The 101,333-nt window shown below is 64.0% G+C and carries 99 protein-coding genes and 4 tRNA genes (1 of these 103 only partly in view); 26 read left to right on the top strand and 77 right to left on the bottom strand.

All coding sequences use genetic code 11. The features are described from left to right. Positions 1-519: 519 nt before the first annotated feature. Positions 520-2,313, bottom strand: a complete 1,794-nt coding sequence (locus HBF25_RS19040) for a M4 family metallopeptidase (RefSeq protein ID WP_166951392.1) — start codon at positions 2,311-2,313, stop codon at positions 520-522. A gap of 363 nt (positions 2,314-2,676) precedes the next feature. On the opposite strand from HBF25_RS19040, the gene HBF25_RS19035 reads away from it, so the two are divergent. Continuing rightward, positions 2,677-3,183 carry a DUF4279 domain-containing protein gene (locus HBF25_RS19035; RefSeq protein WP_166951389.1) on the top strand — a complete coding sequence of 169 codons (507 nt, stop codon included), beginning with the start codon at positions 2,677-2,679 and terminating at the stop codon, positions 3,181-3,183. On the opposite strand, the gene sufT is transcribed toward HBF25_RS19035, so the two are convergent. Next, entirely contained in the window at positions 3,135-3,692 is a 558-nt protein-coding gene (gene sufT, locus HBF25_RS19030) for a putative Fe-S cluster assembly protein SufT (RefSeq protein WP_166951386.1), read from the bottom strand. The genes HBF25_RS19035 and sufT overlap by 49 nt on opposite strands. 190 nt (positions 3,693-3,882) lie before the next feature. Between sufT and HBF25_RS19025 the strand changes: the two genes are divergently transcribed. The 8 genes from HBF25_RS19025 to dnaE all read left to right on the top strand — a co-directional run bounded on the left by HBF25_RS19025 (position 3,883) and on the right by dnaE (position 12,090). Beyond that, positions 3,883-4,323, top strand: coding sequence for a hypothetical protein (locus tag HBF25_RS19025; protein WP_166951383.1), 441 nt, complete (start codon positions 3,883-3,885; stop codon positions 4,321-4,323). Between the two features lie 100 nt (positions 4,324-4,423). After that, positions 4,424-5,047 (top strand): RNA polymerase sigma factor, encoded by a 624-nt coding sequence (locus HBF25_RS19020; RefSeq protein WP_208392676.1) that lies wholly within the window; start codon positions 4,424-4,426, stop codon positions 5,045-5,047. Next, the gene (locus HBF25_RS19015) at positions 5,044-5,424 is read left to right on the top strand and encodes a hypothetical protein (protein WP_166951380.1); all 381 of its coding nucleotides are present in this window, start codon (positions 5,044-5,046) and stop codon (positions 5,422-5,424) included. The genes HBF25_RS19020 and HBF25_RS19015 overlap by 4 nt, the downstream gene beginning before the upstream one ends. Positions 5,425-5,429: 5 nt before the next feature. Next, positions 5,430-6,017: a DUF3106 domain-containing protein gene (locus HBF25_RS19010; RefSeq protein ID WP_166951377.1), complete on the top strand. Its 588-nt coding sequence runs from the start codon at positions 5,430-5,432 to the stop codon at positions 6,015-6,017. A gap of 18 nt (positions 6,018-6,035) precedes the next feature. Then, complete coding sequence (locus HBF25_RS19005) at positions 6,036-6,608, top strand: nitroreductase family protein (RefSeq protein ID WP_166951374.1); 573 nt, start codon at positions 6,036-6,038, stop codon at positions 6,606-6,608. Positions 6,609-6,670: 62 nt separating this feature from the next. Then, positions 6,671-7,495: a 5'-3' exonuclease gene (locus HBF25_RS19000; RefSeq protein WP_425483510.1), complete on the top strand. Its 825-nt coding sequence runs from the start codon at positions 6,671-6,673 to the stop codon at positions 7,493-7,495. A gap of 350 nt (positions 7,496-7,845) precedes the next feature. Continuing rightward, positions 7,846-8,430 carry an NUDIX hydrolase gene (locus tag HBF25_RS18995; RefSeq protein WP_166951368.1) on the top strand — a complete coding sequence of 195 codons (585 nt, stop codon included), beginning with the start codon at positions 7,846-7,848 and terminating at the stop codon, positions 8,428-8,430. A 114-nt stretch (positions 8,431-8,544) separates the two neighbouring features. Next, positions 8,545-12,090, top strand: a complete 3,546-nt coding sequence (gene dnaE, locus HBF25_RS18990; RefSeq protein WP_166951365.1) for a DNA polymerase III subunit alpha — start codon at positions 8,545-8,547, stop codon at positions 12,088-12,090. Here the strand turns inward: dnaE and HBF25_RS18985 are convergent, their stop codons facing one another. The 5 genes from HBF25_RS18985 to HBF25_RS18965 all read right to left on the bottom strand — a co-directional run bounded on the left by HBF25_RS18985 (position 12,091) and on the right by HBF25_RS18965 (position 15,608). After that, positions 12,091-12,759, bottom strand: a complete 669-nt coding sequence (locus HBF25_RS18985; RefSeq protein WP_166951362.1) for a hypothetical protein — start codon at positions 12,757-12,759, stop codon at positions 12,091-12,093. It abuts the gene before it with no gap. 26 nt (positions 12,760-12,785) lie between these two features. After that, complete coding sequence (locus tag HBF25_RS18980; protein WP_166951359.1) at positions 12,786-13,424, bottom strand: hypothetical protein; 639 nt, start codon at positions 13,422-13,424, stop codon at positions 12,786-12,788. A 1-nt stretch (position 13,425) separates the two neighbouring features. Further along, complete coding sequence (locus tag HBF25_RS18975) at positions 13,426-14,130, bottom strand: hypothetical protein (RefSeq protein ID WP_166951356.1); 705 nt, start codon at positions 14,128-14,130, stop codon at positions 13,426-13,428. Positions 14,131-14,148: 18 nt separating this feature from the next. Continuing rightward, the gene (locus HBF25_RS18970) at positions 14,149-14,838 is read right to left on the bottom strand and encodes a hypothetical protein (protein ID WP_166951353.1); all 690 of its coding nucleotides are present in this window, start codon (positions 14,836-14,838) and stop codon (positions 14,149-14,151) included. A gap of 62 nt (positions 14,839-14,900) precedes the next feature. After that, positions 14,901-15,608: a hypothetical protein gene (locus HBF25_RS18965; protein ID WP_166951350.1), complete on the bottom strand. Its 708-nt coding sequence runs from the start codon at positions 15,606-15,608 to the stop codon at positions 14,901-14,903. A 305-nt stretch (positions 15,609-15,913) separates the two neighbouring features. Between HBF25_RS18965 and HBF25_RS18960 the strand changes: the two genes are divergently transcribed. The 3 genes from HBF25_RS18960 to tilS all read left to right on the top strand — a co-directional run bounded on the left by HBF25_RS18960 (position 15,914) and on the right by tilS (position 19,017). Then, positions 15,914-16,870 carry an acetyl-CoA carboxylase carboxyltransferase subunit alpha gene (locus HBF25_RS18960; protein ID WP_166951348.1) on the top strand — a complete coding sequence of 319 codons (957 nt, stop codon included), beginning with the start codon at positions 15,914-15,916 and terminating at the stop codon, positions 16,868-16,870. Positions 16,871-16,978: 108 nt separating this feature from the next. Further along, on the top strand, positions 16,979-17,722 hold the full coding sequence (locus HBF25_RS18955; protein WP_166951345.1) for an NYN domain-containing protein: 744 nt from the start codon (positions 16,979-16,981) through the stop codon (positions 17,720-17,722). Continuing rightward, positions 17,719-19,017, top strand: a complete 1,299-nt coding sequence (tilS, locus tag HBF25_RS18950) for a tRNA lysidine(34) synthetase TilS (protein ID WP_166951343.1) — start codon at positions 17,719-17,721, stop codon at positions 19,015-19,017. The genes HBF25_RS18955 and tilS overlap by 4 nt, the downstream gene beginning before the upstream one ends. Positions 19,018-19,021: 4 nt before the next feature. Here tilS and HBF25_RS18945 read toward each other — a convergent pair whose 3' ends face one another. Beyond that, the gene (locus tag HBF25_RS18945) at positions 19,022-19,456 is read right to left on the bottom strand and encodes a cupin domain-containing protein (RefSeq protein ID WP_243853314.1); all 435 of its coding nucleotides are present in this window, start codon (positions 19,454-19,456) and stop codon (positions 19,022-19,024) included. A 112-nt stretch (positions 19,457-19,568) separates the two neighbouring features. Beyond that, positions 19,569-20,207: a hypothetical protein gene (locus HBF25_RS18940; RefSeq protein ID WP_166951337.1), complete on the bottom strand. Its 639-nt coding sequence runs from the start codon at positions 20,205-20,207 to the stop codon at positions 19,569-19,571. A 203-nt stretch (positions 20,208-20,410) separates the two neighbouring features. Between HBF25_RS18940 and HBF25_RS18935 the strand changes: the two genes are divergently transcribed. Together HBF25_RS18935 and HBF25_RS18930 are read left to right on the top strand one after the other, a co-directional pair. Next, a complete protein-coding gene (locus HBF25_RS18935) occupies positions 20,411-20,671 on the top strand; it encodes an exodeoxyribonuclease VII small subunit (protein ID WP_166951335.1) in 261 nt (86 codons plus the stop codon). Then, positions 20,652-21,554 carry a polyprenyl synthetase family protein gene (locus HBF25_RS18930; protein ID WP_166951332.1) on the top strand — a complete coding sequence of 301 codons (903 nt, stop codon included), beginning with the start codon at positions 20,652-20,654 and terminating at the stop codon, positions 21,552-21,554. Before HBF25_RS18935 ends, HBF25_RS18930 begins: the two co-directional genes overlap by 20 nt. Before the next feature lie 18 nt (positions 21,555-21,572). Here HBF25_RS18930 and HBF25_RS18925 read toward each other — a convergent pair whose 3' ends face one another. Continuing rightward, positions 21,573-21,968 (bottom strand): DUF4870 domain-containing protein, encoded by a 396-nt coding sequence (locus tag HBF25_RS18925; RefSeq protein ID WP_166951329.1) that lies wholly within the window; start codon positions 21,966-21,968, stop codon positions 21,573-21,575. 87 nt (positions 21,969-22,055) lie between these two features. Then, positions 22,056-23,405: a metalloprotease PmbA gene (pmbA, locus tag HBF25_RS18920; protein ID WP_166951326.1), complete on the bottom strand. Its 1,350-nt coding sequence runs from the start codon at positions 23,403-23,405 to the stop codon at positions 22,056-22,058. Between the two features lie 117 nt (positions 23,406-23,522). On the opposite strand from pmbA, the gene HBF25_RS18915 reads away from it, so the two are divergent. Together HBF25_RS18915 and yjgA are read left to right on the top strand one after the other, a co-directional pair. After that, complete coding sequence (locus HBF25_RS18915; protein WP_166951323.1) at positions 23,523-23,768, top strand: DUF1653 domain-containing protein; 246 nt, start codon at positions 23,523-23,525, stop codon at positions 23,766-23,768. Then, the gene (gene yjgA, locus HBF25_RS18910) at positions 23,765-24,298 is read left to right on the top strand and encodes a ribosome biogenesis factor YjgA (protein WP_166951320.1); all 534 of its coding nucleotides are present in this window, start codon (positions 23,765-23,767) and stop codon (positions 24,296-24,298) included. The genes HBF25_RS18915 and yjgA overlap by 4 nt, the downstream gene beginning before the upstream one ends. A 531-nt stretch (positions 24,299-24,829) precedes the next feature. On the opposite strand, the gene HBF25_RS18905 is transcribed toward yjgA, so the two are convergent. The 12 genes from HBF25_RS18905 to HBF25_RS18850 form a co-directional block, all read right to left on the bottom strand. Then, positions 24,830-25,123, bottom strand: coding sequence for a hypothetical protein (locus tag HBF25_RS18905; protein WP_166951317.1), 294 nt, complete (start codon positions 25,121-25,123; stop codon positions 24,830-24,832). Then, positions 25,120-25,293, bottom strand: coding sequence for a hypothetical protein (locus HBF25_RS18900; protein WP_166951314.1), 174 nt, complete (start codon positions 25,291-25,293; stop codon positions 25,120-25,122). The genes HBF25_RS18905 and HBF25_RS18900 overlap by 4 nt, the downstream gene beginning before the upstream one ends. Positions 25,294-25,933: 640 nt before the next feature. Then, positions 25,934-33,118, bottom strand: a complete 7,185-nt coding sequence (locus HBF25_RS18895; protein WP_166951311.1) for a beta-1,3-glucanase family protein — start codon at positions 33,116-33,118, stop codon at positions 25,934-25,936. Between the two features lie 317 nt (positions 33,119-33,435). Beyond that, a complete protein-coding gene (tldD, locus tag HBF25_RS18890; protein ID WP_166951308.1) occupies positions 33,436-34,875 on the bottom strand; it encodes a metalloprotease TldD in 1,440 nt (479 codons plus the stop codon). A 182-nt stretch (positions 34,876-35,057) separates the two neighbouring features. Further along, positions 35,058-38,948 carry a YhdP family protein gene (locus HBF25_RS18885; protein ID WP_166951305.1) on the bottom strand — a complete coding sequence of 1,297 codons (3,891 nt, stop codon included), beginning with the start codon at positions 38,946-38,948 and terminating at the stop codon, positions 35,058-35,060. A 30-nt stretch (positions 38,949-38,978) separates the two neighbouring features. Next, positions 38,979-40,463, bottom strand: coding sequence for a ribonuclease G (gene rng, locus HBF25_RS18880; RefSeq protein WP_166951303.1), 1,485 nt, complete (start codon positions 40,461-40,463; stop codon positions 38,979-38,981). A 55-nt stretch (positions 40,464-40,518) separates the two neighbouring features. Next, a complete protein-coding gene (locus tag HBF25_RS18875; protein WP_166951300.1) occupies positions 40,519-41,076 on the bottom strand; it encodes a Maf family nucleotide pyrophosphatase in 558 nt (185 codons plus the stop codon). Positions 41,077-41,086: 10 nt separating this feature from the next. Continuing rightward, complete coding sequence (gene rlmH / locus HBF25_RS18870; RefSeq protein ID WP_166951297.1) at positions 41,087-41,557, bottom strand: 23S rRNA (pseudouridine(1915)-N(3))-methyltransferase RlmH; 471 nt, start codon at positions 41,555-41,557, stop codon at positions 41,087-41,089. Positions 41,558-41,565: 8 nt separating this feature from the next. After that, positions 41,566-41,955 carry a ribosome silencing factor gene (gene rsfS / locus HBF25_RS18865; RefSeq protein ID WP_166951294.1) on the bottom strand — a complete coding sequence of 130 codons (390 nt, stop codon included), beginning with the start codon at positions 41,953-41,955 and terminating at the stop codon, positions 41,566-41,568. Positions 41,956-42,049: 94 nt separating this feature from the next. Further along, the gene (locus HBF25_RS18860; RefSeq protein WP_166951291.1) at positions 42,050-43,672 is read right to left on the bottom strand and encodes an N-acetylmuramoyl-L-alanine amidase; all 1,623 of its coding nucleotides are present in this window, start codon (positions 43,670-43,672) and stop codon (positions 42,050-42,052) included. A 193-nt stretch (positions 43,673-43,865) separates the two neighbouring features. Continuing rightward, positions 43,866-44,318 carry a tRNA (adenosine(37)-N6)-threonylcarbamoyltransferase complex ATPase subunit type 1 TsaE gene (gene tsaE, locus HBF25_RS18855; protein WP_243853313.1) on the bottom strand — a complete coding sequence of 151 codons (453 nt, stop codon included), beginning with the start codon at positions 44,316-44,318 and terminating at the stop codon, positions 43,866-43,868. A gap of 2 nt (positions 44,319-44,320) precedes the next feature. Continuing rightward, entirely contained in the window at positions 44,321-45,790 is a 1,470-nt protein-coding gene (locus HBF25_RS18850) for an NAD(P)H-hydrate dehydratase (protein ID WP_166951272.1), read from the bottom strand. Between the two features lie 35 nt (positions 45,791-45,825). Between HBF25_RS18850 and queG the strand changes: the two genes are divergently transcribed. Then, positions 45,826-46,893, top strand: coding sequence for a tRNA epoxyqueuosine(34) reductase QueG (gene queG, locus HBF25_RS18845; RefSeq protein ID WP_166951269.1), 1,068 nt, complete (start codon positions 45,826-45,828; stop codon positions 46,891-46,893). A gap of 19 nt (positions 46,894-46,912) precedes the next feature. Here the strand turns inward: queG and HBF25_RS18840 are convergent, their stop codons facing one another. Further along, on the bottom strand, positions 46,913-47,692 hold the full coding sequence (locus tag HBF25_RS18840) for an AraC family transcriptional regulator (RefSeq protein ID WP_166951266.1): 780 nt from the start codon (positions 47,690-47,692) through the stop codon (positions 46,913-46,915). Positions 47,693-47,775: 83 nt separating this feature from the next. Here HBF25_RS18840 and HBF25_RS18835 point away from each other — a divergent pair, with 83 nt between their 5' ends. Next, complete coding sequence (locus HBF25_RS18835) at positions 47,776-48,462, top strand: O-methyltransferase (protein ID WP_166951264.1); 687 nt, start codon at positions 47,776-47,778, stop codon at positions 48,460-48,462. 27 nt (positions 48,463-48,489) lie between these two features. On the opposite strand, the gene scpC is transcribed toward HBF25_RS18835, so the two are convergent. The 48 genes from scpC to HBF25_RS18595 form a co-directional block, all read right to left on the bottom strand. Then, positions 48,490-50,010 carry a succinyl-CoA:acetate CoA-transferase ScpC gene (gene scpC, locus HBF25_RS18830; protein ID WP_166951261.1) on the bottom strand — a complete coding sequence of 507 codons (1,521 nt, stop codon included), beginning with the start codon at positions 50,008-50,010 and terminating at the stop codon, positions 48,490-48,492. Between the two features lie 170 nt (positions 50,011-50,180). After that, positions 50,181-51,551, bottom strand: a complete 1,371-nt coding sequence (locus tag HBF25_RS18825; protein WP_166951258.1) for a class II 3-deoxy-7-phosphoheptulonate synthase — start codon at positions 51,549-51,551, stop codon at positions 50,181-50,183. A 43-nt stretch (positions 51,552-51,594) separates the two neighbouring features. Further along, on the bottom strand, positions 51,595-52,095 hold the full coding sequence (locus HBF25_RS18820; protein ID WP_166951255.1) for a disulfide bond formation protein B: 501 nt from the start codon (positions 52,093-52,095) through the stop codon (positions 51,595-51,597). A 781-nt stretch (positions 52,096-52,876) separates the two neighbouring features. After that, positions 52,877-53,263: a 50S ribosomal protein L17 gene (rplQ, locus tag HBF25_RS18815; protein WP_166951252.1), complete on the bottom strand. Its 387-nt coding sequence runs from the start codon at positions 53,261-53,263 to the stop codon at positions 52,877-52,879. 209 nt (positions 53,264-53,472) lie between these two features. Next, positions 53,473-54,471: a DNA-directed RNA polymerase subunit alpha gene (locus HBF25_RS18810; RefSeq protein WP_166951249.1), complete on the bottom strand. Its 999-nt coding sequence runs from the start codon at positions 54,469-54,471 to the stop codon at positions 53,473-53,475. Between the two features lie 16 nt (positions 54,472-54,487). Then, complete coding sequence (gene rpsD, locus HBF25_RS18805) at positions 54,488-55,114, bottom strand: 30S ribosomal protein S4 (protein WP_166951247.1); 627 nt, start codon at positions 55,112-55,114, stop codon at positions 54,488-54,490. A gap of 11 nt (positions 55,115-55,125) precedes the next feature. Next, positions 55,126-55,512 (bottom strand): 30S ribosomal protein S11, encoded by a 387-nt coding sequence (gene rpsK, locus HBF25_RS18800; RefSeq protein WP_007513384.1) that lies wholly within the window; start codon positions 55,510-55,512, stop codon positions 55,126-55,128. A 12-nt stretch (positions 55,513-55,524) separates the two neighbouring features. Next, positions 55,525-55,881, bottom strand: a complete 357-nt coding sequence (gene rpsM / locus HBF25_RS18795; protein WP_144916975.1) for a 30S ribosomal protein S13 — start codon at positions 55,879-55,881, stop codon at positions 55,525-55,527. A 125-nt stretch (positions 55,882-56,006) separates the two neighbouring features. After that, the gene (gene secY / locus HBF25_RS18790) at positions 56,007-57,335 is read right to left on the bottom strand and encodes a preprotein translocase subunit SecY (RefSeq protein ID WP_166951234.1); all 1,329 of its coding nucleotides are present in this window, start codon (positions 57,333-57,335) and stop codon (positions 56,007-56,009) included. A gap of 4 nt (positions 57,336-57,339) precedes the next feature. After that, positions 57,340-57,771 carry a 50S ribosomal protein L15 gene (gene rplO / locus HBF25_RS18785; RefSeq protein ID WP_166951232.1) on the bottom strand — a complete coding sequence of 144 codons (432 nt, stop codon included), beginning with the start codon at positions 57,769-57,771 and terminating at the stop codon, positions 57,340-57,342. A 6-nt stretch (positions 57,772-57,777) separates the two neighbouring features. After that, complete coding sequence (gene rpmD / locus HBF25_RS18780; RefSeq protein ID WP_166951230.1) at positions 57,778-57,975, bottom strand: 50S ribosomal protein L30; 198 nt, start codon at positions 57,973-57,975, stop codon at positions 57,778-57,780. Next, positions 57,968-58,477, bottom strand: coding sequence for a 30S ribosomal protein S5 (rpsE, locus tag HBF25_RS18775; protein ID WP_166951228.1), 510 nt, complete (start codon positions 58,475-58,477; stop codon positions 57,968-57,970). Before rpsE ends, rpmD begins: the two co-directional genes overlap by 8 nt. Before the next feature lie 121 nt (positions 58,478-58,598). After that, positions 58,599-58,949 carry a 50S ribosomal protein L18 gene (gene rplR, locus HBF25_RS18770; RefSeq protein ID WP_029213880.1) on the bottom strand — a complete coding sequence of 117 codons (351 nt, stop codon included), beginning with the start codon at positions 58,947-58,949 and terminating at the stop codon, positions 58,599-58,601. A 30-nt stretch (positions 58,950-58,979) separates the two neighbouring features. After that, positions 58,980-59,507 (bottom strand): 50S ribosomal protein L6, encoded by a 528-nt coding sequence (rplF, locus tag HBF25_RS18765; RefSeq protein ID WP_166951225.1) that lies wholly within the window; start codon positions 59,505-59,507, stop codon positions 58,980-58,982. Between the two features lie 11 nt (positions 59,508-59,518). Beyond that, positions 59,519-59,914: a 30S ribosomal protein S8 gene (gene rpsH, locus HBF25_RS18760; protein ID WP_166951223.1), complete on the bottom strand. Its 396-nt coding sequence runs from the start codon at positions 59,912-59,914 to the stop codon at positions 59,519-59,521. 176 nt (positions 59,915-60,090) lie between these two features. After that, positions 60,091-60,396 (bottom strand): 30S ribosomal protein S14, encoded by a 306-nt coding sequence (gene rpsN, locus HBF25_RS18755; protein ID WP_166951221.1) that lies wholly within the window; start codon positions 60,394-60,396, stop codon positions 60,091-60,093. A gap of 16 nt (positions 60,397-60,412) precedes the next feature. Next, a complete protein-coding gene (gene rplE / locus HBF25_RS18750) occupies positions 60,413-60,952 on the bottom strand; it encodes a 50S ribosomal protein L5 (protein WP_166951219.1) in 540 nt (179 codons plus the stop codon). A 12-nt stretch (positions 60,953-60,964) separates the two neighbouring features. Beyond that, complete coding sequence (gene rplX / locus HBF25_RS18745) at positions 60,965-61,276, bottom strand: 50S ribosomal protein L24 (RefSeq protein ID WP_166951217.1); 312 nt, start codon at positions 61,274-61,276, stop codon at positions 60,965-60,967. Between the two features lie 14 nt (positions 61,277-61,290). Further along, the gene (gene rplN, locus HBF25_RS18740; protein WP_166951215.1) at positions 61,291-61,659 is read right to left on the bottom strand and encodes a 50S ribosomal protein L14; all 369 of its coding nucleotides are present in this window, start codon (positions 61,657-61,659) and stop codon (positions 61,291-61,293) included. Between the two features lie 12 nt (positions 61,660-61,671). Further along, positions 61,672-61,932 carry a 30S ribosomal protein S17 gene (rpsQ, locus tag HBF25_RS18735; protein WP_166951212.1) on the bottom strand — a complete coding sequence of 87 codons (261 nt, stop codon included), beginning with the start codon at positions 61,930-61,932 and terminating at the stop codon, positions 61,672-61,674. A 12-nt stretch (positions 61,933-61,944) separates the two neighbouring features. Next, positions 61,945-62,130, bottom strand: a complete 186-nt coding sequence (rpmC, locus tag HBF25_RS18730; protein WP_166951211.1) for a 50S ribosomal protein L29 — start codon at positions 62,128-62,130, stop codon at positions 61,945-61,947. After that, the gene (gene rplP, locus HBF25_RS18725) at positions 62,130-62,543 is read right to left on the bottom strand and encodes a 50S ribosomal protein L16 (RefSeq protein ID WP_166951209.1); all 414 of its coding nucleotides are present in this window, start codon (positions 62,541-62,543) and stop codon (positions 62,130-62,132) included. Before rplP ends, rpmC begins: the two co-directional genes overlap by 1 nt. An 11-nt stretch (positions 62,544-62,554) precedes the next feature. Continuing rightward, positions 62,555-63,292 (bottom strand): 30S ribosomal protein S3, encoded by a 738-nt coding sequence (gene rpsC, locus HBF25_RS18720; protein WP_166951206.1) that lies wholly within the window; start codon positions 63,290-63,292, stop codon positions 62,555-62,557. A gap of 15 nt (positions 63,293-63,307) precedes the next feature. Then, the gene (gene rplV, locus HBF25_RS18715; RefSeq protein WP_166951203.1) at positions 63,308-63,643 is read right to left on the bottom strand and encodes a 50S ribosomal protein L22; all 336 of its coding nucleotides are present in this window, start codon (positions 63,641-63,643) and stop codon (positions 63,308-63,310) included. Further along, complete coding sequence (gene rpsS / locus HBF25_RS18710) at positions 63,643-63,915, bottom strand: 30S ribosomal protein S19 (protein ID WP_029213892.1); 273 nt, start codon at positions 63,913-63,915, stop codon at positions 63,643-63,645. The genes rplV and rpsS overlap by 1 nt, the downstream gene beginning before the upstream one ends. A gap of 12 nt (positions 63,916-63,927) precedes the next feature. Next, complete coding sequence (gene rplB / locus HBF25_RS18705; RefSeq protein ID WP_166951201.1) at positions 63,928-64,749, bottom strand: 50S ribosomal protein L2; 822 nt, start codon at positions 64,747-64,749, stop codon at positions 63,928-63,930. Positions 64,750-64,767: 18 nt separating this feature from the next. Further along, the gene (rplW, locus tag HBF25_RS18700; protein WP_166951198.1) at positions 64,768-65,061 is read right to left on the bottom strand and encodes a 50S ribosomal protein L23; all 294 of its coding nucleotides are present in this window, start codon (positions 65,059-65,061) and stop codon (positions 64,768-64,770) included. Then, positions 65,058-65,660 carry a 50S ribosomal protein L4 gene (rplD, locus tag HBF25_RS18695; RefSeq protein WP_166951196.1) on the bottom strand — a complete coding sequence of 201 codons (603 nt, stop codon included), beginning with the start codon at positions 65,658-65,660 and terminating at the stop codon, positions 65,058-65,060. The genes rplW and rplD overlap by 4 nt, the downstream gene beginning before the upstream one ends. 11 nt (positions 65,661-65,671) lie before the next feature. Further along, the gene (rplC, locus tag HBF25_RS18690; RefSeq protein ID WP_166951193.1) at positions 65,672-66,313 is read right to left on the bottom strand and encodes a 50S ribosomal protein L3; all 642 of its coding nucleotides are present in this window, start codon (positions 66,311-66,313) and stop codon (positions 65,672-65,674) included. Positions 66,314-66,333: 20 nt separating this feature from the next. Further along, positions 66,334-66,645, bottom strand: coding sequence for a 30S ribosomal protein S10 (gene rpsJ, locus HBF25_RS18685; protein ID WP_014402136.1), 312 nt, complete (start codon positions 66,643-66,645; stop codon positions 66,334-66,336). Between the two features lie 611 nt (positions 66,646-67,256). Beyond that, on the bottom strand, positions 67,257-68,447 hold the full coding sequence (tuf, locus tag HBF25_RS18680; RefSeq protein ID WP_166951192.1) for an elongation factor Tu: 1,191 nt from the start codon (positions 68,445-68,447) through the stop codon (positions 67,257-67,259). Positions 68,448-68,497: 50 nt separating this feature from the next. Beyond that, positions 68,498-70,621, bottom strand: coding sequence for an elongation factor G (gene fusA, locus HBF25_RS18675; protein ID WP_166951190.1), 2,124 nt, complete (start codon positions 70,619-70,621; stop codon positions 68,498-68,500). A 32-nt stretch (positions 70,622-70,653) separates the two neighbouring features. After that, complete coding sequence (gene rpsG, locus HBF25_RS18670; RefSeq protein ID WP_166951188.1) at positions 70,654-71,121, bottom strand: 30S ribosomal protein S7; 468 nt, start codon at positions 71,119-71,121, stop codon at positions 70,654-70,656. 18 nt (positions 71,122-71,139) lie between these two features. Beyond that, positions 71,140-71,514 carry a 30S ribosomal protein S12 gene (gene rpsL / locus HBF25_RS18665; RefSeq protein WP_045829438.1) on the bottom strand — a complete coding sequence of 125 codons (375 nt, stop codon included), beginning with the start codon at positions 71,512-71,514 and terminating at the stop codon, positions 71,140-71,142. 172 nt (positions 71,515-71,686) lie between these two features. Then, positions 71,687-75,901 carry a DNA-directed RNA polymerase subunit beta' gene (rpoC, locus tag HBF25_RS18660; protein WP_166951186.1) on the bottom strand — a complete coding sequence of 1,405 codons (4,215 nt, stop codon included), beginning with the start codon at positions 75,899-75,901 and terminating at the stop codon, positions 71,687-71,689. Between the two features lie 25 nt (positions 75,902-75,926). Continuing rightward, on the bottom strand, positions 75,927-80,099 hold the full coding sequence (rpoB, locus tag HBF25_RS18655; RefSeq protein ID WP_166951184.1) for a DNA-directed RNA polymerase subunit beta: 4,173 nt from the start codon (positions 80,097-80,099) through the stop codon (positions 75,927-75,929). A gap of 239 nt (positions 80,100-80,338) precedes the next feature. Next, complete coding sequence (gene rplL / locus HBF25_RS18650; RefSeq protein ID WP_144917075.1) at positions 80,339-80,710, bottom strand: 50S ribosomal protein L7/L12; 372 nt, start codon at positions 80,708-80,710, stop codon at positions 80,339-80,341. A 47-nt stretch (positions 80,711-80,757) separates the two neighbouring features. Beyond that, positions 80,758-81,282, bottom strand: coding sequence for a 50S ribosomal protein L10 (rplJ, locus tag HBF25_RS18645; protein ID WP_166951183.1), 525 nt, complete (start codon positions 81,280-81,282; stop codon positions 80,758-80,760). 343 nt (positions 81,283-81,625) lie between these two features. Continuing rightward, complete coding sequence (rplA, locus tag HBF25_RS18640; protein WP_166951181.1) at positions 81,626-82,333, bottom strand: 50S ribosomal protein L1; 708 nt, start codon at positions 82,331-82,333, stop codon at positions 81,626-81,628. A gap of 3 nt (positions 82,334-82,336) precedes the next feature. Continuing rightward, entirely contained in the window at positions 82,337-82,765 is a 429-nt protein-coding gene (gene rplK, locus HBF25_RS18635) for a 50S ribosomal protein L11 (protein ID WP_045829444.1), read from the bottom strand. Positions 82,766-82,948: 183 nt separating this feature from the next. Beyond that, entirely contained in the window at positions 82,949-83,509 is a 561-nt protein-coding gene (gene nusG, locus HBF25_RS18630; RefSeq protein WP_166951179.1) for a transcription termination/antitermination protein NusG, read from the bottom strand. Positions 83,510-83,517: 8 nt separating this feature from the next. Beyond that, positions 83,518-83,916, bottom strand: a complete 399-nt coding sequence (gene secE / locus HBF25_RS18625) for a preprotein translocase subunit SecE (protein ID WP_166951176.1) — start codon at positions 83,914-83,916, stop codon at positions 83,518-83,520. A gap of 13 nt (positions 83,917-83,929) precedes the next feature. Beyond that, positions 83,930-84,005 (bottom strand) — tRNA-Trp (locus HBF25_RS18620). A gap of 93 nt (positions 84,006-84,098) precedes the next feature. Continuing rightward, complete coding sequence (tuf, locus tag HBF25_RS18615) at positions 84,099-85,289, bottom strand: elongation factor Tu (protein WP_166951174.1); 1,191 nt, start codon at positions 85,287-85,289, stop codon at positions 84,099-84,101. A 63-nt stretch (positions 85,290-85,352) separates the two neighbouring features. Then, a tRNA-Thr gene (locus HBF25_RS18610) sits at positions 85,353-85,428 on the bottom strand. 26 nt (positions 85,429-85,454) lie between these two features. Beyond that, a tRNA-Gly gene (locus tag HBF25_RS18605) sits at positions 85,455-85,528 on the bottom strand. Positions 85,529-85,546: 18 nt separating this feature from the next. Further along, positions 85,547-85,632, bottom strand: a tRNA-Tyr gene (locus HBF25_RS18600). 362 nt (positions 85,633-85,994) lie between these two features. Continuing rightward, entirely contained in the window at positions 85,995-86,480 is a 486-nt protein-coding gene (locus HBF25_RS18595; protein ID WP_166951172.1) for an acyl-CoA thioesterase, read from the bottom strand. Between the two features lie 99 nt (positions 86,481-86,579). Here HBF25_RS18595 and HBF25_RS18590 point away from each other — a divergent pair, with 99 nt between their 5' ends. Genes HBF25_RS18590 through HBF25_RS18580 form a run of 3 tightly spaced genes read left to right on the top strand, consistent with a single transcriptional unit; the run spans position 86,580 to position 89,279 of the window. Then, the gene (locus tag HBF25_RS18590) at positions 86,580-88,493 is read left to right on the top strand and encodes a SpoIIE family protein phosphatase (protein WP_166951170.1); all 1,914 of its coding nucleotides are present in this window, start codon (positions 86,580-86,582) and stop codon (positions 88,491-88,493) included. Further along, positions 88,474-88,899 carry an ATP-binding protein gene (locus HBF25_RS18585; RefSeq protein WP_166951168.1) on the top strand — a complete coding sequence of 142 codons (426 nt, stop codon included), beginning with the start codon at positions 88,474-88,476 and terminating at the stop codon, positions 88,897-88,899. The genes HBF25_RS18590 and HBF25_RS18585 overlap by 20 nt, the downstream gene beginning before the upstream one ends. After that, on the top strand, positions 88,896-89,279 hold the full coding sequence (locus HBF25_RS18580) for an STAS domain-containing protein (RefSeq protein ID WP_166951166.1): 384 nt from the start codon (positions 88,896-88,898) through the stop codon (positions 89,277-89,279). The genes HBF25_RS18585 and HBF25_RS18580 overlap by 4 nt, the downstream gene beginning before the upstream one ends. 5 nt (positions 89,280-89,284) lie before the next feature. Here the strand turns inward: HBF25_RS18580 and HBF25_RS18575 are convergent, their stop codons facing one another. Together HBF25_RS18575 and HBF25_RS18570 are read right to left on the bottom strand one after the other, a co-directional pair. Beyond that, on the bottom strand, positions 89,285-89,752 hold the full coding sequence (locus HBF25_RS18575; protein ID WP_166951164.1) for a MarR family winged helix-turn-helix transcriptional regulator: 468 nt from the start codon (positions 89,750-89,752) through the stop codon (positions 89,285-89,287). Between the two features lie 192 nt (positions 89,753-89,944). Then, a complete protein-coding gene (locus HBF25_RS18570) occupies positions 89,945-95,758 on the bottom strand; it encodes a putative Ig domain-containing protein (protein ID WP_166951162.1) in 5,814 nt (1,937 codons plus the stop codon). Positions 95,759-96,054: 296 nt separating this feature from the next. Here HBF25_RS18570 and HBF25_RS18565 point away from each other — a divergent pair, with 296 nt between their 5' ends. The 4 genes from HBF25_RS18565 to HBF25_RS18550 are packed head-to-tail and all read left to right on the top strand — an operon-like array spanning position 96,055 to position 98,279. Continuing rightward, positions 96,055-96,600, top strand: coding sequence for a phage tail protein (locus HBF25_RS18565; RefSeq protein ID WP_166951160.1), 546 nt, complete (start codon positions 96,055-96,057; stop codon positions 96,598-96,600). 18 nt (positions 96,601-96,618) lie between these two features. Next, on the top strand, positions 96,619-97,152 hold the full coding sequence (locus tag HBF25_RS18560; protein WP_166951157.1) for a phage tail protein: 534 nt from the start codon (positions 96,619-96,621) through the stop codon (positions 97,150-97,152). A gap of 33 nt (positions 97,153-97,185) precedes the next feature. Beyond that, positions 97,186-97,737, top strand: a complete 552-nt coding sequence (locus HBF25_RS18555) for a phage tail protein (protein WP_166951155.1) — start codon at positions 97,186-97,188, stop codon at positions 97,735-97,737. Continuing rightward, positions 97,734-98,279 (top strand): GNAT family N-acetyltransferase, encoded by a 546-nt coding sequence (locus HBF25_RS18550; RefSeq protein WP_250877957.1) that lies wholly within the window; start codon positions 97,734-97,736, stop codon positions 98,277-98,279. Before HBF25_RS18555 ends, HBF25_RS18550 begins: the two co-directional genes overlap by 4 nt. On the opposite strand, the gene HBF25_RS18545 is transcribed toward HBF25_RS18550, so the two are convergent. Further along, positions 98,272-98,565 carry a DUF6916 family protein gene (locus HBF25_RS18545; protein WP_166951407.1) on the bottom strand — a complete coding sequence of 98 codons (294 nt, stop codon included), beginning with the start codon at positions 98,563-98,565 and terminating at the stop codon, positions 98,272-98,274. The genes HBF25_RS18550 and HBF25_RS18545 overlap by 8 nt on opposite strands. Before the next feature lie 74 nt (positions 98,566-98,639). Beyond that, positions 98,640-99,506: a LysR family transcriptional regulator gene (locus HBF25_RS18540; protein WP_166951153.1), complete on the bottom strand. Its 867-nt coding sequence runs from the start codon at positions 99,504-99,506 to the stop codon at positions 98,640-98,642. 73 nt (positions 99,507-99,579) lie between these two features. On the opposite strand from HBF25_RS18540, the gene HBF25_RS18535 reads away from it, so the two are divergent. Further along, positions 99,580-100,080 carry a GNAT family N-acetyltransferase gene (locus HBF25_RS18535; RefSeq protein WP_208392673.1) on the top strand — a complete coding sequence of 167 codons (501 nt, stop codon included), beginning with the start codon at positions 99,580-99,582 and terminating at the stop codon, positions 100,078-100,080. Positions 100,081-100,735: 655 nt separating this feature from the next. On the opposite strand, the gene ychF is transcribed toward HBF25_RS18535, so the two are convergent. Then, positions 100,736-101,333: the 3' portion of a redox-regulated ATPase YchF gene (gene ychF / locus HBF25_RS18530; protein WP_166951151.1), read on the bottom strand. It continues 494 nt past the right edge of the window; only the last 598 of its 1,092 coding nucleotides appear in the window; the start codon falls outside the window, past its right edge; its stop codon occupies positions 100,736-100,738.

The following is a 101,333-nucleotide window of genomic DNA, read 5'->3' as shown; positions in this document are numbered from 1 at the left end:
CAGGCCCAGCTCAATGCCGTGGCCAAAGAACTAAACCAGCGACCTCGGCAGACACTGGGCTTCCAGTGTCCGGCTGAAGTACTTCATCAAACTGTTGCACCGACCGGTTGAGATCGCCGGAGGCCGAGTCAGGAAACCCCGCCCGCTCCCCGGGCCCGAAGGGGCGCAAGCCATAAGACACTGAGCCGCGTAAGCGGCTCCTCCTTTCCCAAGGGACACCGCAGGCCGGAGCGCCAAGGGCCGCCCCCGTCGCCTCTGCAACGCCACGTTCCAGCGCCGAGCGCGAGGCCGACAGGCGAGCCCTTCCTACGGAGCGGAACACCACACGGGCTGCGTTTCTACGGAGCGCAACATCGCCGATGCGATCAGCTCCCACACCTTCGGTAGGGAGGCTCTCTTGTTCGGAGACGTCACGTATCAAAGGGTCGCGCGCGAGGCGCGCTCCTACGCACGGGGGTGTAAAAAAGCCCGGGCATCCCTGCCCGGGCTTTGTCGCACTGGAGAGATGACGCTTGTGACTTACTGGACTGCCTTCAGCGTCACGCCGGTGAAGGCCGAGTAGCCGCGCACCTTGATGTAGTACGTGCCGGCGGTGGCCACGTTCAGGGTGCAGGTCTCGTTGTTGCCGGCAACGTACGGACGGCAATCGTACGTCGTGGTGGTCGGGGCAGCGCCGCGACGCACGTACAGGTCGGCGTCACCGGTGCCACCGTTGATCGTGACGACGAGGGTACCCGCCGCTGCGTTCACCGAGTAGCTCAGCTCCTGGTTGGCCGAACCGGCGAGGCCGGTCTGGTTCAGCAGCACGGTACCGCCGGTGCCACCCGAGCAACTCACGCCCACGGCAGCGAAGGCAGCCGTAACGTCGGCCTTGGTGAAGCCAAGGTCATTGGCCGCCGTTTCCACGCCGCATGCACCGCTGTTGAAGGTGCTGTTGGCCTGCCAGTAGAGCTTGTTCGCGCGGGCCATCGCCTGGAACGCGGTCTTCGTGTTCCAGCCGCTGGTCTTGGCGAGCAGGCAGAACGCCTTGTTGTACACACCCGAGGAGTAGTGCACGTCGAGGCTGCTGGTGTAGTTGGCGGCGTTGTCGATCGAGCGACCGTCCTGGGTCGGGTTGCACATGTAACGCAGCGCACCGTTGCCCTTGAAGATCTCGGCACCCACCAGCCAGTCGTTCTGGCCGTTGCGGTCGAAGTACTCCACCGTTTCACCGGCCATGTCCGAGAAAGCCTCGTTCATGCCACCGGACTGACCGCTGTAGGTCAGGTTGGAGTTCTGTTCCGTGTAGCCATGGCTGATTTCATGACCGGTCACATCGAGCGCCACCAGCGGGTAGAACGTGCTGGCGCCGTCGCCGAAGGTCATCGAGCTGCCGTCCCAGAAGGCATTCTCATAGTTGGTGCCGTAATGCACCTTCATCACCAGCACCATGTTCAGCGGCGGCGCACCGTTGTAGGCCTGGTACATGTCATGCACCACGCCACCGAAGTGGTGGGCGTCGTTGATGGGACCATAGGCGCCGTTGATGGCATCGCCGCTGGAGTTCGGGCAGGTGAAGGTCCACAGCGTGCCGGTGCCGGACGTCGCCTTGTTCATGTTGTACGTGCGCACGTTCGCGTTCTGCGCCGTACAGCTCGTGCCCGACTGGGTCACGTCCAGATAGGCCAGGCCGTTGGCACCCCAGGTGTACTGGCCGGTCTTCTGGTTGCCGCCGGGACCGGTGGCATTGGCGTAGGTCAGGCCGTCCCACTGCGAGATGATCTCGCCGGTGTTGGCATCGACGAAAGCGGTCGGGCGCGACGGATGGTCACCGCCGATCACGAACGAGGTGAGATAGACCAGACGGGCCGGAGCGCCGTCCTGCGGATAGACGTAGAGGTCAGCCTTGGCGTTTTCCGGCTTTGCCGAGGTAAGTGCAATGGAGTTGCGGACCAGCGCAGCCACGGCGCGGGACTGATCGAGCTTCGGCGACACCGAAGCGATATCGACCTGCAGGTCGGACGAGACCACGCCGCTGGCGACGAGGGCATTGCCCTGGGCATCCTGTTCCACGGCGACGGTGTGACCGAAGACCGGTACACCCTTGAAGGTCTGCTGCATGCGGACGGTCTGCGTACCGCGGACGGTGGGCGCCGAGGCCTTGGCGACGAAGCCGTTGTCCGAGGACAGGCCCAGCTTCGCAGCAAGCTGCGAGACCGGTGCGGCGCCCAGGTTCTGCGCCTGCAGTGCCTGCTCCGATGCCGCCGAGGCGATCGACGTTCCTGCGATCGCCAGCGAGGCGACAAGGAGTTTCAAGCGAACATGACGTGCCATTACGTTCCTCCTCCTGGAAAGGGCCGCACGAAACCATTGCGGTCGACGGACCACATTCCGAAACGATATGAAAGTCGCGCCGGATGGCGCGAAGCCCGTACAGAATCAGCAAACCCCGCGCTGATCGGAATGCGCCGCCTTCTTCCCTGAGTCCTCGCTACAGCGGTGCGGACCGGAACAAGGGATCGGCGATACGTTGCGTCGATGCCCCACGGAGCCAACCGTCAGCCTCCCCGCCGACGGTCCTTGCCAACCTAGCGCAAGTTATCGCGAACGACTACCTAGGGATTTCCCTAGTAGCCTGAAAAAAGCGATGCTAGACACATCGCCGGCGCATGAACTTGCCGGTTAAGGGGAATGGTCATGACCGATGCATCACTACCTGACGCCGACCTGCGCCAGCGCGCGCCGCGTGTACGCGCGTCCTTCCGGCTTACTTCCGACCGCCATCTCGTCGACCACCTGAAGGACCAGCTCGGCCTGGAGGCCGCGCATACCTGGCAGAAAGGCGACCTGGACGACACGGCAATCAACCAGCGCCGCGCCCATGGCTGGTGCCTGCGTATGCCCGAGCAGCGCACGTACACCACCGACACGGCACTGCGCGAGCTGCTCGACGCACTGCGCCCGCGCCAGGATGAGATCGTGACCGCCATCAAGGCGCTGGAGCTGGACGCTCACTTCCACCTGGATGTCGAGGTCCATGCAGGCCACCTGCCCGCCTGCTTCTGGTCGGATGCGAACATCCGCGCCGTCGCCATCTACGGCGCATCCCTGCATGCGCAGCTCATCGACGCACCGGCCGAGGGCCAGCCGGCGGATCAGAGCATGCCGGTCTCGAGCTTGGCGGCGTCCGACATCATGGAGTGATTCCAGGGCGGATCGAACACGAGGTCGACGTCGGCCTCGATCACCGTGGGGATCATTTCCAGCTTGGTGCGCACGTCGTCCACGAGGATGTCGCCCATGCCGCAACCGGGCGCGGTCAGGGTCATCTTCACGTAGGCCTTGCGTCCGCCCTCTTCGCTGGTTTCCAGGCTGACGTCGTAGACCAGGCCCAGCTCGACCACGTTGATGGGAATCTCAGGATCGAAGCAGGTGCGCAGCTGCTGCCACACCAGCTTTTCCACGTCGTCATCCGAGGCGTCGTCCGGCAGTTCGATGGGCCGCGGCGGTTCCTTGCCCAGGGCATCGGCGTCGTTGCCGGCGATGCGGAACAGGTTGCCCTCGACATACACGGTGAAACTGCCGCCCAGGGCCTGGGTGATGTAGCCGATCTGCCCGGCCGGGAGCGTCACCGTCTCGCCCTGGGGCACCATGACTGCGGGGCAGTCGCGCTCCAGGGTGAAGGGTTCGCTGCTGAGGCTGAAACCACTCATGAGAATCCTGTAGAGGGCCGCACTGCGGCCGCAAAGTCGGTAATTATGCGCCCGCACGGAGCCTGCCGTAAGCGCTTACCGCCAAGGTCGGGGCTGCGCCTGCCCTGCTCAAGGGCATGACGGGCTGGCAGCGGCTATGATGCCCGCTTTGCCCGGACCTCCCCCTCCATGCCCCACCCGAGCCCGACCCATGGCGGCTGACAGCCTCCGCCGCCTCGCCAGCCTGCTGTTCGGCGCCGTGTGCGCCATCATGTTCGGGTTCGCTGCCGGTGCCCTGTGGATGGTGCCCGCCATGATGTTCGGCCGTGCGCTGCCCGCGCTGGCCCTTCCTGCGGGCTGGCTGCTGGGCCTGGTGGTGCGTCGCTGGCTGAGCATGGAAGGCGCCGTGGGAGCCAGCCTGGCCGCCCTGGCCACCCTGGTGGCCGCTACCTACACCTCCTGCCTGGTCGCCGCGGCGACCATTTCCGGCATGATGAACGTCAGCTTCGCCCAGGCCATCTCCGACGCCGGCCCCGGTATGCTGCTGGCCCTGGCACGACTGGCCCTGGATCCGTCCGATCTGGGGCTTTTCATCGCCGGCGCATTGCTTGCCGCCATCACCGCCCTGCCCATCAAACGGCCTCGCAGCTGACTTTCATGGCAGGTAAATGGCGACACCCGCACCATAAACCGCAAGAAATCCCGTCAACCGGCGCTCGCCGATCGCGTTTAGCGGAGTGAACCAAGGCGTTATGGAGCACGAGGATGGCAAGACTGACGAAACGGACGACGCCGTGAACGGCTCGTTGGCGCTCGACACCACCTCCCTCGAGGATATCCGCGACGTCCCCGCGAACATGAACGCCTTCCTGGCGGGCATCGAGCGCCGGGCCTGGCGCATGGCGGAAATCCACCTGGGCAACCGTGACGACGCGATGGACGCCGTGCAGGACGCCATGCTCCGCCTCGTGAGGCATTACGGCGAGAAGCCGGCCGGCGAGTGGACCCCGCTGTTCTGGGGCATCCTGCGCCGCCGCATCGTCGACCTGCAGCGCCGCCGCAAGGTCCGTTCGATCATCGTCGGCTGGATCGGTGGCGGTCGCGACGACGAAGGCGATGAGCTTCCCAGCTGGGACCCGGCTGACGACGCGCCCGACCCTTCCGCTCGCCTGCAGGATTCACAAGCTTATGGCGACATCGTCGAAGCCCTGCGCCGGCTGCCCAGGCGCCAGCGCGAGGCTTTCACCCTCCGCGTGATGGAAGGCCTCGACGTCGCTGAAACCGCCGCCGCGATGGGTTGCTCCGACGGCAGCGTCAAGACACACCTTTCGCGCGCGATGCATGCGCTGCGCGACCAACTGGAGGCATGGCGATGAGCCAGAACGATCGGAACCTCGAACGTCGCGCCCGGGATCTCTACCTGCGCGCCAGCCGTGATGTCGACCCGGCGATGGCTGGACGCCTCCGGGCGGCCCGCCGCACGGCGCTGGCCGGCCCGCGCGAGTCCATCGCCCGACGCCTGCTGATTCCCGCGAGTGCCTTCGCGATGGTCGCCCTGGCGTCGCTCATCGTCTGGCAGCCCGGCGGTGGTGGCACGGCCGGCGAGCCCACGGCAATCAGCCAGGCCATGGACAACGAGCCGAACGACCTGCCACCGGACGCCGACAGCGCCGATCCGACGCTGTACCAGAACCTGCAGTTCTACAGCTGGCTGGCCTACGCCGACGCCCCTTCGGCGGCGCAGCGCAAGTGATCGTCATGCGTCGTCTCACCGCCAGCGCCGTACTCCTGCTTGCCCTTGCCGCACCTGTGGCGGCGGGCGCCCAGGATCACCCGCCGCCCCACCAGGGCATGCAGATACCGCAGGGCCCCCTGCCGCCGCCGCGCGCCTGGAAAGACCTGACCGCTCGCGACCAGGATGTCCTGAAGCCGCTCCAGCAGGACTGGGACGGTTTTCCGCCCGACAAGAAGTCGCGGTTCCTCGGCAAGGCCCTGCAGTGGCGCGACCTGCCGGACGACAAGCGGGCCGAGATCCGCGACCGGATCGACCACTGGCAGAAGATGACGCCGGAAGAACGTGCCCAGGCACGCGCCAACCGCGAGAAGTTCAAGGACCTCACGCCGGAGCAGCGCCAGAAGCTGCACGACGCTTTCGAGCGCTTCAATAACCTGTCGCCCGACCAGCGCCAGGCGATCATCCAGAAGTGGCACAGCCAGACGCCGGAACAGCGCCGCCAGTGGGTCGACAACATCGGCCCCAACGACGCCCTGCCCCCGCCGCCTCCGCCGCCGGGCATGGGGCCGCCGCCTCCGGGTTCGCATCCACCGCCGCCCTCGGCGCGCTGAGCGGGTTAAGATGGGGGGATGAGCACATCCCCCCTCGACTTCCTCCTCGAGCGCCGCTCGGTCCCGTCACGCCAGCTCACCGAGCCTGCGCCGGACGACGCGACGCTTCGCCGCCTCATCGACGCTGCGATCCGCGTACCGGACCACGGCAAGCTCGATCCCTTTCGCATCCGCATCCTTCGTGGCGACGCCAAGCGCGAGTTCGGCCTTCGCCTGGCAAAGCGTGCTGTCGAGGCCAACCCGGACATCTCCGACGCCAAGCGCGAGAAGGAACGCAATCGCTACGAACACGCGCCCCTGGTACTTATCGTCACGGCGAAGATCGACGGTGACAGCAAGGTGCCCGAGCTGGAGCAGCAGATCACCGCAGGCTGCGTGGCCTATAACCTGATGCTCGGTGTGCAGGCACTCGGCTTTGCCGGGCAGTGGCTCACGGGCTGGGCGGCTTACGATCGCGAAGTCGCGAAGCTGCTGGGCCTGAAGAAGAGCGAACAGGTCGTGGGCTTCCTTCACATCGGCACACCGGCCATGCAGGCGCCCGAGCGCGAGCGCCCCGCGTTCGACGACATCGTGAGCGAATGGGCGCCGTGAGCGGTGATTCCCTCGTCCACCTGGTGGACGGCAGCCTCTACATCTTCCGCGCCTGGCACTCCATGCCGGACGAGTTCCACGACCACGATGGCCATCCGGTCAATGCCGTGCATGGTTTCACGCGTTTTCTCTGTGAGCTGCTCGAACGCAGCCGCGCGGAGCACATCGCCGTGGCATTCGATGCGTCGCTCACGACGTCGTTCCGCAATGCGATCTATCCGCTTTACAAGGCCAATCGCGAACTGCCGCCGCCCGATCTTGAGCGGCAGTTCGTGCTGTGCCGGGAGATCACGGCGGCGCTCGGCCTTACGGTGCTCAACGATCACCAGTACGAAGCCGATGACCTGATCGGTAGCGCGCTGTGGGGCCTGCGCTCGCATGGGTTCCGTGGCGTGATCGTGTCGGCGGACAAGGATTTCGGCCAGTTGCTCGGTGAATACGACGAGCAATGGGATTTCGCGAAGAACGTGCGCTGGGGACCTGCTGGCGTGTTCGAGCGCATGGGCGTTCATCCGCATCAGGTTGCCGATTACCTTGCGCTCTGCGGCGATGCCGTGGACAACATTCCCGGCGTACCGGGCATCGGCGCGAAGACGGCAGCGGCGTTGCTCGCTCATTTCGGCAGCCTCGATGCCGTGCTCGAACGCATCGACGAGGTGCCCTACCTGCGCATCCGCGGTGCTGCCGCCTGCGCCGCGCGATTGCGTGAGCATGCCGAACAGGCCTTGCTGTGCCGCCGTCTGACACGCATCGCACTGGACATCGCGGTAGCGGAAACAGCCGATGCACTGAGCCGCCGCCAGTGCGATGCCGTGGCGATCGACGAACTATGTGAACGCATCCGCTTCGGCCCCCTGACCCGCACCCGCCTGCGCGCCCTCCTGTAGGAGCGCGCCTGCGCGCGACCGGAATGACGGCGGCGCACGAGGTCGCGCGCAAGGCGCGCTCCTACAAAGAGCCTGCCCCTGCCACAGGCCTTGCGCGCCCTCCTGTAGGAGCGCGCCTGCGCGCGACCGGAATGACGGCGGCACACGAGGTCGCGCGCAAGGCGCGCTCCTACAAAGAGCCTGCCCCTGCCACAGGCCTTGCGCGCCCTCCTGTAGGAGCGCGCCTGCGCGCGACCAGAATGACGGCGGCGCACGAGGTCGCGCGCAAGGCGCGCTCCTACAAAGGGCGATAGGCGAACGTCACATGCTCGCGCTACCCTTCCGGGGATTGCCCCCATCCGGAGCCGCCCATGCAGCACAGCCCCCTTCCCCATGCCTCGCCGATCCCCGACGACGCCAGCCTGCCGGAAGAAACCCTGCACAAGGCCAAGTGGCTCACGCTGAAGAAGCGCGGCCGGTGGGAGTACGTGGAACGCAACAACCCCGGGGGCGCCGTGATCATCCTGGCCGTCACACCCGAGGACAAGGTCATCTTCGTGGAGCAATACCGCGTGTCGATCCTGAAGAACACGATCGAGATGCCGGCCGGCCTCGTCGGTGACCTGGCCGGCGCGGAAGATGAAGACGTGCTGGTGGCCGCCAAGCGCGAACTGGAAGAAGAAACCGGCTACGCCTGCGGCCGCATCGAGTTCGTTCACGAAGGCCCGTCGTCATCGGGCATGAGCACCGAGATGATCGCCTTCGCCCGCGCCTGGGACCTGGTGAAGGTCGGCCAGGGCGGTGGCGACGAGACCGAAAACATCATCGTCCACGAAGTGCCGCGCGCCGAAGCAGGCAAATGGCTGTTCGACCGCGCCGCCGAAGGCTTTTCCATCGACGCCAAGCTGTTCGCCGGCCTCTGGTTCATCGACCATCCCGAGGCGCACATGCGCTGAGATTCGGGAAACCACACCCGAATCACCCGGCAGGGCCGTTTTTCGGTCCTGTCAATTCTTGCCCCGCCCCCCTCGCCCGGTTAGCCTCTCCAATGGCCTACACCGGCGCCGTTCATGTCAGTCCGCTTCGCCCATCTCCACCTGCACAGCGAATACTCGCTGGTCGATTCGACGATCCGCATCAAACAGCTGATCGCTGCCTGCGCGCGCGCGGGCATGCCGGCTGTCGCCCTTACGGACGACAGCAATATGTTTGGCCTGGTGAAGTTCTACAAGCAGTGCACGGCGGCCGGCATCAAACCCATCGGCGGCTGCGACCTCTGGGTGTCCAGCCCGGACGATCCGCGCCCCTGGCGGCTCACCCTGATATGCCAGAACCGCGACGGTTACCTCAACCTGTCGCGCCTGGTCTCGCGGGCATGGCGTGAAGGCCAGGGCAGCGGACGCGCCCTGGTCGATGCCAGCTGGCTCACCCCGGACGCTGTCCATGGACTGATCGCCATCGTCGGCCGCGAAAGCGAACTGGCGCGCGTGGCCCTCGGTGCCGGCCTCTCTGCCGCCTCGGGTCGCCTGGGTTTCCTGCGCCGCCTTTTCCCCGAAAGGCTCTACCTCGAACTCACCCGCACCGGACGCGAGAACGAGGAAAACTGGGTGCGCGCCGCCATGGCACTGGCCGGCGAGCACGAACTGCCGGTGATCGCCAGCAACGACGTGCGCTTCCTGGAACGCTCGGGCTTCGAATCGCACGAGGCCCGCACCTGTATCAACCAGGGCCGCGTGCTGGCCGATCCCAAGCGCCCGCGCGACTTCAGTGAAGAACAGTATTTCAAGTCGCCTGAAGACATGGCGGAGCTGTTCGCCGACATTCCCGAGGCGCTCGAAAATACCATCGAGCTGGCCAAGCGCTGCAACCTCGAACTGGAATTCGGCACCTATTATCTGCCGAACTTCCCGGTGCCCGAGGGCCACACTCTCGACACCTTCATTCGCGAACAGGCCCAGATGGGCCTGGAAGAGCGCCTGGCGGCGAACCCCATCGCTCCGGGCAAGACACGCGAGGACTACCAGGCCCGCCTTGACCGCGAAGTGGACGTCATCATCCGGATGGGCTTTCCCGGCTACTTCCTGATCGTGGCGGACTTCATCAACTGGGGTAAGCAGAACGGCATCCCCGTGGGTCCGGGCCGTGGTTCGGGTGCCGGTTCGCTGGTGGCCTGGGTGCTGAAGATCACCGACCTCGATCCGCTCCAGTTCGAGCTGCTGTTTGAGCGATTCCTGAACCCTGAACGCGTGTCGATGCCCGACTTCGACATCGACTTCTGCATGGATCGCCGCGACGAGGTGATCGACTACGTGTCGCGCAAATACGGCCGCGACCATGTCAGCCAGATCATCACCTATGGTTCCATGGCGGCCAAGGCCGTGCTGCGCGACTCCGGTCGCGTGCTCGGCATGGGCTATGGCCAGGTCGATCGTATCGCCAAGCTGATTCCGCCGCGTCCACTCGATCTGACGCTTTCATGCGCGCTCGGCCGCTCTGAAAAGGCAAAGAAAGAGCCGGACCGCATCGTCAAGGAATTCTGCGACCTCTACGAGAACGAAGAAGAATCGCGCACGCTGATCGATCTTGCGCTCAGCCTGGAAGGCCTCACCCGCAATGCCGGCAAGCATGCCGGTGGCGTGGTGATCGCGCCCACCCCGCTCACCGATTTCGCCCCACTGTACTGCGAACCCAGCGGCGAAGGCGTCGTCACGCAGTACGACAAGGACGACGTGGAAGCCGTAGGCCTGGTGAAGTTCGACTTCCTCGGCCTGCGCACGCTCACGATCATCGACTGGGCGGTCAAGGCCATCAACCGCCGCCGTGCGACCAGTAGTGAGGAACCACTGGTCATCGAGAGCCTGCCGCTCGACGATCCCAAGGTCTACGACCTGCTGAAGAAGGCGCAGACCGTCGCCGTCTTCCAGCTCGAATCGCGCGGCATGCAGGGCATGCTGAAAGACGCCCAGGCCGACCGTTTCGAGGACATCATCGCGCTGGTGGCGTTGTACCGCCCCGGTCCCATGGACCTCATCCCCAGCTTCTGCGCCCGTAAACACGGCAAGGAAGCGGTGGAATACCCCGATCCGCGCGTCGAGCCCATCCTGAAAGAGACCTACGGCATCATGGTCTACCAGGAGCAGGTGATGCAGATGGCGCAGATCGTGGGCGGTTACACGCTCGGCGGCGCCGACCTGCTTCGCCGCGCCATGGGCAAGAAGAAGCCCGAGGAAATGATCAAGCATCGCGCCACCTTCCGCGAAGGTGCCGCGAAGGACGGCATCGACGGCGAGAAAGCCGATGCGATCTTCGACCTCATGGAGAAGTTCGCCGGCTACGGCTTCAACAAGTCGCACGCGGCCGCCTATGCGCTGGTCTCTTACCAGACCGCCTGGCTGAAGGCGCACTACCCCGCCGAATTCATGGCAGCCACCATTTCGTCGGATATGGACAACACCGACAAGGTGGTGACCTTCCTCGACGAAACCCGCGCCATCGGCATCAAGGTGCTGCCGCCGGATGTGAACGCGTCGGAGTGGATGTTCGAAGCCGTCGAACCGCGCGTGGTGCGCTACGGCCTGGGCGCCATCAAGGGCGTAGGCCAGGGCATCTGCGAAGAGATTGCCGCCGAACGCAAGGCACGCGGCCCCTACAAGGGCCTCGTGGACTTCTGCCAGCGCATCGGTTCGAACAAGCTCAACAAGCGCGTGATGGAAGCGCTGGTGCAGTCCGGCGCGCTCGATGCGCTCGGCGAAAACCGCGCCACGCTGGTGATGCATATTCCCGAAGCAATGCGCGCGGCCGACCAGGAAGCCAAGAACCGCGTTTCGGGCCAGGTCGATATCTTCGGTGCGGCCTTCGGCGACGCCGGGGCGCCCAGCATCATCGAGCTGTCGGGCTCCGTGCCCGAATGGCCGCTGGAGCAACTGCTCCAGGGCGAGCACACCACGCTGGGCCATTACCTGTCCGGTCATCCCACCGACCCGTGGAAGGCCGAACTGGCGCAGTTGTCCAGTTGCCCCATCGGCGAGATTCCCCAGCGCTACCAGCCGCCACGCCCCCGTCGCAACGACGATGATGAAGGCGGCAACCGCTTCCGTCGCGGTCCTGAAACACCGTGGACCGTGGCAGGCATGGTGGTCGGCATGCGCAAGCGCGGCGACAGCGATGCCTTCGTGCAGATCGAGGATGCCACGGGCCTGCTGGAAACCAGTTTCTTCCGTGAAGTGTTCACCGATGCCGCACCTCTGCTCACGCGCGGCAACATGATCGTGATCGAAGGCGGCCTGCGCATCGATGATTTCGCCGGTGGCTACCAGCTGCGCGCACGCAAGGCCTATTCCCTCTCCGATGCGATGGAGCATTTCGGTCGTCTGCTGACGCTGAAACTCAACGGCGTGGGGCCTGATTTCCCGAAGCACCTGAAGCAGGCACTGATGGGCTATCGCGGTGGCCGCACGCCACTGATGCTGGCCGGCTATCGCAACGACATCGGGCAGGCGAGCATGGAACTGGGCGAGGCATGGCGCGTGCGGGCCCTGCCCGACCTCGTGCGCACGCTGCGCACGCTGCCGGGCGTACTTGGCACGGAACTGCGCCTCGTACGCCCGGCGGATTGATCAGTCGCCGAAGTCCAGGTCGATGATCGGATGCGTCGTGACCGTGCGCTGCACGGTTACCTCGCCCAGCTCGACCTCCGAGCCAGACACATTCTTGATGCCGAGGGACATATGCCGGGCGGATGGAAACCGGCTCGCATCCACTTCCAGATGCATGGCGCCGGAAAGTGGCCAACCCGGAGTCGCCATGGCCGACGACTCCTGTTGCTCCAGCAGCACCTTGTTATCGTCATCGCGCAATTGAACGCGAAGCTTGATGGCCGATTCGACATGTCGCGCGCCGAAAGGCACGCGGATCGCGTAACGCACGCCCTGGGCAGGCTTTCGGTCAACGTATTCAGGCTGTCCCAGTTCAAACGTCTGCATGACGTAATCGCCTGCGCTGGCCAGGGAGAATGCCTGGACCAGATGCCGCTTCACACGTCCCGACTCGGTCTTCTCCCGATAGACCCATGGGTGGATGTGTTCCTCGATGCTGTGGGTAGCAACAAGGTTGTATCGCATGAGCGCACCATCATGACGATATTCATCGCCCGTGCCGCCGCCGAAGTCCGCATTGGGCACCGGCACATCGTAGGTCGCGTGATACGGAAGGCCACCCATGGCCCGGGCATCGGGAGCCAGTGCCATGGCGGCGACAAGCATGGCCATCGCATGCATGGTTTTCATCTCGTTCAATCCTTTGTCGAGTGGAATCATTCGTGTGTCTTGCCTTGCGCGATACTTACCGCCGAGACCACCAGTCGCTTGCCGCCATCATTGCCCTGGCGGCGGAAGGCCAGCTTGACCTGCGCCCCTTCCGGAACCGACGGCACCTCCCAGCGAAGCACATGATGGCCCCAGGTTCGCGATGCGGGCACGACGACTTCATCGCGGGCCTGAATCACCTTGCCCGTCGCATCGAGCAACATCACGATGACCTGCAACCGGCTGCCATCCGTATCGAACGCACCTGCGGAATAACGGACGATGAAGTGGCTCCGGCTATCCAGCGATGGAATGGCGGCCACGGCCTGCCACAGGGCATGCCCATCGGCGTGCAATTCAGCGCCCCAGCGGCCTGCGTATTCCCCGGCATAATTGTGCCGCCGATGCGTTCCTTCCCAGTGCACCAGATGCGTCCAGCGAATCGCACGCGAACTGCCGATACGACCGGTCATCGTAAAGTCGCCGTTCTTGAGTTCCAGATCGCATGCGGTGCTGAAATCTGGAAGCAATTCGTTCGCACAGACCGAAGATCCGGCCATCGCAGGGCAGGTCCAGGCCGACATGATGCAGAGTGCCGTCGCAGCTCGCCAGGCGAGTGTTCGTGACTGATTCTTATGCATCGTCATGTCACCAATCCTGCCTGGCCCACTGCGCCGCTACTGCCTCGTCCATGCGCACCACCGATACTTCGGTGACGGTAACCGGCGCGCTCGCCGTGGTCACCGCAAGCTTCACATTAAGCGCATCTACATCGTCGCCGGCAGGTACGACAATCCAGCCGATCAGGCCCGCGCCCGCTCCACCCCGGGCCGGACGGGACAGGACCACGGACGACTGTGTAGAGCCGGCAGCCCCTCCGCGTTTCAGCAAGGAGAGATCCAGACTGACAGAAGCCTCTCCTTTCGTAGCGTCGATCCGGGCACGAACCGCATACACCACGTCGTGCATGGCGGGTGTTTCCTGCGTGGGCAAGCGGATCGTCTGGCTGATGCCGTCGCGCTGACGTGCGAGCGTGAAGACTTCGTCGGCTGCCGTCTGCTGGTGGCGGCCCCGGCTGCCATCGATATATATCCAGGGAGCGATGTGCTGCGCCACGCTATGCCTCGGGCTCTCCGGCTCCCAGGCCCCGCCCCATGACGGCTCGTGCCAGCGCTCATCGCCGGGAAATCTACCCAGGGTTTCGTTGGGCACGGAAATCCGACAGGTATCGCTCCACGAAGCGCCCTCGCAGGAGGGCAGGCGATCGATTACTGAAGCGGCATTTGCAACGCCGCTGCATGTCACGGCCAGGGCAACGATGCCCAGGCTGCGGAGAAACATGTCCTTGTTCATTTGCATTCCTTTGGTATGTCAACTGTCCCACGGATGACGTGCGTCACCGGGGCGAAACTGTAGTTCGGGGACAAATGTGTCCGGTGGTGCCCGGAGGATGAAGACGTCATCGATCGTGGTTGCTCCCCACCCACTTTGCGTGGCAATGGATACGCGCAACGCGGTCGGATGGTTTGTCCCGGAAGAACCGATCCATGCCGTCAGCTCACGTGACGCGCTGTAGCTGGGCGTTCGCATCTGCAAGGTCCGGTTTGCCGTGGCAATCACCTTGTCTCCTTCCAGCAGGGTCAGTTCCATTCTTACGTCGACGTGGCCGCTCCACGAGCCGACGTGGGCATGCACGGTGTAACCCGTAGCCCCGCCACGGCCCTGCACGGGAAGCGATACGGTCTGCATGACGACGTCACCGACGCTTTTCAGGTGAAAGGCATCTTCTGCATCCTGCTGCGGATACCCTGTGCCCGCGTAATCGATGTATGTCCAGGGCGCGATATGGTCCGCCACGCTGTGCGGCCACTGCCAGAACAGGTAGGGCTGGTAACCATGCGAGTAGCGGTAGTCATCGGGCGGCCCATCGAACCGGCCATTGGGTACCGTGACATGACATGGTTGCTCGACGCCGGCACGCTCGCACGCCGGCAGGCGATGCAGGCCGGGATGTCCTGGAATAACGACCTGCGCATTAGCGTCACCAGCCACCAGCAGCATGAAGAACCATGCCCCGGCAGCGATGCATGCGCATCTATTCTTTCCACTATCCAGCGCGCGCATCACCGTACGGGCACCAGTTCCTCCCACGCCACATCGGCAGGAGCCCGTACCAGCATCACGTCATCCACGATCACGGGGCCGACACCCCGGGCGGCCGCACCCAAGGCGATGACAAGCGTGTGGGCATCCGCACCTGCGGGTACCAGGAGGTGGGTTACGAAAGCCTGTACGGGCGCGCCACGACCCGGTGCAGCTTGCGTGTACCCGATGGATTGAAGGGTTACGGCCTCATTCTTGAGCATCACCAGACCCGCGGCCGCATCGGATGGCCCTGTCGTTCCTCTGACGTACGCAACAAGCGTGTAACGCATGTCCATGGGGGCCGCTGTCAGTGCACCCATTTTCTGCACGATCCGGTCTCCCGGGCTGTACAGGGTCACGTAGGTGGTGGCAGTGAGCCCTTTGTGGAACTCACTGCCCGCCCCAGCGGTGTAAGTCCATGGAGCGATATGCTCGGCGACACCATGCCTCCTGCCTGTACTGGGCGCCCAGGTAAATTCGTCATGGTAGTGATTGTCCCCCGAGGGCCCAGAGAATTCCGCATTGGGCACATGGATGCGACAGGCATCCAGCCACGTGGCGGATTGGCATGATGGAAGGTGCTGCAGCACGTCATGCAGCGGCCCACTTGCATGACTGCTGCCATGCCATGCCAGCCCCATGCAGCTCACACCTACGAACGCCCGGCGGCGCCATTGCATTGGCATCGTCATCACTCCTTTGACTTGTCGATTCTTTCGGTCCCCGGACACGGGAACGAGGGCGGAATCCCTCCGCGCCACCATTGAAGCAATCCCTGGAAAGGTTTTGGGCGCGGACTACAGGAGACGGTATCGAGGACTACGGATTGACGGGTGAGATGACCGCAATCTTCCGCCAGTCTCACATGAGCCCAGAAGATTCTCACCCAATTCAGCCACTTGCAGGCCGAAGCCACTCCATACTGCCGCGCACACCACCCCGGCCACGGCCCGGCTATAATGACCGGTCTTGCCCGGATGCTCCGTATTCCATGAATCCCAACTTCCTCGATTTCGAACAACCCATTGCCGAGCTGGAAGCGAAGATCGAAGAACTCCGCCATGCCAGCAGCGGACAGGCGTTCAACATCGATGAGGAAGTGGCCCGCCTGCGCGAAAAGCTCAAGCTGAAAACGGCCGAAATCTTCCGAAATCTCACGCCATGGCAGGTCAGCCAGCTGTCGCGTCATCCGGGGCGCCCGTACACGCTGGATTACATCCAGGGCATGTGCGAGGAATTCCACGAGCTCAAGGGCGACCGCATGTTCGCGGACGACCAGGCCATCGTGGGTGGCCTGGCGCGCATCAACGGCCGCTCGATCATGATCGTGGGCCACCAGAAGGGCCGCGACACCAAGTCCAAGGTCAAGCGCAACTTCGGCATGCCGCGCCCCGAGGGCTATCGCAAGGCGCTGCGCCTGTTCAAGATGGCCGAGCGGTTCGGCATTCCCGTCTTCACCTTCATCGACACCGCAGGCGCATGGCCCGGCATCAATGCCGAGGAACGTGGCCAGTCCGAGGCCATCGCGCGCAACCTGCTCGAAATGGCCGAACTGCGCGTACCCATCCTGTGCACGGTGACGGGCGAAGGCGGTTCCGGCGGCGCACTCGCCATCGGCGTGGGCGACCGCACGCTGATGCTGCAGTACTCCACGTACTCGGTCATCACCCCGGAAGGCTGCGCATCCATCCTGTGGAAGAGCGCCGACAAGGCCAAGGATGCCGCCGAGGTCATGGGCCTCACGGCGCCGCGCCTGCTGGAAAACGGCCTCATCGACAAGATCGTCCGCGAACCGCTGGGCGGCGCCCATCGCAGCCCGCAGTCCATGGCCGTGCGCCTGAAGGCCGTGCTGCTCAACCAGCTCGACGCGCTGGAAGCCCTGCCGATCGATACCCTGCTCGAACAGCGCTACCACCGCCTGCGCGGCTACGGCGCCTTCACCGAATGAGCATCCGGGGCCTGGCGCACGTTTGAACCCTGCGCCAGGCCCCTAAACCCACGCGGGCGTGACGTAGCTGCCTGTACCATCGGTGCATCCCTGAATGTGGAGCGCCCCATGGCCAACGACATCACCGACAAGCTGGCCGTCCTCATCGACGCCGACAATGCACGCCCGGCGATCGTCGATGGCCTGCTCTCGGAGGTCGCCAAGTACGGCACGGCGCACGTCAAGCGCATCTACGGCGACTGGACCGGGCCCAACCTAAACGGCTGGAAAAGCAGCCTGCTGGATCACTCCATCCAGCCGATCCAGCAGTTCGCCTACACCTCCGGCAAGAACGCGACAGACTCGGCCATGATCATCGATGCCATGGACCTGCTGTATTCCGAGCGGTTCGACGGCTTCTGCATCGTCTCCAGCGACAGCGACTTCACCCGCCTGGCGTCGCGTATCCGCGAGGCGGGGCTCATGGTCTACGGCTTTGGCGAGACCAAGACACCCAAGCCCTTCGTTTCGGCATGCGACAAATTCGTCTACACCGAAGTGCTGGTCGGCACCGAGCAGGACGAAGGCGAGGCCATGCCGCCGCCGCGTTCGGCCAATGAATTGCGCGGCGACTCCCGCCTGATGAACCTGCTGCGCAACGCCATCGCCGCGGCGTCTGACGAGCACGGCTGGGCCGCACTGGGCGGAGTGGGCAGCATCCTCAGCAAGCGCACCCCCGACTTCGATTCGCGCAACTATGGCTATGCCAAGCTGAGCGGCCTGATCAACGGCATCGGCGTCTTCGACGTGGAAGAACGCCAGTTCGGCAACGCCAAGCATCTCTACGTACGACTTCGCAGCAAGGGCAAATGAGCGACACGCTTTCCTCGCATCTCATCGCCGCAATCGACGGTCATCCCGACGCAAGCCTGGTCGTCGGCTACAGCGGTGGCCCCGATTCCACCGCCCTGCTCCACGCGCTGGTAACGCTGCCCTCGCGACCACGGTTGAGGGCGGTGCACATCGATCACGGACTGCACGCCGACAGCGGCCTGTGGGCCGCGCACTGCCGACGGTTCTGTGAATCGCTGGATGTGCCGCTCGCCGTGGTACGGGTGGCCGTGGACCTGACGACCGGACACGGCATGGAAGCGGCCGCACGACATGCGCGCAGGGCCGCCTTCATCGCGGAGATGAGGCCTGGCGAACGCCTGGTGCTCGCCCATCACCGCGACGACCAGGTGGAAACCGTCCTGCTCAAACTGCTGCGCGGCGCGGGCCCGGAAGGCCTCGGTGGCATGCGCGAGCTGCGCACCCTTGGCGCCGGCGAACAGTGGCGCCCCCTGCTGGACCTGCCGAGGGAAGCGCTGCTGGCCCATGTCGCCACGCACGGGCTGGACGCCGTGCATGACCCCTCCAACGACAACCCGCGCGTGGCGCGCGCCTACCTGCGCTCTACCGTGATGCCGGCCCTGGCGCCGCTGTGGCCGCAGGCGGCGCGGAGCATCGTGCACAGTGCCCGTCTCTGCCGCGAAGCCGCCGACTCGCTACAGGAAACCTGGGCGACGGCTCTCGCCTCGCTGAAAGCCAGCGACGGCAGCCTGGACGCCGCCGGCTGGCTGGCGCTGCACCCTGCCCACCGGGCGCCTGCACTGGACAGCTGGCTGCACGACTCAGGCCTGGAGGCGCCCACCAGTGCGCAACGCGAGGCGCTTGAACGGCAGGTCGGGCAGGCCTCAGCCGAGCGCCTGCCCGTTGTGGGCTGGCAGGACACCGAGGTACGCATGTGGCGGGGCCGTTTGTGGGCCATGCGCCGCCCCCGCCCCTTCGATGCCACCTGGAAAGCCCACTGGCGGGGTGAACCGCTGGATCTGCCCGGCGGGGGCACGTTGACCCTTGCAGGCCGTCTGCCCCGGCCGCTCACGGTCCGCTACCGGGAAGGCGGGGAAACCCTGCGTCCGGCGGGCGATCCACACACCCGCGAATTGCGTGATCTGTTCCAGCGCGGCAACGTACCGCCATGGGACCGTCCGCGCATGCCGATCATCGTCGACGATGACGGCCGCATCGTCGCGATTGCCGACCGATGGATCACCGCCGAAGGGGCCATGTTGTTCGACGGCATCGGCAGCCGCCCCGTCTGGTACCGGGGCGGCACGCTGCCCTGAGTGCTCAATACTCGGGCTTCTGGCCTTTCTCGGCGACGAACGTTGGCGTGCCCGCCGTTCCTGAATAAGTGACGATCAGCTCCACCGGCTGGTCGCCGGTGACACCGCGATGCACCGCGCCCACGGACTCGGTAAACGCCTGCCCCGACGTGTAGGTCTGTTTCTTGCCGCTGTCCCGGTCCTCGATCGTGATCTGGCCGGAAAGCACGTAGCCGGCGTTGGGAATGGGATGGGTGTGCCACGGCAACGCCGTGTGCGCGGGGATGTGAAATTTAAGCACCGTCAGCTCGGGGCGACCGGACGGATATGCCGTATAGGGAATACCGTTCCAGGACTGGTCGCTCTTCACCAGCACATCGACCTTCGCGGAACTGGTCGTCTCGGCATGCGCCATAAAGGCAAGCGGCAACACCGACAACATCAGCAGGATCTTCTTCATTCGCATACGTCCACCAGGGTCGGAAAGCCTCGATTCGAGGATAGGACTGCCCCATCGGAGCTGCTAGGACATTTGTGTCACGGCACGGGCAAGCCCGTGCCGTGACAACGGTTCAGAAACGCTCGCGAAGGACCAGCGACACATCGTCGATAAAGGCCGCCGAGGAAGAAGCATCGTCATCTTCCCGTTCGAACTCGATCACGATGTAGGCATCTTCTGGCAAATCACGGCGGGGGACGATCGACTCCATGTCCTCCCATACCTGACCCGCAGACACGGAGCCTTCAACGACCCGCCCCAGGCGCTTGCCGGTTTCATCCACCAGCAGGATCCGGTAGCCGACATGGACGGGCGCCGCTTCGCTTGACCTCAGGCGAAACCGCATGGCGTAGGTAGCCTCCTTGCCAGCCACGTATGCCTGATTCAAAGGCAGTCGCGTGGTCTGGGAAAGCCGCGAGCCCGCTTCCTCCAGGACGGCGACGAACGATCCGCCGTCGTATGAGCGCGGAAACGGCAGTGACGAACCATCCTTCGACCAGCCGTGGTCTGCATGCAGCTCGAAACCCGGATTGACCAGGGACACGACGCACGCATCGGGATTCGAAGCCACAGACCACGCGACCGGGCAGGCGGGAAGGCCAGCCGGATCGGAGCGGCGGCCGGCCACCGCATCGGCGGGTGACAGGCTGGCAAGGGCGATGGCCACACCGGCCATCGCGCAACAGAACGGGGGACGTTTTCCTGATGTCATGATGATTCCTTTCATCGTTGGAGGGGACGGGTCCAGGCAAGGATCCCGCCATCGGCATTCCAGCACGCCACAACGCATCATGGGCACGCCCGTGACACGAAGGGGCATAGTCCTACGTTATCAACCACCTATACCTACAAAATCGCGCCTCATACAACGACGCCTCATTGATTGGAAAGGCCATGTGAGCTAGTTTTAGCGGCATGCCGAAGTCCTCTGCCCCGCCTGCGCCCGTGTCGTCCATTGCCGAGTTCGAGCATTCGCTCGACGAGCTCGAGCAACTGGTCACGCGCATGGAAGGCGGCGAACTCAGCCTCGACGAGTCGCTGAAGTCGTTCGAGCGCGGTATCGGCCTCTACCGGCAATGCCAGACGGCGCTGGAACAGGCCGAACTGCGCGTGCGCCTGCTGCTCGACCCCGAATCCCCCGACAGCGCCACGCCCTTTGAATCCCGTCCCGAATGAGCTGCCGGCGTCCTTGAAGGCGCTGGTCGGCCGGGCTGACGACGCGCTTGCGCGCGCCCTCCCCGGCGAAGACCTTCCCCCCGTCGAACTGCACCGCGCGATGCGCTATGCCGGCCTTGGCCCGGGCAAACGCCTGCGTCCGCTGCTGGTCTATGCCGCCGGCCATGCGCTGGGCTGCGACGGCCCCATCCTCGATGCACCGGCCTGTGCCGTCGAAATCATCCACGCCTACTCGCTCGTCCACGACGACCTGCCGGCGATGGACGACGATGACCTGCGCCGTGGCCGCCCCACCTGCCACATCGTGTACGGCGAAGCCATGGCGATCCTGGCCGGTGATGCACTGCAGGCGCTCGCGTTCGAGATTCTCGCCGTATCGCCCGAGGGCGACGACATCCCGGCCCGGCTGGCCATGATGCGCGCGCTGGGCACCGCCTGCGGTGCGGAAGGCATGGCCGGCGGCCAGGCCTTCGACCTGGCCGGCGTGGGCCGCAGGCTGGAGCTGGCCGAACTGGAACGGATGCACGCCTACAAGACCGGCGCGCTGATCCGGGCCTCGGTGAGGCTCGGCGCACTGGCGGCAGGCTGCAAGGACAACGAGATACTGGAACGGCTGGAACGCTACGGCCACGCCGTCGGCCTGGCCTTCCAGGTGCGCGACGACATCCTCGATATCGAGGGTGAATCCGAAGTCATCGGCAAGACGGCCGGCAAGGATGCGGCGGCCGACAAACCCACCTTCCCGTCCATCATCGGCATGGACGCATCACGCGCCCGGCTTACCGAACTGACCGAAACGGCACTGGATGCCATCGCCCCGCTGGGCGAGCGCGGCGAATGGCTCGCCGCACTGGCACGTTATACGGCAAGCCGGGGCCACTGAGCCCCGGCCAGCCCGGCCTCAGCTGACGAGGCGCAGTGCGAACGGGTAGCGATAGCTGCCGTTGGAACTGACCTTCACCGCGGCGATGATGCAGAAGATCAGGTTCGCCAGCCACAGCAGTGGCGACAGGATGGCGCCGATCAGCAGGAAGGTAAGCACCCAGCAGATCATGAAGCCGATGAGCACCGTGATCTGGAAATTCAGCGCTTCCTTGGCCTCGGCCACGAGATAGGTCTTGTCGCTGCGATCCTTGTGGATCAACCACACGATGAGCGGCACGATGATGCTGAAGATGATGCCCGACAGGTGCGTCAGCATGGCGAGGTTCTTGTCGTCATTGCTGGTGACCGGCGGCGGAGGGGCCGGATCGTACGGAGGCGGCGACGGCGGGTACTGATCGGACGGCGTACTCATGATCGTAAGCTCCCTGGGCGATGTCGCAAGTACTGTCGATCCCGCCCACGGGAGCTGTCAAGCCGACTTCCGGCACCCGGCCGAAGGTCACTCCCCGGCAATGGTCATCTTTTCGACGAGCCAGGAACCGGTAAGCACATGGGATCGATGATCCACGTCGGCGCCGATGGCCACCAGGTTGGCGAACATGTCGCGCAGGTTGGCCGCGATGGTGATTTCTTCCACCGGGTAGGCGATCTGGCCGTTTTCCACCCAGAAACCCGACGCACCACGGGAGTAGTCGCCCGTGATGATGGACACGCCCTGCCCCATCACCTCGGTCACCAGCAGGCCCGTGCCCAGGCGGCGCAGCATGCCGGTGAAGTCGTCGTCGCCGGTTTTCACGAAGAGATTGTGGATGCCACCTGCATTGCCGGTGCTGGTGAGGCCCAGCTTGCGTGCCGAATAGCTGCCGAGCACGTAGCGTTCGAGTACGCCATCGACCACCAGCGGGGATTCTGCCGTGGCAACGCCTTCACCGTCGAACACCGAGGAACCCAGGCCACGCGGAATGAGCGGCTTTTCGTCGATGCGGAACCACGACGGCAGGATCTGCTTGCCTACATGATCGAGCAGGAAACTGGAACGGCGGTACAGCGAACCACCGCTGACAGCACCGAGCAGGTGCCCGATCAGGGAACGGGATACTTCCGGCGCGAACAGCACCGGCGACTGCCGCGTGCTGAGGCGACGTGCACCCAGGCGCGACAGCGTGCGTTCCGCAGCTTTGCGGCCCAGTGAGGCCGGGTCCATGAAGCTACGGGCATCACGGACCGTGTCGTACCAGTAGTCGCGCTGCATGGTGTCGTCGTCGCCCGCGATCAGGGCCACCGACAGCGAATGCCGAGTGCCACGCTCACGGCCGAGGAAGCCATGGGAGTTGGCGTAGACCGACACGCTCTGCCCGGCGTTGACGCTGGAACCGTCGGAATTGGTGATGCCGTCGACCGCCCGGCCACCATCCTCGATCTCACGCCCCAGCGCGATGGCACCATCGACGTCGATGTCCCAGGGATGCCAGAGTTCGAGATCCGGGAACACCGTGGCCATGCGGTCGGCGTCGGCGAGACCCGCGGCCGGGTCTTCCTCCGTGAACCGGGCAATGGCGCAGGCCTGGTCGATGGTGGCCTGGATGGAGTCCGGATTGAGGTCGGCCGTGCTGGCCGAGCCCTTGCGCTGGCCGAAATACACGGTAAGCGAGAAGCCGCGATCCCGCGTGTGCTCCACGGTCTCGACCTCGCCCAGGCGGACGTTCACGTTCAGGCCCACGTCGATGCTGGCCGACACCTCGGCCTGGCTGGCGCCTGCGGCACGGGCCCGGCGGATGGTGTCCTCGGCCAGGCTGGCGAGGCGGTCGAGGTCGTGATGGCTGCTATCGAGGGTGGAAACGTGGCTCACGTGGGCTTCCCGGGGGCTCATGGTTACAATATCGGGTCATGCGGACCCGCCCCGTCGAAATGGGGGCGCGCCGCCCGATCAAAAGCAATGCACCGCCCATGGTGCCATGGAAACCGTATGAGCATCCGTGTCGGCTACTACCGTCACTTCAAGGGCATGCCTTATCGCGTGCTTGGCGTAGCCCGCCACAGCGAGACGATGGAAGAACACGTCGTCTACCAGGCGCTGTACGGCGATCACGGCCTGTGGGTGCGGCCTGCCGCGATGTTCGCCGAAACGGTGGAACATGAGGGCCGCGTGCAACCCCGTTTCGCCTTCGAGCGCGACGCCGACAACGTGATTCCGCAGGAGACCCAGGCATGAAGCCTTTCGACGAACGCCCCTCTCAGGACGACGAGGAAGACTACGGCCCGAGCCGCAGCGAACGCCGCCGCAATGCGCTGGACATCCTGAAGCTCGCGCAGCAGCTGGTCGAGCTGCCGCCGAGCCGCATTCCGAAGCTCAACCTTCCGGAAGACATCATCGACGAGATCGGCCGCACGCGTAAGGTCACCTCGCACATCGCCCGCAAGCGACAGATGGCCTTCCTCGCCAAGCAGATGCGCCGTCATGGCGACGAAGCCTTCGTGGACGCCCGCGCCGCCCTCGGCGAGGACCGCGACCGCCAGCGCCAGGAAGCCGCGCACATGCACCGCCTCGAAGCGGCGCGCGAGCGCATCATGGAAGGCGGCGATACCGCGCTGGGCGAACTGTTCGACCGCCATCCGGAACTGGATCGCCAGCACCTGCGCTCGCTCGTACGCCAGGCGCGCGCAGAACGCGAGGCCAACAAGCCCCTGCACGCCTTCCGCGAGATCTACCGCATCCTGAAAGACCTGGAAGCCACCGAGTAACCCCCCGTCACCGTTGTAGGAGCGCGCCTCGCGCGCGACCGGCTGGAATGGTGCCGCTCCGTAGTCAAAGCGGCCCATGTGGGTTTCCGCTCCGTAGGGTGGGCTCGCCTGTCGGCCTTGCATCGGCGCTGGCACGTGGCGTTGCAGAGGCGACGGGGGCGGCCCTTGTCGCTCCGGCCTGCGGTGTCCCTCGGGAAAGGAGGAGCCGCTGCGCGGCTCAGTGTCTTATGGCTTACGCCCCTTCGGGCACGGGGAGCGTGCGGGGTTTCCTGACTCGGCCTCCGTGCCTCGGCAGGAAAGGCCGGCCTTCCTGGCCGGCCCCGCTACGCGGCCTTTTCCGCCCGCTCCCCTCACCTCCATCAAGTCGCGCCAAGGGCCGCCCCCGCCGCCTCTGCCGATCTCACGGTGATCGTGTGGGAAAACCTTTGGGGTTACCGCACCCCTGTAGGAGCGCGCCTGCGCGCGACCGATTGTGCGAAAACCATCATCGTTTCGATGCATCCGGTCGCGCGCGAGGCGCGCTCGGTGTCGTCAGGCGCATCGCTTCCTACCGCGACAGACCGCCCCTAGCGACGCGCCCACCAATCCCGCACTGGCCGCGTCAAATACCATGCCCGGCCACACCTCCCACGGCAGCAGACACCCATGCGCCGCCATACCACCCACGGCGAACGACCCGGCGATAAACGCCACAAACGCCAACACCGAAAATATCCGCACCCCCGTCGCCAGCGAACACGGCCGGCCATAACTGCTCATGTAGACAAGCAGGTTCACCACCAGCAACACCAGCGCGACACCCACTTCCCACAGCCCCACGATCATTTCGCCCCTCCCAGCGCACGCACCTCGTCCCACATGCGCCGCACGTTCGCCTGCTTCGTACATTGCAGGCCCATGCGATAGAGCACGTTGACACCCGACATCGCCCGGGCCACGCACCGTTGATTCGGCAATTCGGTTTCCGCCATGTATTCGGTCAGCACCGACTGCATCGCCTCGGCATACACCTACCACGCGGTCACATCGGCTTTGACGCCGATCGATTCGATATCCATCGTGCGACACGCCCCTCCTGTAGGAGCGCGCCTTGCGCGCGACCGGTCGAACGGCAACGATGATGTTCTGCGCGATGAATGGTCGCGCGCAAGCGCGCTCCTACAACAGCCTGCGATCACGATGGGGAGAGGCGGCGGGGGCGGCCCTTGGCCGCGACTTGACGGAGGTGAGGATGCCCGGGCGAAAAGACCCGTATGGGGCCAGCCATGGATGGCTGGCCCTTCCCGCCAAGGCAGGATGCCGAGTCGGGAAGTCCGTCCGGGCATCCGGGCCCGAAGGGGCGCAAGCCATAAGACACTGAGCCGCGCAGCGGCTCCTCCTTTCCCGAGGGACACCGCAGGCCGGAGCGACAAGGGCCGCCCCCGTCGCCTCTGCCCATCTCACGGTGGCTATGTGGGAAAACCTTTGGGCTATCGCCCCCCCTGTAGGAGCGCGCCTGCGCGCGACCGGTTGTCGCGAAAACCATCATCGTTTCGATCCAACCGGTCGCGCGCAAGCACGCTCCTACAGGAGTGGGCATGAAAAAGGGGCGGTGGATTGCTCCACCGCCCCTCTGGTTCTTACCGTGTTACCGGCTTACCAGCCGATTCCGAACTCCAGGTGTTCCGGCTTGCCGTCGATGAGCGACGAGCTGTGGTCGGAGACATCGTCGTACGAGAAGCCGTAGGCCTTGCCGTCGATGCTGTGCGCGTGCCAGAAGCGCGAGTAGTAGTTCGACGGAGCCTGCAGGTAATACTGGCTGTCGTCCTTCCACGTCGTCACATCCTGCACCACGTGGCGGTTGAACGCGCCACACAGCTGTGCTTCGAGCTGGCCTTCCACGCCCCACGGATCGTGGGAGTTGGCGAGGTTGCCCTTGCCTTCGAGCACATCCTGCGTGGTCGGCTTGCTGACATTGAACAGCATGCCTTCCGGTTCGTCCTGCTCGTGGAACGTGGCCCAGTTGGTGTGCTGGAACGTCAGCACGCCATCCACCACGACACCTTCGAACTCCTTCTGGCCGATGGTCATCTTCAGCGTGTGGTTTTCGTAGTACTGCCACATCGCATCGACATATGCATCGTAGTAATGGGCCTGCGGCTTGTTGTAGTCGAACGCATCCTTGCCCGGGGCGAGGATACGAACGGTGTCCGGACCGAGGTTGGCGATCTGGAACTCCGCAGGCACTTCCTTGTTGTACTCGGTGAAGATCTGGTCACGGGTTTCCGTGATGCCGGCCTTCTGGTGGTTCGTCTTGCCATCGCCATACAGGTCGAGGGTAAGCGGGATCGAGAACTGGTCGACCTGGGTCGTGTTGATCCAGATGCCGTTGTCGCCCCACGTGAACTCGTACCAGTCGTAGCGGATGTCGAGGTTCGGGTCCGTGGCGTTGAGCGGATTGGGACCCGCGAAGCCCAGGACGCCGTCGGCACCCAGCACGTTCTTCATGTACAGCGGTTCGCCCAGCGAGATGAAGATGCGGCCCGAGAACAGCGGCGGCAGCTTCAGCAGCTTGGCCTGCTTCAGCGTGAACGCGTAGTTCGGGAACGTATCGCCATTCTTGGTGAGGTGGCCCGGGCCGGTGTTGTCCGCGATGTTCATCGGAACAATCGTGCCGTCCGGCTTCACCCACGAGAACACACCGTTGTTGGCCGGATCTTTCGCGATCACTTCCACGAAGATCTGGTCATCCGTCCACTTGCCGTTGGTTTTGTTCAGCAGCGAAGCGCCGATGAAGCCCGGATACACGTCGTAGTTGAAGCCCTGCGACGGATCGTTGTTGCCACCCTGCGGCGGCGGGGGCGGCGGCGTGGTGCTGCCGTCGTCCGGACCATAGACTTCCATTTCCCACAGCGAGTAGCCGTACTGGGTGCTACGGGTGATGCCGCGCATGCGAACGTAGCGTGCGGACACCGCAGCGAAGGTACGCGTTTCCACGCCACCGGTGCTGGTCGGGTTCTCGTCCACCTTGTTCCATGCCTGACCATCGATCGACACTTCGATCACGTAGTCGTTGGCATGTGCGTTTTCCCAGCTCAGCACGACCTTGTTGACGTTCTTGACCGCGCCGAGGTCGACGCTGATCCACTGGTCGTTCGTGAAGCCCGACGACCAGCGCGTGCCGGTATCACCATCGTTGACGTTGGCTGCCTTGAAGGCCACCGGGTTCTCGACGTCCGAAGCCGTCACCGGCTGGTGGAGGGCGAGGTTGACGTTGCCCTGCGGCGGCGTCGGGGCCTGCGGCGGGATGGCCGCATTCACCGTCAGCGTGGCGGGGTTGCTGTTCACGGAACGACCGGCGTTGTCGGTGACCACGACATCGTAGTTACCGGCATCGGCGGTGGCCGGGGTGAAGCTGAGCGTGGCCTGCGTGGCACCCTGGACCGGGGCACCGTTGTGACGCCACTGGTAGGACACCGTGCCGTTGGCCTGGACGCCGACCGTGAAGGTCACCGGCTGGCCCGCCGTCACCACGGCCGACTGCGGCTGGCCGACGATCTTCGGCAGCGGTGCGGCATACACCTCGAACTCCCACAGCGAGACACCGTACTGGCTGCTCTTCGCGGTGCTGTGCATGCGGACGTAACGTGCCGTCTGCGCGGCGAAGTCACGACGCTCCACGCCCCCCAGACCGGCGTACGGCTGGCTGCTGACCGACTGCCATGCATTGCCGTCGTTGGACACTTCGATCGTGTACTGGGTCGAGTAGGCATTCTCCCAACGCAGGATCACGTGGTCGAAGATCTGCTGCGAGCCCAGGTCGAGGGCAATCCATGCTTCCGGCTGGAACTTGGAACTCCAGCGGGTGGTGAAGTCACCATCGACCGCACCAGCCGGCGCGAGATAACCATCGTTCTCGTTGCCGTTGGACGTGGCCGTCGCATGCAGGGCGATGTTGGTGCCACCCTGCCCGTCACCCGGCGTACCGGTGCCCGGCTGGTTCGGGTTGCCCGGCTGGTTCGGCTGGTTCGGCGTGGTGCCGAAGACCGGGTCCACACCGTTGGTCGAGTTGTCGACCGTGAGCACGGCATCGCTGCTGACCGAGGTCAGGCCCTGCGCGCTCGTCACCTTGACGCGGAAACGTGCACCGTTGTCGGCTGCTGCAAGCGCCGTCGTCGTATACGTGCCGTCCGAGGTGCTGGACAGGAACGTTTCGACGTCATGGCCGTCGGCACCCTGGGTCACGCGGTACCAGTCGTAGGCAAACGGAGCCACGCCCGTCGCCACGGCCACGAACTTCGCCGCACGCGTCGCACCCACCGTCTGGCTGGCCGGCTGCGTTGCGATGCCCGGGGCGATGGCCTTGTTACCCAGCACGCAGAGCACGTGGCCCGGGTTGTTCTCGGCGACCACGCGATTGACCACGCCCTGCGACGTCACCTGGTAGGCGAACGTGGCATCGGTCGGGTCCTGGCCGTCCGTCCAGGTCGTCCATGCCCCCGGGAACGCCGCAGTCGAGGCATTCTGGCCACTGATGGCCAGCGCTTCGTCACGGGTCGGCAGACGCATGTTGTCCTTGGCGCACTTACCGGCGGCGACCGACTGGGTGAACTGCGCGCCCTGGTCGGTGAAGCCACGCTGGATGCGATCCCAGGTCAGGCCGCTGAGCGTATCGGTCACGTCGGTGGTCGGCTGACCATCGAGCTTGCCCGGCACGAGCTGGTAACGATCACCGGTGTTGCAGCAACCGGCCGAGTTGTAGACCTCGAACTCGTAGATCGAATAGCCGTAGTCGGTGGCACGCGTAACGCCCTGCATGCGGACGTAGCGACCCTTGACCGGCTGCGGGAAGGTCATGTCTTCCACGCCGCCCAGGCTGTTCGTGATTTCAGGCAATGCATCCTGGAAACCCGAGTCCGGGGAGTCGGAGTACTGCACCTTGTAGTCGGACGCGTGGGCGTTTTCCCACTTGATCACGACACGGTTGAACACGCGGGACGAACCCAGGTCCACCGTCAGCGACGCACCGTTGTCGCCGATCTTGGAGCCCCAGCGGGTGGTGCCGTCGCCGTCCACGGCCTGCCAGGAAGCGGTGCCGTTCGGGTTTTCGACTTCCGTGGAGGTCGTCGGCTTCTGGCGGGCCAGGTTCGCACCCGGCGGAGCCAGCGTGAGCTTGGCCGAGATGGTGGCCGCGGCGGCATCGCCCAGCACGTTGGTGACGGTTACCGAGTAGGTGCCGACGTCGTTCTGGGTGACACCGTTGACGGTCAGCGTGGGCTGGTCGTCGCCGATGGCCTGGCCGTTGTGCGACCACTTGTAGTGGAACGGCGAAGTGCCGGTCACCAACGACGTGACGTCGAAGGTGGCAGGCTGACCCGGATTGGCGCGAACGTCGGGCAGCGTACCGGTGAAGGCCGGCGGACGTGCCGGATTGACGGTGAGCTGCGCTTCCTTCGAACCCATCTGGCTGCCGAAGTTGCTGACCACGACGGAGTACGTGCTGCCGCTGTCGGAGACATTCAGCACGGGCGTGTCGTAGGTCAGGCCATTGGCATCCGGAATCACCTGGTCGTTCTTCATCCACTGGTACTTCAGCGTGGGCGAACCCGACGCACGCACCGTGAAATGAGCCGTCTGACCCTGGTCGACGTTAGCCGGCGCCGGGTCTTGCGAGATGGTCACCTGCTGGAAGGCCGAGACCGACAGCGTGGCCTGCGTCGATTCCTGGTCCGGACCCTGTCCATGCACCACGACGGTGTACTTCGCGTTGTTGTCGCCAAGCACCGTGGCAGGCGTGGTGTAGCTCTCCTGGTTCGCACCCTGGATTTCAACGCCGTTCTTCTTCCAGGTGAAGGTCAGCGGCGGAGCGCCGGAGGCCGTCACGGAGAAGTGGCCGACATCGCCCACGGTGACGCTGTCGTCGTTCGGCTGCGCGATGATCGACGGCGGACCGGAGACCGACGGGGCCTGCGGCACGGGTGCGATGTTGAACGACACCGAACCCGGCTTGAGGCCGGCTGCGGTGGCCGTTACCTGCACGGTACCGGTGGTGAACTTCGAACGCAGTGCGATCTTCTGCAAGCCACCTTCGAACTGCAGCTCGTGCGAGCCCGGCGCATGGTAGTAATGCATCGGTTCGGCGATGCCACCATTCGGATCGGGCACTTCACCCGCGCTGTAGTCGACGTAGGCCTGCGTACCGCCCTGGTAGGTCACCAGCGAGTCACCACTGGTGACGTCGAAGTTCACCTTCTGCGTAGCATCAGGCACCAGGTGGTTCTGCGCATCGAGCACACGGGCCACGATGAACGCCGCGTCGGAGCCGTTGGCAGTGACCTGGAACACGGTGCCGTCCGGCTTGCGGATGGGGTCCGTGGTGTTGACCACCTGCAGATCGATGTGATCGGCGGTGCCGGCGGTGTACAGGATGTCCTGAACCGGGTTGCCATTGCTGTCGGTGCGGACCACGCCACCGTCGATGCACTGGGCCACGGCCTTGCCAGACTGCCAGGTCACATTCCAGTGAACCTGACCCGGGAGCTTCGTGGTCTGCTCAGCCGTGCTGACGCCCACGATCTTGCCGGTGTTTTCGTCCACGGCACCGTTTTCGGCGTCGTACGAAGCGGTGTCGATGGAATCCCAGCGGTTCGGCACCTGGTCGGTGCCCTGCGGCACATCGTTGATCAACAGGCGCACGGCCGGGCAGTTGCTGAACGCATCCACCTTGATATCGCCACTGCGATTCCAGGTGTTGGCCAGCTTCACCATCGGCTTGACGCTGTACGGCATCCACACGGATTCGTAGATGTAATACAGCATGCGCGGGAAGCGGTTCGCGTCGGTCATCGACGCGTTGTTGCCGCGCGAGTTGTGACGGAAGGCCTTCACCGGCGTGCCGTCCGGATGCTTCACGATGTTGCCGTTCGCATCCAGCTGGTAGACCCAGTGCGTGGCATCTTCCAGGCCATCGACCTGTTCGATCACTTCACCCGGTGTATCGGCGTAGTACCACTGCGCCATGCCAAAGGTATTCACCGCACGCGCCTGCGAGAACGGCACGAGGTAGTTCAGGGCAAAGGCCAGCTCGGTGTCGTATGCACTGCGTGAACCACCCGGGCCCCAGTACTCGGCACCCCAGGCGGGCTTGTTCGGGAAGTCGACCTGGTGCAGGTGGGTTTCGCAACCGGCCTTCGAGCAGCTGAGGATGTCGCCGTTCTGGTCGTTCGGTGTACGGTCGGCGGCAGCGCGGGGGCTGACGTTGTCCCACTTGCGGGCAAGGGCGCGCAGTTCCTGTGCGAACGGCGTATCCATCTGGCCGTTGTCGTGTTCCCACGCAACGATCGACGGGTGGCTGCGATCGCGGATCACGATGTCACGATGGACCTCGCGCTTGATTGTCCACATGTCCTTGCACTGCTGGTAATCCTTGTCCGACGGATTGCACACGTTCGCAAAACCGTTCTCGCCGTCGCCGCTGGGCTGGACGATGAACACGCCCAGGGCATCGGCCGCATCGACGAATTCAGGACTGGACGGCGAATGGCCCGGACGCCAAAGGTTGCCGCCCATCGCAGCCATGTCCTTGAGGTCGCGCCACTGCTGTTCCTCGGGCACCGACGAACCCAGGGCCGGGTAGTCGTAACGGCCGGAACCGCCCACGAGATACTGCTTCTTGCCGTTGACGTAGGGAAAATCCTTGTCCCAGGTGATCATGCGGATACCCAGCGTGCTCTGCTTGGCATCCACCACCTGGCCGTCGATGCTGACGGTATGGATCACGTGGTAGAGATACGGCTTGCCGTCGGGGCTGCCGTTCGGGAACCACAGCGTGGGATTGGACACCGTCAGCGTCTGGTCGAAGATCGGCGTGGCGTTGTCGTTCTGCGGCTGGGTGGGTGCCAGCGTCTTGTCCTGCTGGTCGCGTGCCACTTCCACGCCGTTGGCGTCGACGATCTGGGTGATCAGCGTCACCGTCTTCGCTACGCCCGACTCATTGGCGACGTTGGTCTGTACGCGAATGGTTGCCGAGGAATGGTCGGCGCTCAGCGCCTGCGTGGCGACGTAGGTACCCCAGGTGTTCTGGCCGGCGTAGACGTTCTCGGGAATGTGCACGAGGTTCGTCACGTGCAGCTTTACCGGACGGAAGATGCCCGCCTCGGACTGGCCGAAGCGGAACGCACCGGAGAAGCCCGGATCCTCGAAGAATCCGCCACCCGAACGACCCACCTTGACGGCGAGCACGTCGGTGCCATCGAACTTCATGTACTGGATGACCGAAGGCGAGGTCAGGTCGACGATGTGCGGCAGGAAGCCGATCACATGGGTCGCCTGCGCGTCCGGCTGGCCCGGCTGGTTGAGCACGCCGGTACCCGGGATGAAGTGTCCATTGATGTACACACGGTCGCCCGTATGCGCACCTTCGAATTCCACCATGACCTTCTTGCCGCGCCACTGGGCGGAATTCGACAGCGTCGTGCGATACCAGCTGGTCTCGCCGTCCAGGCTACCCTGGCCGCCGCCGGACTCCTGGTTGATGAAGGTGGTGAAATCGTTGGCCGCGTGGGGCAGGCCCACGGTGAGCCACTTGCTGTCGTCGTAGTTGACGGCCGCACCATCATCCCCGTTGGGGAGCGGTGCGTAGACGTTGGGATCGTTCGGATTGACGATCGACTGCTTGGTGTACTTCCAAGGCTGGGCGCCGAGGTTGATGTCCTGGCGATCCGATGGCGCCACGGTCACGGCCTGCGCCGTGACCGTTACACCAAGGAGCGCAGTGGCGATGAAGGCCGCAAGCCTCCTGCGCCCCATGCTTCCTGGTGGTGCTACGGGATGACTCTTCATTGGGTGGTTCCCCTGGTTGAAGTCGCTGTCGGACAGCGCTTCCCCATCGCGCACGACGTGAAAAGCCGGCGATCCTTCCGCCGGCTTCCTTCGTCTTGCTCGTGGGTGGATCAACCAAGCCCTGGCTAACGGGCTGTACGAGCCCCGGCGTCGCTACCGGTTTGGACGTCCATACGCTGTCTTCACGCAGGATCATCCACGCAAGAAATGATCGTCACAATACAAATTGCCAGAAAATACGACAATTCCTGCGACCGGCATCGCAATTCGTGACGCGCTTCAGGGTTGACGCGTCACCGATAGATTTGAACAAGACGTCAGGCGGCTGTTCCACCGACTGTCATGCCATCGACGCGCAACGTCGGTTGACCGACGCCCACGGGCACACTCTGACCATCCTTGCCACACACGCCCACGCCTTCGTCGAGGGCGAGGTCGTTGCCGATCATCGAAACGCGCGTGAGCACGTCAGGCCCCGAACCTACCAGCGTGGCACCCTTTACCGGACGCGTGACCTTGCCGTCTTCGATGAGATAGGCCTCGCTGGCAGAGAACACGAACTTGCCATTGGTGATGTCGACCTGCCCACCGCCGAAGTTCACGGCATACAGGCCACGCTTCACCGAGCGGATGATTTCTTCCGGCTCACGGTTGCCGGCCAGCATGTAGGTGTTGGTCATGCGCGGCATCGGCAGCTGCGCGAACGATTCGCGGCGACCGTTGCCCGTGGACTTCACGCCCATGAGGCGGGCGTTGAGCTTGTCCTGCATGTAGCCCTTGAGGATGCCGTTCTCGATCAGCGTGGTGCACTCGGTGGGCGTGCCTTCGTCGTCGATGCTGAGCGAGCCGCGACGCCCCGGCAACGTGCCATCGTCGACCACGGTGACACCTTCGGCAGCCACGCGCTGGCCGATGCGGCCGGCAAAGGCCGAGCTGCCCTTGCGATTGAAATCGCCTTCAAGACCATGACCGATGGCCTCGTGAAGCAGCACCCCGGGCCAGCCCGGGCCGAGCACGACCGTCATGCTGCCGGCGGGCGCATCGACGGCTTCGAGGTTGACCAGTGCCTGGCGCACGGCTTCCTCGGCGAACGCGTGCGCACGACCGTTTTCGAGAAGCTCGCGATAGCCGTAGCGACCGCCACCGCCCGAATGTCCCTGCTCGCGGCGACCGCCCTGCTCGGCGATGACCTGCACGTTGAGCCGCACCAGCGGGCGCACGTCGGCCGCCAGCGTGCCATCGGAAGCGGCCACGAGGATGGTATCGAGCGTGGCCGACAGGCTGACCACCACCTGCTTCACGCGTGGATCGCGCGAGCGGGCATAGGCGTCGACCTCACGTAGCAGCGCGATCTTCTCTTCGTTGGGCAGGCTCTCTACCGGATCGATGGCGGGATACAACCCACGCCCCGTGGCAAGCGCCAGCGGCTTGCCTGCCCCTGCGCCACCCTGCGCAATGGCACGGGCGGCCTTCGAGGCTTCAAGCAGCTGGGGCAGCACGATTTCATCGGAGTAGGAGAAGCCGGTTTTCTCTCCCGAGATGGCGCGCACGCCCACGCCCTGTTCGATGGAATGGCTGCCATCCTTCACGATGCCCTCCTCCAGCACCCAGGATTCGCTGCGCGAATGCTGGAAGTAGAGGTCCGCCGCGTCGATCGAGGGCCCCATCAGCTGGGAGAACACGCGATCGAGATCGGTGGCGGCAAGGCCACCCGGGGTGAGCAGACGACGTTCGGCGAGGGTGATCAGGGAATCCATCAGGAATGGCCGGCAGTAGAACGGTAGAGCCCCGAGATGGGGCCGGAAACAACGAGATTAAACCTTCGGACGCCGTTTGGCAGCGCCAGCCGCCGCAGGCGCCTTCCGAGCGGGCAGCGTGCGGGACAGTTCGGACCACGGAATGATGGCGGCCAGTTCGTCTGCCAGCCAGCCGTGCGACGTCAGCGTGCCGGCTTGGCTGTCGAGGGTTCGCCCTTGTCGATGGGCGTCATCACGGGTTTTTCCCAGGTGCCGGTGACGTGGTAGCGCTTGCGCGCGGCCTGGTTGAGGCCGTGACCCAGAATGCCCTGCACGGCCAGGCCTGCCGCCGCGCCCACCGGGCCACCGGCCAGCGCGCCCACCACAGGCAGGCTGTTGCCGACATGGGGTACCACCAGCACTTCCTGGTCGTAATCGCGTGTGCGCAGGCCCGTGCGGCCCGTAATGGAAATCTCGGCCGCAGGGCCGCGGATCTTCAGGTTCTGTGTCGTGGCGTTGCCATCGGCGAAGCGGAAGTCGCCGTTGATCGAGTCGAATCCGAAACCCTTGCCGAGCACATCGCCGAAATCGAGCGCCAGGCGACGAGGCAGTTCCGTCACGGAAACCAGGCCAAACAGGCGGCCCACGCCGGGCTGCACTTCGAGGATGCGGCCATTGGCGATGTCGATCTTCAGCGTACCGTCCATGTTCGCCAGCGCCAGTGCAGAGGGGCCACCGGGCCAGACGGCGTCGAGGCGGGCCTCGGTGCGTCCGCCCTGGAAAATGCCGACAAAGCCCAGCGCATCGAGCATGCGTGCAACATCTTCGGACGCAAAATCCATGGCCAGGTGCGTGCGGCTGTTGTGCTCGTCGCCGTTCCAGTCGCCCGTGGCCGTGATTTGCACGTTCTTCGACTGCGCACGTATCTGATCGATATGCATGCCCTCGTCCGTGGGCCAGGTTTCCAGACGCGCCTCACCCAGCTTTGCCTTGCCCAGGCGAAGATCACTGACATGCAGGTGCAACGGCGGCAGGCTGGACGGCGTGACGCCCGTATCGGCGGCATCGGCCGGTTTCTTCGCCGCAGCCGAGGCGGCCGTGGCCGGTGCGGTGACATGGTCTTCGGCCTTGGCCACGGTCGCGGCCGCCGTGGTTGCAGCGCCAGCGGCGGCGCGCCCCTTCCTGGCCGCGTCTGCGGCGTCATCAGCCGCCGGCCACCACAGCTTGTCCATGCGCGCGGTAATGCCGCGACGACGAAGATCGTCATTGGGCACGGTCATCTCACCCACCATGCCATCGCTGTCGACACGCAACGAGAGCTCCTGCGGGCCGGGCTTCGCTACCAGGTGCATGTTGGTGAAATGCTGGCCGAAGACCTCGCCATCATCTGTCTGCAGATCGAGGTTATTGAGGCCGGGGCCGTCGCTTCCCGTGGCCGATCCCACGACGTATTGCACCCAGCCCGACACATCCAGGTGTGCCGACTTGCCGCCGATCAGGTATCCCGACGGCGGCAGGCTGGCCGGTGGCGTGGCACCGAGATTGAATGCCGCGGCCAGCGGCAGCTTGTTCTTTTCATCCGGCAGGCGCAGGCGCCCACGCACGACGTCACCCAGTGCAAGATCCAGCCGCGCACCGTCCACGGGCAACCCGATACGCACGGACAGCGGCTGCGGAGCGGCCGCAGGCTTCTTCACCGGCGTGGGCATCAGCAGTTCGACGCCACGCAGATCGGAATTGACGGTCAGCCACTGCGGGTCCGTTCCCTGATCGGCGCGATCCAGCTCGAAACCGACGCGGAAATTGCCGCGTCCCTTCGCGATATCGCCGAGCCATTTGAGGTTGTCGTAACCGGAGACCATCTCGTCGACGGTGAACGCCCCCGTGACCGAGGCCGTCACGATCTTGCCGGGATCGTCCGTGCCTCCGGCGATGGCGAGATCGAGATTGGCGGGTTGTCCGTGAAACGACGTTTTAAGGCCAGACGCCTTGAAGCCCTTGCCATCGAAACTCATCGGCCCCGTGATCTTGTCGAGCTTCAGCTTCCACTCGTTTGCAACGAGATCGGCATCCTTGATGGTGGCCTTGCCGTCGAGCGTGAAGTCTTTCGCGTCTTTCAGCGGCATGAGCAGGTTGAAACCGAACTCACCGGTGCCACCGAGTTTCATCTTGTCCAGCGCATCGCGGCTGTTGCCAGCAACCGGGCTGTTCTTCACGAAGTCGAGAAAACTGGTGCCTGTACCTGCGCCACTCACGCGCAGGTCGAGCATGCTTTCGCCGAAATCGGCAATGGTTGCCGTGGCAGCACTCACCGCATTGCCAAGGGAGTGCCCCTCGCTCGCGTCGATATACATGCCGTTGTCGATGAAGCTGGCAACGGCCGTGATGCCTTCGGCCTTTGGCCAGCCATTGCCGTAGTCGAGCACGGTATCGTCGATGAGCGCACGCGCTTCGAAGCGCCCCTGGTGCTCATGGAACGGGAAATCGCGAAGGTTGCCACGAATCACTGCGGAGCCACCGACGATGTGTCCGGAGACGAGGCCGCGATTGAGCCAGTTCTGCGCGCCTTCGGACATCGAGTGGATCGGCCAGAACAGCTTGGCAGCCGGCACATCGCCCTCGCCCAGCGCGACGTACATGTCCATGAAGGGACCGGTGTCTTCATGGGGCACCACGAATTCACCGCGCGCCTGCCCGCTGAATCCCTCGCCATGGAAATCGAGGGGGTCCACGCCGATGTGCCAGTCGTCGTCTTCACGATAAACCGTCACGTCACCTTCGATCGCTGACATCGCGAACGGTTTGCGGAACACACCGGTGGCGTCGATCGTGGTGGCCTGCCGTGGCAGGCTGAGGGTGAGCGCCTCGGCATCGCCGAATACTTCGCCCTTGAGCGAAGACAACCCGGGCAGCTTGCCGCTCGCATCGATGCCAAGGCCGGAGAACGTGGCATGCGCGAAGCTCAGGCCGTCATCGGAATTCCAGTCGGCGCGGACACTGTCGAACTGCCCGCGCGGATGACCTTCGCCCAGCCAGCGGGCGATGGATGGTGACAGGTCGGGAAGTACGCCCGCCCACGGCGCCAGCGGCGCAAGATCGAGCTTGCGGGCCACGATGGTGCCCTCGCTGCGCGTGCCTGCGCTCTTCAGCAACAGGGCCAGATCGCTGCCGTCGCGCCCCGCCCAGTCGATACGCTGGCCATCGGCGTTGCGATGCAGGTCGATGATGCCGTGCAGCCCGGACGTCGCCACGGTGCGCTCGGGGCCACGCACCTTCAGATCGTCGAGATCGATGCGCGATGTGGCCCTGACCACGTGAGCGTTGCGCCAGTCGAGCCAGGCCTCGAAGCTGCCTCGCCCCGTGGCGAGCGAATAACCCGCCATGTCGAAATCGGACGTGAGCGCGGCGAAGTCCACCTCGCTGCCCTTCACATACACCTTGCCATCGGAACCGTCGACAGCGAAGCGGCCGGCAGCGGTGAGCAGGCCACCACCCTTGTCGCGGCGCAACGTGCCACCGACGCGAACGGCTTGCCCTTGCAGGCTGATGCGCAGCTGATCGGCAATGAGTGCGTAATCGCGCCCCGTCGTTTCATCCGCAATATCCAGGCGCAGGTTGCCCAGCCACAGATCGGCGGAGAGATTGCCGAAGGATACCTTCTGCGTATTACCGCCGGCACCGAAGCCATCGATGCTCCAGCGTCCGTCCGGCGCGCGTCGCAGGCCAAGACGCAGATCGCGCAGGCGCAGGTTGAGCAGATGACGCGACGGCAGCACGAAGGCACCGAAGTCGAGCTTCACCGCGGCCTGCGGCAGATGCAGCGTATCGCCGCCCTCCGTGCTCTCCACGGTGACATCGCGCATCACGAACAACGGACCCGACGGACGCCAGAAGCCTTGCAGCGAGGCGAAGTGAACGGGCTTGTGCAGTTTTTCGCTGAGCAGTGCCGCCACGCGCTCCGGGTAGCGCGCCGCGAGGGGCAGCAGCAACTGCCCCATGGCCATCACGATGGCGAGCGCAACCAGCACGCTCGCGACCAGCCCCAGAAGGAAGAACCGCAGGCGTCTTGCGCGATGGCGCCAGGCCGGACTCACCGGCCCGGAATCCGGCGGTGACCGCCGGGCTTAGAGGAGTACGACATCGAACTGTTCCTGCGAATAATGCTCTTCGGCCTGGAAGCGTATGCTCTTGGCGATGAACTCTTCCAGTTCGGCCACGGCGGCCGATTCCTCTTCGAGGATGCGTCCCACCACTTTCGGGCTGGCCATCACCAGGAGCTTCTGTGCGTTGAACTGGCGCACTGCACGGGTGATCTCCCGGAAAATTTCATAGATGACGGTTTCGGCCGTCTTCAGCGTGCCGCGACCGCTGCACGCCGGGCACGGCTCGCAGAGCTGGCGTTCGAGGCTTTCCGTGGTGCGCTTGCGCGTCATCTCCACGAGGCCCAGGGCCGACATCGGATAGACGGTGGTTTTCGCGTGGTCGCGCTGGAGGCCTTTTTCCAGCATGCGCAGCACCTGGCGCTTGTGTTCGTCTTCCACCATGTCGATGAAGTCGATGATGATGATGCCGCCCAGGTTGCGCAGCCGGAGCTGGCGCGCGGCAGCCTGCGCCGCCTCCAGGTTGGTGCGGTACACGGTTTCCTCGAGGTTGCGGCTGCCGAGGTAGCCGCCCGTGTTCACGTCGATCGTGGTCATCGCTTCGGTCTGGTCGACGATGAGATAGCCGCCCGACTTCAGCGGCACCTCCTTGCGCAGGGCGCGCTGGATTTCATCCTCCACGCCATACAGGTCGAAGATGGGCCGCTCGCCGGAATAATGCTCTACCCGGCCCGACAGCACCGGCATGAACTTCTGCACGAATTTGACGGTTTTCTCGTAGGTTTCGCGTGAATCCACGCGCACCTTCTCGATGCCCTCGTTGAGCGAATCGCGCAGCGAACGCAACGGCAGCGAAAGTTCTTCGTAGACGCGCTCGCCGAGTTTCGCCTTCGCGATGTTTTCCTGCACCACGCGCCATACCTTGCCCAGGTAGGTCACGTCGAAGGCCAGGGATTCCTCCGACTGGCCTTCGGCATTGGTGCGCACGATGTAACCCAGCGGGTTTTCACCAATGAGCGGGGTGATGACATCCTTCAGGCGCTGGCGCTCGGCTTCGTCCTCGATGCGTACGGAAACGCCAAGCGTGCGCGAATGCGGAAGCAGCACGAGGTAGCGCGAGGGAATCGACAAATGCGTGGAGAGTCGCGCTCCCTTGCTGCCGATGGGGTCCTTCACCACCTGCACCACGATTTCCTGGCCTTCGTGCACCAGTTCGCTGATGGGAGGGACGGGGCCATGGCCGTTGCTCTTGCCTTCGGCAGCATCCGTGGCCTGCACGGGCGCACGCACGATATCCGAGGCATGCAGGAACGCGGCGCGCTCAAGCCCGATCTCCACGAAGACCGCCTGCATGCCGGGCATCACCCGCTGCACACGGCCCTTGTACACGTTGCCCACGTAGCCGCGCTTCTGCGCGCGCTCGACGTGGACTTCCTGCAACATGCCGTTTTCAACGATCGCGACGCGTGTCTCACGCGGCGTGACATTAATCAGGATCTCCTCGCTCACCGCCGCCCCTTTTCCTTTGTTCACCGCACTTTATAGCCCGCGTGCGGACGATATGTCACTGACCCCGGAGAAGTCGTGAAGTTTCGTACAGCGGAAGGCCCATCACGCCGGAATACGTGCCCGACAGATGGGAGATGAAAGCGGCCGCGCCGCCCTGGATGGCATAGGCTCCCGCCTTGCCGAAACATTCGCCGCCGGCCACGTAGGCGGCGATCTGCGCGTCGTCGAGCGCTGCGAAGCGCACCGTGGATATGGCCACCTCGCCACGCTCTCCAGCGGCGTCCTTCAGCCATACGGCCGATACCACGCGGTGTTCGCGGCCGGAAAGGCGCTGCAACATCGCGGTGGCATCACTGGCATCGCGGGGCTTGCCGAAGACTTCGTCGCCAAGAATCACTTCGGTGTCGGCAGACAGCACGCGTGCCACCGGGTCGGCGGCCACCAGCGCATAGCCAGCGCGCGCCTTGTCCAGCGCCACCCGCGAGACATACGCATCGGGCGACTCCCCGGACTGGCGGATTTCCTCAACATCGACGTCGAGCGTCTGGAACGCCACGCCCATCTGGCCAAGGAGTTCGCGGCGACGCGGGGACTGAGAAGCCAGGTAGAGCACGGCGTTTCCTTCAGGCGCGGTGATAGGGATGCCCTGCCACGAGCGTCGTGGCGCGATAAAGCTGCTCGGCAAGCACGAGGCGGACAAGCATGTGCGGCAGCGTCAGCGGCCCTAGCGACCAGCTCTGGTCCGCGCGCGCCAGCACCTCGGGCGCATGCCCGTCGGGGCCACCGATCAGGAAGGCCAGGTCGCGCCCACCCATGCGCCACTGTTCAAGCTGGCGGCCCAGGTCTTCGCTGGACCAGGTCTTGCCACGCCCATCAAGCGCGACGACATGGATATCGCGAGGAAGCGCGGCGAGGATGGCCGCACCCTCATCGAGGGTAGCCTTCACATCATCGCGGCCCTTGCCACGAATGCCGGGTTTGATCTCGACCAGATCGAGCGGAAGCTCGTGCGAAAGCCGTTTGCGATATTCGGCGAAGCCTTCGGCCACCCAGGCCGGCATGCGTTCGCCGACGGCGATGAGGCGAGCCCGCATCGCGGGCGTCAGTCGTTGGCGGCGGCGTCGGCACCGTCGTCGCCGACGGTCCACAGACGCTCGAGCCCATAGAACTCGCGGATACGGGGCAGCATGACGTGGACGATGACGTCGCCCAGGTCGACCAGCACCCATTCGGCCTCTGCCTGGCCTTCAACGCCAAGCGGCATCACGCCGGCTTCCTTCGCGAACTTCACCACCTCATCGGCGATGGACTTCACGTGGCGGGCCGAGGTGCCCGAGGCGATGAACAGGGTATCGGCGACGGAGGTCTTGCCGCGGACGTCGATTTCACGGACATCCTTGGCCTTGAGGTCTTCAAGGGCTGCGACGACGCGCTGGCGGAGTACTTCGTTGCCGTCGGCGGAGCGGGCCTTGCGGGGGGCGGGAGAACTCAAGATAAGAAAACCTCGTACGGCGGGAATGCCGGTCTGTCGGGGCGGATTATAACCGCCCGGCACGCGCCACGCGTCAAATGCCCGCGCAGGCCCGTCAGCCGGACGGAATCACCATGATCGAGCCGATTCGCACGTTGTTGTCGGTCATCTTGTTCGCCAGCTTGAGCGCCCCGACCGACACCCCGTACTGCTGGGCAATGCCTGTCAGGGTCTCGCCGCGCGTTACCCGGTGCACGTCGCGCACGTTGTCGTCCGCCCGGCCGCGCGATTTCGGTGTGTCGGCCCTGGCCACCACGCTGGTTTTCGGGGCTTTCGGCTCGGGCGCCACGGCCCGGCTGGCCGATTTTACGGCGTCGGAGGCCACGGCATTGGCATCGGAAGCCACCGCCGGGGCGGCTGGCGCGGATGCCGCCGTGCTGGCCAGCGAGGTGCCATTGCGACGCGCTGCCTGTGCCGCGAACCAGGTTCCCGGCGGCGGCATGGACTCGAAGTAGTTGCGCACGCCGCCCAGCACGGCGGTGGCCAGTTCGCGACGATGGCTGTCATCGCGCAGGCGGCGTTCTTCGGCCGGATTCGTAATGAAGGCCGTTTCGACCAGGATCGACGGCACGTCGGGCGAGCGCAGCACCACGAAGTTGGCACGCTCCACATAGCCGCGATGCGTGGGACCCAGGCGGCCCAGGGCTTTCAGCACGTTGCCTGCGATGGATTCGCTGGCCTGCATGGCGTAGCCCTGCTGGAGATCGAGCAGCACCGCAGCCAGGCTGTCGTCCTTGTCGTCCAGCGAGACGCCGCCCACCAGGTCGGCCCGGTTTTCACGATCGGCCAGCCAGCGGGCGGCTTCGGAGGTCTTGCCACGCGGCGACAGCACCCAGACCGAGGAGCCCTTGGCGTCGCTGTTCTTGAAGGCATCCGCGTGGATGGACACGAACATGTCCGCATTGTGCTCGCGGGCGATCTCGTAACGGCGCTTCAGCGGGATGAAATAGTCGCCGGTGCGGGTCAGGAAGGCCTGCATACCCGGCTGGCGATTGATCTGGTCGGCCAGCTCGCGGCCCACCTGCAGGGTGACGTCCTTCTCGCGCAGGCCCGTAGCGCCACGAGCACCCGGATCTTCGCCGCCGTGACCCGGATCGATCGCCACGATGACCTTGCGCTCGCCCGTGAGCGGGGGCGGCACCTTGCCCGGCGCCACGGCACGTCCGCGCGAACCGCGCGACGATCGGGTCACCGGTGCCGGTGGCGGCGTCGGAGCGTCGGCAACCGCGGGGGTATCCCCGCTGTCGCCGGGCGAATTGTCACCTGGATCGCTCTGGCCGCCCGGATACAGATCCAGCACGAGCCGGTAACCGTAGTCGCCGGCCGGCTTGAGCAGGAAGCTCTTCGGCTTGGCCTGGGTATCGACCTTGGCCGTCATGCGGGCGTTGCCGCCCTGCTTGCCCGACGACATCGACTTGAACAGGCCCTGGGCGCCGGGCGCCGAGAAATCGCCGGAAACGGAGCTACCGGCGATATCGAGTACCACCGTGCCCGGGACATCGCCCTGGGACATCTTGTAGGTGGCCGGGCCGGACAGGTCGAAGACCACGCGCGTGTACTCGGGCCCGGCCCAGACGCGCGCGGCCTTTACATCAGCCGCCACACCCATGGCAGGAGCCAGCGCCGTGACGGCTGCCACGCACGCGATAAGGCCGAGTTTGCTAGTGATTCCCCACATATGGCCGGATTGAACTGCAAGCGCCCGCTGATTGCAAGATTTTTTCCCTTGGTAATCCATAACCTGCAAACACTTCGTCAACGACCGTACAGGTATGGTCCACAACCTGACTATGCAGGAGCGTGCCTCGCGCGCGCCGCGCGGGGCGAAGTGTGAGATTTCGCGCAGGACGGGTCGCGCGCGAGGCGCGCTCCTACAGGCCCAGGGCTTGTACGAGGCGGCGACCGGCTTCGGAGCGGGGCTGGAAGCCCACGACGCGTCCCATGCCGTCATGTCGGAAATACAGCTCCAGGTCGACCGGCGGCAGCGCACCCTGCCCTCGTTCGGGCCACTCGACGAGCACGATCGCGCCCGGCTCGGAGAGACTGTCCAGCCCCAGCCATTCCAGCTCACCGGGATCGGCGATGCGGTAGAGATCGAGGTGGAAGGCCCGGCGTTCGCCGATGTCGTAGCCTTCGACGAGGCTGTAGGTGGGGCTTTTCACCCGCTCGCCCACACCCAGCGCCTTGAGGAAGGCCCGGGCAAAGGTGGTCTTGCCGGCCCCGAGATCGCCATGCAGGAAGGCAACCAGGCCGTCGGGCAAGACCTCGGCCAGGCGCCTGCCCAGGGCCAGCGTGGCTTCTTCGTCCGCCAGGATCAGTTCCATGCTCATGCCTCCAGCCCGTTGACGAGCCGGCGCAGCGGCGTAAGGAGATCCCCTGCCAGCAGGCCACGTTCGCCCTCGCGCGCAGCGACATCCGCCGCCCGGGCGTGCAGTCCCACGCCGAGGCAGGCGGCTTCATAAGGATCGCATCCCTGCCCCAGCAAGGCCGCAATGATGCCTGTCAGCGTGTCGCCCATGCCGCCACTGGCCATGCCCGGATTACCCCAGGGGCAGACCGAGACGCGACCATCCGGCGCCACGACCAGGCTGCCATTGCCTTTGAGCACCACGACGGCGGCATGCCGGCGCGCCAGCTCGCGGGCTGAGGCGAACCGGTCAGCCTGTACTTCTGCGGTGGACACACCGAGCAGACGCCCGGCCTCGCCCGGATGCGGAGTCAGCACGATGTGCCGCGGCAAGGCGCGTGGCTCGGCATGCAACAGGTTGAGGCCGTCGGCATCGAGCACCGTCGGCAGGCCTGCATCCAGTGCCGTCGTCCACAGGGCATGCCCCCAGGCGCCCTGCCCCAGGCCCGGACCAAGCGCCACCACGGAAGCTTTTTCCAGCATCGGGGCGAGCGCCTGCAGACCGTTGACGCCATGGGCCATCAGCTCGGGACGCGCCGCGTTCATCGGCATCACGTTCTCGTCGCGGGTGGCGACGCTGACCAGGCCCGCGCCCGTACGCAACGCGGCTTCGGCGGCCATGCGCACGGCACCCGCCGTGCCGTGGTCGCCACCGATGGCAAGCACGTGGCCGTTGTTTCCCTTGTGGGAATCGCGCGGGCGACGCGGCATGGCCGCAGGTTGCAGCAGCACGGCATCAGGGGTGCCGCGTAGATCGGGCGGCACGCCCAGGTCGAACAGTTCGATATCGCCGGCCAGCTCGCAGCGCCCGGTATGCAGGCCGCGCTTGTGGACGATGAAGCTGGCCGTCGCGGTCGCCCGCACCGCCACGCCAGGAGTGGCCCCGGTATCGGCAGAGAGGCCGGAGGGTACGTCCAGCGCCAGCACGGGAAGCCCCGAAGCTGAGATGGCCTCGATGGCAGCCTGCGCGTCGCCTTGCGGCGCACGGTTCAGGCCCGTGCCATAGATCGCATCGACCAGCACGTCGAGGTTGCCCAGCGTGCCGGGCCACGGCTGCGGCAGCCCGCCTTCCGCCAGGAAAGCCTCGCGCGCCCTGGCAGCGTCGCCTTCCGAACGAGGCTCGCCCAAGGCGAACAACTGCACGGACAGGCCCGCGCGCAAGGCATCGCGACCGACCAGGTAACCATCACCGCCGTTGTTGCCAGCGCCACAGACGATGCCGATGCGCGAGGCCTGAGGCCAGCGGCGCCGGAGCATCGCAAAGGAAGCCGCCGCCGCACGTGACATCAGCTCGAAACCAGGGATGCCGGCGTCGGCAATCGCCCTGGCGTCGATGCGGCGCGACTGCTCGGATGTATAGAGAGCGGTATCGGGAGAGATGGCGGTCATCCGGCAATTATAGGAGCCCCCGGTAGAATGGACGCATGCACGATCCCGCCGCCACCGACTACGCCGCCCTCGCCCGGGACATCAAGCACTGGGCCCGTGAACTCGGCTTCGCCGACGTGGGCATTGCCGGTACCGACCTGGGCCACGACGAGGCCTACCTCGAACGCTGGCTGGCCGACGGCCACCATGGCGAGATGGACTACATGGCACGGCATGGCACGCGGCGCAGCCGCCCTGCGGAGCTGGAGCCCGGCACGCTGCGGGTGGTGTCGGTACGCATGGATTACATCCCGCCGGGCACGGCCAATGCGTGGGGCGTGATCCACGATGGCGAGAAGGCCTATGTGGCCCGTTACGCCCTGGGCCGCGACTATCACAAGGTGATCCGCAACCGTCTGCAAAAGCTGGCCGCACGCATCACCGAACGCGTCGGCAACTTTGCCTATCGTGCCTATGTCGACTCCGCGCCCGTGCTTGAAAAGGCGCTTGCGCGCAATGCCGGCCTGGGCTGGATCGGCAAGCACACCGTCTTGATCAACAAACGTGCGGGGTCGTACTTCTTCCTTGGCGAGCTGTACACCAACCTGCCGCTGCCCATCGATGAACCCGCCAGCGCACATTGCGGCAGCTGTCGCCGCTGCATCGATATCTGTCCTACGCAAGCCATCGTGGCGCCTTATCGGCTCGATGCACGCAAATGCATTTCCTATCTCACCATCGAGCTGAAGGGCAGCATCCCCGAGGAACTTCGGGCACCGATGGGCAACCGTGTTTTCGGCTGCGACGACTGCCAGCTCATCTGCCCCTGGAACAAGTTCGCGCAGGATGCGACGGAGCCTGATTTCGCTCCGCGACATAGCCTGGATGGCGCAAAACTGGTCGAGCTGTTCGGATGGAGTGAAGAAACCTTTCTCTCACGCACCGAAGGCATGGCCATCCGGCGCACGGGCTACGAGGGCTGGTTACGCAACCTGGCGGTTGGACTGGGCAATGCACCGACAAGTGCCGATGTCGTCAGCGCACTTCAATCCCGTGCCCATCATGCTTCCGATGTCGTGCGTGAACATGTCGCATGGGCGATGAAGCAACACGGCATGACGTGACGACAACGCGTAGCCGTCGCTACGCACCCATCAGCCTCGCCCTGTACGAAGCCGGCGTTTCGCCGAGCACCCTGCGAAACAAGGCAATAAAGGCGCTCGCCGTGGCATAGCCCAGGTCCAGGGCAATCGTCACCACGGGGCGTTGGTCGGCCAGCATTTCCAGCGCCTTGAGCAAACGGGCGCGCTGACGCCATGCACTGAAGTGAAACCCTGTTTCCGCGATAAAGCCACGGCCAAGCGTGCGTTCGCTGACCGCCGCCACGGCTGCCCAGTAGGTAACGCCGCGCTGATCCGACGGGTCATCGATAAGTGCTGTCGCGACGCGCAGAAGACGTGGATCGCTGGGTAGCGGAAGGCCGAAGGACTCCGACGGCAAGCTGCCGATTTCATCGAGTATCACCCCTGCAACGCGCTCATCCGCAGCCGTCCTTTCGCCGGGCAACCAGCTGGCGGCCCGGAACACCGCCTCCCGCAACAGCGCCGATGAACGGATCGCGCATGGCCTCGAAGGCAGGTTCATGCAGGCAGGTTCATCCACGTAGACCGTCCACCCATCCATGGCACCATGCGACCGGGCCCAGTGAACACAGTGAGGTGGCATCCACACCGCATGGATGGCAGGCACCACGCCAACACCTTGTTCCGTGCCGACAGTCAGCAGCCCCCTCACCGAACCCAGAAGCTGTCCCTCGGGATGGCGGTGCGGCAAGGACCGGTGCCCGGCCGGATTGGTGCCACGCACCGCCACGATCGATTGACCCGCGGGCAAGGGCAGATAGGTCGCGACGTAATCAGCCATGACGTATTTGAGCTATGGATTGACGGGAATAGCTTACTCCGGTCAGCAAGCGCCGCACTAAGGTGCTCCACGGAGGTGACACCATGACCACGAAAACCAAACCATCGCCCCTGGATCCCCTGGCGCAGGCCACCATCGACGATCTGCACGCCATGGCGAAGCGACAGCTGAGGTCCATGCTGGGCCATTACCTGCCCCGTCTTCCGGCCATGCTGCTGGGAAGGCCTGTCAGACCACCGAAGGACATGAGCTTCTTCGACGACAAGATGCTGCCTATCGATCAGGCACAGGGCGAGCTGCTTTACCTTCTTGCCCGCTCACGAAACGCCCGGCATATCGTGGAGTTCGGAACATCGTTCGGCGTATCCACGATCTATCTGGCTGCAGCAGTCCGCGACAATGCATCGGGCGGCAAGGTCATCGGTACCGAACTCGTACCCGCAAAAGTCACCCGCGCCCGCGCTCACCTGCAACGGGCTGGGCTGGCCGAATACGTCGACATAAAAAGTGGTGACGCGCGGGAAACGCTTCGGGAGGTTGCCGACGGTATCGATTTCCTTCTGCTCGACGGGTGGCCACGACTCGCGGCCGATATCCTGCACATCGTGGAACCTCGCCTGGCGAAAGGTGCCGTCGTCGTACTCGACAACGTCGGCCAGTTCCGTGCCGAACTGGGTTCGGCCATCGACCGGCTCACGCGCGCGCCGTTCCGGTCGGCAACGCTCCCCTTCAAGGGCGGTACGCTGGTGAGCCTCTTCGAGGGAGCCTGACGACGGGCGTCGTCAGGCGATCCGGACTCAGGCGTCCTTGAGCATCGTCCCGGTATCCAGCCAGCGCTGGTGCCAGGACAGGGCTTCCGGCAACAGGTGCGGCGTGTGCTTGCCAAAGCTGGCACGCGAGGCACGGTCGAAATAATCCTCCAGCTGCGCGCGATACGACGGGGCTACGCAACGATCGATCAGCTGGCGCGCACGATGACGCGGCGGCAGTCCGCGCAGGTCGGCCAGACCGTGCTCGGTAACGACGATGGAAACGTCGTGCTCGGTGTGGTCCACATGGCTCACCATGGGCACGATCGCCGAGATGCTGCCGTTCTTTGCCGTACTGGGGCTCAGGAAGATGGAAAGGAAACTGTTGCGGGCGAAGTCACCCGAACCACCGATGCCGTTCATGATGCGGCTGCCCATGACGTGTGTGGAATTCACGTTGCCATAGAGATCGGCTTCGATCATGCCGTTCATCGCGATACAGCCAAGGCGGCGCACAAGCTCGGGATGGTTCGAGATCTCCTGCGTGCGCATGATGATCCGCTCACGGTAGAAAGCGATGTTGCGCTTGAACTCCTCGTTGGCCTCGGGGCTCAGGGCAAAGCCCGTGCAGGAAGCCACCTTGAGCACGCCACTGCGCAGCAGATCCAGCATGCCATCCTGGATCACCTCGGTGAACGCGGAGAGGTCGCGGAAACCACTGCTGGCCAGGCCCGCCAGCACGGCGTTGGGAATATTGCCGACACCGGACTGCAAGGGCAGCAGGTTCGCCGGCAAGCGCCCCTTGGCCACCTCGTGCTTCAGGAAGTCGATGAGGTGTTCGGCGATACGCTCGCTGGTGGCATCACCCGGTGTGAAGGGGCTATTGCGATCCGGACCATGCGTGCGCACGACCGCAACGATCTTGTCAGGGTCGCAGTGCAGCGATGTCTCGCCGATGCGATCGTCAGCGTGCACCAGGGGAATGGGCTTGCGATGCGGTGGCAATGCGGTTCCGTAGTAGACATCGTGCATGCCGTCGATGCCTTCCGGCTGCCAGTCGTTGACTTCAACGATGACCTTCTTCGCCAGATCGAGCCAGGTCTTGTTGTTGCCTATCGAGGTAGACGGAATCAGGCTGCCATCCTCGCGAATGCCGGCGACTTCAATCACGGCGGTATGGATGTCACCGTAGAAGCCAAACCATACATGCTGGGCAACATGGCTCAGGTGGATATCGATGTAATCCAGCGTGCCGGCATTGATCCGCTGGCGCGCGTCGGGATCGGTCTGGAACGGCATGCGCAACGCGATGCCATCGGCCTTCGCCAGCGCGCCATCGAGTTCAGGCGCCGTGGAGGCGCCCGTCATGAGGCGGATCTTGAAATCCCGCCCGTCGACATGCGCATCCTCGATGCGACGCGCCAGGGCCAGGGGCACCGCCTTCGGATAGCCCGACCCCGTGAAACCGCTCATCGCCACGGTTTCGCCGGGCTGGATCAGCGCGGCGGCCGCTTCGGCAGAGACCACGCGGTCGCGCAGGAGGGAATGGCGGATTCGCTCGGTGGACATGGGACAAGCTCGGGGGATGGGGAGTGCCCATTATCCTCCCCGGCCGCCGTGACGAGACATGCGACCATCGTGGGATGGACGCTACTGCGATCCATGTAGGAGCGCGCCTCGCGCGCGACAGAGTCATGCGACCACCTGTCGCGCGCGAGGCGCGCTCCTACAACAGCTTTTCAGGCCATACCGGCCGACTTGCGGGTAATCAGCATTGCCAGCTCAAGCGACTGCTCGTAGTTCAGGCGAGGATCGACCATCGACTTGTAAGCCCGGTCGAGATCCTGTTCCACCAGCCCACGCGCGCCACCCAGGCACTCGGTGACGTTCTCGCCGGTAAGCTCCAGATGCACGCCACCCAGGCGTGTACCCGCGGCCGCATGGATATCGAAGGCCTGATCGAGCTCGCCCGCGATATTGGCAAAACGCCGGGTCTTGTAGCCGTTGCTGGTGCTCTCGGTATTGCCATGCATGGGATCGGCCACCCAGAGCACGCGACGCCCTTCACGCTTCACGGCTTCCAGCAGCGGCTGCAACTGCGTGGCGATCTTGTCGTTACCCATGCGGTGGATCAGCGTGAGGCGACCCGGCTCTTCATTCGGGTTGAGCACGTCGATCAGACGCAGCAGGTCGTCCGGCTGCACCGTCGGCCCCACCTTCACGGCGATCGGGTTGCGGATGCCACGGAAATACTCCGTATGCGCACCGTCGAGCGCCGCCGTACGCATGCCGATCCACGGGAAATGCGTGGACAGGTTGAACCAGCCGTCCTGGCGCGGCACGCGGCGGGTCAGCGCCTCTTCGTAGTGCAGCAGCAAGGCTTCGTGCGAGGTGTAGAAATCCACGCGCGAGTACGAAATGGATTCACCACCCAGGGTTTCCATGAAGCGCAGCGAGTCGCCGATGTTGGCAACCATGCGCTTGTACTCCACCGCCAGGGGCGAATGATCCACCCACGCCAGATCCCAGTACTCGGGATGGTGCAGGTCGGCAAAACCACCGTCGATGAGCGCGCGGACGAAGTTCATCGTCATGGCCGAACGGGCATGCGCCTTGATCAGGCGACGCGGATCGGGGCGGCGCGCCTCCGGGGTGAATTCCGGGCTGTTCACCAGGTCGCCGCGGAACGCTGGCAAGGTGATGCCGTCGCGGGTTTCGGTATCCGCCGAGCGCGGCTTGGCGTACTGGCCCGCAAAACGCCCCACGCGCAGCACCGGCTTCTTCAGGCCATGGACGAGCACGAGACTCATCTGCAGCAGCACCTTGAGACGGTTGGAGATGATCGGGCTGGTGCAGTCGGCAAAGCTCTCGGCGCAATCGCCACCCTGGAGCAGGAAACGCTCGCCGACCTGAGCCTCGGCGATGGATTTCTTCAGCGCCAGGATCTCCCAGGAGGTGACCAGCGGCGGAAGCTCGCCAAGCTGGGCCAGGGCCCCATCCAGCTCGGGGATGTCTTCATAGGTGGGTTGCTGGAGAGCGGTCCTCGACCGCCACGAACCCGGTACCCAGTCGGGGGACGGGGAAGTTACGGCTTTGAGGGAGTGCTGCATGACGGGGGTGCCTGCGTTAAAGCGCCTTTGGCGGCGCGGAAAGTCAACGAACGGAACGACGGACGGCCACGAGGGCCCAGATGACGAGGACGACGAACCAGAGCAATGTCCAGCCCGGCATCGGGATACCCAGGATCGGCTCAATCTTGGCGCACTCACCCGAACCGGTGAACGCGAGCTTGAGCATCTTCATGAAGGGAAAAGCGTCGAACAGATACCCCAGGCCAGGGCCGCACGCCGGCACCTGGTCAGCCGGGAGGCTCTGCAACCACAGGTGGCGACCGGCCGTGACGATGCCCCAGATACCGCCCAGGGTGACCAGCGTGGCGTAGACAGCCCGCGTCTTCGTGCTCCGCGGCGCATGCAGGCCGCCGATGAGGAAGAACAACCCCATGGTGCACACCGCGATCCGCTGGAAAATGCACAGCGGGCACGGATCGAGATTCATCACGTACTGGGCGTAGAGAGCAAAACCCATCAGCGCCGCACAGACGACAAACGCGGCGAGGTAGCGGGTACGGAAAGACCAGGTCTTGGGATTCATGGCGCGCCGGGGCGTTGCGGGATACCCACGTTAACGCTTTGTGCATGCCGTTGTCAGTAGGCCGCCGAAGTTTCGTCTGCAACCATGTCAATGATTTGCAAAGACATCTGTCACCCGGAAAGCCGATTTCCTGTCAAAACGGCCATTTACACCAGCCACACCGATGGCAGACGGCGATTGATCTCATGTATGACGAAAATTCCTGCGGCAAAACGCCGCTGCCCGCAACGATCCCGGCCATCCACGCAAGCACAGGATTGTGTAGGAGCGCGCCTCGCGCGCGACCGTTTGAACCGAAACGATGAAGGCATTCGCGATAACCGGTCGCGCGCAGGCGCGCTCCTACAAGGGCGCGGTAGCCCAAAGGTTTTCCCACACGATCACCGTGAAATGAGCAGAGGCGGCGGGGGCGGCCCTTGGCGCGACTTGATGGAGGCGAGGGAGCTGACTGCATCCGCGAAGGGTGCTCGCGTAAGCATACTCATGGCTAAATAGCCATCGCCGACACGGTCGGATACAACCCCTCCGGTAGCACCGCAACGTTGTAGGAGCGTGCTTGCGCGCGACCGTTTGAACCGAAACGATGAAGATGTTCGCGATAACCGGTCGCGCGCAGGCGCGCTCCTACAACAGCCTGCGATCACGTTCGGTAGAGGCGACCGCGCACGAGTGCCGAGCGCGAGGCCTAACAGCGAGCCCTGCGAAGCGAACACTCCAAACGCATAAAAAAACCCCGGCAGGTCACCCGGCCGGGGTTTCGATGACGCTTGATGCCTGACGCTTACTCGGCGTCGACGGCGTCGGTCTGCTGCGGACGATCCACGAGTTCGACGTAGGCCATCGGGGCGTTGTCGCCCGGACGGAAGCCGCACTTCAGGATGCGCAGGTAGCCGCCGGGACGCTCGCGGTAGCGGGGGCCGAGCTCCACGAAGAGCTTGCCGACAGCCTGCTTGTCGCGCAGACGCGCAAAAGCAAGACGACGGTTGGCGACACCATCGGTCTTCGCGAGCGTGATGAGCGGCTCGGCGACGCGACGGAGTTCCTTGGCCTTCGGGAGGGTGGTGCGGATGAGCTCGTGCTTGATCAGCGACGAAGCCATGTTCTTGAACATCGCTTCGCGGTGGCTGCTCGTGCGGTTGAGCTTGCGACCGGATTTCTGGTGACGCATGGTGATTACTCTCTATGTCTGTTGTTATGAAAAACCGGCCAGGATGGGCCGACTTCCCGCGGTTACCCGCTGTTCGAGGCTGTCAGAACGCCTCGTTATAAGAGCACGGCCTCTATGGACCGCTTCAGGCTCCCAGTGGAAATGCACGCAGCATCCGCTGGGTCGTACAAAGGATCGGGGCGATCGAAAAGCGATCGCCCCGTAAAACATCAACCCAGCTGCATACCGTGGGAAAGACCCGGCGGCGGCCAGTTTTCGAGCTTCATGCCGAGGGCGAGACCACGTCCGCCCAGGACATCCTTGATTTCCGTCAGCGACTTCTTGCCGAGGTTCGGGGTCTTGAGCAGCTCGACTTCGGTCTTCTGAACCAGATCGCCGATGTAGTAGATGCTCTCTGCCTTGAGGCAGTTGGCCGAACGAACCGTCAGTTCGAGATCATCGATCGGGCGGAGCAGGAGCGGATCGAAACCGCCCTTCTCAGCCTTGGTCGAATCGCTCTCACGACGCGAGAAGTCACCGAACACCGACAGCTGATCGTTGATGATTTCAGCCGCCTTGCGGACGGCATCTTCAGCACCGATCGTGCCGTTCGTTTCGATGTCCAGCACGAGCTTGTCGAGGTTGGTGCGCTGCTCGACACGAGCGGCGTCAACTTCATAGGCAACGCGCAGGACCGGAGCAAACGACGCGTCGAGCTGCAGACGGCCGATCGGACGGGTCTCATCGTCCGGGTGCTGACGGGCGCTTGCCGGCTGGTAGCCGACGCCCTTACGCACCTTGAGACGCATGTTGAGAGCCACATCCTTGGTGAGATGGCAGATCACATGCTCGGGATTGACGATTTCCACGGAGTGGTCGACGGCGATATCGCCGGCGGTGACCACGCCCTTGCCCTTCTTGGACAGCGTCAGGGTGACTTCGTCACCGCTGTGCTGACGGATGGCAACGTCCTTGAGGTTCAGCAGGACTTCAATCACGTCCTCCTGCAGGCCTTCCAGAGTGGTGTACTCGTGCAGCACGCCGTCGATTTCGACTTCGACGATCGCGCTGCCCGGAATCGAAGAGAGCAGCACGCGACGCAGCGCGTTGCCCAGGGTGTGACCGAAGCCACGCTCGAGCGGCTCGACCACCACCTTCGCGCGGTTCGCTCCAAGCTGCTCGACGCTGAGGCCACGAGGCCGCAGCACACTAGTAGACGATACTGCCATGCAAGGCTCCGGTGGATTACTTCGAGTAAAGCTCGACGATCAGGGCTTCGTTGATATCGGCCGGCAGATCGCCACGATCCGGAACGGCCTTGAACGTGCCTGCGAACTTCTTGCTGTCGACTTCAACCCACGACGGACGGAGGTCCATGGTGTCGTAGATGGTTGCCGCTTCCTGCACGCGCAGCTGGCTGCGGGCCTTTTCGGTCAGCGAAACTTCGTCGCCCGGACGGACGTGGTACGAAGGAACGTTGACCTTCTTGCCGTTGACCGTCACAGCCTTGTGGGCCACGAGCTGGCGAGCCTGGGCGCGGGTGACCGCGAAACCCATGCGATAGACGACATTGTCGAGACGGCTTTCCAGGAGGCGAAGCAGGTTTTCACCCGTGTTGCCCTTCTGGGTCGAAGCCTTGGTGTAGTAGTTGCTGAACTGACGCTCAAGCACGCCATAGATGCGCTTGACCTTCTGCTTCTCACGCAACTGGACGGCGTAGTCGGACAGACGGGCGCGCTTGTTGGCGCCATGCTGACCGGGCTTGTTTTCGAGCTTGCACTTGGAGTCAAGCGCGCGAGCCGGGCTCTTCAGACCGAGGTCTGCACCCTCACGACGCGCCAGCTTGCAGGTAGCTCCACGATAACGGGCCATGGTTATGCTCCTTAGACGCGACGCTTCTTGGGGGGACGGCAGCCGTTATGCGGAATCGGCGTGACGTCAATAATGTTGAGCACCTTGTAGCCCAACGCGTTCAGGGAACGCACGGCCGATTCACGGCCCGGGCCGGGGCCCTTGATGCGAACTTCCACGGTCTTCACACCGTAGTCGCCGGCAGCGCGGCCAGCCTTTTCGGCGGCAACCTGGGCAGCGAACGGGGTCGACTTACGGGAACCGCGGAAACCCGCGCCGCCCGCCGTCGCCCACGACAGGGCGTTGCCCTGGCGATCGGTGATCGTGACGATGGTGTTGTTGAAAGAAGCCTGCACGTGGGCCACGGCATCCGTGACAACGCGCTTGATCTTCTTTTTGGTCTTAACCGGCTTAGCCATATTCGGTATCCGTTACTTCTTGATCGGACGACGCGGACCCTTGCGGGTACGGGCGTTGGTACGCGTGCGCTGGCCGCGCACCGGCAGGCCGCGACGGTGGCGCAGGCCACGATAGCAACCGAGGTCCATGAGACGCTTGACGGCCATGCCGATTTCGCGGCGGAGGTCGCCCTCGACCGTGTACTTAGCGATTTCGGCGCGGATCTTCTCGACCTCACCTTCGCTCAGCGACTTGATCTGGGTGGTCGGAACCACGCCAGCGTCTACACAAACCTTCTTCGCCCGCGAACGGCCGATTCCGTAAATGCTCTGAAGGCCAACCCAGACATGCTTCTGGACCGGCAAATTGACACCCGCGATGCGCGCCATGATGTACTGTCTCCGATGTGCTTCGTGCGCGGTAAACGCGCAATTCTAACCTGAATTAACCTAAACGGGAAGTCCTGCGGCGCTGGGCGCCGCGGCCTCCCCTACTTGGGGACTTCCATCCAATCTCAGCCGCGGCGGAGATTGGACTTCTTGAGCAGACTCTCGTACTGGTGGCTCATCAGATGGGCCTGAACCTGGGAGATGAAATCCATCACCACCACCACCACGATCAGCAGCGAAGTGCCGCCGAAATAGAACGGGACGTGCCAGGCGTTCTGCATGAACGTGGGCACCAGGCAGACCAGAACGATGTAGACCGCGCCAACGCCCGTAAGACGGGTCATGACACCATCGATGTAGTCTGCCGTGGAGCGACCCGGACGAATGCCCGGAATCAACGCACCCGAACGCTTGAGGTTATCGGCCGTTTCCTGAGAATTGAACACGATCGCCGTGTAGAAGAAGGCGAATCCGATCACCAGCACCGCAAACACGATGTCGTGGACCGGCTCACCCGGGCTCAGCGCCGTGGTCAGCCATTGCAGCCAGCGGGACTGGTTGGCAGAGCCGAACCAGGTCGCCGCGGTAGCGGGGAAAAGCAGGAGGCTGGTCGCAAAGATCGGCGGAATGACACCCGCCATGTTGATCTTCAACGGCAGATGCGAGACCTGACGCTGCTGGAACTGACGCTGCCCGCCCTGCTTCGCGTAATTCACGGTGATGCGTCGCTGCGCACGTTCCATGAACACCACGAATGCGGTGACCGCGAGGATCGCAGCGGTGACCATCAGGAGCTTCAGCACCGACAGCTCACCGTTGTTCGCCATGGTCAGCGTGTGCGCGATGGCACCCGGCAGACCGGCCACGATACCGGCGAAGATCAGCATGGAAATACCATTGCCGATACCACGCTCGGTAATCTGCTCGCCCAGCCACATCAGGAACATCGTGCCGGCGGTGAGGCCGACGACCGATGCCATGACGAAGCCGGCACCCGGCATGTAGACCACCGGGGCACCGCCCAGAGCCGTCTGCTTCTGCAAGGCCACCGCGATACCGAAAGCCTGGAAGGCTGCCAGTGCCACCGTGCCGAAGCGCGTGTACATGGTCATCTTGCGACGACCCGACTCGCCTTCCTTGCGCAGCGCCATGAGGGACGGCACCACCGAACCCATCATCTGCACCACGATCGATGCAGAGATGTACGGCACCACACCCAGAGCGAACACCGAGAAGCGGGAAAGCGAACCGCCCGAGAACATGTTGACCATGTTCAGGAGGCCACCACCACCCTCGACGAGGCTTGTCATCGCATCGGGGTTCACGCCCGGAACGGGAATGAACGAGCCGAGGCGAAAGACGATCAGCGCACCAATAAGGAAAAGAATGCGCTGACGCAGTTCCGTCAGTTTGCCCAGCGAGCCGCCGAGCTTTTTGCCCTGCGCTCCGGCCACTGGATTACTCCACGCTGCCGCCGGCGGCTTCGATGGCGGCCTTGGCACCGGCCGTCGCGAGCACACCCTGGAGCTTGACCGCGCGGGTGATTTCACCCTTGAGCACGATCTTCACCTTCTTGGCGCGGCTGGTCACCAGACCAGCGGCGTGAAGCGCGATCAGGTCGATGGTGTCGGCCTGGATCGAAGCCAGCTGGTAGAGCATGACCTGCTCGGTGTCGGCCTTCTTCAGCGAGCGGAAGCCCACCTTGGGAAGACGACGCTGCAGCGGCATCTGACCGCCTTCGAAACCGACGCGGTGGGTGTTACCAGCACGGGCGTGCTGACCCTTGTGACCGCGACCGGCGGTCTTGCCGAGGCCGGAACCGATACCGCGAGCAACGCGGGTGCGGGTCTTGCGGGCGCCCTTGCCGGGCTTGATGTCGTTAAGACGCATGATTGCTTACTCCTCGACCCGGACCAGGTAGTAGACCGTGTTGATGAGGCCACGGACCTGCGGGGAATCCTTCAGTTCGCGCACGTCGTTGAGCTTGCCGAGGCCCAGGGCCTTCACGCTCAGACGGTGGCGGCTCTGCACACCACGCAGGCCCTTGACGAGGCGCACGCGGACGGTGCCGGTGGTTTCGGTGTTCTTAGCCATTGCCCAGCACCTCTTCGATCGTCTTGCCACGCTTGGCGGCGATGCGCTTCGGCGAGGCGACGGCCTGCAGACCCTTGATCGTCGCGCGGACGAGGTTGATCGGGTTGCGCGAGCCGACGGCCTTCGCAAGCACGTCCTTCACGCCGACCACTTCCAGGACAGCGCGCATGGCGCCGCCGGCGATGACGCCGGTACCCTGCGAGGCAGGCTGCATGTAGACGCGGGCGGCGCCGTGGTTGGCCTTGATGGCGTACCAGAGCGTGCCGTTGTTGAGTTCGATGGACACCATGTTGCGGCGGGCGCGCTCCATGGCCTTGGAGATGGCAACCGGCACTTCACGGGCCTTGCCATAACCAAAACCGACGCGACCCTCGCCATCGCCGACAACCGTCAGCGCGGTGAAGCTCATCTGGCGGCCACCCTTGACGGTCTTGGCCACGCGGTTGACGGCGATCAGCTTTTCAAGCAGGCCGTCCGAATTTTCGCGATCTGTCGAGGACATCTCTTTTCCTGGATAGCCCGGGAGACCCGGGACTTCTGTTTACGGCTTGGTCGCCGCTTGGAGTTGTAGTTACATCGGGCGACACCGGCCCCTGGGGGCCGGTGTCGTTGCCTGACGCCTCTTAGAACTTGAGGCCGGCTTCACGAGCTGCATCGGCCAGAGCCTTGATGCGACCGTGATAACGGAAGCCCGAGCGGTCGAAGGCGACGGCTTCGATACCGGCGGCCTTGGCGCGCTCGGCAACGATACGGCCCACCGTGGTGGCGGCCTCGACGTTCTTCTTGCTCTTGAGACCTTCGGCAACCGACTTCTGCACGGTCGAGGCAGCTGCCACGACGGTGCCGTTCGGTGCGAAGACCTGGGCGTAGATGTGCTGACCGGTGCGGTGCACGCTCAGGCGGGCGACGGCGAGCTCACGGATGTGGGCACGGGTCGACTTGGCGCGGCGCAGGCGGGATTCGTTCTTGTTCATCGTCTCGTCTCCAGAAAGCGGATAGGCCGATTAGGCCTTCTTGGCTTCCTTCAGGATGATCGTCTCGCCGGCATAACGGACGCCCTTGCCCTTGTAGGGCTCCGGCGAACGGAACGCGCGGATCTTGGCTGCCACCTGGCCCACCAGCTGCTTGTCGGCACCCTTGATCAGGATTTCCGTCTGCGTGGGGACTTCGATGATGATGCCTTCCGGCGCGTCGAAGACGACCGGGTGCGAGAAACCGAGGGAAAGGTTCACGGCCTTGCCCTGCAGCTGCGCGCGGTAACCCACGCCGACCAGTTCGAGCTTCTTCTCGAAGCCGTTGGCGACGCCGGTGACCATGTTGGCAACGATCGCACGGGCGGTGCCACCGAACTTGTCGTCAGCGCCTTCGGCGAGGACGATCGTGGCGACGCCGTTTTCCTGCTGGAACGAAACGCCCGGCAGTTCGTGCGTGGTCAGGGTGCCCTTCGGGCCCTTGACGGTGACGGTGCCGTTCGCGACGGTGAGTTCAACGCCCTTCGGGAGGGAGATGGGCTTCTTGGCTACACGTGACATGTCGGGACTCCTTACGCCACCTGGCCGATGACTTCGCCACCGAGACCCTTGGAACGGGCCTGTGCGTCGGTCAGCAGACCGGCGGAGGTGGAGATGATCGAGATACCCAGGCCACCGAGGACCTTCGGCAGCTCGTCCTTGCCGCGGTAGACGCGGAGACCGGAACGGCTGACACGGGAAATGGATTCGATAGCCGGACGGCCTTCGAAATACTTCAGCTTGATCTCGAGGACCGGCTTGCCGTCTTCGTCGGCGACGCGGGCGTCGAGGATGTAGCCTTCGTTCTGGAGAAGCTTGGCCAGGGCCAGCTTCACTTTCGACGACGGAATACGGACAACCGCTTTGCCAGTGGCCTGGGCGTTGCGGATGCGCGTAAACAGATCGGCGATGGGATCAGTCATGCTCATAGTAAAAACCCTTGAGAGTGCACCGATATCCGTATGACCGGAGATCTTTTAAATTGTAAAGCCGACAAGGCGTCGGTCTGCATTGCGCAGACCGACGACTATATCAGGCCGAGGCGGCCTGGACAAGTTTTGCCCAGGTGACGCCCTGCCCCGCCCGGAGGCGGGGCCGGTATTGCTTACCAGCTGGCCTTGCGCAGGCCCGGAACGTCACCACGCATGGTGGCTTCGCGCAGCTTGTTGCGGCCGAGGCCGAACTTGCTGTAGACGCCACGGGGACGACCGGTCAGGGCGCAGCGGTTGCGCTGACGCGAGGGGCTCGCGTCACGCGGCAGCTTCTGCAGCTTGGTCTGGGCTTCCATCTTCTCGTCGTACGAGGCGGTGGCGCTCAGGACAACCGCCTTCAGTTCGGCGCGCTTGGCGGCGTACTTCTTGGCGAGCTTGGCGCGCTTGAGGTCGCGCTCGATCATCGAGGTCTTTGCCATGTGTTCTCTCTGGCGATCAGTTGCGGAACGGGAAGCTGAAGGCTTCCAGCAGCGCCTTGGCTTCTTCGTCGGTCTTGGCCGTGGTGGTGATGGAGATATCCATACCACGCAGGGCGTCAACCTGGTCGAAGTCGATTTCCGGGAAGATGATCTGTTCCTTGATGCCGAAGTTGTAGTTACCGCGGCCATCGAAGGCACGGCCCGAGACACCACGGAAGTCGCGCGTACGCGGCAGCGAGATGTTGATCAGGCGGTCCAGGAATTCCCACATCTGGGCACGACGCAGCGTGACCTTGCAACCGATCGGCCAACCGTCGCGGATCTTGAACGAGGCCACCGAAACGCGGGCCTTGGTCGTGATCGGCTTCTGGCCGGCGATCTTGGTCATGTCGGCCACGGCATTTTCGAGGATCTTCTTGTTACCGGCGGCTTCGCCGACGCCCATGTTGAGCGTGATCTTCGTGATGCGCGGGACCTGCATGACGTTCTGGTAACCGAAGCGCTCAGTGAGCTTCTGCATTACCGACTCTTTGTAAAACGTTTCAAGACGGGTCATGACTTCGGTTCCTTACGCGTCGACCACTTCGCCCGAAGCGAACACGCGCACCTTGCGCCCGTCCTCGAGCGTCTTGGTGCCAACGCGCTCGCCCTTGTTCGAGGCGGAGTTGAAGAGCTGGACATTGGAGATATGGATCGAGGCTTCACGCTCGACGATACCGCCAGGCTGGTTGGCCTGGGGGTTCGGCTTCGTGTGACGCTTGACGATGTTGACGTTGGCAACGACCACGCGGTCGCCGTCGACGCGCAGGACATCGCCACGCTGGCCCTTGTTCTTGCCGGTGATCACGACGACGTGGTCACCCTTGCGGATACGGTTCATGTTCTGGTCTCCGCTCAGAGCACTTCGGGCGCGAGCGAGACGATCTTCATGAACTTCTCGCTGCGCAGCTCGCGGGTCACCGGCCCGAAGATACGGGTACCGATCGGCTCGAGCTTGTTGTTGAGGAGTACGGCAGCGTTACCGTCGAAACGGATCAGCGAGCCGTCGTTGCGACGCACACCCTTGGCGGTGCGGACCACAACGGCGTTGTACACCTCGCCCTTCTTAACCTTGCCGCGGGGAATGGCGTCCTTGACGGTCACCTTGATCACATCACCGATGCCGGCATAGCGACGCTTGGAGCCGCCCAGCACCTTGATGCACATCAGTTCCTTCGCACCGCTGTTGTCCGCCGCGGAAAGCGTGCTTTGCATCTGAATCATCGCAGCTCTCCCTTAGCCTTCAGCGCGCGTGACGATGGCGACCACGCGGTGATGCTTGGTCTTCGACAGCGGACGGCACTCCGCGATGCGTACCACGTCGCCCTCGTTCGCACCGGTCTCGTCATGTGCGTGGAGCTTCGTGGAGCGGCGGATGATCTTGCCGAGCAGCGGGTGCTGCACCTGACGCTCGATCAGAACCGTGACCGTATTGGCCATCTTGTTGCTGATGACGCGACCTTCGAGGGTACGCGCCGTTTTCTGGTTATCGCTCATATCAGCCGTCCCTTACTTCTTATCGCCGAGCACGAACTTCGTGCGGGCGATGTCGCGCCGAACGCGGCGCAGCTGGTGCGGCTGAGTGAGCTGACCGGAGCCCTTCTGCATGCGCAGATTGAACTGCTCCTTGCGAAGGTCCAGCAGATGCTGCTTCAGCTCTTCCGCCGACTTCTCTTTGATTTCTTTGATGGCCATTACATCACCGCCCTGGACACGAACTGGGTCTGGACCGAGAGCTTGGCAGCGGCAAGGCGCATGGCCTCGCGTGCGGTTGCCTCGTCGACACCTTCGATTTCATAAAGCATGCGACCCGGCTGGATCTCGGCGACCCAGAACTCGACGCCACCCTTACCTGCACCCATTCGGACTTCGATGGGCTTACGGGTGATCGGCTTGTCCGGGAACACGCGGATCCACAGCTTGCCGCCACGCTTGACGAAGCGCGTGATGCAACGACGGGCCGCTTCGATCTGACGCGCGGTCAGCTGACCGTGCGTCGTCGCCTTGAGGCCGTACTCGCCAAAGCTCACGAGGTTCGAGGTGAACGCCAGGCCGTCATTGCGACCCTTAAACATCTTGCGGTACTTGGTACGCTTCGGTTGCAACATGACAACGCTCCTTACTTGGCAGAGCGCTCGCCACGCTCACGGCGGTTTTCACCACCGTCGCGACGCGACGACTGCTGCGGCTGCTGATCTTCCTTCGACGCCTCGGCCGTGGCGGCCGCGAGGTCGAAGATCTCGCCCTTGTAGACCCACACCTTCACACCGATGATGCCGTACTGCGTCTTCGCTTCGGCGGTGCCGTAGTCGATGTCAGCGCGGAGGGTGTGGAGCGGCACGCGACCTTCACGAGCCCACTCGGAGCGCGCGATCTCGGCGCCGTTCAGACGGCCGGAGACGTTGATCTTGATGCCCAGGGCGCCGAGGCGCATGGCATTGCCAACCGAGCGCTTCATCGCGCGACGGAACATGATGCGGCGCTCGAGCTGCTGCGCGATCGACTCGGCAACGAGCTGGGCGTCGAGTTCCGGCTTGCGGACTTCGCTGACGTTGATGTGCGTCGGGACGCCCATCAGGTCGGTGACTTCCTTGCGAAGCTTCTCGATGTCCTCGCCCTTCTTGCCGATCACCACGCCCGGACGGGCGGTGTGGATCGTCACGCGGGCGGTCTTGGCCGGGCGCTCGATCTGGATCTTCGAGATACCGGCGGCGGCGAGCTTCTTGCGCAGCATCTCGCGGACCTTGAGGTCGGCAGCGAGGTACTGGGCGTACTCACCCTTGTTGGCGTACCACTTCGAGTTCCAGTCCTTGGCAATGCCGAGGCGGATACCGGTGGGATGAACTTTATGACCCATGGTTTCTTACCCCAGTCAGTTGCCCACAACCACAGTGATGTGGCTGGTGCGCTTCAGGATGCGCGAACCGCGGCCTTTGGCGCGGGCGTACATGCGCTTCATCGCCGGACCTTCGTCGACAAAGATGCGCGAGACCTTCAGGTCGTCGACGTCGGCGCCGAGGTTGTTTTCGGCGTTGGCGACGGCGGACAGCAGCACCTTGCGAACAAGGTGGGCGGCCTTCTTGTTGGTGTAGGCAAGCACGTCGCTCGCCCGACCCACGGGGAGACCCCGGACCAGGTCGGCCACCAGGCGTGCCTTCTGCGCCGAGATGCGGGCGCTGCGCAGGATCGCTTTGGCTTCAGTGCTCATCACTTGCCCTTCTTATCGCCGGCGTGGCCCTTGTAGGTGCGGGTCACCGCGAACTCGCCGAGCTTGTGCCCGACCATGTTCTCGTTGATAAGCACCGGCACGTGCTGGCGGCCGTTGTGGATGGCGATGGTCAGACCGACCATCTCCGGCAGGATCATCGAGCGACGCGACCAGGTCTTGATCGGACGCTTGTTGTTGGCGGAAACGGCGGCTTCCACCTTCTTTACGAGGTGCAGGTCAACGAACGGACCTTTCTTTAGAGAGCGCGGCATAATCGTTTCCTATTACTTGCGACGACGCACGATGAACTGCTGGGTGCGCTTGTTGCTGCGCGTCTTGTAACCCTTGGTCGGCGTACCCCACGGGCTGACCGGATGACGGCCGCCGGAGGTCTTGCCTTCACCACCGCCGTGCGGATGGTCGACCGGGTTCATGACAACACCACGGACAGTCGGACGGATGCCCTTCCAACGCTTCGCACCGGCCTTGCCGAGCTTGCGCAGGGAGTGCTCCGAGTTGCCGACTTCACCGATGGTGGCGCGGCATTCAACCGGCACGCGACGCATTTCGCCGGAGCGAAGACGCAGCGTGGCGTAACCCTGTTCGCGAGCAACGAGCTGCACGGAAGCACCGGCGGAGCGAGCGATCTGCGCGCCCTTGCCCGGCTTCATTTCGATGCAGTGGATCGTGGAACCCACCGGGATCGAACGAAGCGGCAGGCAGTTGCCGGCCTTGATCGGGGAGTCGGAACCCGACACCAGACGGTCGCCAACGGCAACGCCCTTCGGGGCGATGATGTAGCGGCGCTCGCCATCGGCGTAGCACAGCAGCGCGATGTGCGCGGTGCGGTTCGGGTCGTATTCCAGACGTTCGACAACGGCGGCGATGCCTTCCTTGTCACGCTTGAAATCGATGATGCGGTATGCCTGCTTGTGACCGCCGCCGCGATGACGCGTGGTGATGCGACCGTAGTGGTTGCGGCCACCCGTCTTCGACTGCGATTCGGTCAGGGGTGCGTAAGGCGCGCCCTTGTGCAGACCCTCGGTCCGAACGCTGACTGCGTCGCGGCGGCCCGGGGAGGTCGGCTTGTGAGTGATCAGTGCCATCTCAATTCAACTCCTGGCTCAGGCCTTGGCCGACACGTCGATCGTGTGGCCGTCGGCGAGGCGCACGTAAGCCTTACGCTTGCCCTGGCGATTGCCCTGGCGGAAGCGGAACGACTTGACCTTGCCCTTCGTGTTCACGAGGTTCACGTCCACGACCTTGACGTCGAAGAGGTGTTCCACCGCAGCGCGCACGTCGGCCTTGGTCGCTTCGGGCGCCACGACGAACACGTACTGGTTGTTTTCCGCAAGACGGGCCGACTTCTCGGAGATGTGCGGCGCGCGAAGCGTGTTGAGCGTGCGTTCGGTGCTCATGCGAGCCACTCCTCGACCTTCTTGACCGCGTCCACCGTCATGACGACGAAGTCGCTACCGACCAGGCTGACCGGATTCAGGGCCAGCACGTCGACGACGTGGATGTACGGAATGTTGCGGGCGGACAGGTACAGCGCTTCGGTGGAGTCTTCCGACACCAGCAGCACGCGACCCTTGACTTCGAGCTCGGCGAGCTTGGCGATCATGCCCTTGGTGCTGGGCTTCTCGATCGACAGCTCCGTCACCACCTTCAGGCGACCCTGACGGGCCAGCTCGGCGATGATCGAGCGGATGGCGACGCGGTAAGCCTTGCGGTTGACCTTCTGCTCGAAGCTGCGCGGCTTGGCAGCGAACGTGACACCACCGCCGACGAAGATCGGAGCGCGATAGTCACCGTGACGAGCACCGCCACCCTTCTGCTTTTTGAACTTCTTCGTGGTGCCCGACATCTCACCGCGCGAGAGCTGCGCTTTGGTGCCGGCACGACCGCCTGCCTGGTAGGCAGTGACGACCTGGTGCACGAGGGCCTTCTTGTACTCGCCGCCGAACACTTCGTCCGAGACAGTGAGCGACTGGGCGCCAATAACGTTAAGTTCCATGGCGTGTCTCCTCAACCTTTGGTCGTCGGACGGATCACGACGTCGCCACCGGTCGCGCCCGGGACTGCGCCCTTGACTGCGATGAGGTGACGCTCGGCATCGACCTTGACCACTTCCAGGCCCTGCACGGTGCGATTGACCGCACCCATGTGGCCCGACATCTTCTTACCAGGGAACACGCGGCCCGGCGTCTGGCGCTGGCCGATCGAGCCCGGGGCGCGATGCGACAGCGAGTTACCGTGCGTGGCGTCACCCATCTTGAAGTTGTGACGCTTGATGGTGCCCTGGAAGCCCTTGCCCTTCGACACGCCGGCCACGTCGACCGTCTGACCGACGGTGAACACGCCTTCTGCGGTCAGCTCGGAGCCAACTTCATACTTGCCGGCTTCGTCCGCATTGATGCGGAACTCCCACAGACCACGACCCGGCTCGACCTTCGCCTTGGCGTAATGGCCTTTGGCGGGGTTCGTCAGCAGCGAGGCGCGCTTGGTGCCAGCGGTGACCTGGACGGCAGTGTAGCCGTCAACTTCTTCGGTCTTCACCTGGGTCACACGATTCGGGGTCGCTTCAATCAGCGTCACCGGAATCGAACGGCCGTCTTCGGTGAAGAGCCGGCTCATGCCGCACTTGCGGCCAACCAGTCCGATACTCATCTTCGTATCCTTATATCCGCTCAGCCGAGCTTGATCTGGACGTCAACGCCAGCCGCAAGATCGAGCTTCATGAGCGCGTCCACGGTTTTGTCGTTGGGGTCGACGATGTCCAGAACGCGCTTGTGGGTACGAGTCTCGTACTGGTCGCGGGCATCTTTGTCGACGTGCGGCGACACCAGAATGGTGTAGCGCTCGATCTTGGTCGGCAGCGGGATCGGGCCGAGGACCGTAGCGCCAGTGCGCTTGGCCGTCTCGACGATTTCGCTGGCCGAACGGTCGATCAGACGATGATCGAACGCCTTGAGCCGGATGCGAATCTTTTGGTTCGCCATAAAACCGTGTCCTGTTATCGAAAGAACGTTCTTGTGATTCGAAGTGGCTTCTCGCCACCCCGCACAACCCTATTGCTACTACGGGTACTGCAACGGGCCGCCAGGAGCAGCCAAGGACTGTCCAAAACGACCCGAAAAAGCCAGACAGACCACAAAACGGCCCGCCCGGACTAAAAAGTATAGAATGCACAAAAGATCAGGTCAACCGGACTCGCATCCGATGACCTTGGCCGGCACCCTACCCGGCTTCCTTGCCTGCGAACTCGAAGCGCCTTCCATGCACCTCATTTCGCGGTATCCGAAGGCCTGCAAGAGGCATCCGGGAGATATAGCCCGACGACTATACCCTATCGGTTTGGAAATTGGAAGCTTTTTGACCAGGTGATTTCAGGGGCCCTACAGGATGCCATCTGCCCCTGTAGGAGCGCGCCTTGCGCGCGACCGGGAAGGCAGAAAACGATCATGGTCACCCCACCCTCTTTCGCCACAAGCGGTCGCGCGCAAGGCGCGCTCCTACAGGGATACCGAACCATCCATGGCATTCTTCAGGACATAAAAAAAGCGGGGGCTTTCGCCCCCGCTTTTCAGGACACCCTTGCAGGTAACCGGTATTACGCCGTGATCTTGGCAACCACGCCGGCGCCGACGGTGCGGCCGCCTTCGCGGATGGCGAAGCGCAGGCCTTCGTCCATGGCGATCGGCTTGAGCAGCGTGACTTCCATCTTCACGTTGTCGCCCGGCATCACCATCTCGGTGCCTTCCGGCAGCTTGCAGGCGCCGGTGACGTCGGTGGTGCGGAAGTAGAACTGCGGACGGTAGTTGTTGAAGAACGGGGTATGACGACCACCCTCATCCTTCGACAGCACGTACACTTCGGCTTCGAACTGGGTGTGCGGCTTGATCGTACCCGGCTTCGACAGCACCTGGCCACGCTCGACGTCGTCACGCTTCAGGCCACGGAGCAGCAGACCGGCGTTGTCGCCTGCCTGGCCCTGGTCGAGAAGCTTGCGGAACATTTCGACGCCCGTCACGGTGGACTTCTGGGTGTCGCGCAGGCCGACGACTTCGATTTCGTCACCCACCTTGATGATGCCGCGCTCGATACGACCGGTCACGACCGTGCCGCGACCCGAGATCGAGAACACGTCTTCGACGGGCATCAGGAAGGTCTTGTCGATGTCGCGTTCCGGCGTCGGGATCCAGGTGTCGAGCGCATCAACCAGGTTGATGATCGCCGGCACGCCGATTTCCGACTGGTCGCCTTCGAGAGCAAGACGGGCCGAACCCTTGATGATCGGGGTGTCGTCGCCCGGGAACTCGTACTTCGACAGCAGTTCGCGGACTTCCATCTCGACGAGCTCCATGAGCTCGGCGTCGTCGACCATGTCGGCCTTGTTCAGGAACACGACGATGTACGGCACGCCGACCTGACGCGAGAGCAGGATGTGCTCACGGGTCTGCGGCATCGGGCCGTCAGCGGCCGAGCACACGAGGATCGCACCGTCCATCTGGGCGGCACCGGTGATCATGTTCTTGACGTAGTCAGCATGTCCCGGGCAATCGACGTGGGCATAGTGGCGGGTGGCCGATTCGTACTCGACGTGGGCGGTCGAGATCGTGATACCACGAGCCTTCTCTTCCGGCGCGGCATCGATCGCGTCGTAACCCTTGAACTCGCCGCCGAAACGATCGGCGCCGACCTTGGTCAGTGCGGCGGTCAGCGTGGTCTTGCCGTGGTCGACGTGACCGATGGTGCCGACGTTGACGTGCGGCTTATTGCGCTCGAACTTACCCTTTGCCATGACTCTAAACCTCTAAAAGAACGTTGTATGTTTTAAAGAAGAAGCCCTTATCAGGACTTCTTCATGACCTCGTCGGCGATATTCTTCGGCGCCGGCTCGTAATGGTCGAATTCCATCGTGAACGTGGCGCGACCCTGGGTCTGCGAACGCAGCGACGTGGCGTAGCCGAACATTTCACCGAGCGGGATCATCGCGTTGACGGTCTTGCCCGACGGGGTTTCTTCCTGACCGGTCAGCATGCCGCGACGACGCGAGATATCGCCCATCACGTCACCGACGTAGTCTTCCGGCGTCACGACCTCGACCTTCATGATCGGCTCGAGCAGAACCGGCTGCGCCTTGGCGAAGCCCTGCTTGAACGCCATCGAAGCGGCGAGCTTGAACGCCATTTCGGACGAGTCGACGTCGTGGTACGAACCGAAGACGAGCTTGACCTTGACGTCAACCACCGGGAAGCCGGCGAGCGGACCACTGGTGATCGTCTCGCGCAGACCCTTTTCAACGGACGGGATGAATTCCTTCGGAATCACGCCACCGGTGATGTCGTTGATGAAGAGGAAGTCGTCCTTGATCGTCAGCTTCGGATCAGCGCGGTCTTCAGCGGTGATCGGCGACAGCTCGATCACGACGTGACCGTACTGACCCTTACCACCCGACTGCTTGGCGTGCTTGTAGTCCGACTTGACGTCAGCGGCCTGAATCGTCTCGCGGTAAGCCACCTGCGGCTTGCCCACGTTGGCTTCGACGTTGAACTCGCGACGCATGCGGTCCACCAGGATGTCCAGGTGAAGCTCGCCCATGCCCGAGATGATCGTCTGGCCGGACTCTTCGTCGGTCTTGACGCGGAACGACGGATCTTCCGCGGCCAGACGGCCGAGGGCGATACCCATCTTTTCCTGGTCCGACTTGGTCTTCGGCTCCACCGCCATCGAGATCACCGGCTCCGGGAACGTCATGCGCTCCAGGGTGATGATGCTGTCCTGCGCGCAGAGCGTGTCACCGGTGGTGACGTCCTTCAGGCCGACAGCGGCAGCGATATCGCCAGCGCGGACTTCCTTCAGTTCGTGACGCTCGTTGGCGTGCATCTGCAGGATGCGGCCGATGCGCTCCTTCTTCGACTTGACCGGGTTGTACACCTGGTCACCGGCGTTCAGCGTGCCCGAGTAGACACGGAAGAACGTCAGCGCGCCGACGAACGGGTCGGTCATGATCTTGAACGCCAGCGCCGAGAACGGTGCGTCGTCCTTGGCCGGACGGGTATCCGGCTGCTCGTCTTCGTTGATGCCTTCGACCGGCGGACGGTCGATCGGCGACGGAAGAAGATTGACGACGGCATCGAGCATCGCCTGGACGCCCTTGTTCTTGAACGCCGTGCCGCAGAACACCGGAATGATCTCGCTGCGCAGAGTGCGCAGACGCAGACCTTCGATGATTTCGGCCTCGGACAGCTCTTCGCCGCCCAGGTACTTGTCCATCATCTCTTCCGTGGCTTCCGCCGCGGCTTCGATCATGGCAGTACGGGCCGATTCGGCCTTTTCCTGGAGGTTGGCCGGGATGTCCTGGTATTCGAACTTCATGCCCTGGGACTCCATGTCCCAGATGATCGCCTTCATCTTCAGCAGATCGACGACGCCTTCGAAGTTGTCTTCGGCACCGATCGGAACCTGCATTTCGATCGGGTTGGCGCCCAGACGAGCCTTGAGCTGCTCGACGACCTTGTAGAAGTTGGCGCCGGTACGGTCCATCTTGTTGACGAACGCGAGACGCGGCACCTTGTAGCGGTTGGCCTGACGCCACACGGTCTCGGACTGCGGCTGCACGCCACCCACGGCGCAGAGCACGAACACCGCACCGTCGAGCACGCGGAGCGAACGCTCCACTTCGATGGTGAAGTCGACGTGTCCCGGGGTGTCGATGATGTTGAAGCGGTGCTCGGGCAGCGAACGATCCATGCCCTTCCAGAATGCCGTGGTGGCAGCGGAAGTGATGGTGATGCCGCGCTCCTGCTCCTGCTCCATCCAGTCCATCGTCGCGGCACCGTCATGCACCTCGCCAATCTTGTGACTGACGCCGGTGTAGAACAGGATGCGCTCCGTGGTCGTGGTCTTGCCGGCATCGATGTGGGCCATGATGCCGAAGTTGCGGTAGCGCTCGATGGGAGTGGTGCGTGCCACGGTCTTTCCTCAGATCGGGTAGCTGGAAGGGATTACCAGCGGTAATGCGAGAAGGCCTTGTTGGCCTCCGCCATACGGTGCGTTTCTTCGCGCTTCTTGACGGCGCCGCCGCGGGACTCGGAAGCCTCGAGGAGTTCAGCAGCCAGCTTGCGCGGCATGGACGTCTCACCGCGCTTGCGAGCGGCTTCGATCACCCAGCGCATGGCAAGAGCCATACGACGACCCGGACGGACTTCGACCGGCACCTGGTAGGTGGCACCGCCGACGCGGCGGGACTTCACTTCGACGGCCGGGGCGATATTGCCCAGGGCCTTCTCGACGAGCTGCACCGGCTCGGCATTCTTCTCGCCGATGTGCTCGAGGGCGCCGTAGACAATAGCTTCGGCGACGGACTTCTTACCGGACTTCATCACCATATTGATGAAGCGGGCAATCAGCTGGCTTCCGTGCTTCGGGTCCGGGAGGACGACACGGGCGGGATGGGAACCTTTACGCGACATAATTGTTGTCCTTTACTCTCAGCCCTTCGGGCGCTTGGCGCCGTACTTCGAGCGCGACTTGCGACGCTTGGTCACGCCCGCGCAGTCGAGGCTGCCGCGAACGGTGTGGTAACGCACACCCGGGAGATCCTTGACGCGACCGCCACGGATCAGGACCACCGAGTGCTCCTGGAGATTGTGACCTTCGCCACCGATGTAGCTGATGACTTCGAAACCGTTGGTGAGGCGCACCTTGGCAACCTTACGCAGCGCCGAGTTCGGCTTCTTCGGGGTGGTCGTATAAACGCGCGTGCAAACACCGCGGCGCTGCGGGCTGCTCTGCAGGGCCGGCGAGGCGCTCTTGTACGCCTTGGGGCTGCGGGATTTGCGCACCAACTGGTTGACTGTCGTCATGCGAAGCTATTCCTGAGAAACATAAAGGCAGACCGAAAGATCGGCCCGCCGTATAAGCGATTTTAACGTGCGCCGCCGCTTGGAGCGGCCGGCACCCATCGTCCTTGAATCCGAACACGAGGCGCATCCGTGCGCCTCATTTCGTATGTACGGGCGAAGCCCGTACGGGGCCTCACTCGGCGCTATCGTTGGACCCGGCGGGAGCTTCTGCGAACGTGACAGCCGGCGCCGAACCCGAGAGGGTTTCGAGCTCCGAAGCCGTCAGGCCGCTCTGGTTACGACGCGCAGCGTGGTAAGCCAGACCTGTACCCGCAGGGATTAGCCGCCCAACAATAACATTTTCCTTCAGGCCACGCAACGTATCCCGGGTGCCACGGACCGCTGCCTCGGTGAGGACGCGGGTGGTTTCCTGGAACGAGGCCGCCGAGATGAACGACTCGGTGGCCAGCGAGGCCTTGGTGATGCCCAGCAGCACCGATTCGAACTCGGCGCGACGCTCGCCACGAGCCTCCGCACGGTCGTTCTCTTCGTTGATACGGATGCGCTCGACCTGCTCACCGCGCAGGTAGGTGCTGTCGCCCGCCTCCGTGATCTCGACCTTGCGGAGCATCTGGCGAATGATCGCTTCGATGTGCTTGTCGTTGATCTTCACGCCCTGGAGACGGTAGACGTCCTGGATTTCCTTGACCAGGTAGGAGGCCAGCGGCTCGACACCCAGCAGGCGCAGGATGTCATGCGGATTCGGCTCGCCGTCCACGACGGTTTCGCCCTTCTCCACGTGCTCGCCTTCAAACACGATGACCTGACGCCACTTGGGGATCAGCTCTTCGTGCTCGTTGCCGTCCGCGTCCTTGATGATGAGACGCTGCTTGCCCTTGGTGTCCTTGCCGAAGCTGATGATGCCCGAGCGCTCGGCGAGGATCGCCGGCTCCTTGGGCTTACGGGCTTCGAACAGATCGGCCACGCGGGGCAGACCACCCGTGATGTCGCGGGTCTTCGAGGTTTCCTGCGGGATACGAGCGACGACGTCACCCACGCCCACTTCGGCACCGTTCTGGATCGACACGATCGCGCCGGCCGGCAGGAAGTACTGAGCGGCGATATCCGTGCCCGGCAGCTTGAGCTCGCGGCCCCGGCTGTCTTCCAGGCGGACGATCGGGCGCAGGTCCTTCGCGGCCGTACCACGACGCTTCGGATCGGTCACCACCGCCGACTCGAGGCCGGTCAGTTCGTCGGTCTGCGACTGCACGGTCACGCCATCGATGAAGTCGATGAAGCGGACCACACCGGCCACTTCCGTGACGATCGGGTGGGTATGCGGATCCCAGTTGGCCACGGTCTGGCCGGCCTTGACCGGGTCGCCATCCTTGACGGCGATGGTGGCACCGTAAGGCACCTTGTAGCGCTCGCGCTCGCGACCGTTGGCGTCGATGACGCTGACTTCGCCCGAACGCGACACGGCCACCAGGTGACCGGCCGAGTGCTCGACCGACTTCAGGTTGTTGAACTTCAGCGCACCGGTGGTGCGGACGGTGACGTTGTCCACGGCAGCAGCTCGCGACGCGGCACCACCGATATGGAACGTACGCATCGTCAGCTGCGTGCCCGGCTCACCGATCGACTGAGCGGCGACCACACCCACGGCCTCGCCCATGTTGACCAGGTGACCGCGAGCAAGGTCGCGGCCGTAGCACAGGGCGCACACGCCGTGGCTGGCACGGCAGGTGATGGGCGAACGCACCTTGATCAGCTGCACGCCGGCCTTGTCGAGCTTGTCGACCAGGAACTCGTCGAGCAGCGTGTCGCGGGTGACGATGGGCTCGTCGTCGTCGCCGGGGGCGTAGACGTCTTCGACCACGACACGACCCAGCACGCGCTCGCGCAGCGGCTCGACCACGTCACCGCCTTCGACGATCGGGGACATCATGACGCCGTCTTCCGTGCCGCAATCGTGGCCGGTGATGACGACGTCCTGGGCCACGTCGACGAGACGACGGGTGAGGTAACCCGAGTTCGCCGTCTTCAGCGCCGTATCCGCAAGGCCCTTACGAGCACCGTGGGTGGAGTTGAAGTACTGGAGAACGTTCAGGCCTTCGCGGAAGTTCGCCTTGATGGGCGTCTCGATGATCGAGCCGTCCGGGCGGGCCATGAGGCCGCGCATACCTGCCAGCTGGCGAATCTGGGCCACGCTACCACGCGCACCCGAGTCGGCCATGATGTACAGCGAGTTCATCGACTTCTGGTTGACCAGGTTGCCTTCGGCATCGGCGACCTTCTCGGTACCGATGCCGTCGATCATCGCCTTGGCGACCAGTTCGTTGGTGCGCGACCAGATGTCGACCACCTTGTTGTAGCGCTCGCCGGCGGTGACCAGACCCGACTGGTACTGCTCCTGGATCTCGACGACTTCCTTCTCGGCTTCCTCGAGGATGCCCTTCTTCTCGGCCGGGATCTTCATGTCGTCGATGCCGATGGAGATACCGGCGCGCGTCGCGAAACGGAAGCCGGTGTACATCAGCTTGTCGGCGAAGACGACCGATTCCTTCAGGCCCAGCAGACGGTAGGTCTGGTTGATCAGGCGCGAGATGTTCTTCTTGGTCAGCTCGGTGTTGACCAGCGCGAACGGCAGGCCTTCCGGGATGATCTCGGCCAGCAGCGAACGACCGACCGTGGTGTCGACCACGCGGGTACGGGCGACGTTGTCGCCGTTCTCGTCGCGCTCGAACACGCGCACGCGGACCTTGACCTTCGCATGCAGTTCGACCGCACGGTTGTCGTAGGCGCGACGCACTTCGCCGATGTTGGCGAACACCATGCCGGCGCCCTTGGCGCCCACCAGCTCACGGGTCATGTAGTACAGACCCAGCACCACGTCCTGCGACGGCACGATGATCGGCTCGCCGTTCGCGGGGGACAGGATGTTGTTCGACGACATCATCAGGGCGCGGGCTTCGAGCTGCGCCTCGATCGACAGCGGCACGTGCACGGCCATCTGGTCACCGTCGAAGTCCGCGTTGAATGCGGTACAGACGAGCGGGTGCAGCTGGATCGCCTTGCCTTCGATGAGCACCGGCTCGAACGCCTGGATGCCGAGACGGTGCAGCGTGGGCGCACGGTTCAGCATGACCGGATGTTCGCGGATCACCTCTTCGAGGATGTCCCACACCTGCGGCTCTTCGCGCTCGACGAGCTTCTTGGCGGCCTTGATGGTGGTGGCTTCGCCGCGGGCCTGGAGCTTGGCGAAGATGAAGGGCTTGAACAGCTCAAGCGCCATCTTCTTCGGCAGGCCGCACTGGTGCAGGCGCAGCGTCGGACCGACCACGATGACCGAACGGCCCGAGTAGTCGACGCGCTTGCCGAGCAGGTTCTGGCGGAAGCGGCCCTGCTTGCCCTTGATCATGTCGGCGAGCGACTTCAGCGCGCGCTTGTTCGTGCCGGTGATGGCACGACCGCGACGGCCGTTGTCGAGCAGCGCATCGACCGATTCCTGCAGCATGCGCTTCTCGTTGCGGACGATGATGTCCGGCGCAGCGAGTTCGAGCAGGCGCTTCAGGCGGTTGTTGCGGTTGATGACGCGACGATAGAGGTCGTTGAGGTCCGACGTGGCGAAGCGGCCACCGTCCAGCGGGACGAGGGGGCGCAGATCCGGCGGGAGCACCGGAAGCACGGTCATGACCATCCACTCCGGCTTGTTGCCGGATTCGAGGAACGCCTCGATCAGCTTCACGCGCTTGGTGAGGCGCTTGAGCTTGGTCTCGGAGTTGGTCGAGGAGATTTCTTCCTTGAGGCGGATGACTTCGCCCGGCAGGTCGAGGCTCTTCAGCAGCTCGTAGACGGCCTCGGCACCCATGCGGGCGTCGAACTCGTCGCCGTGCTCTTCGGTGGCTTCCAGGTACTGGTCTTCGCTGAGCAGCTGGCCGCGCTCGAGCGCGGTCAGGCCCGGATCGATCACGACGAAGGCTTCGAAGTACAGGATGCGCTCGATGTCACGCAGCGTCATGTCCAGCATGAGGCCGATGCGCGAAGGCAGCGACTTCAGGAACCAGATGTGCGCGGTCGGACTGGCCAGCTCGATGTGGCCCATGCGCTCGCGACGGACCTTGGCCAGGGTGACCTCGGTGCCGCACTTCTCGCAGACCACGCCACGGTGCTTCATGCGCTTGTACTTGCCGCACAGGCACTCGTAGTCCTTGATCGGGCCAAAGATGGCCGCGCAGAACAGACCGTCACGCTCAGGCTTGAACGTGCGGTAGTTGATGGTTTCCGGCTTCTTCACTTCGCCGTACGACCACGAACGGATCAGCTCCGGCGAAGCCAGGGCGATCTTGATCGCGTCGAAGTCCAGCGTCTGTCGCTGCTGGTTGAACAGATTGAGCAGGTCTTTCATGCGTAATCTCCGGTAGCCGCGACGATCACTTGTTGATCTCTTCCAGCTCGATGTCGATAGCGAGCGAACGGATTTCCTTCACGAGCACGTTGAAGGATTCCGGCATGCCCGCCGCCATCTCGTGGTTGCCGTCGACAATGTTCTTGTACATCTGGTTACGGCCCTGCACGTCGTCGGACTTGACGGTGAGCATTTCCTGCAGCGTGTAAGCCGCGCCGTAAGCCTCGAGTGCCCAGACTTCCATTTCGCCGAAGCGCTGGCCGCCGAACTGCGCCTTGCCGCCCAGCGGCTGCTGGGTAACGAGCGAGTACGGACCGGTCGAACGCGCGTGCATCTTGTCGTCGACCAGGTGGTTCAGCTTCAGCATGTGCATGTAGCCAACGGTGACCGGGCGATCGAACGCCTCGCCGGTACGACCGTCGAAGAGGATGGTCTGGCCGGATTCCGGCAGGCCGGCGAGCTTCAGCATGTGCTTGATCTCGTGCTCTTCGGCACCGTCGAACACCGGGGTGGCCATCGGCACGCCGTCACGCAGGTTGTCGGCGAGGTTCATGATCTCGGCATCGCTCATCGACGGCAGGTCGACGCGGCGGACCGCACCTTCTGCACCGGCGTTGCCGTGGTTGTAGACCTCGTCGAGGAACTCGCGCATCTTGGCCGGCTTCTCGTTGGCCTCGAGCATGGCCGAGATCTTGTGGCCCAGGCCCTTGGCGGCCCAGCCCAGGTGAACCTCGAGAATCTGGCCGATGTTCATACGCGAAGGCACGCCCAGCGGGTTCAGGCAGATGTCGACCGGACGGCCGTCCGCCGAGAACGGCATGTCCTCGACCGGCACGATCATGGACACCACACCCTTGTTACCGTGGCGGCCTGCCATCTTGTCGCCCGGCTGGATGCGGCGCTTCACGGCGAGGTAGACCTTGACCATCTTGAGCACGCCCGGAGCGAGGTCGTCGCCCTGGGTGATCTTGCCCTGCTTCTCCTTGAAGCGCTTGTCGAAGGCTTCCTTGTGGCGACGAACCTGTTCGGCCGCGCGCTCCAGGAACTCCGAGACTTCCTCTTCCTTGACGTTGATCTTGAACCAGTCGTCCTTTTTGAGGGTATCGAGGTAGGCGTCGTCGATGACGGTGCCACGCTTGAGACCACCCGGACCGCTCATCGCGGTCTTGCCGTTGAGCTGTGCGCGCATACGGGCGTAGATGGCGCCCTCGAGGATGCGGAACTGGTCGTCGAGATCCTTGCGGATGCGCTTCAGTTCGGTTTCTTCGATCTGCTTGGCACGCTTGTCCTTCTCGATGCCGTCACGGGTGAAGACCTGCACGTCGATGACGTTGCCGTCCATGCCCGGGGGCACGCGCAGCGAGCTGTCCTTCACGTCCGAGGCCTTCTCGCCGAAGATGGCGCGAAGCAGCTTTTCTTCCGGCGTGAGCTGGCTTTCGCCCTTCGGCGTGACCTTGCCCACGAGGATGTCGCCGGCCTTCACTTCCGCACCGATGTAGACGATGCCGGACTCGTCGAGACGGGCCAGGGCCTGCTCGCCGACGTTCGGGATGTCCGCGGTGATTTCTTCGGCACCCAGCTTCGTGTCACGGGCGATGCAGGTCATTTCCTCGATGTGGATCGAGGTGTAACGATCTTCCTGCACGACGCGCTCGGAGATGAGGATCGAGTCTTCGAAGTTGTAGCCGTTCCACGGCATGAACGCGACAAGCATGTTCTGGCCGAGCGCAAGCTCGCCCAGGTCGGTCGACGAACCGTCGGCCAGCGTGTCGCCCACGGCCACCACGTCACCCACGTTCACCAGCGGACGCTGGTTGAGGTTGGTGTTCTGGTTGGAGCGGGTGTACTTGGTCAGCGTGTAGATATCGACGCCGGCATCATCGTCGCCCACTTCGGCTTCGTTGACGCGCACGACGATACGGGCCGCATCGACCTGGTCGATGACGCCACCACGCTTGGCCGACACGGTGACGCCCGAGTCACGCGCCACGGCGCGCTCGATGCCCGTGCCGACGAGCGGCTTCTGGCTGCGCAGGGTCGGAACGGCCTGGCGCTGCATGTTCGCGCCCATGAGTGCGCGGTTCGCGTCATCGTGCTCGAGGAAGGGCACGAGCGCCGCTGCCACCGACACCGTCTGCATGGGCGAAACGTCCATGTAGTTGATCTCGGCCGACGGACGCAGCTCCGACTCGCCGCGGAAACGGCAGGAGACGAAGTCTTCGAGGAACTTGCCTTCCTTCGACAGCGGCGAGTTCGCCTGCGCGATGACGTGGTCACCCTCTTCGATCGCGGAGAGGTAATCGACCTTGTCGGTCACCTTGCCGTTCTCGACCTTGCGGTACGGCGTCTCGAGGAAGCCGTAGGTGTTGGTGCGGGCGTACACGGCGAGCGAGTTGATCAGGCCGATGTTCGGGCCTTCAGGCGTTTCGATGGTGCAGACGCGACCGTAATGGGTCGGGTGGACGTCGCGCACTTCGAAGCCGGCGCGCTCACGGGTGAGGCCGCCCGGTCCGAGCGCCGAGACGCGGCGCTTGTGGGTCACTTCGGACAGCGGGTTGTTCTGATCCATGAACTGCGAGAGCTGCGACGAGCCGAAGAACTCCTTCACCGCGGCCGCAACCGGCTTGGCGTTGATGAGTTCCTGCGGGGTCAGGCCCTCGGATTCGGCCAGCGACAGGCGCTCGCGCACCGCGCGCTCGACGCGGACGAGACCGATGCGGAAGGTGTTTTCCGCCATTTCGCCGACCGAACGCACGCGACGGTTACCCAGGTGGTCGATATCGTCGACCGTGCCGGTACCATTGCGGATGTCGATGAGCACGCGCAGCACGTCGAGGATGTCCGACGTCTGGCCAAGCTCGCCGAGCAGGCGCTGGCATTCTTCTTCCTTGCGGTCGCTGAAGTACTTGTGGTCGTACAGCACGCCCGGACCCACGATGTCCTTGCGGCCCACGCGACGGTTGAACTTCATGCGGCCCACGGCCGAGAGGTCGTAACGGTCGAAGGTGAAGAACAGGTTGAAGAACAGGTTCTGCGCGGCATCCTTGGTCGGCGGCTCGCCCGGACGCATCATCCGGTAGATTTCGACCAGGGCCTCGAGCTGCGTACGCGTGTTGTCGATGCGCAGGGTGTTCGAGATGTACGCACCACGATCGAGATCGTTCACGTACAGCGTCGGCACCGTCTCGATGCCTGCCTTGCGGAAGTGCTCAAGGTGCTCGAGGGTGAGTTCGTCGTTGGCCGCGGCGATGACTTCGCCGGTGTCCTTGTCGATCATGTCGATCGCGACGATGCGGCCCACCGGGTAGTCGGCCGGTACTTCGAGCGAGGTGATCTTCTCGCTGGCGAGCTGGCGGACGTGGCGCGCCGTGATGCGCTTACCGGCCTCGACCAGCACCTTGCCATCGGCCACGAGGTCGAACGACAGGGTTTCACCACGCAGGCGCTCGGCGACGAGGTCGAGCGTGACGCTGCCGGTCTTGCCGAGGTGGAATACGTTGTGCTCGAAGAAGATGTCGAGCATTTCTTCGTTGTTGTAGCCCAGCGCGCGCAGCAGCACGGTCACCGGCAGCTTGCGGCGACGATCGATACGGGTGAACAGCGCATCCTTCGGGTCGAACTCGAAGTCGAGCCACGAGCCACGGTAAGGAATCACGCGGGCCGAGAACAGCAGCTTGCCCGAGCTGTGGGTCTTGCCACGGTCGTGGTCGAAGAACACGCCCGGCGAACGGTGCAGCTGCGAGACGATGACGCGCTCGGTGCCGTTGATGATGAAGGTGCCGGTGTCGGTCATGAGCGGAATCTCGCCCATGTAGACCTCCTGCTCCTTCACGTACTTCACGGCCTTCTTGGATGCCGGGCTGTCCTTGTCGTAGATGACCAGGCGCACGGTGGCGCGCAGCGGCGCACCGAAGGTCATGCCACGGTTGCGGCACTCGCGCTCGTCGAAGGCCGGCTCGCCGAGGCGATAGTCGACGTATTCGAGGGCGGCGTTGCCGGAGTAGCTGGAAATCGGGAACACCGACTTCAGCGCCGCGTGGAGACCCTTCTCCTCGCGTGCCTTGGCGGTGGTGTTCTCCTGCAGGAATTCCTTGTACGAGTCGGTCTGGATCGTCAGCAGGTTAGGCACGCCCAGCACGGGCGGGCGCTTGCCGAAATCCTTGCGGATGCGCTTCTTCTCGGTAAACGAGTAGGTCATGGTGGTTACCGCCTCGGTTCAATGGCCGGCTCGATCGCACCGGCCTTAGAGTTAGTGAATCGAAAATCGGAGATCGGGATTCGAACCGCGGAGCCCCATGCGGGCGGCTCTCGAATCGCGATGTCCCATTTCCGACGGATGGAACACGGATACAGCCCTTGGAACGGCCAAAGCCCGGGGGTTTACACCCCCAGGCCCGGCTTGACGCTAGATCAAACTCGTTGCGCGCAAGGCGCCAATTACTTGAGTTCGACCGTGGCGCCGGCAGCTTCGAGGTCCTTCTTGAACTTCGCAGCGTCTTCCTTCGAAGCAGCTTCCTTCACGACGCCACCGGCTTCGGTGAGGTCCTTGGCTTCCTTCAGGCCCAGGCCGGTGATGGCGCGGACGGCCTTGATCACGTCGACCTTCTTGTCGCCAGCGGACTTCAGGATCACGTCGAACTCGGTCTGCTCTTCGGCAGCGGCGGCGGCCGGGCCGGCAGCGGCAACGGCGACCGGGGCAGCAGCGGAGACGCCGAAGGTGTCTTCGATCGACTTCACCAGTTCCATGATTTCCGTCAGGGACTTGGCCTTGATGGCTTCAACGATCTGTTCGGTGGTCAGGGTGGACATTGTTTCTTACCTTCTGAAATGGGTTTCGATGAAATAAGTCAGCGAGATCAGGCTTCAGCCGGGGCTTCGGCGGCAACTTCGCCACCACCCTGCTTCTCCGCCACGGCGTTGACCGCGCGGGCGAACATCGTGATCGGCTCGACGAGGACACGGGCCAGCATGGCCAGGGCCTCTTCGCGGGTCGGCAGCGAGGCCAGCACGTCGACGTGCTTGGCATCGAACAGCTTGCCCTCGATGGAGACGACCTTCGGCTTGAGCTTGTCGTTGGTCTTCGCGAATTCCTTGATCAGGCGGCCAGCGGCGCCCGGTTCCTCAGTCGAGAACGCATAGAGCAGCGGACCGGTCAGGGCGTCGGCGACGACCTCGAACTCGGTACCAGCCACGGCGCGTGCGGCGAGCGTGTTCTTCACAACCTTGAGGAACACACCCGATTCACGGGCCTTCTTGCGCATCGCGGTCATCTGAGAGACCGTGGTGCCCGCGTATTCGGCGGCGACCAAGGAGTGAGCCTTCGCGGCGACTTCTGCCAGCTCGGCGACTACTTCTTGCTTCTGAGACAGATTGAGAGCCATTGCACTCCTCCAATTGAACTCCGCTTGCGACTCCTGCCGCTTGCGGTCCTGGGCGACATCCTCCATGACGTCGGGGACGGGAACGTCCCGGGTGGTGGCCTTTCCAGATTCGAAACGAATACCAGAAGGGGCTGCACCATCTACGCAGGCCGGATCCGACAAGGCATCCGATTAAGCGATTCCGCTTCCGACGACGGCGTGTCCTTGCCAACACGAGCTCCGTGCTCGTCGCCATCGTGCGCTGATCGCGCCTGCGGTCTTTGACGGCTGCCACGGCATTTCAACCATGGCCGCCCTCAAAAACGCGCCCTCGCCGGCAAGCCGGCGAGGGTCGTCCTAACTCTTACTTGGCCGAGGTGGTCACGGTCGAGGTATCGACCGGCACGCCAACGCCCATGGTGCTCGACAGCGCCACCTTCTGGATGTACTGACCCTTGGCAGCCGCCGGCTTGGCCTTGAGCAGGTCACCGAGCAGCGCGTTGAGGTTTTCGGCGAGCTGGGCAGCGTCGAAGCTGGCCTTGCCGATGGTGGCGTGGATGATGCCGCCCTTGTCGTTACGGAACTTGACCTGACCGGCCTTGGCGTTCTTCACGGCGGTGGCGACGTCGGCGGTGACCGAGCCATCCTTCGGGTTCGGCATCAGGCCGCGGGGACCGAGCACCTGGCCGAGCTTACCGACGACGCGCATGGCGTCCGGCGTGGCGATGACGCGACCGTAGTCGAGGTCGCCTGCCTGCATCTTCTCGGCGAGGTCGTCCATACCGACGGCATCGGCGCCGGCGGCAAGGGCTGCATCAGCCTTTTCACCCGGCGGCACGAACACGGCGACCTTGATGGTCTTGCCGGTGCCGTGCGGCAGGAGCGAGGAACCACGAACGCCCTGGTCGGACTTCTTGGCATCGATGCCGAGGCGGACGGCGACGTCCACGGATTCGGCGAACTTGGCCTTGGCGTTGTCCTTGACGATCTTGATGGCTTCATCGAGACCGTAGGTCTTGCCCGGCTGGACGGCGGCCGTAGCGGCCTTCATACGCTTGGTGAGCTTTGCCATGTCTTAACCCTCTACCACCAGACCCATGGAACGCGCGCTGCCGGCGATGGTACGCACGGCGGCATCGAGATCGGCAGCCGTGAGATCCGGCTCCTTCTGCTTCGCGATTTCCTCGAGCTGGGCGCGGGTGACCTTGCCCACCTTGTCGGTGTTCGGCTTCTGCGAGCCCTTGGCCACGCCCGTGATCTTCTTGAGAAGGATCGAGGCCGGCGGGGTCTTCGTGATGAAGGTGAAGGTACGGTCCGAGTAGGCCGTGATCACGACCGGGATCGGAAGACCCGGCTCGAGCTTCTGCGTGGCGGCATTGAACGCCTTGCAGAACTCCATGATGTTCAGGCCGCGCTGACCGAGGGCCGGGCCGACGGGCGGCGACGGATTGGCCTGACCGGCCTTCACCTGCAACTTGATGTAACCAATGACTTTCTTTGCCATTTCTCTTCAACCTCGCGAGTGCGTGCGCCTTGCGGCTCCTCGCTGTAGACCATCCCTGGGGGTGATGGATTCGCCCTTGCGAACCCCTGAAACACGGCCACGCCGGAGTAAAAACTCCAGCGTGGACCGAGAATTATAGGCACTGAGCAAAAATTAAGCAACGCCCGTGCCGCGGGCCCTGGATCAGGCCTTTTCGACCTGGCCGAACTCGAGCTCGACCGGGGTGGAGCGACCGAAGATGAGCACGGCCACGCGCAGGCGGCTCTTCTCGTAGTTGACCTCTTCGACCACGCCGTTGAAGTCGTTGAACGGACCGTCGGTGACCCGGACCATTTCGCCCGGCTCGAAGAGGACCTTCGGGCGGGGCTTCTCGACGCCTTCGCGAACGCGGCTGAGGATGTTGTCAGCCTCGGAGTCCCGGATCGGATGGGGGCGATCGGCGGTGCCGCCAATGAAACCCATGACCTTCGGGGTTTCCTTGACGAGATGCCAGCACTCGTCGTCGATACGCGGGGTCTTGCCGCTGGTATCGGTCTCGATCTGGACGAGAACATAACCCGGGAAGAACTTGCGCTCGCTGCGACGCTTCTGGCCGCCGCGCATTTCGATGACTTCCTCGGTCGGAACCAGGATTTCACCGAACTTTTCTTCCATGCCCTCACGCGCAACGCGCTCCGTGAGCGCCTTGCGAACCTGCTGTTCGAAACCTGAATAGGCGTGAACGACGTACCAACGTTTGCTCATGCCTTACCTCAATGTCCGAGCTTGAGCAGCCAATCGAGCACGATCGACTTCAACAGCCAGTCGATGAGCCCCATCAGCAGCGAAAGAATGATGACGACCACGATGATGATGCCGGTGGTCTTCAGCGTTTCGTCGCGCGACGGCCAGACGACCTTGCGCAACTCGAACTGCGACTCGGCGATGAAGCCGCGCAGCTTACGGCCCGGAGCCGTGAAGGAACCGATCGCCATGGCGGCGGCAACGGCGACGATAACGCCCACGACACGTGCGAACGACGGCACGCTGGGGTTATCGGAGAAATAGTAGAAACCGACGATGCCGGCGGCGAGCACGACCAGCGCAAGCGCCAGCTTGCCGAAATCGGCCGGGCCCATACCCTTGGCTGCTTCTTGTGCCTTCGTGTTCATGCGCGCTCGGAAGTGGCACGCCAGGAGGGACTCGAACCCCCAACCTGCGGTTTTGGAGACCGCTGCTCTGCCAATTGAGCTACTGGCGTACAAATGAAACGGAGTGAATCAAGGGCGGATGGTACACGACCATACCGCCCTGAAACCGGAAGCCGACCCTTGCGGGCCGGCGACCAGGGATATTACTTGATGATCTTCGACACCACGCCGGCGCCGACGGTGCGGCCACCTTCGCGAATGGCGAAGCGCAGGCCTTCGTCCATGGCGATCGGGAAGCCCAGCTGCACCGTGATCTTCACGTTGTCGCCCGGCATCACCATCTCGGTGCCTTCCGGCAGCTTGATGGAGCCCGTCACGTCCGTGGTACGGAAGTAGAACTGCGGACGGTAGTTGCTGAAGAACGGGGTGTGACGGCCGCCTTCGTCCTTCGACAGGACGTAGATCTCGCCTTCGAAGTCCGTGTGCGGGGTGACCGAACCCGGCTTGGCCAGCACCTGGCCACGCTCGACGTCTTCACGCTTCAGGCCGCGGACCAGCACGCCGACGTTGTCGCCTGCCTGACCCTGGTCGAGAAGCTTGCGGAACATTTCGACGCCCGTCACGGTGGTGTTCTGCGTATCGCGCAGACCCACGACCTCGGCGGCATCACCCACCTTGACGATGCCGCGCTCGACGCGACCGGTGAGCACCGTACCGCGACCCGAGATCGAGAACACGTCTTCGACCGGGAGCAGGAAGGGCTTGTCGATCTCGCGCTGCGGCTCCGGAATCCAGGTGTCGAGTGCGTCGACGAGCTTGATGATCGCCGGCACGCCGATGTCGGACTGGTCGCCATCGAGGGCGAGACGGGCCGAACCCGAGATGATCGGGGTGTCGTCGCCCGGGAACTCGTACTTCGACAGCAGTTCGCGGACTTCCATTTCGACGAGCTCGAGGAGCTCGGCGTCGTCGACCATGTCGGCCTTGTTCAGGAACACGACGATGTACGGCACGCCGACCTGGCGCGAGAGCAGGATGTGCTCGCGGGTCTGCGGCATCGGGCCGTCAGCGGCCGAGCACACGAGGATCGCGCCGTCCATCTGGGCGGCACCGGTGATCATGTTCTTGACGTAGTCAGCATGTCCCGGGCAATCGACGTGACCGTAGTGACGGGTCGGCGATTCGTATTCGACGTGGGCGGTCGAGATCGTGATACCACGAGCCTTCTCTTCCGGAGCGGCGTCGATCGAGCCGTAATCCTTGAATTCACCACCGAAACGCTCGGCGCCGACCTTCGTCAGGGCAGCCGTCAGCGTGGTCTTGCCGTGGTCGACGTGGCCGATGGTGCCGACGTTGACGTGCGGCTTGGTGCGTTCGAACTTACCCTTTGCCATGAGCGCTAAACTCCGCTGGAGCCAATGAGATAGAGAAAAAGGAACCGCCGCGTACGACGAAGATGGTGCTCATGACTGGAATCGAACCAGCGACCTCTTCCTTACCAAGGAAGTGCTCTACCGACTGAGCTACATGAGCACGAAACGAAATGCGCGTATGAACAATGGAGCGGGAGACGGGAATCGAACCCGCACAATCAGCTTGGAAGGCTGAAGTTCTACCATTGAACTACTCCCGCACTACGCGGAACTCGTACTGGTGGAGGAAGGTGGATTCGAACCACCGAAGGCGTAAGCCAGCAGATTTACAGTCTGCCCCCGTTGGCCGCTTGGGTATTCCTCCAACAAAGAACGCCTATTGTCGCGAGCGTCCCGGATACTGTCAACAACTTCAGCACGTTTTCATGACGGCTTCATTGTGACCCGGATGCCCTGACAACTCCTGTCGATACGGGTGGTCGCCAGGTGGGCCGCGAAGTGTACAGGGGTGTTATCGGGTTGTGAAGCTGTCATTTGGGTTTTGGGGCCTCTGGCGCGCTCCTACATGGCGGCTTGGGGCAGGCACCGCTCCGGTCCGGTCGCGCGCGAGGCGCGCTCCTACATGGCCGTAGCGCACTGCTTGGTCTGGTCGCGCGCAAGGCGCGCTCCTACACGGCAACCACGTAGGAGCGCGCCTTGCGCGCGACCGGGCGAAGCCGGAAGGCCTCAGGCCTCCCGCGTCGCCAGCACCAGCGGCTCCATCGCCCGCGACATCTCCATCAGCTTCATCGCGTATTCCTGCAGACGGAGGTCCTTCTCCTCCACCGGCTTCCAGGGCGGTACCGGGGTGGGCTTGCCGCCGTCGGCCTTGTCCATCGCCACGAAGACCATGACGCAGCTGGTGGCCAGCCGCTGTTCGCCGCTGCGCAGGTCGCGGGCCAGGACATCCACCGCCAGATGCATGCTCGACGTGCCGGTGTGGATGAGGCGGGCGCGCACGGTCACGAGATCGCCGATGAGGATGGGGGCCAGGAACTGGATGCCGCTGACCGAGACCGTGACGCAGTACGCTCCGCTCCAGCCCACCGCACACGCGTACCCCGCCTGGTCCAGCCACTTCATGGCCATGCCACCGTGCACCTTGCCGCCGAAATTCACATCGGTGGGTTGGGCCAGGAAACGGAATTCGACTTCTCGCTGGGTGCCGGGCATGGGCCTACCTTGCTGGGGAAAACCCCATTATGAAGCGCGGCGCCTTGTCGCGCCGCCCCGCCGGACATAGATTGCGTCTATCGCCTCCCGGAGTGCCCGATGGTCCTGCGCAGCGTCGCCTCGAGGTTGGCCCTGGGAGTCCTGCTGGGCTCGGCGATCGTCCTGGTCGTCACGGGCGGCCTGTTGCTGTCGCATACCCGGGAGCAGACGCTGGAGCAGACCGCGCGGGAAGCCGCCGCCATCGCCGACTCGGCGTCCAGCCGGATCCAGGTCCACATCGACGGCGTGGCCCGGGTCGCCCGCGTACTGGCCGGACAACTTGCCACCCGGCGGGAGCAGGCCCCCGCCCTGGTCCGCGATGCCCTGGCGGTGAATCCCGAGATCGTGGACATCAGTGCCGCCTTCGTCCCCCGTGACACGGCCAGCGTCAGGGCGGCAGACGCACCCGTCGCACGCAGGGATGCCACCGGGAAGATCACCTCGGGCAGTCGCAGGGACGAACCGGAGGCGTACTGGACCGCTCCCTGGTTCGTGCGTGGCCTCAACTGCGAGACCGGCTGCTGGCAGCCTCCCTTCCACTCCCCTGCCCGCCCGGACACCCTCGTCGGCTATTCGATAGCGATTCCGGGCGACAAGGTGTCCGTGCAGGGCGTGGCGGACGCGACCATCAGCCTGGGCTGGCTGCAACGTGTCCTGGGATCGCTTGGCAAGCCAGCCCACGCCTCGGCCTTTGTCGTGGATGCCGACGGCCGGTTCCTCGCCCACGACTGGCTCTCGTACATCGGCACGAAGGGCAGCCATCCGCTCCTCACCGCCATTGCCGAAGGCCGCAATCCCGTCCGGATCACGCCCGAGGAAGGCGGCCGGGTCAGCGAACCGGTCTGGGTCTACTTCGTGCCCATCAAGGGCACCCAGTGGACCTTTGGACTCTCCATGCCCGAACGTGCGGTCATGGCGGACCTGCGGCAGACCTACCTGGTGGACATCGTACTGGGGCTTATCGCCCTCGCCGGCGTCTCTGTCATCGCCCTGCTCATCACGCGACGCCTGCTGGCTCCGCTGACCGTGCTCGCGGACCGCGCCGAGGACGTCTCGCGTGGCGAGCTCGATTTCGAGCTTCCCGTCGTCACACGCAACGACGAAGTGGGCCGGCTTACCCGGGCCTTCGACCAGATGCGCCACCAGCTGGCGGGTCATATCGACTCCGCGAAACGCGTGGCCCGCGAGCAGGAGCGCATCGCGAGCGAACTCGATATTGCCAGGCAGATCCAGCTGGCGCTGATCCCGTCGCCCCACTGGCTCGCCAACGACGGCCGCATCGAGGTGCATGCCGCCCTGCGCCCCGCATCGGCCGTAGGCGGCGATCTGTATACCTATTTCGCGCTCGGCGCCCGCCACGTCTGCATCATGGTGGGCGACGTCTCCGACAAGGGCATCCCTGCGGCTCTGTTCATGGCGCGCACCGTGACCCTCGCTCGCACGCTGGCCACACATGCGCGCTCGCCCAGCGACATCCTCGCCGCGCTGAATCGCGAACTGTGCAAGGGCAACGACACCTGCATGTTCGTCACCCTGCTCTGCGGTGTCGTGGAAACGGAAACCGGCCTGCTGGCCCTGGCCAGCGCAGGTCATGAACAACCGGTGTTGCATGCCGGCGGCACGGCTACCCTGGTGGATGTGGAGACCGGCCCCGCGCTCGGCCTCGACCCGGATGCGCGCTACCCTGTACGCGTACTTTCGTTGCTGGGGGGCGATACCTTGCTCATGTACACCGACGGCGTCAGCGAAGCGCATACCGGGGGCCAGCGCCTTTTCGGCACGTACGGCCTGTTGCGCAGCGTTTCGGACGTTCCCGAAGGCGCGCCGCCGGAAATCTACGTGGAACGGATCCTCGGCGACGTGGACGCCTACGTGGAAGGCGCCCCAGCCTATGACGACATCGCCGTGCTCGCACTCACCTGGCACGACCTCGGCGCAGAAGGAGCCCGCCTCGATGCGGTTGCGCATTCCTAATCGTCTGGAAGACGTATTCCTCGCTCTGGAACAGGCCGACGTCGCGCTCAGGCGAAGTCGTGTCGCGGAAGCCTGTTGCGCCGATGTGCGCCTTGTCCTGGAAGAACTGCTGGTCAACACCGTGCGTCACGGCTATCCGGATGGTCGCGACGGTTACATCGACATCGACCTGGAGATCCGTTCCGACGCGGTACGGCTCGACCTGTGCGACGACGCACAGGCGTTCGATCCGATGCTGCACGAACCTCCAGACCTGCCCGGCGACCTCGCAGACCGCGCCATCGGCGGCCTGGGGCTGCACATCGCGCGCAGCATCGCCGACGACCTGACCTACCAGCGCCACGAGCGGCACAACCAGGTCATCGTGCATTTCCTTATCACTCCCTCCGACGAGCCCGCCCCATGACCCTGATCGTCCGCAGCGAAAGCCCTGGCCACGAACGCAGCACCGTGTGGCTCGAAGGCCGTCTGGACGCGGCCACCTACGTGGAATTCGACGAGGCCATGCGCGACGTCACGCCTCTGGTGGATAGCGGCGGCACGCTCGTGATCGACCTGTCCGCGCTTGAATACATCAGCAGTGCCGGCTTGCGCAGCCTGGCCCTTCTTCGCAAGCAGATGCGCGATCGCGACGGGCGCACGCTCCTGCTCAACCCGCAGCCGCAAGTGAGAAAGGTGTTCGATATCGTCAAAGCCGTGCCGCTGGCGGAAGTCTTTGCCAACGTGGCGGAACTCGACGCCTACCTGGACCACATGCAGCGCCAGATCAGCTCGCCGGATCGCTGAAGAATTCAGCGCCCGCTGTGATCGATGAGGTTCGACCTCAGTGTTTCAAGCTGCGCCTTGAGGGCGCCCAGCTGGTCGATCTCGCAATCCATGGCACAGAAGACATCCACCGGCACATCGCCCGCCTTCTCGCGTAATGACCTGCCCTCGTCCGTGAGCGTGACGATCACCTGCCGCTCGTCCCGCGTGCCACGCGCGCGCTGCACGAGACCGGCGGCCTGCAGGCGCTTGAGCAAAGGCGTTAACGTGGCCGAATCGAGAAACAGGCGTTCGCCCAGCTCCGACACCGTGATGCCGTCGCGCTCCCACAGCACCAGCATGGCAAGGTACTGCGGATAGGTGAGATCCAGCTTCGCCAGCAACTGGCGGTAGAGCTTGCCCATCGCCAGGTTGGCCGAGTACAGGGCGAAGCACAGCTGCCCGTCGAGGGTGCGGGGCGCTTCGATACCAGACGGGAGGGACTTCTTGCTCATGCTCCGGAATGTAGGGACCGCGCAATTACTTTGCAAGCGATTCAATTGCGCAACCTGTAGGAGCGCGCCTCGCGCGCGACCGGTACAGAGTCGTGAGACCCGAAATCCCGCCCCCTCCGAAAACAGACCGGGTGGCATCGGGAATAACCCCGTTCCACCCGGTCGCGCGCGAGGCGCGCTCCTACAACGGCCCTAGGGGCCGAATTTCTTTTCGATGCCCAGCAGGATCGACTGGTTGTCCCGGGTCGTGTTGTCCAGCTGGTTCTGGTATTCAGCGCGAATCATCCAGCCACCGTTGGTCTGCAACACGATGCCGGCACCCAGCAGCGTGTGGTTGCGCGACTGACGGTACAGCGTGGCGCGATACAACGGGCCATCGATCAGATCCGCGTAGCGCATCACCGCCTGGCTGGAGCCCTGCAGGTCGTGGCCAAACTCGGCACGCAGCTGCGGTGCCCACACGCCGTAGTCGCGCTTCACCGACCATTGCGCAAGCACACCCAGCGTCGCCGTGGTCGTCTTCACCGTCTGCGACTGGTAACGCAGGGAATACACGTCGTCACCGTGTTCCGTGAAGGCATCCAGGCGTGCACGCGCTACATCGAAGCGGCCGTAAGGCGTGAACTGCGAGTTGTCGCCCACCATCTGGTAACCCGCCGAGAGCGACGCGAACCACTGCTTGCCGTCGCGGCTTCCTTCCACATGGTTGCCATTGTCGGTGACGAAGCGGCGCGAATCGAACGACAGCCACTGGTAGCCGATCAACGCATCCGTGTAGAACGATTCCGTCGGGCGGTAGCTGCCGTAGACGGCCACGTTGTAGCTGTCCACCGTGCTGCGGCTGCCGTTGTTGCCCACGTCGGAGTGATCGTGGCCATAACCCATGCCCGCACCCACCGCCAGCTTGTCGCTGAACTGCTTGTCCACACCGACACTCAGGCCCGATGTCGTGAAGTCGATGCCGTTGTCGCTGGTGCCCGCCTGGCTCTTGCCGAAGTTGATGGCGCCCCCGGTCCAGACCGAGACATCGCCAGGCAACGTACCGTGCTGCGAACTGGCGGCCGTCTGCGATTCCGGCGAACCGGCATCGGGCTGCACCAGGTAACGACGGTTGTTGTCGTCCTGCGCACGACGCAGGTCGGCGTAGGCGTCGCGACTGCGCGACGAACTGGCCGACGCCATGGTGATGCCATTGGTGAAGCCGGTCGTGCCACCGCTGTGCAGCATCTCCAGGCGACGCTGGAAGTTGCTGATCTGGCCGGTCGCCATGCGACGGGTTTCGTCGGCCTGTGCGGAAAGCACGCCCAGCACTTCCGGATCCTTCGACGGATCGCTGCGCGGCGTGACGGTGACCGTGACATAGCCCGGTGCCGACGTGGCATAGGCATTGGTCAACGTATAGCCGATCTGCGCCGTGCCACCGAACGTCGGCGATGCCGTGAACAGCAGCATGTAGCCCGTGGCCGAAGCCTGGATGCTCGCACTGCCTGCATTGGCCGGCGACACCGACGCCACGTTCGCCCCCGTGAAGGGACCACCCTGCGCCTTGCTGGTGATGTCCACCTGCACGAAACGGCCGGCAATGGTCGCTGCGGTTACCGGCGGAGCGATCGGTGCCGGATTCACCGTCACGTTCACGTGGGCCGGCTGTGACGCACCGAAGGCGTTGCTCAGCGTGAAGTCAAAACCGATCTCACCCGATGCATCGGCCGCCGCGGTGTAAACCAGGTCGGTGCCCTGCACCTGCACGCTGCCACTGGACGGCGGCGCGACGACGGCTACCGACGTGAACGGACCATTCGTGGCACCCGCTGCGGCGTGGATCGTCACCGACTGCCCGGACAACACCGTCACCTTCGTCGAAGGCACCGGCACGGGTACCGGACCGGCAGCCACCGTGATGCTGACGGTCGCGACATTCGACGTGCCGCCCGGACCGGTCGCGGTGTACTTCAGCGTGTCGTTGCCGAAGTAGTCGTGCGCCGGGGTATAGACGACGTTGAGGCCATCGATGGTAGCCGTACCGTGACCGGCCGCCTGCGTGATCGCAATGCTGGTGATCGGGCCACTGTCGTTTGCCGTGACCGGAATCGTGACCGACGCGTTGGCACCGACCGTGGCCTTGTCGTCCACGGCCACCGGCGTCGCCTCGGCCACCACGATGGTGTAGCCCTGGCTACCTGTCGCTCCGAAGGCATCGGTGGCGGTGATGGTGACGGACGCGCTACCGGCCGCCGTCGGGGTACCCACGATCGCACCGGCCGACGACAACGTCAGACCGGCCGGAAGTGCTCCCGATGTAATTGCGTAGGCGTACGGCGCAATGCCTCCGCTGGTCGCCAGTGTGGTGGCGGGGTAAGCCACCGCCACCTTGCCGCCAGGCAGCGTGGCCGGCGTAAAGGTGAATGTGGGCACGGCAATGGTGACGTTGTAGTTCTGCGTCGCCGTCTGCCCGGCGAGGTCGGTCACCTGCACCGTGAACGGGAAGGTGCCCGAAACCGTCGCCGAACCGGAAATCTGGCCCGACGGATTCAACACCAGTCCATTCGGCAACGCCCCTGCCGACAGCGTGAACGAATAGGGCGGCGCACCGTTCTGCGCCACGATGCTCTGGCTGTACGTCGCACCGCGCACCGGGTTGGGCAGCGTCGTCGTGGCGATGGTCACCGCACCGCCCGGCACCACCACGCTGAAGCCCTGGCTGACCGGTGCGGCAGGCAGGTAGGCCTGGTCACCGCCCTGGGCCGCCACTACGGTGCAGGTGCCGGGGGCCTTTGCCTGCAACTGGCTGCCCGACACGATGGCGCAGACGTTGACGGTCTGGCTGGTGAACTGCACAGGCAGGCCGGACGTCGTCGTCGCAACGAGTGGCGTCGTCGTGCCGAAGTCCTTCGGTCCGGGATTGTTGAACGTGATCTGCTGCTGCCCCTGAGGCGTCACGCTGGCACTCGCCGCCGACGCATCGCTCGTGCCCACCGGATTGGTCGCTGTCACCGTGAAGGTGTAGGCCGTGCCCAGGGTGAGTCCCGGCACCGTGATCGAAGGCGCACCCCCGGTAGCCGTGATGCCACCCGGACTCGATGTCACCGTATATCCCGTGATGGCGGCACCACCGTCGCTGGACGGCGGCGTGAATGCGACCACCGCACTGCCCGTGGTCTGGCCCGCGGGCGCAGCCGGTGCGGAAACGGTGCCGATCACCGGTGCCGAGGGCCTCAGCGCACCCACCGTGATGGTATAGGCCTGCGAGCCGGTCACGGTGAAGCTGTCCGTCGCGGTCACGGTGATGTTGAACGTACCCGCCGCCGTCGGCGTACCGCTGAGCGTGCCGTTCGGTGCCAGCACCAGGCCGGTGGGCAGGCTGCCGGACGTTACGGCATACGTGTAGGGCGCGATACCGCCACTGGCCGCAATCGTGGTGGAAGGATAAATACCACCCCAGGTCCCGGCGGGCAGGTTTGCCGGCGTGAAGGTGAATACGGGAGAGATGATGGAGCCGCTGTAGTTCTTCGTGCTGGTCTGACCCGCCAGGTCGGTCACCTGCACCGTGAACGAGTACGGTCCCGTGGATGTCACGGTGCCGGAAATCAGGGCGGATGTCAGGCTGGCTGGCGTCAGCGTGAGGCCGTTCGGCAACGCGCCCGCCGAGATCACGTAGCTATAAGGCTCCGCACCACCTTGTGACGTAATCGTGGCGCTGTAAGGCACCCCTCGCGTCGGTGCCGGAAGGGTGGTCGTAGTGATCGAGACCGGACCGCCTGCAACGACGACACTGAACCCCTGGGTGACGTCCGGCGCGGCACGGTAGCCACCACCGCCAGGTTGCGACGCCTGCACCGTACACATACCCGGTGCCTTCGCATGAAGCTGGTTGAGTGACACGATCTCGCAGACATTCGCGGTCTGGCTGGTGAATTGCACAGGCAGGCCGGATGACGTCGTCGCCACCAGCGGCGTCGTGGTACCGAAATTCACCTGCCCGGGATTGGCAAACGTGATGGTCTGGCTGCCCATGGGCGTCGCGGCATTGCTGGCGGCCGAAGGGGCACCCGTTCCGGCTGTCGAGCTGGCGGTCACCGTGAAGGTATACGCCGTGCCGAAGGTGAGGCCGGCGACGGCGAGCGGCGATGCACTGCCCGTCGCCGTGATGTTGCCCGGGCTCGACGTCACTGTGTAGCCGGTGATCGCACCACCGCCGTTGAACGCCGGCGGCGTGAATGCCACCGAGGCACCACCGGTGAGCTGGCCCGGCGTGCCATCTACCGCAGTCGCGGTGCCGATGGTAGGCGCTCCCGGAACGACCGCATTGACGGCAAACGACTGGGACTGCGATGCCGCCACGTAGGTGCCGTTACCCGGCTGCGATACCGTGATGGAGCAGTTGCCCGCGGTGAGAAAAGTGAGCTGTCCCGTGGCAGGCACGATCGTGCAGACCGGGGTTGTCGTCGACGAGAACGTCAGCGGCTGTCCCGTATCCACCGATGCGGTAAGGGTGGGCGATGTGCCGAAATTCTGCGGACCAGGATTCGCGAACGAGATGTTCTGCGTGATCTGCGGCGTGACGGGGCCGGAGGGGCCGGATGCCGGACCGGTGCCTACTGTATTGCTGGCCGTCACGGTGAACGTGTAGGCGGTGCCGCGTGTCAGCCCCGGTACGGTGATCGGGCTTGCCGATCCCGAGGCGACGATGCCGCCGGGGCTGGACGTCACGGCATAGCCGGTGATCGCGGAGCCGCCATTGCTACCAGGCGGTGCAAAAGCCACGACGGCCGATGCCGGGGTGCCCAGCCCCCCGGCTGCCACGGAGACGCTGCTGACCGACGGCGCGCCAGGCGCTACGGCTGCTATGTTGACGGTATATGCCTGCGTGCCGGTAAAACTATTGGCATCCGTGGCCGTCACGGTGAAATTGAACGTACCCGTACCGGTCGGCGTACCGCTGAGCGAGCCGTTCGCGTTGAGCGTAAGCCCCGTTGGCACACTACCTGTCGCCGTGAACTGGTAAGGCGCCGTTCCGCCGCTCGCCGTGATGGCCTGCGAATACGCTGTGCCAAACGTGCCATCAGGCAGCGAAGGACGCAACGTGATGGGCGGCGGCAGGGCCACCTGAAGCGTGTAGGTGCGCGTGGTGGTGGCATGCGTGATGCCATCCACGCTCGGCGTACTGTCGGTCACCCGCACCGTGATGGGAAAGTTGCCCGCCTGCGTCGGGGTGCCGCTGATGGTGCCCGTGGCATTCAGCGTGATGCCACTCGGAAGCGTGCCGCTGCTGAGTGCATAAGTGTATGGCGCGGTGCCGCCCGTCGTCGTCAAGGAAGTGGAATACGCGCTGCCTTGCGTACCGGAAGGGATCGACACGGGCGCCAGCGAGAGCGTGGGCAACGCGACAGCGACGGTGTACGACTGGTCGGTCGTCTTCGGGGTTCCGGACGAATCGGCAACATGGACGGAGAACGAGAACGAGCCTGCCTTGCTGGGCGTTCCTGAAATGACGCCACTTCCCGATATGGCGATGCCGTCCGGAGGCGTTCCCGTAAACGAATACGTATACGGCGCTGTTCCGCCCGTCGTCGATAGCGCCACCGGTGAATAGACCTGGCCGTACACCATCGACGGCAAGGTCGTCGGCGTTACGGTGAGAGAAGGGGCTGAGGGGAGAATGGTGATGTTGAACTGGACGTCATTGCCGTTCTCATCAATCACCGTGAAGGTGTCGCTGAGGTGGCCCAACACCGTATTTTTATAGGTCAGGGAGTAAAGGCCGGAGCCGACGGGACTGATGGTGCCAAACAACGGCGCGATCACCGTATCCTGGTAGGCACCGCCAAAACAGTCGAACTCGATACTTCCCCCGGCGGGGATGGTCGCGCTCTGTGGCGAAGTGCAAGCCGCTGCCACACCGCCAGCGCCGAACCACAACAGCAACAGAACCATGAAGGCGCGAACGCCCTTCCACGCACGGTGCAACGCCGCGCGGTCGTGATCGACACGCATCGAATACCACATATGTACCGTTCCCCTGCCCGCCCCGCTTCAATCCCCGCGCGACGTTCGCGTGGGGCCAGAACGAAATGATGTATCCCCAGCACCAGCATATCCGCGATACCTGGGCCGCTTGTGCGCCATACGTGCGATCCCGTAAGCGGAATCGGCAGCGCTGCATCCAGCAGCAAGCGCACACGTTGCAATTGGAGCAAGGTAGGCCCCGGCGCGATATCACCGGTTTCGGGGGTATACGCGAAGGCGGCCACCCGATGACCATGGCGTCGCGAACGACGGACCACGTTTCTCAGGGGACAACGATGAGTACCAATTTCTACCTCGGCCAGATCACCATGGCGGGATACAACTTCGCACCACGGGGCTTCGCCCTGTGCAATGGGCAGCTCCTGCCGATTTCGCAGAACCAGGCGCTGTTCTCACTGCTGGGTCTGGCCTACGGCGGCAACGGAACGACTAATTTTGCCCTGCCGAACATGCAGGGACGTGTGCCGGTGGGACAGGGTCCGAGCAGCAGCAGCGGACAGAATTACCCGATAGGCTCCATTGCGGGCGCTGAAAACGTCACGCTCACGGCCAGCCAGCTGGCGGCGCATATGCATTCGGTAAACGCATCAACGACCACCGCCCGTGCCACCACGCCAAGCGGTGGCATCTTCGCGTCCGTCAAGCCCGTGGGCTCCAGCGCGGCAGAGGCCATCTATGGCCCCATGTCCAACCCCGCGGTCGCTCTTGCCCCGACGACCGTCACGCCCGCGGGAGGCAATGGCCCGCATCCGAATATGCAGCCGTACAGCGTGATCAACTTCACGATCGCCCTCCAGGGCATCTTTCCCTCCCGCAGCTGACCGCGTCAGGACATCATCATGAGCGAAGCCAATATTGGCGAGATCCGTCTTTTCGGATTCACGCGCATCCCCAACGGCTGGTTCGCGTGCGACGGCAGCCTGAAGTCCATCGCGGAATACCAACCGCTGTTCGTACTGATCGGCACCACTTATGGCGGCGACGGTATACAGACATTCGGTGTACCTGATCTGCGGGGGCGGCTACCCGTTCATCAAGGCACGGGCACCACTGGTACCAATTATCCGCTGGGACTCTCTGCCGGTACCGAAACGGTAACCCTGACCGTGGCGCAGATTCCCTCACATACGCATGTCGCTTTCGCGAGCACGTCCAACGCCACCACCGCAACGCCCGGACCGTCAGTGGTACCGGCAGCCCAGACAGCCGACCTGCTGTACGCCACGAATCCCGCTGCATTGACGCCGCTACCCATGGCAACGACGGCAACAGGACCAAACCCCGGGGGCCCCCTTCCCCACGACAACCTGATGCCGACGCTCACCGGCTCGTTCTGTATCTGCTGGAGCGGCGTATTTCCGCCGCACAGCTGACGACTATCGTTTTCGATACCAGGGGATCATTCCATGACAGAACCATTCGTCGGCGAAGTCCAGCTCTTCGCTTTCAACTTCGCCCCAACCGGCTGGGCACTCTGTAGCGGGGCGTTGATCGCCGTACAGCAGAACCCTACGCTTTTCTCGCTGCTGGGCACCAACTACGGCGGCAATGGCACAACCACGTTCGGATTGCCCAACTTCGGCGGCAATGCGGCGTGCAGCCTGGGGCAAGGTACCGGGCTGAGCAACCGTGTCATCGGCGAGGTATTCGGCAGCGAGGGCGTAACGTTGCTCTCCAGCAATATCCCACCACACACCCACGGCATGGCTGGCTATGCCCAGCCCGATCCGTCGAAACGTAGCTCGTCGCCGACGACGGGTGTCGGACTGTGTGCGGCGGTCCACGGGGCAAGCTTCCTCAATTCAACGGCGCCGCCGGCACCACCAACACCAAACACGACGTTTTCGCCTGTAATGTTGAGTCCCGGTACTGCGGCCGGCCCGCACGAGAACCGCCAGCCATACCTGACAGTGAACTTCTGCATTGCGCTGAATGGTGTCTTCCCCACTACGCAGTGAACACGAATAGCGGAAAATTTCCCGGCGAGACGTCAACCATCTTCGTGGTGGCGCCGCCGGGCGTTCGCTTGCGGAACGCCCGTGATGAAGATCTGCCCTTCCTTCGTGAGCTCTACGAGCATGCACGTTCTGCCGAACTTGCCGGTGTACCCTGGCCGCAGGACGTTCGCAGCCGTTTCCTTGACGACCAATTTCGTCTTCAGCACCAACACTACGTCACGCATTTCTCCAGGGCCGACTTTCTTCTTCTGGAAAGAGACGATCGACTGATCGGTCGGTTTTACATCGATGCGTCGGGAGACGACCTGCATGTCATCGACATCAGTCTCCTGGCGGAGGAACGTGGACGAGGTATCGGCACACTGCTTCTTCAGTCGTTAATGAGTCACGCCTCTCGTGCAGGTCGAGGCGTCTTCCTTAACGTCAATCGCTTCAATCCGGATGCGGAACGCCTTTATCGTCGACTCGGGTTTGCGCATCTCACGCCCGAAGGCGTGGATGCAGGCAGCGATATGTATCTGCCGATGCGATGGATCAGTTGAACACCGCCTGATAAATGAAGCCTTCCCGGTCCCGCGCGATGGGCACGAGGAAAATGCCGAATTCGCCCATGGATTCGCTCTTCATCGCGTAGATGCGCTGGGGAAAGACAATGGCCGCTTCGTTGCGAAACAACAACGAGAACGGTTCACGCACGGCACCTGCCATAACCCCATGCGACAACGGCCGGGCCTCGACAAGCGTGAATGGCGTGTTTGTGCCCTCGATATCCACCGCGAAGGTTTCATTGAGGTGAGTGGCGAAGTGCGAAAGCTGAAGAAATTCCATGATGACGTCCCCCGAACGTAGAAGGAGCATGCACGGTAAAACCCCTTTTTTCAAGGGACAAATTCATCTTTTACTCACTTCTCCAACCACGTGTCACGATGAATCTCCATCAGTCGCTCCGCGTTTTCGGAAAGATGTGTTTTGCGCCAAACGAAATGGATTTCCGACCGCCCCGCCTCGCCCAGGGCATGCGCACGCACCTGCGGGTGACCCGGTAACGTCGCCAGCACGGAACGCGGTATCCATGCCGCGCCCATGCCCGCCGTCACGCAGGCAAGCATCGTGTGGTAAGAGCCGACTTCCACCACCGGAAGAAGCTGACGCCCGGACGCTTCGAGCCACGCATCCACGCGATAGCGAAACGAACTGTCATGTCGAAAACCATACAGCTCGTTGCAACGCAGGTCGCGCGGTGAATCCACTGGCGGATGGCCGAATTCGGTAACGAGCACCACGTCATCCGTATAGGCCAGGCGACTGGCCAGCCCCGTCGCGCTCACCGGCCCTTCGCCAAGCGCGATGTCGAGTGCGCCATCCGTGACCTGTTCGATCAACACATCGGATGCGCCGCGCCGTACGTCCAGCTCAACGGAACGATGTCGCGAGCGGTAACGCCCGATGAGCGCCGGCATGAACGCCATCAGCGCCACGTCAACCGCCCCCACCACCAGCCGGCCACCCACCTCGCTGTTGCGCATGAGGTCCCGGGTACTGTCGGCCAGGCCGACGATCCGCTGGGCATGCTCCAGCAGGCGTCGGCCGTCCGGCGAAAGGCTGAGCCGCTGTCGCTCGCGGAGGAACAAAGGGCAGCCGAGGTCTTGCTCCAGTTGCTGGATGCGGACGGTGATGCTCGATGGGACTTTGTTCAGCGCGCGGGAAGCTCCGATCACCGACCCGGTCTCGGCTACCGCGCAAAACGCCCGAAGCTGGGATAGCTCCATATCGTCATTCTCTCTTTGAGAATATTTTGAAAATCAAATTTCTTTTATGAGAATACCTGATTAGGGAAGGCGCATGCGCCCCGATCGCATGGCTTCTGGAATCGAGATACCGTGTGGTATGGACACTCCGCAGCCAACTAAGAGCGTTGCCGCACATATCCGGGCCGCTACCGACGCTGACGCATCGGCCATCGCGCTATTGATGCGTCAGCTGGGGTACGAGGCGAGCGAAGATTTGATCGCCGACAAGCTGTCGCTTTTCTCTCATTCCGACAGCGACATCGTTTTTCTCGCGACCATCGATCAACGGGTCGCAGGCTGCCTCAGTGCGCACGTCCTCGAACTGTTTCACGCCGCGGGCCGGCTTGGGCGTATCACGTCGCTCGTGGTGGATGCGGATGCCAGGGGAACCGGCATCGGCCAGGCCCTCGTAGACAGGGCCATGCTGTTCTTCAGTCAGCAACGATGCGTGCGTGTGGAAGTCACCAGTGGCGACCACCGGTTGAACGCGCATGCCTTCTACAAGGCCGTAGGTTTCGTCGAGGACGAGCGTCGGTTCATCAGGCACCTATGAAACAACTGCCCAGCAATCCCCTGTAGGAGCGTGCCTTGCGCGCGACCGGTGGGACGGGAACGATGATGTTCTGCGCGATGAATGGTCGCGCGCAGGCGCGCTCCTACAGGGGTGCGGTGGCCCAAAGGTTTTCCCCCATGACAACCGTGAGATCGGTAGAGGCGGCGGGGGCGGCCCTTGGCGTGACTTGGTGGAGGTGAGGGGAGTGGGCGGAAAAGGCCCGAAGGGGACGGGTCAGGATGACCCGTCTTTCTCGCCGAGGCACGGAGGCCGAGTCGAGAAACCCCGCCCGCTCCCCGGGCTCGAAGGGGCGAAGCCATAAGACACTGAGCCGCGCAGCGGCTCCTCCTTTCCCGAGGGACACCGCAGGCCGGAGCGCCAAGGGCCGCCCCCGTCGCCTCCGCAGCGCCACGTGCCAGCGCCGATGCGAGGTCGATAGGCGACCCTCCCTACGGAGCGAAACACCACACGGGCTGCTTTACTACGGAGCGCAACATCGCCGATGCGATCGGCTCCCACACCTTCGGTAGGTAAGCCCCTTTTCAACTGGCGACGCTACGTATCAAACGGTCGCGCGCAGGCGCGCTCCTACAGGAGGTGGAAACGAAAAGGCCGCGCGGGTGCGCGGCCTTTTTATTTTTCGTTTCCGGGAAGATCAGACGTTGAAGCGGAAGTGGAGGACGTCGCCTTCCTTGACGATGTAGTCCTTGCCTTCCAGGCGCAGGCGGCCGGCTTCCTTCGCGCCCTGCTCGCCCTTGAGCTTGATGTAGTCGTCGTAGGCGATGGTTTCGGCGCGGATGAAGCCGCGTTCGAAATCGGTGTGGATGACACCGGCGGCCTGCGGGGCCGTGGAGCCGGCGCGCAGCTGCCAGGCGCGGACTTCCTTCACGCCGGCGGTGAAGTAGGTCTGCAGGCCGAGCAGCTTGTAGCCGGCGCGGATCACGCGGTTGAGGCCCGGCTCGTCGAGGCCGAGATCCTTCAGGAATTCGTCGCGATCGGCGTCTTCGAGCTGGGACATTTCCTCTTCGATGGCGGCGCACACCGGCACCACCTCGGCACCCTCTTCCACGGCGCGGGCGCGCACCGCATCGAGGTGCGGGTTGTTCTCGAAGCCGTCTTCGGCCACGTTCGCGATGTACATCAGCGGCTTGAGCGTGATGAGGAACATGTCGCGGATGAGCGCCTTTTCATCGGCGTCCAGACCCGCGGTGCGGGCCGACTTGCCCTGGTCAAGCACGGCAGCCAGCTTTTCG

This window comes from Luteibacter anthropi (assembly GCF_011759365.1).
Lineage (GTDB): Bacteria > Pseudomonadota > Gammaproteobacteria > Xanthomonadales > Rhodanobacteraceae > Luteibacter > Luteibacter anthropi.
Note: the sequence above shows the minus strand (reverse complement) of the source record. Positions and strands in the feature narration are given on the sequence as shown.

Coding starts and splice junctions, on each gene's coding strand:
- HBF25_RS19040 (WP_166951392.1), bottom strand. CDS start 2,313: ATGGCACGTCATGTTCGCTTGAAACTCCTTGTCGCCTCGCTGGCGATC.
- HBF25_RS19035 (WP_166951389.1), top strand. CDS start 2,677: ATGACCGATGCATCACTACCTGACGCCGACCTGCGCCAGCGCGCGCCG.
- sufT (WP_166951386.1), bottom strand. CDS start 3,692: ATGAGTGGTTTCAGCCTCAGCAGCGAACCCTTCACCCTGGAGCGCGAC.
- HBF25_RS19025 (WP_166951383.1), top strand. CDS start 3,883: ATGGCGGCTGACAGCCTCCGCCGCCTCGCCAGCCTGCTGTTCGGCGCC.
- HBF25_RS19020 (WP_208392676.1), top strand. CDS start 4,424: ATGGAGCACGAGGATGGCAAGACTGACGAAACGGACGACGCCGTGAAC.
- HBF25_RS19015 (WP_166951380.1), top strand. CDS start 5,044: ATGAGCCAGAACGATCGGAACCTCGAACGTCGCGCCCGGGATCTCTAC.
- HBF25_RS19010 (WP_166951377.1), top strand. CDS start 5,430: ATGCGTCGTCTCACCGCCAGCGCCGTACTCCTGCTTGCCCTTGCCGCA.
- HBF25_RS19005 (WP_166951374.1), top strand. CDS start 6,036: ATGAGCACATCCCCCCTCGACTTCCTCCTCGAGCGCCGCTCGGTCCCG.
- HBF25_RS19000 (WP_425483510.1), top strand. CDS start 6,671: ATGCCGGACGAGTTCCACGACCACGATGGCCATCCGGTCAATGCCGTG.
- HBF25_RS18995 (WP_166951368.1), top strand. CDS start 7,846: ATGCAGCACAGCCCCCTTCCCCATGCCTCGCCGATCCCCGACGACGCC.
- dnaE (WP_166951365.1), top strand. CDS start 8,545: ATGTCAGTCCGCTTCGCCCATCTCCACCTGCACAGCGAATACTCGCTG.
- HBF25_RS18985 (WP_166951362.1), bottom strand. CDS start 12,759: ATGAAAACCATGCATGCGATGGCCATGCTTGTCGCCGCCATGGCACTG.
- HBF25_RS18980 (WP_166951359.1), bottom strand. CDS start 13,424: ATGACGATGCATAAGAATCAGTCACGAACACTCGCCTGGCGAGCTGCG.
- HBF25_RS18975 (WP_166951356.1), bottom strand. CDS start 14,130: ATGAACAAGGACATGTTTCTCCGCAGCCTGGGCATCGTTGCCCTGGCC.
- HBF25_RS18970 (WP_166951353.1), bottom strand. CDS start 14,838: ATGCTGCTGGTGGCTGGTGACGCTAATGCGCAGGTCGTTATTCCAGGA.
- HBF25_RS18965 (WP_166951350.1), bottom strand. CDS start 15,608: ATGCCAATGCAATGGCGCCGCCGGGCGTTCGTAGGTGTGAGCTGCATG.
- HBF25_RS18960 (WP_166951348.1), top strand. CDS start 15,914: ATGAATCCCAACTTCCTCGATTTCGAACAACCCATTGCCGAGCTGGAA.
- HBF25_RS18955 (WP_166951345.1), top strand. CDS start 16,979: ATGGCCAACGACATCACCGACAAGCTGGCCGTCCTCATCGACGCCGAC.
- tilS (WP_166951343.1), top strand. CDS start 17,719: ATGAGCGACACGCTTTCCTCGCATCTCATCGCCGCAATCGACGGTCAT.
- HBF25_RS18945 (WP_243853314.1), bottom strand. CDS start 19,456: ATGAAGAAGATCCTGCTGATGTTGTCGGTGTTGCCGCTTGCCTTTATG.
- HBF25_RS18940 (WP_166951337.1), bottom strand. CDS start 20,207: ATGACATCAGGAAAACGTCCCCCGTTCTGTTGCGCGATGGCCGGTGTG.
- HBF25_RS18935 (WP_166951335.1), top strand. CDS start 20,411: ATGCCGAAGTCCTCTGCCCCGCCTGCGCCCGTGTCGTCCATTGCCGAG.
- HBF25_RS18925 (WP_166951329.1), bottom strand. CDS start 21,968: ATGAGTACGCCGTCCGATCAGTACCCGCCGTCGCCGCCTCCGTACGAT.
- HBF25_RS18915 (WP_166951323.1), top strand. CDS start 23,523: ATGAGCATCCGTGTCGGCTACTACCGTCACTTCAAGGGCATGCCTTAT.
- yjgA (WP_166951320.1), top strand. CDS start 23,765: ATGAAGCCTTTCGACGAACGCCCCTCTCAGGACGACGAGGAAGACTAC.
- HBF25_RS18905 (WP_166951317.1), bottom strand. CDS start 25,123: ATGATCGTGGGGCTGTGGGAAGTGGGTGTCGCGCTGGTGTTGCTGGTG.
- HBF25_RS18900 (WP_166951314.1), bottom strand. CDS start 25,293: ATGCAGTCGGTGCTGACCGAATACATGGCGGAAACCGAATTGCCGAAT.
- HBF25_RS18895 (WP_166951311.1), bottom strand. CDS start 33,118: ATGAAGAGTCATCCCGTAGCACCACCAGGAAGCATGGGGCGCAGGAGG.
- tldD (WP_166951308.1), bottom strand. CDS start 34,875: ATGGATTCCCTGATCACCCTCGCCGAACGTCGTCTGCTCACCCCGGGT.
- rlmH (WP_166951297.1), bottom strand. CDS start 41,557: ATGCGGGCTCGCCTCATCGCCGTCGGCGAACGCATGCCGGCCTGGGTG.
- HBF25_RS18860 (WP_166951291.1), bottom strand. CDS start 43,672: ATGTGGGGAATCACTAGCAAACTCGGCCTTATCGCGTGCGTGGCAGCC.
- tsaE (WP_243853313.1), bottom strand. CDS start 44,318: ATGGAACTGATCCTGGCGGACGAAGAAGCCACGCTGGCCCTGGGCAGG.
- HBF25_RS18850 (WP_166951272.1), bottom strand. CDS start 45,790: ATGACCGCCATCTCTCCCGATACCGCTCTCTATACATCCGAGCAGTCG.
- queG (WP_166951269.1), top strand. CDS start 45,826: ATGCACGATCCCGCCGCCACCGACTACGCCGCCCTCGCCCGGGACATC.
- HBF25_RS18840 (WP_166951266.1), bottom strand. CDS start 47,692: ATGGCTGATTACGTCGCGACCTATCTGCCCTTGCCCGCGGGTCAATCG.
- HBF25_RS18835 (WP_166951264.1), top strand. CDS start 47,776: ATGACCACGAAAACCAAACCATCGCCCCTGGATCCCCTGGCGCAGGCC.
- scpC (WP_166951261.1), bottom strand. CDS start 50,010: ATGTCCACCGAGCGAATCCGCCATTCCCTCCTGCGCGACCGCGTGGTC.
- HBF25_RS18825 (WP_166951258.1), bottom strand. CDS start 51,551: ATGCAGCACTCCCTCAAAGCCGTAACTTCCCCGTCCCCCGACTGGGTA.
- HBF25_RS18820 (WP_166951255.1), bottom strand. CDS start 52,095: ATGAATCCCAAGACCTGGTCTTTCCGTACCCGCTACCTCGCCGCGTTT.
- rplQ (WP_166951252.1), bottom strand. CDS start 53,263: ATGCGTCACCAGAAATCCGGTCGCAAGCTCAACCGCACGAGCAGCCAC.
- HBF25_RS18810 (WP_166951249.1), bottom strand. CDS start 54,471: ATGGCAGTATCGTCTACTAGTGTGCTGCGGCCTCGTGGCCTCAGCGTC.
- rpsD (WP_166951247.1), bottom strand. CDS start 55,114: ATGGCCCGTTATCGTGGAGCTACCTGCAAGCTGGCGCGTCGTGAGGGT.
- rpsK (WP_007513384.1), bottom strand. CDS start 55,512: ATGGCTAAGCCGGTTAAGACCAAAAAGAAGATCAAGCGCGTTGTCACG.
- rpsM (WP_144916975.1), bottom strand. CDS start 55,881: ATGGCGCGCATCGCGGGTGTCAATTTGCCGGTCCAGAAGCATGTCTGG.
- rplO (WP_166951232.1), bottom strand. CDS start 57,771: ATGCGTCTTAACGACATCAAGCCCGGCAAGGGCGCCCGCAAGACCCGC.
- rpmD (WP_166951230.1), bottom strand. CDS start 57,975: ATGGCTAAGAACACCGAAACCACCGGCACCGTCCGCGTGCGCCTCGTC.
- rpsE (WP_166951228.1), bottom strand. CDS start 58,477: ATGTCCTCGACAGATCGCGAAAATTCGGACGGCCTGCTTGAAAAGCTG.
- rplR (WP_029213880.1), bottom strand. CDS start 58,949: ATGAACAAGAACGAATCCCGCCTGCGCCGCGCCAAGTCGACCCGTGCC.
- rplF (WP_166951225.1), bottom strand. CDS start 59,507: ATGTCACGTGTAGCCAAGAAGCCCATCTCCCTCCCGAAGGGCGTTGAA.
- rpsH (WP_166951223.1), bottom strand. CDS start 59,914: ATGAGCATGACTGATCCCATCGCCGATCTGTTTACGCGCATCCGCAAC.
- rpsN (WP_166951221.1), bottom strand. CDS start 60,396: ATGGCAAAGACCTCGATGATCGAGCGCGACCTCAAGCGCGCCAAGCTC.
- rplE (WP_166951219.1), bottom strand. CDS start 60,952: ATGACCCGTCTTGAAACGTTTTACAAAGAGTCGGTAATGCAGAAGCTC.
- rplX (WP_166951217.1), bottom strand. CDS start 61,276: ATGAACCGTATCCGCAAGGGTGACCACGTCGTCGTGATCACCGGCAAG.
- rplN (WP_166951215.1), bottom strand. CDS start 61,659: ATGATTCAGATGCAAAGCACGCTTTCCGCGGCGGACAACAGCGGTGCG.
- rpsQ (WP_166951212.1), bottom strand. CDS start 61,932: ATGAGCGATAACCAGAAAACGGCGCGTACCCTCGAAGGTCGCGTCATC.
- rpmC (WP_166951211.1), bottom strand. CDS start 62,130: ATGGCCATCAAAGAAATCAAAGAGAAGTCGGCGGAAGAGCTGAAGCAG.
- rplP (WP_166951209.1), bottom strand. CDS start 62,543: ATGTTGCAACCGAAGCGTACCAAGTACCGCAAGATGTTTAAGGGTCGC.
- rpsC (WP_166951206.1), bottom strand. CDS start 63,292: ATGGGTCATAAAGTTCATCCCACCGGTATCCGCCTCGGCATTGCCAAG.
- rplV (WP_166951203.1), bottom strand. CDS start 63,643: ATGAGCACTGAAGCCAAAGCGATCCTGCGCAGCGCCCGCATCTCGGCG.
- rpsS (WP_029213892.1), bottom strand. CDS start 63,915: ATGCCGCGCTCTCTAAAGAAAGGTCCGTTCGTTGACCTGCACCTCGTA.
- rplB (WP_166951201.1), bottom strand. CDS start 64,749: ATGGCACTGATCACTCACAAGCCGACCTCCCCGGGCCGCCGCGACGCA.
- rplW (WP_166951198.1), bottom strand. CDS start 65,061: ATGAGCACCGAACGCACGCTCAACACGCTTCGCGCGCCGCACATCTCC.
- rplD (WP_166951196.1), bottom strand. CDS start 65,660: ATGGAACTTAACGTTATTGGCGCCCAGTCGCTCACTGTCTCGGACGAA.
- rplC (WP_166951193.1), bottom strand. CDS start 66,313: ATGAGTATCGGACTGGTTGGCCGCAAGTGCGGCATGAGCCGGCTCTTC.
- rpsJ (WP_014402136.1), bottom strand. CDS start 66,645: ATGGCGAACCAAAAGATTCGCATCCGGCTCAAGGCGTTCGATCATCGT.
- tuf (WP_166951192.1), bottom strand. CDS start 68,447: ATGGCAAAGGGTAAGTTCGAGCGCAATAAGCCGCACGTCAACGTCGGC.
- rpsG (WP_166951188.1), bottom strand. CDS start 71,121: ATGTCGCGTAAAGGTTCCCATCCCGCCCGTGTCGTCCTCCCGGACCCG.
- rpsL (WP_045829438.1), bottom strand. CDS start 71,514: ATGACGACAGTCAACCAGTTGGTGCGCAAATCCCGCAGCCCCAAGGCG.
- rpoC (WP_166951186.1), bottom strand. CDS start 75,901: ATGAAAGACCTGCTCAATCTGTTCAACCAGCAGCGACAGACGCTGGAC.
- rpoB (WP_166951184.1), bottom strand. CDS start 80,099: ATGACCTACTCGTTTACCGAGAAGAAGCGCATCCGCAAGGATTTCGGC.
- rplL (WP_144917075.1), bottom strand. CDS start 80,710: ATGTCCACCCTGACCACCGAACAGATCGTTGAAGCCATCAAGGCCAAG.
- rplJ (WP_166951183.1), bottom strand. CDS start 81,282: ATGGCTCTCAATCTGTCTCAGAAGCAAGAAGTAGTCGCCGAGCTGGCA.
- rplA (WP_166951181.1), bottom strand. CDS start 82,333: ATGGCAAAGCTCACCAAGCGTATGAAGGCCGCTACGGCCGCCGTCCAG.
- rplK (WP_045829444.1), bottom strand. CDS start 82,765: ATGGCAAAGAAAGTCATTGGTTACATCAAGTTGCAGGTGAAGGCCGGT.
- nusG (WP_166951179.1), bottom strand. CDS start 83,509: ATGAGCAAACGTTGGTACGTCGTTCACGCCTATTCAGGTTTCGAACAG.
- secE (WP_166951176.1), bottom strand. CDS start 83,916: ATGAACACGAAGGCACAAGAAGCAGCCAAGGGTATGGGCCCGGCCGAT.
- tuf (WP_166951174.1), bottom strand. CDS start 85,289: ATGGCAAAGGGTAAGTTCGAACGCACCAAGCCGCACGTCAACGTCGGC.
- HBF25_RS18595 (WP_166951172.1), bottom strand. CDS start 86,480: ATGCCCGGCACCCAGCGAGAAGTCGAATTCCGTTTCCTGGCCCAACCC.
- HBF25_RS18590 (WP_166951170.1), top strand. CDS start 86,580: ATGGTCCTGCGCAGCGTCGCCTCGAGGTTGGCCCTGGGAGTCCTGCTG.
- HBF25_RS18585 (WP_166951168.1), top strand. CDS start 88,474: ATGCGGTTGCGCATTCCTAATCGTCTGGAAGACGTATTCCTCGCTCTG.
- HBF25_RS18580 (WP_166951166.1), top strand. CDS start 88,896: ATGACCCTGATCGTCCGCAGCGAAAGCCCTGGCCACGAACGCAGCACC.
- HBF25_RS18575 (WP_166951164.1), bottom strand. CDS start 89,752: ATGAGCAAGAAGTCCCTCCCGTCTGGTATCGAAGCGCCCCGCACCCTC.
- HBF25_RS18570 (WP_166951162.1), bottom strand. CDS start 95,758: ATGTGGTATTCGATGCGTGTCGATCACGACCGCGCGGCGTTGCACCGT.
- HBF25_RS18565 (WP_166951160.1), top strand. CDS start 96,055: ATGAGTACCAATTTCTACCTCGGCCAGATCACCATGGCGGGATACAAC.
- HBF25_RS18560 (WP_166951157.1), top strand. CDS start 96,619: ATGAGCGAAGCCAATATTGGCGAGATCCGTCTTTTCGGATTCACGCGC.
- HBF25_RS18555 (WP_166951155.1), top strand. CDS start 97,186: ATGACAGAACCATTCGTCGGCGAAGTCCAGCTCTTCGCTTTCAACTTC.
- HBF25_RS18545 (WP_166951407.1), bottom strand. CDS start 98,565: ATGGAATTTCTTCAGCTTTCGCACTTCGCCACTCACCTCAATGAAACC.
- HBF25_RS18540 (WP_166951153.1), bottom strand. CDS start 99,506: ATGGAGCTATCCCAGCTTCGGGCGTTTTGCGCGGTAGCCGAGACCGGG.
- HBF25_RS18535 (WP_208392673.1), top strand. CDS start 99,580: ATGCGCCCCGATCGCATGGCTTCTGGAATCGAGATACCGTGTGGTATG.